Origin of the sequence: Streptomyces sp. NPDC048370 (genome assembly GCF_043200825.1) — a bacterium.
GTDB lineage: Bacteria > Actinomycetota > Actinomycetes > Streptomycetales > Streptomycetaceae > Streptomyces.
In genome coordinates, this window is the sequence record NZ_JBICYI010000019.1 from 55,844 (window position 1) to 165,699 (window position 109,856).

Annotated in this window: 106 protein-coding genes, 1 pseudogene and 1 riboswitch (2 of these 108 running past the window's edge); of the genes and pseudogenes, 53 read left to right on the top strand and 54 right to left on the bottom strand. The window is 72.6% G+C overall.

The annotated features are described in order from the left end of the window. Nucleotides 1–43: the end of an SDR family NAD(P)-dependent oxidoreductase gene (locus ACGFYP_RS30880; protein WP_393500559.1), read on the top strand. The gene continues 698 nt to the left of window position 1, outside the view; the window shows 43 of its 741 coding nt (coding positions 699–741); its start codon lies beyond the left edge, outside the window; its stop codon occupies nucleotides 41–43. Nucleotides 44–83: 40 nt separating this feature from the next. On the opposite strand, the gene ACGFYP_RS30885 is transcribed toward ACGFYP_RS30880, so the two are convergent. Next, the gene (locus ACGFYP_RS30885; protein ID WP_393500562.1) at nucleotides 84–527 is read right to left on the bottom strand and encodes a GNAT family N-acetyltransferase; all 444 of its coding nucleotides are present in this window, start codon (nucleotides 525–527) and stop codon (nucleotides 84–86) included. Nucleotides 528–613: 86 nt separating this feature from the next. On the opposite strand from ACGFYP_RS30885, the gene ACGFYP_RS30890 reads away from it, so the two are divergent. Then, nucleotides 614–1,330, top strand: a complete 717-nt coding sequence (locus ACGFYP_RS30890) for an antibiotic biosynthesis monooxygenase (protein ID WP_393500565.1) — start codon at nucleotides 614–616, stop codon at nucleotides 1,328–1,330. 11 nt (nucleotides 1,331–1,341) lie between these two features. Here the strand turns inward: ACGFYP_RS30890 and ACGFYP_RS30895 are convergent, their stop codons facing one another. After that, nucleotides 1,342–3,189, bottom strand: coding sequence for an endonuclease/exonuclease/phosphatase family protein (locus ACGFYP_RS30895; RefSeq protein WP_393500568.1), 1,848 nt, complete (start codon nucleotides 3,187–3,189; stop codon nucleotides 1,342–1,344). Nucleotides 3,190–3,475: 286 nt separating this feature from the next. Between ACGFYP_RS30895 and ACGFYP_RS30900 the strand changes: the two genes are divergently transcribed. Further along, complete coding sequence (locus ACGFYP_RS30900) at nucleotides 3,476–4,954, top strand: hypothetical protein (protein ID WP_393500570.1); 1,479 nt, start codon at nucleotides 3,476–3,478, stop codon at nucleotides 4,952–4,954. Nucleotides 4,955–5,107: 153 nt separating this feature from the next. Here ACGFYP_RS30900 and ACGFYP_RS30905 read toward each other — a convergent pair whose 3' ends face one another. Together ACGFYP_RS30905 and ACGFYP_RS30910 are read right to left on the bottom strand one after the other, a co-directional pair. Next, nucleotides 5,108–5,506: a hypothetical protein gene (locus tag ACGFYP_RS30905; RefSeq protein WP_361958567.1), complete on the bottom strand. Its 399-nt coding sequence runs from the start codon at nucleotides 5,504–5,506 to the stop codon at nucleotides 5,108–5,110. Between the two features lie 91 nt (nucleotides 5,507–5,597). Beyond that, complete coding sequence (locus tag ACGFYP_RS30910; protein ID WP_393500574.1) at nucleotides 5,598–6,365, bottom strand: SDR family NAD(P)-dependent oxidoreductase; 768 nt, start codon at nucleotides 6,363–6,365, stop codon at nucleotides 5,598–5,600. A gap of 89 nt (nucleotides 6,366–6,454) precedes the next feature. Here ACGFYP_RS30910 and ACGFYP_RS30915 point away from each other — a divergent pair, with 89 nt between their 5' ends. Next, a complete protein-coding gene (locus ACGFYP_RS30915; RefSeq protein WP_393500578.1) occupies nucleotides 6,455–7,894 on the top strand; it encodes an alkaline phosphatase PhoX in 1,440 nt (479 codons plus the stop codon). A gap of 68 nt (nucleotides 7,895–7,962) precedes the next feature. On the opposite strand, the gene ACGFYP_RS30920 is transcribed toward ACGFYP_RS30915, so the two are convergent. Then, nucleotides 7,963–9,201 carry a TerD family protein gene (locus ACGFYP_RS30920; protein ID WP_361958574.1) on the bottom strand — a complete coding sequence of 413 codons (1,239 nt, stop codon included), beginning with the start codon at nucleotides 9,199–9,201 and terminating at the stop codon, nucleotides 7,963–7,965. A gap of 36 nt (nucleotides 9,202–9,237) precedes the next feature. Then, nucleotides 9,238–9,477, bottom strand: coding sequence for a hypothetical protein (locus tag ACGFYP_RS30925; protein WP_361958576.1), 240 nt, complete (start codon nucleotides 9,475–9,477; stop codon nucleotides 9,238–9,240). A gap of 99 nt (nucleotides 9,478–9,576) precedes the next feature. Between ACGFYP_RS30925 and ACGFYP_RS30930 the strand changes: the two genes are divergently transcribed. Then, nucleotides 9,577–10,530, top strand: a complete 954-nt coding sequence (locus tag ACGFYP_RS30930; protein WP_393500582.1) for an AraC family transcriptional regulator — start codon at nucleotides 9,577–9,579, stop codon at nucleotides 10,528–10,530. A gap of 205 nt (nucleotides 10,531–10,735) precedes the next feature. On the opposite strand, the gene ACGFYP_RS30935 is transcribed toward ACGFYP_RS30930, so the two are convergent. After that, complete coding sequence (locus tag ACGFYP_RS30935) at nucleotides 10,736–11,545, bottom strand: NAD-dependent epimerase/dehydratase family protein (protein WP_393500585.1); 810 nt, start codon at nucleotides 11,543–11,545, stop codon at nucleotides 10,736–10,738. A 222-nt stretch (nucleotides 11,546–11,767) separates the two neighbouring features. Between ACGFYP_RS30935 and ACGFYP_RS30940 the strand changes: the two genes are divergently transcribed. After that, complete coding sequence (locus tag ACGFYP_RS30940; RefSeq protein ID WP_361958582.1) at nucleotides 11,768–12,697, top strand: 5-dehydro-4-deoxyglucarate dehydratase; 930 nt, start codon at nucleotides 11,768–11,770, stop codon at nucleotides 12,695–12,697. Next, nucleotides 12,694–13,842, top strand: a complete 1,149-nt coding sequence (locus ACGFYP_RS30945) for a hypothetical protein (RefSeq protein WP_393500589.1) — start codon at nucleotides 12,694–12,696, stop codon at nucleotides 13,840–13,842. Before ACGFYP_RS30940 ends, ACGFYP_RS30945 begins: the two co-directional genes overlap by 4 nt. Before the next feature lie 50 nt (nucleotides 13,843–13,892). Here the strand turns inward: ACGFYP_RS30945 and ACGFYP_RS30950 are convergent, their stop codons facing one another. From ACGFYP_RS30950 to ACGFYP_RS30980, 7 genes are all read right to left on the bottom strand, one after another. Next, nucleotides 13,893–15,086, bottom strand: a complete 1,194-nt coding sequence (locus ACGFYP_RS30950) for an MFS transporter (RefSeq protein ID WP_393500592.1) — start codon at nucleotides 15,084–15,086, stop codon at nucleotides 13,893–13,895. 83 nt (nucleotides 15,087–15,169) lie between these two features. Next, nucleotides 15,170–15,559 carry a hypothetical protein gene (locus ACGFYP_RS30955; RefSeq protein WP_393500815.1) on the bottom strand — a complete coding sequence of 130 codons (390 nt, stop codon included), beginning with the start codon at nucleotides 15,557–15,559 and terminating at the stop codon, nucleotides 15,170–15,172. 73 nt (nucleotides 15,560–15,632) lie between these two features. Beyond that, nucleotides 15,633–17,081, bottom strand: coding sequence for a peptidoglycan D,D-transpeptidase FtsI family protein (locus tag ACGFYP_RS30960; protein ID WP_393500596.1), 1,449 nt, complete (start codon nucleotides 17,079–17,081; stop codon nucleotides 15,633–15,635). 120 nt (nucleotides 17,082–17,201) lie between these two features. Continuing rightward, nucleotides 17,202–17,819, bottom strand: a complete 618-nt coding sequence (locus ACGFYP_RS30965; protein WP_393500818.1) for a response regulator — start codon at nucleotides 17,817–17,819, stop codon at nucleotides 17,202–17,204. A 29-nt stretch (nucleotides 17,820–17,848) separates the two neighbouring features. Continuing rightward, complete coding sequence (locus ACGFYP_RS30970; protein WP_393500599.1) at nucleotides 17,849–19,105, bottom strand: sensor histidine kinase; 1,257 nt, start codon at nucleotides 19,103–19,105, stop codon at nucleotides 17,849–17,851. Beyond that, the gene (locus ACGFYP_RS30975) at nucleotides 19,102–20,175 is read right to left on the bottom strand and encodes a hypothetical protein (RefSeq protein ID WP_393500602.1); all 1,074 of its coding nucleotides are present in this window, start codon (nucleotides 20,173–20,175) and stop codon (nucleotides 19,102–19,104) included. Before ACGFYP_RS30975 ends, ACGFYP_RS30970 begins: the two co-directional genes overlap by 4 nt. Nucleotides 20,176–20,268: 93 nt before the next feature. After that, complete coding sequence (locus tag ACGFYP_RS30980) at nucleotides 20,269–21,039, bottom strand: IclR family transcriptional regulator (protein WP_361958596.1); 771 nt, start codon at nucleotides 21,037–21,039, stop codon at nucleotides 20,269–20,271. A gap of 114 nt (nucleotides 21,040–21,153) precedes the next feature. On the opposite strand from ACGFYP_RS30980, the gene ACGFYP_RS30985 reads away from it, so the two are divergent. Continuing rightward, nucleotides 21,154–22,653 (top strand): aldehyde dehydrogenase (NADP(+)), encoded by a 1,500-nt coding sequence (locus ACGFYP_RS30985; protein ID WP_393500606.1) that lies wholly within the window; start codon nucleotides 21,154–21,156, stop codon nucleotides 22,651–22,653. Nucleotides 22,654–22,686: 33 nt separating this feature from the next. On the opposite strand, the gene ACGFYP_RS30990 is transcribed toward ACGFYP_RS30985, so the two are convergent. After that, entirely contained in the window at nucleotides 22,687–23,685 is a 999-nt protein-coding gene (locus tag ACGFYP_RS30990) for a zinc-dependent alcohol dehydrogenase family protein (protein ID WP_393500608.1), read from the bottom strand. 88 nt (nucleotides 23,686–23,773) lie between these two features. Here ACGFYP_RS30990 and ACGFYP_RS30995 point away from each other — a divergent pair, with 88 nt between their 5' ends. The 4 genes and pseudogenes from ACGFYP_RS30995 (at nucleotide 23,774) to ACGFYP_RS31010 (ending at nucleotide 27,489) form a co-directional block, all read left to right on the top strand. After that, nucleotides 23,774–24,736 carry an AraC family transcriptional regulator gene (locus ACGFYP_RS30995; protein WP_393500611.1) on the top strand — a complete coding sequence of 321 codons (963 nt, stop codon included), beginning with the start codon at nucleotides 23,774–23,776 and terminating at the stop codon, nucleotides 24,734–24,736. A 64-nt stretch (nucleotides 24,737–24,800) separates the two neighbouring features. Further along, nucleotides 24,801–25,301, top strand: a pseudogene (locus tag ACGFYP_RS31000) (GNAT family N-acetyltransferase); the annotation flags it as partial. A 65-nt stretch (nucleotides 25,302–25,366) separates the two neighbouring features. Beyond that, complete coding sequence (locus ACGFYP_RS31005) at nucleotides 25,367–26,074, top strand: DsbA family oxidoreductase (protein WP_393500614.1); 708 nt, start codon at nucleotides 25,367–25,369, stop codon at nucleotides 26,072–26,074. A gap of 332 nt (nucleotides 26,075–26,406) precedes the next feature. After that, complete coding sequence (locus ACGFYP_RS31010) at nucleotides 26,407–27,489, top strand: aminotransferase class V-fold PLP-dependent enzyme (RefSeq protein WP_393500617.1); 1,083 nt, start codon at nucleotides 26,407–26,409, stop codon at nucleotides 27,487–27,489. An 88-nt stretch (nucleotides 27,490–27,577) separates the two neighbouring features. On the opposite strand, the gene thpD is transcribed toward ACGFYP_RS31010, so the two are convergent. The 5 genes from thpD to ACGFYP_RS31035 all read right to left on the bottom strand — a co-directional run bounded on the left by thpD (nucleotide 27,578) and on the right by ACGFYP_RS31035 (nucleotide 32,166). Further along, entirely contained in the window at nucleotides 27,578–28,444 is an 867-nt protein-coding gene (gene thpD, locus ACGFYP_RS31015; RefSeq protein WP_393500620.1) for an ectoine hydroxylase, read from the bottom strand. Between the two features lie 2 nt (nucleotides 28,445–28,446). Further along, complete coding sequence (locus ACGFYP_RS31020) at nucleotides 28,447–28,845, bottom strand: ectoine synthase (RefSeq protein ID WP_361958611.1); 399 nt, start codon at nucleotides 28,843–28,845, stop codon at nucleotides 28,447–28,449. Nucleotides 28,846–28,886: 41 nt separating this feature from the next. Then, nucleotides 28,887–30,155: a diaminobutyrate--2-oxoglutarate transaminase gene (ectB, locus tag ACGFYP_RS31025; protein ID WP_393500624.1), complete on the bottom strand. Its 1,269-nt coding sequence runs from the start codon at nucleotides 30,153–30,155 to the stop codon at nucleotides 28,887–28,889. After that, nucleotides 30,152–30,649 (bottom strand): diaminobutyrate acetyltransferase, encoded by a 498-nt coding sequence (gene ectA / locus ACGFYP_RS31030; RefSeq protein ID WP_393500627.1) that lies wholly within the window; start codon nucleotides 30,647–30,649, stop codon nucleotides 30,152–30,154. The genes ectB and ectA overlap by 4 nt, the downstream gene beginning before the upstream one ends. A 416-nt stretch (nucleotides 30,650–31,065) precedes the next feature. Beyond that, the gene (locus ACGFYP_RS31035; protein WP_393500821.1) at nucleotides 31,066–32,166 is read right to left on the bottom strand and encodes a pyridoxal-phosphate-dependent aminotransferase family protein; all 1,101 of its coding nucleotides are present in this window, start codon (nucleotides 32,164–32,166) and stop codon (nucleotides 31,066–31,068) included. 262 nt (nucleotides 32,167–32,428) lie between these two features. Here ACGFYP_RS31035 and ACGFYP_RS31040 point away from each other — a divergent pair, with 262 nt between their 5' ends. Beyond that, the gene (locus ACGFYP_RS31040; protein WP_393500630.1) at nucleotides 32,429–33,982 is read left to right on the top strand and encodes an esterase; all 1,554 of its coding nucleotides are present in this window, start codon (nucleotides 32,429–32,431) and stop codon (nucleotides 33,980–33,982) included. Between the two features lie 86 nt (nucleotides 33,983–34,068). Beyond that, nucleotides 34,069–35,154 carry an amidohydrolase family protein gene (locus tag ACGFYP_RS31045; protein WP_393500633.1) on the top strand — a complete coding sequence of 362 codons (1,086 nt, stop codon included), beginning with the start codon at nucleotides 34,069–34,071 and terminating at the stop codon, nucleotides 35,152–35,154. Nucleotides 35,155–35,194: 40 nt separating this feature from the next. On the opposite strand, the gene ACGFYP_RS31050 is transcribed toward ACGFYP_RS31045, so the two are convergent. Together ACGFYP_RS31050 and ACGFYP_RS31055 are read right to left on the bottom strand one after the other, a co-directional pair. Next, nucleotides 35,195–35,827 carry a GNAT family N-acetyltransferase gene (locus ACGFYP_RS31050; protein ID WP_393500636.1) on the bottom strand — a complete coding sequence of 211 codons (633 nt, stop codon included), beginning with the start codon at nucleotides 35,825–35,827 and terminating at the stop codon, nucleotides 35,195–35,197. Beyond that, the gene (locus ACGFYP_RS31055; RefSeq protein WP_393500639.1) at nucleotides 35,811–38,105 is read right to left on the bottom strand and encodes a penicillin acylase family protein; all 2,295 of its coding nucleotides are present in this window, start codon (nucleotides 38,103–38,105) and stop codon (nucleotides 35,811–35,813) included. Before ACGFYP_RS31055 ends, ACGFYP_RS31050 begins: the two co-directional genes overlap by 17 nt. A gap of 66 nt (nucleotides 38,106–38,171) precedes the next feature. Between ACGFYP_RS31055 and ACGFYP_RS31060 the strand changes: the two genes are divergently transcribed. Both ACGFYP_RS31060 and ACGFYP_RS31065 read left to right on the top strand, forming a co-directional pair. After that, on the top strand, nucleotides 38,172–38,900 hold the full coding sequence (locus tag ACGFYP_RS31060; RefSeq protein ID WP_393500642.1) for a siderophore-interacting protein: 729 nt from the start codon (nucleotides 38,172–38,174) through the stop codon (nucleotides 38,898–38,900). Between the two features lie 327 nt (nucleotides 38,901–39,227). Further along, a complete protein-coding gene (locus tag ACGFYP_RS31065) occupies nucleotides 39,228–40,211 on the top strand; it encodes an SCO1860 family LAETG-anchored protein (protein ID WP_393500645.1) in 984 nt (327 codons plus the stop codon). A 150-nt stretch (nucleotides 40,212–40,361) separates the two neighbouring features. Here ACGFYP_RS31065 and cobC read toward each other — a convergent pair whose 3' ends face one another. Together cobC and ACGFYP_RS31075 are read right to left on the bottom strand one after the other, a co-directional pair. Continuing rightward, the gene (gene cobC / locus ACGFYP_RS31070) at nucleotides 40,362–41,909 is read right to left on the bottom strand and encodes an Rv2231c family pyridoxal phosphate-dependent protein CobC (protein ID WP_393500648.1); all 1,548 of its coding nucleotides are present in this window, start codon (nucleotides 41,907–41,909) and stop codon (nucleotides 40,362–40,364) included. Next, on the bottom strand, nucleotides 41,906–42,799 hold the full coding sequence (locus ACGFYP_RS31075; protein WP_393500651.1) for a hypothetical protein: 894 nt from the start codon (nucleotides 42,797–42,799) through the stop codon (nucleotides 41,906–41,908). Before ACGFYP_RS31075 ends, cobC begins: the two co-directional genes overlap by 4 nt. A gap of 99 nt (nucleotides 42,800–42,898) precedes the next feature. On the opposite strand from ACGFYP_RS31075, the gene ACGFYP_RS31080 reads away from it, so the two are divergent. Then, nucleotides 42,899–43,627 (top strand): ZIP family metal transporter, encoded by a 729-nt coding sequence (locus ACGFYP_RS31080; protein WP_361958644.1) that lies wholly within the window; start codon nucleotides 42,899–42,901, stop codon nucleotides 43,625–43,627. Nucleotides 43,628–43,629: 2 nt separating this feature from the next. Here the strand turns inward: ACGFYP_RS31080 and ACGFYP_RS31085 are convergent, their stop codons facing one another. The 7 genes from ACGFYP_RS31085 to ACGFYP_RS31115 form a co-directional block, all read right to left on the bottom strand. Next, the gene (locus tag ACGFYP_RS31085) at nucleotides 43,630–45,075 is read right to left on the bottom strand and encodes a cobyrinate a,c-diamide synthase (protein ID WP_393500655.1); all 1,446 of its coding nucleotides are present in this window, start codon (nucleotides 45,073–45,075) and stop codon (nucleotides 43,630–43,632) included. Then, the gene (cobO, locus tag ACGFYP_RS31090; protein WP_361958650.1) at nucleotides 45,069–45,677 is read right to left on the bottom strand and encodes a cob(I)yrinic acid a,c-diamide adenosyltransferase; all 609 of its coding nucleotides are present in this window, start codon (nucleotides 45,675–45,677) and stop codon (nucleotides 45,069–45,071) included. The genes ACGFYP_RS31085 and cobO overlap by 7 nt, the downstream gene beginning before the upstream one ends. After that, nucleotides 45,677–47,737: a putative cobaltochelatase gene (locus ACGFYP_RS31095; protein WP_393500658.1), complete on the bottom strand. Its 2,061-nt coding sequence runs from the start codon at nucleotides 47,735–47,737 to the stop codon at nucleotides 45,677–45,679. The genes cobO and ACGFYP_RS31095 overlap by 1 nt, the downstream gene beginning before the upstream one ends. Nucleotides 47,738–47,966: 229 nt before the next feature. Next, a complete protein-coding gene (locus ACGFYP_RS31100) occupies nucleotides 47,967–49,475 on the bottom strand; it encodes a cobyric acid synthase (protein ID WP_393500661.1) in 1,509 nt (502 codons plus the stop codon). After that, nucleotides 49,472–50,449, bottom strand: a complete 978-nt coding sequence (locus ACGFYP_RS31105; RefSeq protein WP_393500664.1) for a cobalamin biosynthesis protein — start codon at nucleotides 50,447–50,449, stop codon at nucleotides 49,472–49,474. Before ACGFYP_RS31105 ends, ACGFYP_RS31100 begins: the two co-directional genes overlap by 4 nt. Before the next feature lie 33 nt (nucleotides 50,450–50,482). Then, a riboswitch (cobalamin riboswitch) is annotated at nucleotides 50,483–50,619 on the bottom strand. 142 nt (nucleotides 50,620–50,761) lie between these two features. Beyond that, complete coding sequence (locus ACGFYP_RS31110; protein ID WP_384513433.1) at nucleotides 50,762–50,983, bottom strand: hypothetical protein; 222 nt, start codon at nucleotides 50,981–50,983, stop codon at nucleotides 50,762–50,764. A gap of 12 nt (nucleotides 50,984–50,995) precedes the next feature. Beyond that, nucleotides 50,996–52,261, bottom strand: coding sequence for an anion permease (locus ACGFYP_RS31115; protein WP_393500668.1), 1,266 nt, complete (start codon nucleotides 52,259–52,261; stop codon nucleotides 50,996–50,998). Nucleotides 52,262–52,636: 375 nt separating this feature from the next. Between ACGFYP_RS31115 and ACGFYP_RS31120 the strand changes: the two genes are divergently transcribed. Together ACGFYP_RS31120 and ACGFYP_RS31125 are read left to right on the top strand one after the other, a co-directional pair. Further along, the gene (locus ACGFYP_RS31120) at nucleotides 52,637–53,764 is read left to right on the top strand and encodes an alpha/beta hydrolase (RefSeq protein ID WP_393500671.1); all 1,128 of its coding nucleotides are present in this window, start codon (nucleotides 52,637–52,639) and stop codon (nucleotides 53,762–53,764) included. A gap of 110 nt (nucleotides 53,765–53,874) precedes the next feature. Next, on the top strand, nucleotides 53,875–55,395 hold the full coding sequence (locus ACGFYP_RS31125; protein WP_393500674.1) for a hypothetical protein: 1,521 nt from the start codon (nucleotides 53,875–53,877) through the stop codon (nucleotides 55,393–55,395). 138 nt (nucleotides 55,396–55,533) lie between these two features. Here the strand turns inward: ACGFYP_RS31125 and ACGFYP_RS31130 are convergent, their stop codons facing one another. Both ACGFYP_RS31130 and ACGFYP_RS31135 read right to left on the bottom strand, forming a co-directional pair. Then, nucleotides 55,534–55,935, bottom strand: coding sequence for a VOC family protein (locus tag ACGFYP_RS31130; protein WP_361958671.1), 402 nt, complete (start codon nucleotides 55,933–55,935; stop codon nucleotides 55,534–55,536). A 73-nt stretch (nucleotides 55,936–56,008) separates the two neighbouring features. Next, nucleotides 56,009–56,899: a neutral zinc metallopeptidase gene (locus ACGFYP_RS31135; protein WP_393500679.1), complete on the bottom strand. Its 891-nt coding sequence runs from the start codon at nucleotides 56,897–56,899 to the stop codon at nucleotides 56,009–56,011. A gap of 266 nt (nucleotides 56,900–57,165) precedes the next feature. Here ACGFYP_RS31135 and ACGFYP_RS31140 point away from each other — a divergent pair, with 266 nt between their 5' ends. From ACGFYP_RS31140 to ACGFYP_RS31150, 3 genes are all read left to right on the top strand, one after another. Then, complete coding sequence (locus ACGFYP_RS31140) at nucleotides 57,166–58,764, top strand: ABC-F family ATP-binding cassette domain-containing protein (protein WP_393500682.1); 1,599 nt, start codon at nucleotides 57,166–57,168, stop codon at nucleotides 58,762–58,764. A 322-nt stretch (nucleotides 58,765–59,086) separates the two neighbouring features. Then, the gene (locus ACGFYP_RS31145; protein ID WP_006123601.1) at nucleotides 59,087–59,308 is read left to right on the top strand and encodes a helix-turn-helix domain-containing protein; all 222 of its coding nucleotides are present in this window, start codon (nucleotides 59,087–59,089) and stop codon (nucleotides 59,306–59,308) included. Nucleotides 59,309–59,427: 119 nt separating this feature from the next. Beyond that, nucleotides 59,428–60,225 carry an enoyl-CoA hydratase/isomerase family protein gene (locus ACGFYP_RS31150; RefSeq protein WP_361958680.1) on the top strand — a complete coding sequence of 266 codons (798 nt, stop codon included), beginning with the start codon at nucleotides 59,428–59,430 and terminating at the stop codon, nucleotides 60,223–60,225. A gap of 48 nt (nucleotides 60,226–60,273) precedes the next feature. On the opposite strand, the gene ACGFYP_RS31155 is transcribed toward ACGFYP_RS31150, so the two are convergent. Continuing rightward, nucleotides 60,274–60,978 carry a hypothetical protein gene (locus ACGFYP_RS31155; protein ID WP_393500687.1) on the bottom strand — a complete coding sequence of 235 codons (705 nt, stop codon included), beginning with the start codon at nucleotides 60,976–60,978 and terminating at the stop codon, nucleotides 60,274–60,276. Nucleotides 60,979–61,035: 57 nt separating this feature from the next. On the opposite strand from ACGFYP_RS31155, the gene ACGFYP_RS31160 reads away from it, so the two are divergent. From ACGFYP_RS31160 to amaP, 5 genes are read left to right on the top strand one after another with little or no spacing between them, the layout of a single operon-like run. Continuing rightward, entirely contained in the window at nucleotides 61,036–61,488 is a 453-nt protein-coding gene (locus ACGFYP_RS31160) for an Asp23/Gls24 family envelope stress response protein (RefSeq protein ID WP_393500690.1), read from the top strand. Nucleotides 61,489–61,518: 30 nt separating this feature from the next. Further along, a complete protein-coding gene (locus ACGFYP_RS31165) occupies nucleotides 61,519–61,710 on the top strand; it encodes a hypothetical protein (RefSeq protein ID WP_393500693.1) in 192 nt (63 codons plus the stop codon). A 6-nt stretch (nucleotides 61,711–61,716) separates the two neighbouring features. Beyond that, nucleotides 61,717–62,067 (top strand): hypothetical protein, encoded by a 351-nt coding sequence (locus ACGFYP_RS31170; protein WP_361958691.1) that lies wholly within the window; start codon nucleotides 61,717–61,719, stop codon nucleotides 62,065–62,067. Beyond that, nucleotides 62,064–62,693 (top strand): DUF6286 domain-containing protein, encoded by a 630-nt coding sequence (locus ACGFYP_RS31175; RefSeq protein ID WP_393500697.1) that lies wholly within the window; start codon nucleotides 62,064–62,066, stop codon nucleotides 62,691–62,693. The genes ACGFYP_RS31170 and ACGFYP_RS31175 overlap by 4 nt, the downstream gene beginning before the upstream one ends. Then, nucleotides 62,690–63,277 (top strand): alkaline shock response membrane anchor protein AmaP, encoded by a 588-nt coding sequence (gene amaP, locus ACGFYP_RS31180; RefSeq protein WP_393500700.1) that lies wholly within the window; start codon nucleotides 62,690–62,692, stop codon nucleotides 63,275–63,277. The genes ACGFYP_RS31175 and amaP overlap by 4 nt, the downstream gene beginning before the upstream one ends. Nucleotides 63,278–63,287: 10 nt before the next feature. Here amaP and ACGFYP_RS31185 read toward each other — a convergent pair whose 3' ends face one another. The 6 genes from ACGFYP_RS31185 to ACGFYP_RS31210 all read right to left on the bottom strand — a co-directional run bounded on the left by ACGFYP_RS31185 (nucleotide 63,288) and on the right by ACGFYP_RS31210 (nucleotide 68,732). Next, nucleotides 63,288–64,043 carry an SDR family NAD(P)-dependent oxidoreductase gene (locus ACGFYP_RS31185; protein ID WP_393500703.1) on the bottom strand — a complete coding sequence of 252 codons (756 nt, stop codon included), beginning with the start codon at nucleotides 64,041–64,043 and terminating at the stop codon, nucleotides 63,288–63,290. A 4-nt stretch (nucleotides 64,044–64,047) separates the two neighbouring features. Next, nucleotides 64,048–65,832 carry a glycoside hydrolase family 15 protein gene (locus ACGFYP_RS31190; RefSeq protein WP_393500706.1) on the bottom strand — a complete coding sequence of 595 codons (1,785 nt, stop codon included), beginning with the start codon at nucleotides 65,830–65,832 and terminating at the stop codon, nucleotides 64,048–64,050. Between the two features lie 52 nt (nucleotides 65,833–65,884). Further along, the gene (locus ACGFYP_RS31195) at nucleotides 65,885–66,685 is read right to left on the bottom strand and encodes an SURF1 family protein (RefSeq protein WP_393500709.1); all 801 of its coding nucleotides are present in this window, start codon (nucleotides 66,683–66,685) and stop codon (nucleotides 65,885–65,887) included. A 49-nt stretch (nucleotides 66,686–66,734) separates the two neighbouring features. After that, nucleotides 66,735–66,968 carry a hypothetical protein gene (locus ACGFYP_RS31200; RefSeq protein ID WP_361958709.1) on the bottom strand — a complete coding sequence of 78 codons (234 nt, stop codon included), beginning with the start codon at nucleotides 66,966–66,968 and terminating at the stop codon, nucleotides 66,735–66,737. Between the two features lie 54 nt (nucleotides 66,969–67,022). Further along, nucleotides 67,023–67,997, bottom strand: a complete 975-nt coding sequence (locus ACGFYP_RS31205) for a DEDDh family exonuclease (RefSeq protein ID WP_393500713.1) — start codon at nucleotides 67,995–67,997, stop codon at nucleotides 67,023–67,025. A gap of 66 nt (nucleotides 67,998–68,063) precedes the next feature. Next, complete coding sequence (locus ACGFYP_RS31210) at nucleotides 68,064–68,732, bottom strand: TetR/AcrR family transcriptional regulator (RefSeq protein ID WP_393500716.1); 669 nt, start codon at nucleotides 68,730–68,732, stop codon at nucleotides 68,064–68,066. Nucleotides 68,733–68,828: 96 nt separating this feature from the next. Between ACGFYP_RS31210 and ACGFYP_RS31215 the strand changes: the two genes are divergently transcribed. Genes ACGFYP_RS31215 through ACGFYP_RS31235 form a run of 5 tightly spaced genes read left to right on the top strand, consistent with a single transcriptional unit; the run spans nucleotide 68,829 to nucleotide 73,766 of the window. After that, complete coding sequence (locus tag ACGFYP_RS31215; protein ID WP_361958718.1) at nucleotides 68,829–69,626, top strand: acetoacetate decarboxylase family protein; 798 nt, start codon at nucleotides 68,829–68,831, stop codon at nucleotides 69,624–69,626. Next, nucleotides 69,626–70,510: an SDR family NAD(P)-dependent oxidoreductase gene (locus ACGFYP_RS31220; protein WP_393500720.1), complete on the top strand. Its 885-nt coding sequence runs from the start codon at nucleotides 69,626–69,628 to the stop codon at nucleotides 70,508–70,510. Before ACGFYP_RS31215 ends, ACGFYP_RS31220 begins: the two co-directional genes overlap by 1 nt. A gap of 11 nt (nucleotides 70,511–70,521) precedes the next feature. Beyond that, nucleotides 70,522–71,805, top strand: a complete 1,284-nt coding sequence (locus tag ACGFYP_RS31225) for an amidohydrolase family protein (RefSeq protein WP_393500723.1) — start codon at nucleotides 70,522–70,524, stop codon at nucleotides 71,803–71,805. After that, nucleotides 71,805–73,028, top strand: coding sequence for an amidohydrolase family protein (locus ACGFYP_RS31230; protein WP_393500726.1), 1,224 nt, complete (start codon nucleotides 71,805–71,807; stop codon nucleotides 73,026–73,028). Before ACGFYP_RS31225 ends, ACGFYP_RS31230 begins: the two co-directional genes overlap by 1 nt. 24 nt (nucleotides 73,029–73,052) lie before the next feature. Beyond that, nucleotides 73,053–73,766 (top strand): VIT family protein, encoded by a 714-nt coding sequence (locus tag ACGFYP_RS31235; RefSeq protein ID WP_393500729.1) that lies wholly within the window; start codon nucleotides 73,053–73,055, stop codon nucleotides 73,764–73,766. An 88-nt stretch (nucleotides 73,767–73,854) separates the two neighbouring features. On the opposite strand, the gene ACGFYP_RS31240 is transcribed toward ACGFYP_RS31235, so the two are convergent. Next, on the bottom strand, nucleotides 73,855–76,884 hold the full coding sequence (locus ACGFYP_RS31240) for an NACHT domain-containing protein (protein WP_393500732.1): 3,030 nt from the start codon (nucleotides 76,882–76,884) through the stop codon (nucleotides 73,855–73,857). A gap of 150 nt (nucleotides 76,885–77,034) precedes the next feature. On the opposite strand from ACGFYP_RS31240, the gene ACGFYP_RS31245 reads away from it, so the two are divergent. Genes ACGFYP_RS31245 through ACGFYP_RS31255 form a run of 3 tightly spaced genes read left to right on the top strand, consistent with a single transcriptional unit; the run spans nucleotide 77,035 to nucleotide 79,655 of the window. Then, entirely contained in the window at nucleotides 77,035–77,937 is a 903-nt protein-coding gene (locus tag ACGFYP_RS31245; RefSeq protein WP_361958733.1) for a sterol desaturase family protein, read from the top strand. Beyond that, on the top strand, nucleotides 77,934–78,593 hold the full coding sequence (locus ACGFYP_RS31250) for a lysoplasmalogenase (RefSeq protein ID WP_393500736.1): 660 nt from the start codon (nucleotides 77,934–77,936) through the stop codon (nucleotides 78,591–78,593). The genes ACGFYP_RS31245 and ACGFYP_RS31250 overlap by 4 nt, the downstream gene beginning before the upstream one ends. Before the next feature lie 18 nt (nucleotides 78,594–78,611). Beyond that, entirely contained in the window at nucleotides 78,612–79,655 is a 1,044-nt protein-coding gene (locus tag ACGFYP_RS31255) for a zinc-dependent alcohol dehydrogenase family protein (RefSeq protein ID WP_361958738.1), read from the top strand. On the opposite strand, the gene ACGFYP_RS31260 is transcribed toward ACGFYP_RS31255, so the two are convergent. Together ACGFYP_RS31260 and ACGFYP_RS31265 are read right to left on the bottom strand one after the other, a co-directional pair. After that, the gene (locus tag ACGFYP_RS31260; RefSeq protein WP_393500741.1) at nucleotides 79,645–80,967 is read right to left on the bottom strand and encodes a CoA transferase; all 1,323 of its coding nucleotides are present in this window, start codon (nucleotides 80,965–80,967) and stop codon (nucleotides 79,645–79,647) included. The two genes, ACGFYP_RS31255 and ACGFYP_RS31260, sit on opposite strands and share 11 nt — an antisense overlap. 89 nt (nucleotides 80,968–81,056) lie before the next feature. Next, nucleotides 81,057–82,598, bottom strand: a complete 1,542-nt coding sequence (locus ACGFYP_RS31265; protein WP_393500744.1) for a S8 family serine peptidase — start codon at nucleotides 82,596–82,598, stop codon at nucleotides 81,057–81,059. A gap of 283 nt (nucleotides 82,599–82,881) precedes the next feature. Between ACGFYP_RS31265 and ACGFYP_RS31270 the strand changes: the two genes are divergently transcribed. The 3 genes from ACGFYP_RS31270 (at nucleotide 82,882) to moaA (ending at nucleotide 86,030) form a co-directional block, all read left to right on the top strand. Next, on the top strand, nucleotides 82,882–83,253 hold the full coding sequence (locus tag ACGFYP_RS31270) for a DUF485 domain-containing protein (RefSeq protein ID WP_361958747.1): 372 nt from the start codon (nucleotides 82,882–82,884) through the stop codon (nucleotides 83,251–83,253). After that, complete coding sequence (locus ACGFYP_RS31275) at nucleotides 83,250–84,878, top strand: cation acetate symporter (RefSeq protein WP_393500747.1); 1,629 nt, start codon at nucleotides 83,250–83,252, stop codon at nucleotides 84,876–84,878. The genes ACGFYP_RS31270 and ACGFYP_RS31275 overlap by 4 nt, the downstream gene beginning before the upstream one ends. A 162-nt stretch (nucleotides 84,879–85,040) precedes the next feature. After that, entirely contained in the window at nucleotides 85,041–86,030 is a 990-nt protein-coding gene (moaA, locus tag ACGFYP_RS31280) for a GTP 3',8-cyclase MoaA (protein ID WP_393500750.1), read from the top strand. Nucleotides 86,031–86,102: 72 nt separating this feature from the next. Here the strand turns inward: moaA and ACGFYP_RS31285 are convergent, their stop codons facing one another. Together ACGFYP_RS31285 and ACGFYP_RS31290 are read right to left on the bottom strand one after the other, a co-directional pair. Next, nucleotides 86,103–86,336, bottom strand: coding sequence for a hypothetical protein (locus ACGFYP_RS31285; RefSeq protein ID WP_393500753.1), 234 nt, complete (start codon nucleotides 86,334–86,336; stop codon nucleotides 86,103–86,105). 181 nt (nucleotides 86,337–86,517) lie between these two features. Next, a complete protein-coding gene (locus tag ACGFYP_RS31290) occupies nucleotides 86,518–86,862 on the bottom strand; it encodes a DUF3099 domain-containing protein (protein ID WP_361969485.1) in 345 nt (114 codons plus the stop codon). Nucleotides 86,863–87,042: 180 nt separating this feature from the next. Between ACGFYP_RS31290 and ACGFYP_RS31295 the strand changes: the two genes are divergently transcribed. Beyond that, the gene (locus tag ACGFYP_RS31295; protein WP_361969571.1) at nucleotides 87,043–87,318 is read left to right on the top strand and encodes a GlsB/YeaQ/YmgE family stress response membrane protein; all 276 of its coding nucleotides are present in this window, start codon (nucleotides 87,043–87,045) and stop codon (nucleotides 87,316–87,318) included. A 113-nt stretch (nucleotides 87,319–87,431) separates the two neighbouring features. Here ACGFYP_RS31295 and tyrS read toward each other — a convergent pair whose 3' ends face one another. Genes tyrS through ACGFYP_RS31310 form a run of 3 tightly spaced genes read right to left on the bottom strand, consistent with a single transcriptional unit; the run spans nucleotide 87,432 to nucleotide 91,666 of the window. After that, nucleotides 87,432–88,709 (bottom strand): tyrosine--tRNA ligase, encoded by a 1,278-nt coding sequence (tyrS, locus tag ACGFYP_RS31300; protein ID WP_361969488.1) that lies wholly within the window; start codon nucleotides 88,707–88,709, stop codon nucleotides 87,432–87,434. Nucleotides 88,710–88,763: 54 nt separating this feature from the next. Beyond that, nucleotides 88,764–90,158: a metallopeptidase TldD-related protein gene (locus ACGFYP_RS31305; protein WP_393500757.1), complete on the bottom strand. Its 1,395-nt coding sequence runs from the start codon at nucleotides 90,156–90,158 to the stop codon at nucleotides 88,764–88,766. Next, complete coding sequence (locus tag ACGFYP_RS31310) at nucleotides 90,155–91,666, bottom strand: TldD/PmbA family protein (protein ID WP_393500825.1); 1,512 nt, start codon at nucleotides 91,664–91,666, stop codon at nucleotides 90,155–90,157. The genes ACGFYP_RS31305 and ACGFYP_RS31310 overlap by 4 nt, the downstream gene beginning before the upstream one ends. Before the next feature lie 212 nt (nucleotides 91,667–91,878). On the opposite strand from ACGFYP_RS31310, the gene fabG reads away from it, so the two are divergent. From fabG to ACGFYP_RS31325, 3 genes are all read left to right on the top strand, one after another. Further along, entirely contained in the window at nucleotides 91,879–92,583 is a 705-nt protein-coding gene (gene fabG / locus ACGFYP_RS31315) for a 3-oxoacyl-[acyl-carrier-protein] reductase (protein ID WP_393500760.1), read from the top strand. A gap of 2 nt (nucleotides 92,584–92,585) precedes the next feature. Then, nucleotides 92,586–93,362, top strand: a complete 777-nt coding sequence (gene fabI, locus ACGFYP_RS31320) for an enoyl-ACP reductase FabI (RefSeq protein ID WP_361969500.1) — start codon at nucleotides 92,586–92,588, stop codon at nucleotides 93,360–93,362. A 163-nt stretch (nucleotides 93,363–93,525) separates the two neighbouring features. Next, nucleotides 93,526–93,924 carry a hypothetical protein gene (locus tag ACGFYP_RS31325; protein ID WP_393500764.1) on the top strand — a complete coding sequence of 133 codons (399 nt, stop codon included), beginning with the start codon at nucleotides 93,526–93,528 and terminating at the stop codon, nucleotides 93,922–93,924. Here ACGFYP_RS31325 and ACGFYP_RS31330 read toward each other — a convergent pair. Next, on the bottom strand, nucleotides 93,875–94,582 hold the full coding sequence (locus ACGFYP_RS31330) for a FadR/GntR family transcriptional regulator (RefSeq protein WP_393500767.1): 708 nt from the start codon (nucleotides 94,580–94,582) through the stop codon (nucleotides 93,875–93,877). The genes ACGFYP_RS31325 and ACGFYP_RS31330 overlap by 50 nt on opposite strands. A 73-nt stretch (nucleotides 94,583–94,655) precedes the next feature. On the opposite strand from ACGFYP_RS31330, the gene ACGFYP_RS31335 reads away from it, so the two are divergent. From ACGFYP_RS31335 to ACGFYP_RS31350, 4 genes are all read left to right on the top strand, one after another. Further along, on the top strand, nucleotides 94,656–96,011 hold the full coding sequence (locus ACGFYP_RS31335; RefSeq protein WP_393500770.1) for a CynX/NimT family MFS transporter: 1,356 nt from the start codon (nucleotides 94,656–94,658) through the stop codon (nucleotides 96,009–96,011). Nucleotides 96,012–96,028: 17 nt separating this feature from the next. After that, the gene (locus ACGFYP_RS31340; protein WP_261992078.1) at nucleotides 96,029–96,145 is read left to right on the top strand and encodes an SGM_5486 family transporter-associated protein; all 117 of its coding nucleotides are present in this window, start codon (nucleotides 96,029–96,031) and stop codon (nucleotides 96,143–96,145) included. A gap of 181 nt (nucleotides 96,146–96,326) precedes the next feature. Continuing rightward, the gene (locus tag ACGFYP_RS31345; protein ID WP_393500774.1) at nucleotides 96,327–96,533 is read left to right on the top strand and encodes a hypothetical protein; all 207 of its coding nucleotides are present in this window, start codon (nucleotides 96,327–96,329) and stop codon (nucleotides 96,531–96,533) included. Between the two features lie 67 nt (nucleotides 96,534–96,600). Next, nucleotides 96,601–97,152 (top strand): SixA phosphatase family protein, encoded by a 552-nt coding sequence (locus ACGFYP_RS31350; protein WP_393500777.1) that lies wholly within the window; start codon nucleotides 96,601–96,603, stop codon nucleotides 97,150–97,152. An 89-nt stretch (nucleotides 97,153–97,241) separates the two neighbouring features. On the opposite strand, the gene serB is transcribed toward ACGFYP_RS31350, so the two are convergent. Beyond that, nucleotides 97,242–98,456 carry a phosphoserine phosphatase SerB gene (gene serB / locus ACGFYP_RS31355; protein ID WP_393500780.1) on the bottom strand — a complete coding sequence of 405 codons (1,215 nt, stop codon included), beginning with the start codon at nucleotides 98,454–98,456 and terminating at the stop codon, nucleotides 97,242–97,244. Between the two features lie 286 nt (nucleotides 98,457–98,742). Between serB and ACGFYP_RS31360 the strand changes: the two genes are divergently transcribed. Further along, complete coding sequence (locus ACGFYP_RS31360; protein ID WP_393500783.1) at nucleotides 98,743–101,334, top strand: FHA domain-containing protein; 2,592 nt, start codon at nucleotides 98,743–98,745, stop codon at nucleotides 101,332–101,334. A gap of 82 nt (nucleotides 101,335–101,416) precedes the next feature. Here the strand turns inward: ACGFYP_RS31360 and ACGFYP_RS31365 are convergent, their stop codons facing one another. The 3 genes from ACGFYP_RS31365 to ACGFYP_RS31375 form a co-directional block, all read right to left on the bottom strand. Continuing rightward, nucleotides 101,417–102,160 carry a transglycosylase SLT domain-containing protein gene (locus tag ACGFYP_RS31365; RefSeq protein ID WP_361969524.1) on the bottom strand — a complete coding sequence of 248 codons (744 nt, stop codon included), beginning with the start codon at nucleotides 102,158–102,160 and terminating at the stop codon, nucleotides 101,417–101,419. Between the two features lie 302 nt (nucleotides 102,161–102,462). After that, nucleotides 102,463–103,530 carry an S-adenosylmethionine:tRNA ribosyltransferase-isomerase gene (locus ACGFYP_RS31370; RefSeq protein WP_393500828.1) on the bottom strand — a complete coding sequence of 356 codons (1,068 nt, stop codon included), beginning with the start codon at nucleotides 103,528–103,530 and terminating at the stop codon, nucleotides 102,463–102,465. A gap of 2 nt (nucleotides 103,531–103,532) precedes the next feature. After that, on the bottom strand, nucleotides 103,533–104,288 hold the full coding sequence (locus ACGFYP_RS31375) for an SDR family NAD(P)-dependent oxidoreductase (protein WP_393500786.1): 756 nt from the start codon (nucleotides 104,286–104,288) through the stop codon (nucleotides 103,533–103,535). Between the two features lie 172 nt (nucleotides 104,289–104,460). On the opposite strand from ACGFYP_RS31375, the gene ACGFYP_RS31380 reads away from it, so the two are divergent. From ACGFYP_RS31380 to ACGFYP_RS31390, 3 genes are all read left to right on the top strand, one after another. Further along, a complete protein-coding gene (locus tag ACGFYP_RS31380) occupies nucleotides 104,461–105,606 on the top strand; it encodes a GAF domain-containing sensor histidine kinase (RefSeq protein ID WP_361969533.1) in 1,146 nt (381 codons plus the stop codon). Next, complete coding sequence (locus ACGFYP_RS31385) at nucleotides 105,599–106,243, top strand: response regulator transcription factor (protein ID WP_361969536.1); 645 nt, start codon at nucleotides 105,599–105,601, stop codon at nucleotides 106,241–106,243. Before ACGFYP_RS31380 ends, ACGFYP_RS31385 begins: the two co-directional genes overlap by 8 nt. Nucleotides 106,244–106,390: 147 nt before the next feature. Continuing rightward, nucleotides 106,391–106,633, top strand: a complete 243-nt coding sequence (locus ACGFYP_RS31390; RefSeq protein WP_361969539.1) for a chaplin — start codon at nucleotides 106,391–106,393, stop codon at nucleotides 106,631–106,633. Between the two features lie 154 nt (nucleotides 106,634–106,787). On the opposite strand, the gene ACGFYP_RS31395 is transcribed toward ACGFYP_RS31390, so the two are convergent. Further along, the gene (locus tag ACGFYP_RS31395; RefSeq protein ID WP_393500791.1) at nucleotides 106,788–107,573 is read right to left on the bottom strand and encodes a hypothetical protein; all 786 of its coding nucleotides are present in this window, start codon (nucleotides 107,571–107,573) and stop codon (nucleotides 106,788–106,790) included. Between the two features lie 187 nt (nucleotides 107,574–107,760). On the opposite strand from ACGFYP_RS31395, the gene ACGFYP_RS31400 reads away from it, so the two are divergent. From ACGFYP_RS31400 to ACGFYP_RS31410, 3 genes are all read left to right on the top strand, one after another. Beyond that, nucleotides 107,761–108,552, top strand: coding sequence for an ABC transporter ATP-binding protein (locus ACGFYP_RS31400; RefSeq protein ID WP_361969544.1), 792 nt, complete (start codon nucleotides 107,761–107,763; stop codon nucleotides 108,550–108,552). Nucleotides 108,553–108,621: 69 nt separating this feature from the next. After that, nucleotides 108,622–109,050, top strand: coding sequence for an NfeD family protein (locus ACGFYP_RS31405; protein WP_361969547.1), 429 nt, complete (start codon nucleotides 108,622–108,624; stop codon nucleotides 109,048–109,050). A 127-nt stretch (nucleotides 109,051–109,177) separates the two neighbouring features. Then, on the top strand, nucleotides 109,178–109,856 hold the 5' portion of the coding sequence (locus ACGFYP_RS31410) for an SPFH domain-containing protein (protein WP_361969550.1). Its footprint extends 281 nt past the window's final position; only the first 679 of its 960 coding nucleotides appear in the window; its start codon is at nucleotides 109,178–109,180; the stop codon falls past the right edge of the window.

Here is a 109,856-nt window from a genome sequence, read left to right on the forward strand (position 1 = left end):
CGAGGTGCTGCTCGTCGACGGCGGCGGCCACCTGCTGGGCTGACAGGGGCTCGTACGGGGGCTCGTGCGGGCTCGTACGGTGCTCAGAGCGTGAGCTTGAACCCGTCGTGGCTGCGCGCGAAGCCCAGCGAGGCGTAGAAGCGGTGGGCCTCGGTCCGCTGCTTGTCGCTGGTCAACTGCACGAGCGCGCAGCCGCGCTCGCGGGCCCGCTCCACGGCCCGCGCCATCAGCTCCCGGCCGAGCCCGCCGCCCCGCCGGTCCGCCCTGATCCGCACCGCCTCGATCAGCGCCCGCTCGGCGCCGCCCTTGCCGAGCCCGGGGATGTACGTCGCCTGGAGGCAGCCGAGGACCAGCTCCCCGTCCACGAGCACCAGGATCTCGTTGCGCGGATCGCCCTCGATGGCCGCGAAGGCCCGCTCGTAGGCCTCCGTGACGACGACCGAGGCGGGGTCCACGACCCGCTCCTCGTCGGCGAGGAGGGCGAGGACGGCGGGGAGTTCGGAGCGGCCGGCGAGGCGGAGGATCATGGTCCGAGTGTCGCACGGAAGCGGGGCTTGACCTCAAGAGCGGTTGAGGTCGGAGGGTAGGACCACCGACGACAGGAGGAAACCCCATGAACGCCGTTGCCCGACCCGACGCCCGCCCCGACCTGCGCCGCCCCGGTGTGGGACTCGTCTTCGCCAGCACCTGGCGGGTCGGTACCCCCGAGCGGCAGCGGGCCACCGTCGACGCCATCGCCAAGGCCTGGGAGAGCCGCGACTGGCCGGCCGTCGGGCTGCTCTCGTACTCGGTGTACATCGGCACCGACGGCGACACCCTGCTCCACTACTCGCAGTGGACGGACGAGGAGGCCTACCAGGAGTTCGTCCGCACCCTCCGCGAGGACAGGAACGCCGAGATCGACGCGGCCGTGCCCGGGATCGTGCGCGTCGGGATCGACCGGTACACGCTCTACCGGTCCACCCCGCTCGGTGACGGGAACGACGCCAGGATCCCCGGTTGCGTCGTGATCGTCGACGTCGAGTTCGACGGGCCGGACGCCGACCGGCAGCGCGCCTGGGTGGACGCGGTCTTCGAGGCGCTCGAGACCGACCCGAACTCCGCGCCCGGAGGGATCTCGGGCCACTTCCACATCGGCGTCGACGGCACCAAGGTCCTCAACTACGCCGAGTGGGAGAGCGAGCAGGCCCATGTCGAGGCGCTCGCAGGACCGGGGTCCGGGGTCGGGTCCGCGACGCCCCAGTGGGTGAGGGTGCAGAGCTACCCGGGGGTGACGGGCGGCGGGGTGACGCGCTACACGCCCGCGCTCAGCCTGAGCGCGGGCGCGTAGCGGGAGCCGTGCTACGGGCGGAAGCGCAGCACCTGCGGGTCGTGGTCGCTGTTCTGGTCCGCGAACTCCGCGTTGATGTGGACGCTGTCGTACTCGAAGTGGCCGACGCCCGGGCTGGTCAGGATCTGGTCGAGGACCTGGCTGTTGCCCTGGAAGACGTACGAGTACCGCTCGCTGCGCGGCAGCGACTTCACCGCCGGGTAGAGCGCCCCGCCCTCCGTCAGCGCCTTCGTCGTCCCGGAGAACTCGAAGTCGTTGATGTCACCGACGACGAGGACGTCGGCGTCCTTGCGGATCGAGAGGACGTCCTTGACGAAGGCGTTCACGGACTGCGCCTGGAGCAGGCGCTTCGCCTCGGAGGAGCGGACCGGCGGCTGGTGGTGCGAGACCAGGGACTCGTCGCCGCCCTTGGAGCCGAAGTGGTTGGCGATCACGAAGACCGTGCGGCCGCGGAAGGTGAACTCGCCCGCCAGCGGCTTGCGGCTGTTCTCCCAGGCCGTGTTCGCCGGGTCGATCCGGCCGGGGGACAGGGTCAGCTCGGGGCGCCCGCCCTGGCCGCGCACCACGTCCGTCGCGGCCGCGGGGCCGGCCCCGGCGCGGTCGGTGAACGAGACCCGCTCCGGGTTGAAGAGGAAGACCTGGCGGATGTTGCCGCCGGGCTCGCCGCCGTCCTTGTTGTTCTCCGGGTCGACCGAACGCCACTCGTACGCCGGTCCGCCGGCCGCCACGATGGCGTCGGTGAACTTCTTCAGCGTCTGGTCGGCGGCGACCGTGCCGTCGTTCTTCGCGCCGTTGTTGTCCTGGATCTCCTCCAGGGCGAGGATGTCGGGCGAGGCCAGGTTGTCGACCACGGCCGCCGCCAGCGCGTCGAACTTCGCCTGCGGGTCGGACGGGTCGAGGTTCTCGACGTTGTACGTCGCGACCGCAAGCTCGTTCTTGTGCTGCGGGTCCGTGGTCTCGCGCTCCAGGCCGCGGTCGACGACCGTGCCCAGGGTGCGCGCCGTCAGCGTGTAGCCGCCGAACTGGTTGAAGTCCAGCGGGCCCTCGGTGGTGCCGGAGAGCACGTCGCCGACGTTCGCCTTGGGGAAGGGCTGCTGGGCGATCGGGGTCAGCGACTGGATCTGCAGTCGGCCGGTGTTCTGCGAGGTGTACGAGCCGTAGACCGTGCCGCCGCGCCAGGTGCGGTTCTCCCAGGGCTTCACCGTCACCCAGAGCTCGGAGTACGGGTCGGTGGCGCCCACCACCCGCGAGGTGCCGACGCGGACGTTGGTGCCCTCAAGGGACTCGTAGTAGTCCAGGGCGTACTTCCGCGGGTTCAGCGTGAGGCCGTTGATCGAGCCGCCGGCCGCCGGGTCGCCCTCGGGCGCGTACGCGCTCGGGACGGACCAGGCCGAGATCGTCGTGGGGGCCGGGAGCGGGTTCCCGGAGGAGACCACGGTGACGGTCGGCTTGGAGATCTGTGTCAGCGACTGGTTGCCGGAGTTCAGGCCGCCCGGGACGTACTCGCCGACCAGGCCGTTCACGCTGACGGCGTCGCCGACGGCGACGGTCGGCACGGAGCTGGTGAAGACGAAGAGGCCCTCGCTGGTGGCCGGGTTGTCGTCGGCCTGCGGGTCCTGGATCCAGAAGCCGCGCGAGCCGTACGTCCGGACGCCGGTCACGATCCCCGTGACGCCCGTGACCTGGGTGCCGACGAGGGGCGAGACGCGGGTGGTGCCCTGGATGTCGTGGACACGGACACCGGCGGTGGTCTCCGCCGAGCTGTCCGCCGAGGCGGTGGAGCCTGCGAGGAGTCCGGCGGCGAGCGCGGCGGACACGACGGCGGCGACCGCCGCGGATCTCGGTATGGAGGAAGGCATCAGGGTGCTCCGGAGGCGCTTGGATGATCGGTCGGTATATCTACGCGCGTCAATCTCTTGTCTCGAAGGGGGACTTGTCAAGGCTCGACGGGTGTACGAAGGCTGACGGCTCCGTGAACCGCCGGGCGGGTCGGGAAATGCGTCTACGCTGAAGCGCGTTCAGCCCGTACGTTCTGCCGGTACGTACCGCCGGTACGGCCGGTCCGTACGGGTACCCGTACGTCCAGCCCTTGCGCCGACCGCACGGCCGACCGGGCTCACCACGCCCTTCGAGGAGAAACCGCAGATGGCACCGGACCGCCCCACCCTGCCCCCCGTTCAGCTGCACGCGGACGCGGAGCTGGCGAGGGAAGCCCTGGCCACGCCCCTCCTGTCCCGTGCGGCGCGGCTCGCCCGCTGGGCCGGCCCCGGGACCAGGGTCGGTGCGGGCGGCGAGCTCGTCGAGGAACAACTGCCCGCCGCCGCGGAGGTGCTGGGCCTCGCGGCGGACGAGGACGGCGAGGCGTACGCGAGCGAGGCGTGGCGCCTCGCGGTCGACACCGGGCTCGTGGACGTCGAGGAGGGCGACGACGACACCCCCGGCGGGGTGACCGCGGGCGACAACCTCGCGCTCCTCACCGGTGGGGCGCCGCTCGACGTCCTCGGGATCTGGCTCGACGGCCTGGACGTGGTGCTCGTCGACGCCGCCGCGCCCGTCCTGGACGACATCGAGGACGTCATCGGCGAGGACGGCGAGATCGACTTCGAGCTGCTCGACTGGAACCCGGAGGAGGAGGCCGAGTTCCTGGAGGGCGTGCTCGGCAACCTGTACCTGCTGACGATCGGCGAGGGCGGGCCGGGCGACGGCCCGGTGCCGCTGCCGGCGCTGGCCGCGTCGATGATCGTCCCGGACGACATGGGCGAGCCCACGGACGACGTCCTGGAGCAGGTCTCGGAGGCGATGATGCGCCTCGACGACCAGTTCCGTCTCCTTGAGCCGATCGGGCTCGTCGAGTACCAGCCCGTGGACGAGGCGCTGATGGTCGAGGAGGGCGAGGAGGCTGCGGCGCGGCTCGGCGAGGCGGACGAGACCGACGAGCTCGGCGACCTCGACGACGAGGACGTCAGCCGGTACGGCATGGTCCGGCTGACGCCGCTCGGGCTGTACGGCGTCCGGGCCCGGATGCTGGAGGCGGGCGTGGACGCGCCGGCCGTCGGCGAACTGGCGGACAAGGGCGCGGAGGTGCTCCTCGACGGGCTCGCGTCCTACCCCGAGACGGCGGCGCGCGCCGAGACCGTGGGGTGGCTGGAGGGCCGGGACGCGGTGGGCGCGGCACGGGAGCTGCTCGGCGCGGCGCGGGGCGCGGACGCCGGCTCCCCGCTGCGGCGGCTCCACTGCCAGCAGGCGCTCGCGCTCGTGGGCGCGGAGGCGGAGCCCGCGGTACGGGAGGTGCTCGACGACCCGGAGTTGGGCGGGCTCGCCCGGGTCTGGCTCGCGGAGCGCGGGGCGGCGGACGTGCCGGCGCCGTCGGAGGCAATGATCTTCTGGCTGGCGATCGACACGATCGCCGCGCAGCTGGACGCGCGGGGTGAGCTGGAGGAGCTGCGGGAGCTGATCGAGGGGCTGACGGGCCGCCACAGCGGCTTCTTCGAGGCGGCGTGGCGCGTGGAACACCCGGCGACGGCGGACGTCCTGGAGGCGATGGGCCGCCTCCACCCGGACAAGTCGTCGGCGAAGGAGGCCCGCAAGGCGGCCTTCAAGGCGAGGTCACGCGGGGGCGCGTGACGCGTACCGCCGGGGCGGGGCGGGTCCCTTCGACTCCCCCACCCCTCCCCTCCCCGAAACCCTGACGGGACCCGGGGCTTCGCCCCCGGCCCCCGTTGCGGCGGCTGCTCGGCCTCGGGGCCCCTCGTGCCGTTGGGTGTGGTCCGGTGGTGGTTACGGGCGGTCGTAGACGCCGCAGGCCGTGATGGGCTTGCCTGCTGCGTCGTCGAGGCAGACGCCTACGTAGGAGCCGCCGCCGACGACGTTCGCGGGGAGGGTGGCGGGGACCGAGGTCACCGTGTTGCAGTGTGTGCTGCTGCTTCGGGGGCCGAGCGGGTTGGCGTAGCCGTCGAAGACGCTGTACCAGGCCCTGCGGCAGCCGACGGACTTCAGTGTTCCCTTGAAGTCCACCGACCGGTTGTACCAGGTCAGGGTGCCCGAGATGGAGCTGCCGGCGCCGTCGGAGACGTAGACCTTGGTGGTGGGGTAGGCGGCGGCCGTGGCCGGGGTCGCCGCTGCGGACGTGGTCAGGCCCGCCACCATCGCGAGGGTGAGAGCAGATCGGCGCAGCATGGTGAGACTCCTTGGTACGAGTACGAGGTTGCGGCGTGCGGGTGACGCCTGCAGGGTGCCCGCTTGGATTCTCGTCAACCCTGGCCGAGCGTCACATGCGCAGGTGCGACGCGCCGTTGAGGTCCAGGATGGTGCCCGAGGACCATTCCGCCGCGGGTGAGGCCAGCCAGAGGACCGCGTGGGCGATCTCCTCCGGGGTGGCGACGCGGCCGAAGGGGCTCTGGGCGCGGATGGCCGCGCCCTCCGGGCCCGTGAGGCGGGGGGCCACGCGTTCGGTGGAGAAGAAGCCGGGCGCGACCGAGGCCACGGCGATGCCGTGCGGGGCCAGGGAGACCGCCAGGGACTGGCCCAGCGCGTGGACGGCCGCCTTCGTCGCGCCGTAGGCCGGGTGGTCGGGCTCGCCCCGGAACGCGCCCCGGGAGCCGATGTTGACGATCCGGCCGCCCCCGCCCTGGTCGATCATGCGGCGGGCCGCCAGATGGCTGAGGTTCGCCGTGGCGAGGAGGTTCACGGCGACGTGCCGCTGCCAGATCGCCACCCACTCCTCGTACGGAGTCTCCGGCAGCGGGTGCCTCTCCATGACCGCCGCGTTGTTCACCAGGACGTCGATCCCGCCGAGCGCATCCGCCGCCGCGTCCGCCACCGCCGCCGCGCCCGCCGGATCCGCCAGGTCCCCCTGGACCAGGGTGTGGCCGGTGCCCGCGAGGGAGTCCAAGGTCGCGCGGGCCTCGTCGGCGCGGGAGCCGTAGTGGACGGCGACCCGGTCGCCGTTCGCGGCGAAGGCCTGGGCCACGGCGCGGCCGAGGCCCCGGGAGGCGCCGCTGACGAGGACACGCCGCCCGGTGGTGTGCAGGTTCATGGAAGGCCGCCTCTCTGTTCAACCGTCGTTTATACGCGGGCGGGACCGTGTGCCCGACAACCGGGTGACGACAGGGAGACGACAACGCCATGCCTCTCAACCGCCGAGAGTTCGCAAAGCAGTCCACCGCCGCCGGCGCGGGCCTCGTCCTGACGGGTACCGTCGCGGCGCTCGCGACCGCGCCCGAGGCGCTCGCCACCCCCGACGACCGGCTCGAGGCCGAGGAGCAGGCGGGCTCCGGCTCCGGCGACCGGCACCGGCTCGGCTACGGGCCCCTCGTCGAGGACCCCACCGGCGTCCTCGCGCTCCCCGCCGGGTTCTCGTACCGCGTCATCACGCACAGCGGCGTCACGAAGCTGGAGTCCGGCGAGTTCACCCCGTCCAACCACGACGGCACCGCCACCTTCGCCGGGCCGCGCGGCACCACGTACCTCGTCAACAACCATGAGCTCAAGGGCCCCCGCTCCAAGTGGAAGCACCCGGTCCCGCTCACCGAGGGCCTCGTCTACGACCCCGCCGCTTCCGGCGGCTGCACGGTCGTCGAGGTGCACCGCGACGCCACGGTCGCCGAGTGGGTCGGCATCGCCGGCACCTCCACCAACTGCGCCGGCGGTCGCACCTCATGGGGCACCTGGCTCACCTGCGAGGAGAACTCCGACCGGGCCGGCGAGAACGGCATGACCAAGGACCACGGCTACGTCTTCGAGGTGGACCCGCGCGACCGCCGCGCCAACCGCGACCCCAAGCCCATCAAGGCCTTCGGCCGGTACGACCACGAGGCGGTCGTCATCGACCCCAAGCGCGGTCACGCCTACCTCACCGAGGACGCCGACGAGCCCAACGGCCTCTTCTTCCGCTGGGTGCCGCCGAAGGGCTTCGAGCACGGCCGGGGCAAGCTCCGTACCCTCGCCGACGACGCCGGTGTCCTCCAGGCGCCCCGCTGCATCGACTCCGGCGGCCGCTTCGTCGACGACCTGTCCCGCGCCACCCGGATCGGCACGGTGTACGGCGTGGACTGGCTGGACGTCCCCGACCGCGACGGCCGCGAGGTCGAGGTCCGCGAGCAGTTCGGCCCCGACGAGGTGACCCGCGCCCGCAAGCTGGAGGGCATGTGGTGGGCCGACGGCGGCGCCTACATCGTCTCCTCGTACGCCCGTGACGAGAGCCCCGGCCCCGCGCACGACGGCCAGGTCTGGTTCTACGACCCCAAGCGCCGCACGCTGACCCTCCAGGTCCTCCTGGGCGTCAACCCCGACCCGGACAAGGACGGCGCCTACGACGGCCCGGACAACATCACGGTCTCGCCCTACGGCGGTCTCGTCATCGCCGAGGACGGCGAGGGCGTCCAGCACCTCTTCGGCGCCACCGAGCGCGGCCGCACCTACCCGATCGCCCGCAACGACCTGAACGACAGCGAGTTCACCGGCGTCGTCTTCTCGCCCGACGGCGACACCCTCTACGCCAACATCCAGGACCCGGGCATCATGCTCGCGATCACCGGCCCCTGGCGCCGCCAGCCCCGCCGCTGACACCCGCACCCCGCCACCAGGCACGACGAAGGGCCCGCCGGACGACCGGCGGGCCCTTCCCCGTACCGTCAGAGCGCCTGGGCGGCCGGCTTCACCATGCCGCGGACCGTGCGCGACTTCACGAACTCGCCGAGCGCCGTCATCTCCCACTCGCCGGAGAACTGCTTGATGAGCTTGGCCATCATCACGCCCGTCTGCGGCTCGGCCGTCGTCAGGTCGAAGCGGACCAGCTCCTCGCCGGTCGCCGCGTCGATCAGCCGGCAGTACGCCTTGGCGACCTCGGTGAACTTCTGGCCGGTGAACGAGTTCACCGTGAAGACCAGGCCCGTGGCGTCGGCGGGCAGCCGGCCGAGGTCGACGACGATGACCTCGTCGTCGCCCGCGCCCTCGCCCGTCAGGTTGTCGCCGGAGTGCTTGATCGAACCGTTCAGGATGGAGAGCTTGCCGAAGTAGCAGCTGTCCAGGTGGTTGCGCTGGGGGCCGTACGCGATGACGGAGGCGTCGAGGTCGATGTCCTTGCCCCGGTACGCGGGCTCCCAGCCGAGGCCCATCTTGACCTGGGTGAGGAGCGGACGGCCGCCCTTGACCAGGGACACCGTCTGGTTCTTCTGGAGGTTGACCCGGCCCTTGTCCAGGTTGATCTTGCCCGTGGAGACCGGGGCGGCCGGAGCCGCCGGGGCGACCGGGGGAGCGGACGGCGGCGGAGGGGGCGTCGGAGCGGCGATCCGCGGGTCGACGGGGGCCGAGACGGGCGGCGCGGCCACGGGCGGCGCCACCGGGGCGGCGGCGGGGGCCGCGGCCGGCTCCTCGTCCACCGAGACGCCGAAGTCGGTGGCGATGCCCGCCAGGCCGTTGGCGTACCCCTGGCCCACCGCGCGCGCCTTCCACGCGCCGTTACGGAGGTAGATCTCGACGACCACCAGCGCCGTCTCCGCGCCGAGCTGCGGCGGGGTGAAGGTGGCGAGGACGCTGCCGTCGTCCGCGTTGCGGAGGGTAGCGGTGGGCTCGATGCCCTGGAAGGTCTGGCCCGCGGCGTCGGGGCTCGCGGTGACGACGATCTTCTCGATGCCCGGCGGCACCGCGCCGGTGTCCACGACGATCGCGTCCGGAGCCGAGCCGCCGCCGGAGCGGTAGGTCACGCCGGGGCCGGTCGGCTGGTTGTAGAAGATGAAGTCGTCGTCGGAGCGCACCTTGCCGTTGGCGCTGAGCAGCAGGCCCGAGACGTCGAGCCGTACCGGAGCGGCGACATCCACCGCCACGCGCGCGGCGGAGAGCGGGATGTTCGAGCCGGGGGTCATAGCGGTCATGCCAGGGGTAACGAGCGAGACAGCTTTGCCGTTCCCTTACCTTGCGTCCCTTCGGCCACTCCGGTTACGGGGGTGGTTCCGGGCCGTGCGCTCGTTGCCGAACTTGTACGCGCCGGTCCAGCGCGCCATGACCAGCTGGGCGTCCCCCGAACCCACCTCGGCGAGGAACTTCTCCGCGCGGGACCCGCGCAGGGTGCCGGCCGCGCGCCCCCGGTGGGTGATCACGACGGTGCCGTCCGCGTGCTGTTCGTAGCTGAATCCATGAGGTGCGGGCATGACGTCATCGTGCCGTTCGGCGGGCACGCCCGTCATGTGGATTTGCCGGTGATCGTATTCTTGCGGCTCGTGGGTGGGAGCTCTTTCAGAACACGGGACGTGGACGAGGCGCGCCAGGAGATCGACGCGCGCTACTACGCCAATTTCATGGACGTCATCGAACGGCGGGAACGCCCCTTCGCGGCCACGTTCGACACCGTCGAGCTCGGGCCGCTGGTCATCGGCGACCTGTCCTGCGGGGCCGACGTCCGGATGCGCTTCGGCGAGCTCGGGGCGTTCCACGTCAACGCGCCGCTCGGCGGGACGATGGAGCTGCGCCAGGGCGGCGCCGCGCCGGTGGTCGCGACGGCCACCGAGGCCGTCCTGCTCGACCCCTACGGGGACACGGTCCTGGAGCGCTGGAGCGGGGACTGCCGGACGCTCTCCGTCAAGATCGACGCGGCCGCGCTGGGCGAGCGGCTCGAACGGCTCATCGGCCGCCCGCTCCGCGACCGGCTCGCCTTCGCCCCGTACCTGGACATCGCCCGCGGCCCCGGTCTCGGCTGGGCGCGCTTCGCGCTCCAGGTGGCGCGCGAAGCGCTCGCGGGGGACGGCATGGCCCAGCACGCGCTGGTCGCCCGCCCCCTTCAGGAGGCCCTGCTCAACGGCCTGTTGCTGGCCGCCGACCACCCCTGGCGCGACGAGCTGGCCCACCCGGGCGGACAGCTTCGGCCCGTACCCGTCAAGCGGGCGATGGACGCCGTACGGGCCCGCCCCGAGCACCCCTTCACCACGACCGAACTGGCCGAACTCGCCGGGGTGGGCGTGCGCAGGCTCCAGGAGTCGTTCCGGGAGTGCGTGGGTATGTCACCGATGGCGTACGTCCGTGACGTCCGGCTCGAACGGGTCCACGAGGAGCTGCGGGGTGCGGAGCCGGGGGAGCTGAGCGTGAGCGAGGTGGCCTGGCGCTGGGGCTTCACGCACCACGGGAGGTTCGCGGCGCAGTACCGGACCCGGTTCGGGGAGACGCCGTCCCGGACGCTGCGTGCGGCGCGGTGGCGATGGGTGACGTGACGATCGCGCCGTGACGATCGGCGGCGCGATGATCGGCGGACCCGCCGCGTTTCGCGGACAGGTGCCGCGCTGAGCGGATCGCGGGCCCCCGCGCCGTCGCCGTAACGTTCCCTGTGTCGCGTGTGCCACCGCATGTCGTGACCCGGGCCCGGCCGGCGCCCCCGCATAAGTCCGGCCGGGCCTTGTGTTGTTCTTCCGCGGCTTGTCAGTGCGGCCGGCGCGGCGGCTCCGTGCAGAAATGGCCGCCGAGGTGCGCGGCCGCCGGGTCGTCCTCCTTCGGCAGTCCCTGCTCGGCGACGAGCCGTTCGGCGTACGGCTCCGAGTCGTCCTGGGGCTCGTAGCCGAGCGCCCGCGCCGAGGAGAGGTCCCACCACAGCCGGGTGTTGGCGGAGGAGCCGTACACCACGGTGTGTCCCACGCCCTCGGCGGTGAGGGTCGCGTGCAGCAGACGGGCGCAGTCGGCCGGGCTCAGCCACATCGACAGCATCCGCACCGAGGTCGGCTCGGGGAAGCAGGAGCCGATCCGTACGGAGACGGTCTCCAGGCCGTACTTGTCCCAGTAGTACTGCGCCAGGTCCTCGCCGAAGCACTTGGACAGGCCGTAGAAGGTGTCCGGGCGGTGCGGGGTGTCCACGGGGATGACCGGGTCGTCCTCGCGCGGCCGTGGGGTGAAGCCGACGGCGTGGTTGCTGGAGGCGAAGACGATCCGGCCCACCCCCTCCTCGCGGGCGGCCTCGTAGACGTGGTGCAGGCCGGTGATGTTGGCGGCCACGATCGCGTCGAAGTCGGCCTCCAGGGAGATCCCGGCGAGATGGACGATCGCGTCGACGCCCCGGACGGCCTCGCGCAGCGCCTCGCGGTCGGCGAGGTCGGCGACGATCGCGTCCGGCGCGCCCTCGACGGGCGCCATGTCGAGCAGCCGGAGTTCGTAGCCGTACGCGGGCAGCCGCGCGCGCATCAGCGTGCCGACGCCGCCGGCGGCGCCGGTGAGCAGGACGGTGCGGGGGGTGGGCATCGGAGGTCTCCGTCCGTGGATCGCATTCACAACCGTGGACACGGTAGGGAGGGCGGTCGTCGAGCGTCAAGAGCGCGCACAGGCCGTCAAGAACGCACAGGCGAGCCGGGTTTGCTCCTTGACCGGCGCTTCGCGGCTGCTCTAGCGTTGAGGTGTTCAAGAATATGGACGATAATCAGAACTGTGCACGACGGTGCACGACGGACTTCTCTGGGAGCGCCCGTGACCACAGCCCCGCTCGCCGAACGGCTCGACGGCCTGCTGTTCTTCCCCGTCACCGCCTTCGCCCCGGACGGCACCGTCGACCTCGACCTCTTCCGCGCCCATGTACGCGGAGGCATCGAGGCGGGCGCCGCCGCGGTCTTCGCCTGTTGCGGAACGGGCGAGTTCCACGCCCTGACCCCCGAGGAGTTCCGCGACTGCGTCGCCGCCGCCGTCGAGGAGTCCGCGGGACGCGTCCCCGTCGTCGCCGGGGCGGGCTACGGCACGGCGCTCGCGATCCGGTACGCGCGGCTCGCCGAGGAGGCCGGCGCGGACGGGCTCCTCGCCATGCCCCCGTACCTCGTCGTCGCCGACCAGGCGGGACTCCTGCGGCACTACACCGAACTCGCCGCCGCCACCTCGCTCGACGTCGTCGTCTACCAGCGGGACAACGCCGTCCTCACCCCCGAGACCGCCGTCGCCCTCGCCCGAGCCGAGGGGATCATCGGCCTCAAGGACGGCCTCGGCGACCTCGACCTGATGCAGCGGATCGTCAGCGCCGTCCGCGCCGAGGGCCTCGACCTGCTCTACTTCAACGGCCTGCCGACCGCCGAACTCACCGGACTCGCCTACCGGGGCATCGGCGTCACCCTCTACTCCTCCGCCGTCTTCTGCTTCGCCCCCGACATCGCCCTCGCCTTCCACCACGCCCTCACGACCGGCGACGACGCGACCGTGGAACGGCTCATCGACGGCTTCTACCGGCCCCTCGTCGAACTGCGCGCCCAGGGACGCGGCTACGCGGTCTCGCTCGTCAAGGCGGCGGTACGGATGGGCGGCCTGGACGTCGGCGAGGTCCGCCCGCCGCTCAGCGAGCCCGCCCCCGAGCACCTGAAGGAGCTCGCCACGATCATCGAGCGCGGACGCGCGCTGCTGGGCGGTGACGCGTGAGGGCCGGAGCCTTCGTCTACCCGTGGGACGTCGTCGGCGACCCGGCGGCGCCCGGGCTGCTCGCCGACCTCGGTCTCGCGAGCGTCACCCTCGCCTCCGCGTACCACTCCACGCGCGCGTTGACCCCCCGACACCCCGCGCACCGGATCGTCACCGCCGAGCACGCGGCCGTCCTCTACCCGCCCGACCCCGCCCGCTGGTCGGGCCGGGCCCTGCGGCCGTACGAGGCCGGGGAGTGGGCGCCGGGCGACGCGTACGGCGAGGCGGCAGGGGCGCTCACGGACGCGGGCCTCGCGGTGCACACCTGGGTCGTCCTCGCCCACAACTCCCGCCTGGGCGCGGAGCGTCCGGAGACCTCGGTCGTCAACGCCTACGGCGACCGCTACCCCTGGGCGCCCTGCATCGCTCAACCCGACGTCCGGGCCTACCTCGTGGACCTCGCGGCCGAGGCGGCGGTACGGACGGGGGCGGCCGGCACCGAGCTGGAGTCCTGCGGCTGGTACGGCCTCGCCCACCTGCACGCCCACGACAAGACCGCGGGGGTCCCGCTCGGGGACCGCGCGCAGTACCTGATGTCCCTCTGCTTCTGCCCCTCCTGCCGACGGGGGTACGAGGACGGCGGCGTCGACCCCGACGCGCTGGGGGCGGCGGTGCGCGGGGCGCTGGAGCCGGTGTGGGCGGGCGGGCCCGTCGGGGAGGTCGGTGCCTTCGGGGAGCTCGGCGCCTTCGAGGAGCCGGTGCTCGCCTGGCGTACCCGGACCGCCCGCGCGCTCCAGGAGTCCGCCGTGGCCGCCGTCCGCGCGGCCGCCCCGCCCGGCTTCCGGGTCCTGCTCCACGCCGACCCGGTGCCGTACCGCTGCGGCGCCGATGTGGGCACCGACCCGGGGCACGTGCTCGCGGTCGCGGACGGCGTCGTCACCCCGGCGGCATCCGTGGGCCCCTTCGGCCGCGCGGCCCGCCCGGAGACCGTCCTCGCGGCCAACTTCGGTGTGGTGACGGGGATGGGCGGTTCCCCCGGCACGCTCGCCGAGGACGCCGAGCGGGCGGCGGCGGACGGCGCCACCGAACTCCGCCTCTACCACGCGGGGTTGGCCTCCGACGCCGACCTGGCCTCGGTCGCGGACGCCCTGCGCGCGCTGGGCTGAGGCGATTGCCGCGCCGGGGCGGGCGCCTCGAAGGGCGGCCGTCTCAGGCGTCAGGCGTCCGCCCCGACCCGTGTCCCGGCGACGGCGGCGGTCCTGCGGGTCGCCAGGACGACCGCCCCCGCAAGCCCCGCCGCCGTCAGGAGCGGCAGCAGGACCCGGAGGTCGACGAGGGCGACAAGGCCCGCGCCCGCCGCCAGGGCGACCGCGTTCGGGACGAAGAGGAGGGTGTGCGCCGTCGCGGCCGTGCGGCCCACGGCCTCCGCGGGGGCCTCCCGCTGGACCGCCGTCATCGCGGCGACCAGGACGAGCGGCAGACCCACCCCGATCACCGCGCTCGCCACCAGCGCCACGCCGTCGTGCGGGACGGCGCGGGCGCCCGCGGCCAGGGCGAAGAGGGCAAGACCGGCGGCGGCCACCGTCCGTCCCGTCACCCGGCGCAGCAAGGACCCCGCCGTCAGGCCCGCGACGACCGAGCCCGCGCCCTGGACCGCGTACAGCACGCCCGTGTACGCGGGGGAGTGGCCGAGGCCCCGGTCGACGACGGCGTAGATCGCGGCCCCGTTGACCCCGGCGAGCAGCATGGTGAACGAGCCCGTCAGGACCAGCGGGCGCAGCACCGGTGAGGCGCGGATGGTGCGCAGGCCCTCCCCGGTGTCGCGCAGCCAGTGCGCCGAGGCCGGGCGGGCCGGCTTCTCCTCCCGTACCCGCATCAGCGCGAACACCCCGGCCGCGAGCGCGAACGTCGCCGCGTCGAGCAGCGCCACGGGCCCCGCGCCGTACCGTGCGAAGAGACCGGCCGCGAGCAGCGGGGCGACCAGCTTCACGCTCTCGTTGACCGTCATACGCAGCCCGTTGAAGTCCCCGAGCAGCCGCTTGTCGACCGCGCTCGCGGCCAGCGCGACCTCCGCCGCCTCGTGGACGGTGCCCTGGATCCCGTACAGCACGAGCACCGCGAACAGCAGCCACACCCGCTCCGCCGAGTCGACCCAGAGCAGCGTCGGCAGCAGCGCCGCCATCGCCACGTTCGACCACACCATCAGGGGCCGGCGCCGCATCCGGTCGGCCACCGTGCCGAGCAGCGGACCGACGAGCGCGGGCGCCCACAGGGCGAACACGGTCAGCGCCGCCAGACTGTCCGAGCCGGTCAGGGACTTGACCCAGATCCCCGACGCCAGCCACATCGCCGTGGTGCCGAAGCCCGACACCAGTACGCCCGTCAGATAAAGCCCCGCTGTCCACTTCATGGCGGCAGCCTGGCCCCTGAGGTGGCCGGACCGGATCGGGCAGATTCCCTAGAGTCGCCTCAGGGTCCGCCGGAGGACAGCGCCTAGGCCGTGGCCTGCTTCCGGATGCGGTTCTCGTACCGGAGGGCCGCGCCCGTCGCCAGCGCGCCCAGGCCCTCCCACAGGCCCACCCCGAGGAAGCCGGCCGGCGCCCGGCCCGAGACGACCGCGAGGGTGAAGACGGCGCAGGTCAGGAGCCGGAACGGGACCGTCCAGCGGAAGAAGGCCTTCCAGTCGGCGAGCGCGGCCAGGATGTAGTACACGCCCATATTGAGTGCGGCCATCGAGGACGCGGTGAGGAAGACGAGGGTGTGGTCCCCGTCCGCGCGGCTGCCGTCGGCCATGGGCTCGAAGCCCATGGTGGTGAGCATGGTGTCCGGGGACACCAGACCCACCACCCCCATCGACGCGGCGAGCAGCCCGAAGACCGCCATGGTCCAGCCGGACAGGGAACGGGGCAGGCGCACGGCGGTCCTCCGCTTTCTCGCAAGTGTGTGCCCCGCGAGGCTACTTCAGCGCCGCCTTCATCATTTTCTGGGCCACCGGAGCCGCGAGACCGTTGCCGCTGACCTCCGAGCGGGCGGCGCCCGAGTCCTCGATCAGCACGGCCACTGCGACCTCCTTGCCGGTGTCCGCGTCCTTCGCGTACGACGTGAACCAGGCGTACGGCGTCTTGCTGTTGTTCTCGCCGTGCTGTGCCGTACCGGTCTTGCCGCCCACCTCCGCGCCGGAGATCGCCGCGTTCGTGCCCGTGCCCTTGTCGACCACGGTCACCATCGCGCTGCGCAGCTGCTCCGCCGTCGAGGAGGAGACGATCCGCTCCGTCTGCCCGTCCTCGAAGGATTCGAGGGAGTCGCCGTCGGAGTCCACGACCTGCGAGACCATGTGCGGCGCGGCCATGAGTCCATCGTTGGCAATCGCCGCGGACACCATGGCGATCTGCAGCGGGGTCGCCGTCACATCGAACTGACCGATCCCGGTCAGCGCCGTCTGCGCCTTGTCCATGTCGGACGGATACACACTCGGGTAGGCGCGTACGGGGACGTCCTGCTCCTTGTCGTTGAAGCCGAACTTCTCCGCCATCGCCTTCACCTTGTCCTGGCCGAGGTCGACCGCGATCTTGGCGAAGACGTTGTTGCAGGAGTACTGCAGCGCGGTGCGGATGGTGGCGTTCTCGCAGGGCGCGGAGGGGTTCTCGTTCTCCAGGTGGCGGGTGGAACCGGGCAGCTTGTACGGGTTCGGGCTCTTCGTCGCCGTGTCGACGGAGTCGTAGAGCCCGTTCTCGAGCGCCGCCGCGGCGACGACCAGCTTGAACGTCGAGCCGGGCGGCAGCGGCTGCCGCAGCGCGCGGTTGACCAGAGGCTTGTCCTCGTCCTCGGTCAGCTGCTTCCAGGTGGAGCCGTCGGTCAGACCGGCGATCGCGGACGGGTCGTACGAGGGGGTCGAGACCATTCCCAGGATCCGGCCGGTCTTCGGGTCGATGGCGACGGCCGCGCCCTTCTTCGAGCCGAGCGCCTGGTACGCGGCCTTCTGCACGGCCGGGTCGATCGTCGTGACCACGTCACCGGGTTCCTGCTGCTTGCCGGTGAGGGCGTCGAGCGGGTTCTTCAGCCGGGTGTCGGTGCCGTCCAGGACGTCGGAGTAGATGCCCTCCAGCTGGTTGGCGCCGTACGCCTGTGAGCTGTAGCCGGTGACGGCCGCGTAGAGCGCGCCGTCGGTGTAGTCGCGCTTGTACGCGAGATCGCCACCCTCCGTCCTCTTCGAGCCCGTGACCGGCGAACCGGCCACGATGATGTTCCCGAGCGGCTGCGCGTACTGCGCGATCACGTTCCGCCGGTTCTTCTTGTCGTCCGCGAGGGCCTTGCCTTCGTACGCCTGCACCCAGGTCGCCCGGCCCAGCAGGGCGAGCACCAGGAGCAGCGAGAAGACGGAGGCGCGCCTGATCGTCTTGTTCATCCCATATGCGGGACGAGTGGAAGGCGGCATTCCGTTCCGGGTGTGTCCCGTTTCTCAGGAAACGTTCATGCGGGGGCGGCCCGGGGGTGACCGGCGCCACTCCGTCACGGCGTCCTGACCTCAGCGCGTCCCGACGAAGCCCGACTCGTACGCCAGGATCACCGCCTGCGTACGGTCCCGGGCGCCCGTCTTCGCCAGGACGGCCGCCACATGGGTCTTCACCGTCGCCGGGCCGACGCCCATCCGACCGGCGATCTCCGCGTTCGTCAGGCCCGTCGCCACCAGGCGCAGCACCTCCGCCTCCCGCTCGGTCAGCCGGCCCACCCACGGCGGCGCCGCCGGGGGCCTGCGGCGGGCGTGCTCGGCGGCCAGGCCCCGTACCGCGGCCGGGTAGAGCAGCGAGTCGCTGCGCGCGACCAGCCGGACCGCGTCGACCAGCTCGTCCGCGCCGGCCCGCTTGAGCAGGAAGCCGGCCGCGCCCACCCGCAGCGCGTCGTAGACGTACGCGTCGTTCTCGAAGGTCGTCACCACCACGATCCGCGGCGGCTCCGCCATCCCCGCGAGGATCTGCTCGGTCGCCCGGATCCCGTCGATCTCCGGCATCCGCACGTCCATCAGGACCACGTCCGGCCGCGCCTGGCGGACCACCGACACCGCCTCGGCCCCGGTCGACGCCTCGCCCACCACCTCCAGATCCGGCTCGGCGTCCAGGATGACCCGCAGGGCGGTCCGCACCATCCGCTCGTCGTCCGCGAGCACCACCCGGATCACCGGCCACCGCCCGCCCGCGCGGGGCCGAGCGGCAGCCGCACCGTGAGGCACCAGGCCCCGCCCAGCGGGCCCGCCGAGGACGTGCCGCCGAGCAGGCGGGCGCGTTCGCCGATACCGCGCAGGCCGCGGCCGCCGCCGGGGCGGGTCACCGGGGCGCGGTCGGGCAGAGGGTTCTCCATCGTGATCTCCAACTCGTCGTCGTCCAGCGCGATCCGCGCCGTCACACGCTCCCCGCCCGCGTACCGGGCCGCGTTCGTCAGGCCCTCCTGCACGATCCGGTACGCCTCCCTCGACACCGCGTCCGGCACCCGGTCGAGCGCCCCTGCCACCGTCAGCTCCACGTGCCGCCCGGCGCCCCGCACCAGCGCGTCCAGGGCGTCGAGCCGGGGCGCGGGCAGCTCGCCGTCGTCCTCGCCGTCGCGCAACAGGCCGAGGACCGAGTCGAGTTCGCCGACCGTGCGCCGGGTCGTCTCCTCGATCGCGGCCAGCGCCTCCCGTACGAACTCCACGTCGGTGTCCAGGACCCGGCGCGCCGCGCTCGCCTGGAGCGTGACCGCGCTCAGCGCGTGGCCGACGGAGTCGTGCAGCTCGCGGGCGAGCCGGTTGCGCACGGCCAGCTCGGCGGCGCGCCGCTCGGCCGCCGCGAGGCGGTCCGCCGGGCTCGGCCCGAGCAGCCGGGGCGCCTGCCGGGCGAGGAGAGCCCCCGCGCCCGCCGCGACGGCGGCGAGCGCGAGCAGCATGAGGAGCCCCGCGGGCACCCCCGCCCACGGGAGCCACGACCGGTGCAGGCCCCAGTGCGCGGTCAGCTCCGACCTCTGCAGCGACGCCGAGAACGGCAGGGCCATCACGGTGACCGCGAACGGAGGCAGGGCCAGCGAAGCCCCGCTGATCAGCGCACCGATCCCCAGGTGGAGCGTGAACCAGCCCGCCGTGCGCGCTTTCGCGCTCCGCCCCCGGGCCGGTCCGTCCGCGAGCCCGTCGCCCGCGACCCCGCAGAGCGCCCGCGCCGCCGCCACCGACATCGGCCGGGTCAGCGGGAAGAGCGAGGTGATCGCGGCGAGCGGCAGGCCGACCGCGTACGCCCCGAACTGCATGGTCAGGCTCGCGTCGAACATCGACCGCCCGCCGAGGAGCCATCCCACGACCACAGTACCGACCAGCCAGTACGGCATGAACAGGGCGCCGCCCAGGATCAGATGCACCCAGCGGAGCCGGGCCCGCTGCCCCAGGAACAGCCCGAGCGGACGCCTCACGCGCTCGCGCTCCGACGGCGCAGGAAGGCGGCCAGGCAGCCGGCCAGCAGAAACCCGGTGATCATTTCCCCAGCGTAGGTCAGCTGTGCGAGACGGGTGAACGCCTTGGCCGGATCGGTGTCCGGCATGAACGACACCAGCGTCATGTACGCGCCCCAGCACCCCGCCGCGCCCGAGCCGACCCAGGCAAGTCCCAGGGCCGTACGGAGCGACAGCGACCGGGCCCGCCCGAAGACAAGCAGCAGCACGGTGACCACGGCGACGGCGAAGAACAGGGTGCGCATCCACTCCAGAACGTAGAAGTCGCCGGTGCGCCGGGTGATCTCCTGCGCCGAGAGGCCACGCGTCGAACCGAGCCCCCACATCAGATGGACGGCCATGGGCGCCAGGGCGAGCAGCGAGGCCACGACGGCGGTGACGCGTGCACCCGTGCCGCAGAGCCGAGCGGGCAGGTCGCCCAGGGTGCCGCGCCAGACATGGCCCCAGCGGTCACGGGCGTAGAGGACGAAGAGGGTGCCGAGGGCGAGCCCCTGGAGGATGAAGCCGGCGTAGACGACCCCGAAGACCCATTCGTCGAGGAACGGTTCGCGCGGAGCGGCCGTGGGGTCCGGGGTGCTGAGGAGTCCGATGACGATCTGGGTCGGGAAGCCGACCATGATCGGGGCGAGCAGGCCGCTCGCCGCCCACATCGGGAAGGCGAGCAGCCAGGCCGGCACACGCCGCCCCCACGGCTGGGTCAGCAGCAGGACGAGGACCACGACCACCGCGTCCATCACCGCCGAGACGGTGTTGGCGGCGGCCATCAGCCCCCGGTTCTCCAGGAGCACGCTCCCGGCGGGGATCCCGATCTCGCTCCCCGCCACCCAGGCGATCTTGATCGAGATGTACGGGACGCAGGCGAGGACGGCGAGGGCGCGCAGGATCCGGCGGGCGAGGCTCGGGCGGCCCGTGGGCGCCGCCGGAGCGGTGGGGCGGGGAGTGCCGGGGAGGGGGGCGTCAGGGCGGGGAGTGCCGGGGAGGGGAGCGTCAGGGCGGGGAGAGTCGGGGCGGGGAGCGGAGGTCCGTGTCATGGCTCCACGCTCCCGCGCGGGCCCCGCCCGGCACGTCCTGCCCGCCGACGAACCGCCTCCCCCTTACGGCGGAGAGGCCGGTCGTCCGAGGCGTCAGAGCCTGCGCGTCGCCAGGGTCAGGCGGTCGCGGGCGTCGAAGAGGGCGTCCTTGATCATCTGCTCGTGGCCCGGGGTGAGCCGGGCCACCGGCACCGAGCAGCTGATCGCGTCGCGCGCCGGGGTGCGGTAGGGGATCGCGATGCCGAAGCAGCGCAGCCCGAGGGTGTTCTCCTCGCGGTCCACCGCGTAGCCCTGCTCGCGGATGAGGTGCAGCTCCTCGATGAGCTTCTCGCGGTCGGTGATCGTGTGCTCGGTCAGCGGCGGCAGCGTCTCCGGGAGCATCTTGCGGACCTGCTCGTCGCTGTGGGTGGCGAGCAGCGCCTTGCCCAGGGAGGTCGAGTGGGCGGGCAGCCGACGTCCGACGCGGGTGAACGGCCGCAGGTAGTGCTGGGACTGACGGGTCGCCAGATAGACCACGTTGGTGCCGTCGAGCCGGGCGAGGTGGATGGTCTCGGTGGTGTCGTCGGAGAGTCGGTCGAGGGTGGGCCGGGCGGCGGCCACCACCTCGTCGCCGTCGATGTACGACGTCCCGACGAGCAGCGCCCGGACGCCGATGCCGTACCGCGTGCCCGTCGCGTCCGTCTCCACCCAGCCGAGCTCGACCAGGGTGCGCAGCAGCATGTACAGACTGGACTTGGGGTAACCGACGGCCTCCTGGACGGCGGCCAACGAGTGCATTCCGGGGCGCCCCGCGAAATACTCGAGCAACTCCACGGTGCGCACTGCGGACTTGACCTGGGCCCCGCCCGTGTCGGCTGTCGACATTGCCCTCACCCCTCTCCCCTGGTGCCTCTTGTGGAGTCGGCACACCCGTCAATAGAGTCCAGATTCATCTACTGGAACTCTGTTCAGAATAGCGAACGGGGCGTGAAGAGGGGCATGGCCGTGGCAGCTGAACCAGTGTGGAGTGTGGACCCCCGGACGGGGAAGCCGCGGGAACAGGTTGCGGTGGAGGCCACAGTCGAGGACGTCGACCGGGCGGTCACCGCGGCGGCCGCCACCCGCGCGGCCCTCGCCGACCGTACGGTACGGGCCGCCCTGCTCCGTACCGCGGCGGACCTCCTGGAGGAGGCCCGACCGGACGTCGTCGAGACCGCCGACGCCGAGACGGCGCTCGGTCCGGTCCGGCTCACCGGTGAACTCGCGCGCACCACTGCCCAGTTGCGGGCCTTCGCGGACGTCGTCGACGAGGGCTCCTTCCTCGACGTACGGATCGACCTGCCCGACCCCACGACCACCCCGCCCCGCCCCGACCTGCGCCGCTGGAAGATCCCGCTCGGCGTCGTCGCCGTCTACGCCGCCAGCAACTTCCCGCTCGCCTTCTCCGTCCCCGGCGGAGACACCGCCAGCGCCCTCGCGGCCGGCTGCCCCGTCGTGGTCAAGGCCCACCCCGACCACCCGGCCACCTCCGAGCTCTGCGCGGGCCTGCTCCGGCGGGCCGCGGCCAAGGTCGGTCTCCCCGAGGACGTCGTCGTCCTCGTCCACGGCTTCGACGCCGGAGTCGAGCTGGTCCGCCACCCGCTCGTCGCGGCCGCCGGCTTCACCGGCTCGGTCCGGGGCGGACGGGCGCTCTTCGACGCGGCGGCCGCCCGGCCCGTGCCCATCCCGTTCCACGGCGAGCTCGGCTCCCTCAACCCGGTCGTCGTCACCGAGGCCGCCGCCGAGGAGCGGGCCGCGGAGATCGGGGCCGGACTCGCGGGCTCCGTGACCCTGGGCCAGGGGCAGTTCTGCACCAAGCCCGGCTTCGTCCTGGCGCCCACGGGCGAGGCGGGCGACCGCTTCGTGGCCGCCCTCACGGACGCCATCGGCGAGTCCGAGCCCGGTGTGATGCTCGACCACCGGATGCGGGGCCAGTTCCTCACCGGGACCTACGAGCTCGCCCGGATCGACGGCGTCACCGCGCCCGTCCACCCGGGCCCCGGCGGGCCGCACACCGTCACGGCGGGCTTCCTGACCTTCGAGGCCGAGACCCTGCTCAAGGGCGGGCACGGCTCGCTCCTGCACGAGTACTTCGGGCCCGTGACCCTGGTCGCCCGCTACGCCTCGCGGGAGGAGATCACCGCGGTCCTCGCCCTGCTCCCCGGCAACCTCACCGCCACGCTCCAGATGGCCGAGGAGGACCCCGAGGCCGCCTCCCTGCTCGCCGAACTGACCCCGCTGGCGGGCCGCGTGCTCGTCAACGGCTGGCCGACGGGCGTGGCGGTGGCGGCGGCGCAGCACCACGGCGGTCCCTACCCGGCCACCACCTCCACGTCCACCTCGGTCGGCGCGACCGCGATCGAACGCTGGCTGCGCCCGGTCACCTACCAGTCGACCCCGCAGCACCTGCTCCCGCCGGAGCTGCGCGACGGCAACCCGCTGGGGCTGCCGCGCCGCTGAGGAACGGGTCGCCGGGGGTGCCGGGGGTCCGGCTCACACCCGCACCACGATCTTGCCCGTGTGCGTGTTGGACTCCATCAGCCGATGGGCGTCGGTGATCCGCTCCAGACCCTCGAAGGTCTCGGCGATCACCGGCGCCAGCGAGCCGTCGCGCAGACCCGAGCCGATGAACCCGGCCATCCGGCGCCGCCCCTCCTCCGTGCGCACCACCGCGCCGTTGGCGTAACCCCGCACGGTGAGCGGCCAGTTCATCGACAGCGTGGCCGGCCGGTGGTCGAGCCAGCCGTACAGCACCGCCGTACCGTCCGGCTCCAGGGCGTTCCCGAGCTCCGCGAAGCCCGGCCCGCCGATCGCGTCGAACACGACCCGCGCGCCCCGGCCCCCGGTGAAGCGCCGGACCTCCTTCACGACGTCCTCGCTCCCGGTCGTGATCACCCGCGCAGCGCCCAGGTCGAGCAGCCGCTGTCGCTTGCCCTCGCCGCGCGTCGTGGCGATCGGCACCGCTCCGGTCCGCAGCGCCACCTGGATCGCGGCCGTCCCGACCCCGCTGGACGCCCCCGTGATCACCACCGGGTCACCGGGGCGCAGCCCGCCCGCCTCGACCATGCCGCCGTACGCGGTCGAGTACGTCAGCCACGAGGCGGCGGCGGTCACCGCGTCCACGCCCTCGGGCCTCGGCACCAGGTACTCCTCGGGCAGCACCACGCGCTCCGCGTGCACCCCGTGGACCCCGAAGTCGAAGTTGGCGGCCGCCATGACCGGGTCACCGACGGCGTACGCGGTCACGCCCGCGCCGACCGCCTCGACCACGCCCGCCGCCTCGTAGCCGAGCCGGGAGCCGGGGAGCGTGGGCCGGTAGTAGTAGGTGCCCGCGCGGAACAGGGCCTCGGCGCGGTTGAGGCCGATCGCCTCGACCCGCAGGAGCACCTCGCCCGGTCCTGGCGCGGGCAGCGGGACCTCCTCCACCCTCAGGACCTCCGGTCCGCCGAGCTCGTGGAACAGCACCGCGCGTGTCATCTGTCGATTCGTCATGGCATCGACCGTAGGCAGGCGGGGTGAGACGAACCATGTTTCAGAACCTCCGCACCATGTCCGCGCGTATCGCAGTACGGTGCGGGCCATGGACGTACTCAGCGATGCCGTGGCGGCGATGCGCACCGGGCGCCCGCACTCCTCCCGTACCGTCAACTCCGGCTCGTGGGGCGTCCGTTTCCCGCCGGGGCCCGGCGCGGGCTTCCATGTGGTGGTCCAGGGCACGGCCTGGCTCATCCCGCCGGACGCCGGGACCGCTGCGGCCGACCCCGTCAGTCCCGTCTGTCCCGTCGAACCCGTCGAACCCGTCCGGCTCCGGCCCGGGGACGTGGTGCTGCTCGCGCACGGCACCGGTCACGGGCTCGCCGGCAGCCCCGACGCCCCGCTCGTGGACGCCGTGCGGGCCCCCGACGGCTCCTGGCCCACGCCGCCGAACCGCGAGCCCGTCGGCGGTGACGAGACCCTGCTGCTCTGCGGCGCGTACCAGGTGAGCAGGGCCAGGGCGCATCCCCTCTTCACCGAGCTGCCGCCGTTCGTGCACATCCCGGCCCGGGTCGGCGCCCACCCCCGGCTTCGCGCGGCGGTCGACCTGCTCGGTACCGAACTCGCCGACCCGCAGCCGGGATCCGACGCGCTCGTGCCCGCCCTGCTCGACACGCTGCTCCTGCTGATGCTGCGCACCTGGTGGCTGACCGAGCGCCCGGACCGGAGCACCGGCTGGTCCGCAGCCCTGAGCGACCCGGTCGTGACCGCCGCACTCCGCGCGATCCACGCGGACCCGGCCAGGCCCTGGACGGTGGAGGAGCTCGGCGCCGAGGGCGGCCTCTCGCGGGCCGCCTTCGCCCGCCGCTTCACCCAGCTGGTGGGCCGGCCGCCGCTCGCGTACCTGACGTGGTGGCGCATGACGACGGCCGGGCGGCTGCTCCGCGCGGACGACACCCCGCTTCGTACGGTGGCCCAACGATCCGGCTACGCCTCGGAGTTCGCCTTCGCCAAGGCGTTCAAGCGGGAGTACGGGATGGCGCCGGGACGGTACCGCAAGGGGGCGTAGGGCGGCCGCTCCGGCGGAGGCCTCCCGCCGGGCGCCACCCCGGGCCCGGGCTCGCAACCACCGCCGGGCCGCGCGCGTCCCCGTTGTCATGATCAGAACCGCGACGCCCGATGACCTCGACGCCATAGCCGCCCTGCACCTGGAGGCCCGCTCCACGTACTACAGCGGCCACCTCCCCGACACCGAGTTCGCAGGACCCGAGGAGCTCGCCCGCTCCCGGGAGGGGTGGAGCAGGGCCGTGGACCGGGGCGACGTGCTCGTGGCCGAGCGGGACGGCGAGCCGGCCGGTGTCGCCGCGTACAGCAGGGGCGAGGGTACGGTCACGCTCACGCAGCTCCACGTCCGCCCCGCCCACTGGCGCCGGGGCGTCGGCACCGAGCTGCACACGGCCTGCCTGGACGTCTGGCGCGCGGAGGGCATCACCGAGGCCCGCCTGCTGGTCTTCGAGAAGAACGAGCGGGCCCGGGCCTTCTACACCGCCCACGCCTGGACCCCCGACCCCGACACCCCCCGCTCCGGCACCCACCTCGTGCTCCGCCTCACACTGGCGCCCGGAGCGGAATGAATCCGGCGGGGGTGGGCGTTCCCGCCCTCGGTACACCCCGAACGAACCCGGAGAGAAGCAAGAACATGCGCGTCGAGATCTGGAGCGACATCGCCTGCCCGTGGTGCTACATCGGCAAGGCCCGCTTCGAGAAGGGGCTCGCGGCATTCGCCCACCGCGACGAGATCGAGGTCGTGCACCGCTCCTTCGAGCTCGACCCGAACCGGGCCAAGGGCGACACCGGGCCGGTGCTCGACATGCTGGCGAAGAAGTACGGCCGGACCCTGGACGAGGCCCGCGCCATGGAGGCCCACGTCGCCTCCAACGCGCACTCCGAGGGGCTCGGCTACCGCACCGAGGGCCGCGACCACGGCAACACCTTCGACATCCACCGCCTGCTCCACCTCGCCAAGGAGCGCGGCCGGCAGAACGAGCTGCTCGACCTCGCCTACCGCGCCAACTTCGCCGAGGAGCGGTCCGTCTTCGACGCCGAGACGCTCGTCCGGCTCGGGGTCGAGGCCGGCCTCGACGAGACCGAGGTCCGGGCCGTGCTCGCCGACGAGACCGCGTACGCGCAGGCGGTACGGGAGGACGAGCGCGAGGCGGCCGAACTGGGCGCGAACGGCGTCCCGTTCTTCGTCCTCGACCGCCGCTACGGCATCTCCGGCGGCCAGCCCGCCGAGGTCTTCACGCAGGCCCTGGAGCAGGCCTGGCAGGGCCGGACGGTCCTCCAGCCGGTCGGCGCCGACGCCGACACGACGGCTCCGGCCTGCGACGTGGACGGCAACTGCTAGGTCGCGTCCGGAAAGTCTGGCCTGGCTCGCGACGCCCGGCACGCACTCCCCCGTAGCCCTTCGGGCACGGGAGGTGCCCCCACGCCGCGTTGCCGAAATGCCCACGTAGCTCCGCTACGAGAGCATCCCGGCGCCTTGCGATCGCACGCACCGGACGCCGCGAGCCCCGCCCTTCGGGCGGACGACCATACTTTCCGGACACTCCCTAGGGCCTCTCGTCGAGAGACCCTGGAGCCGCGTACGCCTCGGACCTGGGCTTATAAGCGCCGGTTGGGGCTTCCCCATGATCATTCGCCATTGACGAGGGAGCGGGGGAAGCCCAGGCTGGTCCCATGGATGCCACGCATGTCACGCAGGTCACGGATGTCATGGAACCCCTCGGCGGAGCCGAGTTCGCGCCCCGGGGGACGTATCTCAACACCTCCACGTGCGCGCTGCTCCCGCGCCGTACCGTCGAGGCCGTCGCCCTGCTCTGCGAGGAGGTCGCGGCGGGTAACCCGGACGGCTCCGGCAGCTTCGACACCGTCGACGAGGCCCGCGCCGCCTTCGCCCGGCTCACGGCCGTCCACCCGGACCGGGTCGCCGTCGGCAGCTCCGTCTCCGTCCACGTCGGCATGATCGCGCAGTCGATGCCCGCGGGCGCCGAGATCCTCTTCCCCGAGGGCGACTTCTCCTCCCTGATCACGCCGTTCACGGTGCGCGGCGACCTCAGGACGCGCTTCGTGCCGCTGGAGCGGCTCGCGGAGTCCGTCGGCCCCGACACCGCGCTCGTCGCCTTCTCGTCCGTGCAGTCGGCGGACGGCCGGACGGTGGACTTCGCGGCGGTACGGGCCGCGGCGGCCGCCCACGGCGCCCGTACGCTCCTCGACGCCACCCAGTCGGCGGGCTGGCTGCCGCTGCGCGCGGGGGAGTGGGACTACACGGTGGCCGGCGGCTACAAGTTCCTGCTCTGCCCGCGCGGGGCATCCTTCCTCACCGTCACGGAGGAGGCGCAGGAGTCGCTGACGGCGATCCACGCGGGCTGGGTCACGGGCGAGGAGCTGTGGGCCAACACCTACGGTCCCGTGCGCGAACTGGCCCGCTCCGCACGGCGGTTCGACGAACCCCCGGCCTTCCTCTCGTACCACGGCGCGGCCCGCTCGCTCGCGCTGCTCGAAGAGATCGGCATCGAGCGGATCGAGGCCCACAACAAGGCCCTCGCCGCCCGCTTCCGGGCCGGGCTCGTGGAGCTCGGCCACGCCCCCGTGCCGGACGTCTCCGGCGTGGTGGGCGTCCCCGGCCTCGGCGACCGGCTGCCCGACCTGCGGGCCGCGGACGTCCTGATGTCCGCCCGCGCGGGCAACCTGCGGGCGTCCTTCCACCTCTACAACGGCCCGGCGGACGTCGACCGCGCCCTGGAGGTCCTGGCGGGCTGAGACGCGGCTCGGGGGGAGGGGACCCGTTCGGCCCCCTCCCCCCGCATCAGCCCCGGCCTCAGCCCCAGCCTCAGCCCCGGCCCGGCCCTCAGCGCACCGGCGTGAAGTCCCGCGCCCCGATGAACTCAGGCCGCCGCACCGGCGCCGCGAACGGCTCCACCGCCGCGTTCTCCACGCTGTTGAAGACGATGAAGACGTTGCTGCGCGGATACGGCGTGATGTTGTCGCCCGAGCCGTGCATCGCGTTGCAGTCGAACCAGGTCGCCGAGCCCGCCCGGCCCTTGAAGAGCCGGATGCCGTGCGCGTCCGCGAGCGAGGTCAGCGCCTCGTCCGACGGGGTGCCCGCGTCCTGCATCTGCAACGAGCGCTTGTAGTTGTCCTGCGGCGTCGCGCCCGCGCAGCCGAGGAACGTCCGGTGCGAGCCCGGCATGATCATCAGGCCGCCGTTGGTGTCGTGGTTCTCGGTCAGCGCGATCGACACCGAGACCGTGCGCATGCGCGGCAGCCCGTCCTCCGCGTGCCAGGTCTCGAAGTCCGAGTGCCAGTAGAACCCGGAGGCGCCGAAGCCCGGCTTCACGTTGATCCGCGACTGGTGGACGTACACGTCCGAGCCGAGGATCTCGCGGGCCCGGCCCACCACCCGCTCGTCCCGGACCAGGCCGGCGAAGATCTCGCTGATCCGGTGCACCTCGAAGACGGACCGTACGGTCGCCGACCGCGACTCGACGATCGCCCGCGGATCGGACCGTACGGCGGGATCGGCGACCAGCCGGTCCAGCTCGCGTCGGTACACGGCGACCTCGTCGTCGGCCAGCAGTTCCGGCTCGACGAGGAAGCCGTCCCGGTCGTACGACTCGAGGCCCGGGGCGTCGCCCCACACCACCGGGTCCCGGCGGGGCGTGAGCACCTCGGAGGTGCCTCGGGTCGGGTACAGGTCGGTCAGGACGTCCGTCATGATCAGCCCTCCTCCGTCAGCAGGGGGTAGACCCCGTTCGCGTCGTGGTCCTCGCGCCCGGTGACCGGGGGGTTGAAGACGCAGACGCAGCGGAAGTCGGTCTTGGGACGCAGGGTGTGCCGCTCGTGGCCGTCGAGCAGGTACATCGTGCCCGGCGCGATCCAGTGCGTCTCGCCGGTCTCGTCGTTCGTCAGCTCGGCCTCGCCCTCCACGCACAGGACGGCCTCGATGTGGTTGGCGTACCACATGGACGTCTCGGTGCCCGCGTAGAGCACGGTCTCGTGGAGCGAGAAGCCGACCCGCTCCTTGGCGAGGACGATCCGCTTGCTCTCCCAGGTGCCGGACCTCGCCTTCACATGGCGGTCGGTGTTCTCGATGTCCTTGAACGATCGGACGATCACGGTGCTGCAACTCCCTTGCGTCTAGCGGTGTTACGGAAGGTTCAGACGGTCTCGCGGACCGCGCGGGACAGCGTGCGCAGCCCCTCGTCCAGCTCCTCCGGGGTGATGGTCAGCGGCGGGAGGAGCTTGACGACCTGGCTCTCCGGGCCCGAGGTCTCCAGCAGGAGCCCCAGCTCGAAGGCGCGGGCGCAGACCTTCGACGCCCGGGCCCGGTCGGCGAACTCCAGACCCCACACCAGGCCCCGGCCCCGGTAGTGCGCGCCGTCGGCGGAGTTCTCCTCGCAGAGGGCGAGCAGCGCCTGCTCGACCTGCTCGCCGCGTGCCAGGGTCTGCTTCTCCATCTGGCCGTCGGCCCAGTACGTGTCGAGCGCGGCGGCGGCGGTCACGAAGGCCGGGTTGTTGCCCCGGAAGGTGCCGTTGTGCTCGCCGGGCTCCCAGACGTCCAGCTCCGGCCGGAACAGGCAGAGCGACATCGGCAGCCCGTACCCGCTGATCGACTTCGACAGCGTGACGATGTCCGGGGTGATGCCGGCCTCCTCGAAGGAGAAGAAGGCGCCGGTACGGCCGCAGCCCATCTGGATGTCGTCGACGATCAGCAGCATGTCCTGGCGCCGGCACAGATCGGCGAGCGCCCGCAGCCACTCGGCCCTGGCCACGTTGATGCCGCCCTCGCCCTGGACCGTCTCCACGATCACCGCGGCCGGCTTGTTCAGACCCGAACCCTGGTCGTCGAGCAGCCGCTCGAACCAGAGGAAGTCCGGAGTCCGCCCGTCGAGATAGTGGTCGAACGGCATCGGCGTGCCGTGCACCAGCGGAATCCCGGCCCCGGCGCGCTTGAAGGCGTTTCCGGTGACGGCGAGCGAACCGAGCGACATCCCGTGGAAGGCGTTGGTGAAGGAGACGACGGACTCGCGGCCCTTCACCTTCCGCGCCAGTTTCAGCGCGGACTCCACGGCGTTGGTCCCGGTCGGTCCCGGGAACATCACCTTGTAGGGCAGCGAGCGAGGCTTCAGCACGACCTCCTGGAAGGTCTCCAGGAAGGTCCGCTTGGCGGTGGTCGCCATGTCGAGACCGTGGGTGATCCCGTCGCGCTCCAGGTAGTCGATCAACGCCCGTTTCAGTACGGGATTGTTGTGGCCGTAATTGAGCGAGCCCGCGCCCGCGAAGAAGTCCAGGTACTCGTGCCCGTCCTCGTCGGTGAGGCGCGCGCCCTGCGCGCGGTCGAAGACGGTGGGCCAGCCGCGGCAGTAGCTGCGCACCTCCGACTCCAGGGTCTCGAAGACGCTCAGTTCGGGAGGGGTGATGGTCACAGCGAAGCTCCAGGGGTGTGGAAGGGGCTCATGCGGTACAGGACTTCGGGCTGGTGGGCGCCGTCGGCGGTGTCGGGGAACAGGCGCCCGTCGAAGAGGACCTCGCGCTCCAGGCGGAGTCCGTGCCGGGCGGCGTACGCGGTGAAGAGCCGGTCCGAGGGCGTGTTGTCGGGCGTGACGGTCGTCTCGACGGCCTCCGGGGAGACCCGGGCGGTCAGCGCGTCGAGCAGTACCCCGGCCAGGCCCCGCCCGCGGTGGGTCTCGTCGACGGCGATCTGCCAGACGACGAGGGTGCCGGGCCGGTCGGGGCGCAGGTATCCGGTGACGAAGGCGACCGGATCGCCGTCTGCGGCGCGCGCGACCAGCGAGGTGGCGGAGAAGTCGCGGCACCACAGCAAGTAGCTGTACGAGGAGTTCAGGTCCAGCGCCCGGGAATCGCGGGCGATGCGCCAGATCGCGGCTCCGTCCTCCACGCGTGGGCTTTCCAGTGTCATGGCTGCTTGTGCTGCGGTCATGGCGAGGGAATTTACCGATGGAATTCGCGGATTGCATCGGGCGGAGGGGTGTGCGGGAGATGCTCGATGTGTTATTCGCGCGGGCGTGAACCGGTGCCGTTTTGCCCGTATAAATGGGGGTGAAAAGGGCGCGATGTGGAGTCCGTCACAGCGCGTGAAATCAGCCGGAAGTACTGATGAAACCTTGGCGTTTAGGGTCCGGGAAACCGGGCAGAAGAAACGCGGAAGGTGAACTGGGAATTCGCTCGAATAATGCGTACGGAAATTGCGTGCGGAGAATGTGCGCGAATGGGTGCGTGCGGGGAATGCGCGGCGATATTTCGGCGGCGGATGGAGGGTGGCCCGGCCCCGGTCCGGGTCTAGGGGCTGTCCGGCGGATCAGGGCCGGAGAGGCCCTAGACCCACGTCTCCGTCACCGCGCGGCGGGCGGCCTCCAGGTCCACCGGGCGGCCCGTCTCCGCGAGGGCCGCGCCGAGGGCCGCCAAGGAGGACCGGACCGCGCCGGGGGTCGCGTCCACGCCGTAGTGGTTGACCCGGATCATCTCCTTCGACAGCGCTCCGCCGCCCGCGATCAGCGGCAGCGACGGGTCCGCCGCCAGCGCCTTGGCGACCAGCTCCGAGGCGTCCACGCCCTCCGGGGTGCGCAGCGTCGTCGCGACGGGGGCCGCGTCCTTCGCCTCGTGGACGTACGGCTGCAGGCCGCCGCCGAGGGCGAGCGTGCCCGCGCGGGTCGCGGCCGCGGCGGCCGCGTGACGGGCCATCAGCGCGTCGAGGCCCTCGGACTCGATCCGCTCCACGCAGGCCTCCAGGGCCAGCATCTCCAGCTGCGCCGGGGCGTGCAGCAGCGTCGTACGGCCGCCGTCGATCCAGCGCTCCTTCCAGTCCAGGAGGGAGAGGTACGAACGGCGCGGTGCCCGCGGGTTGGCGGCGAACCGCTCCCACGCCCGCTCGCTCACCGAGACCGCCGAGACGCCCGCGGGACCGCCCATCGCCTTCTGCGCGCCGATGATGCACATGTCCACGCCCCACGCGTCCGGCAGCACCGGCTCCGCGCCGATCGACGCGACCGCGTCCAGGTAGAACAGCGCGCCGTGCGCCCGCACGACCTCGCCGATCTCGGCCACCGGGTTCGTGTTGCCCGTCGCCGCCTCCGCGTGCACGAGCGAGACGAAGTCGATCTCCGGGTGCTCGGCGAGGGCACGCTCCACCTGGGTGGCCGTCACCGCCGCGTGGAAGGGCACCTCCAGGTCCACGACCGTGGCGCCGCAGTCCCGCAGCCAGTTGCCGAAGGTCTGACCGTACGGACCGGTGACGATGTTCAGCGCCGTCGAGCCCGGCCGGGCCCCGCTGCGGATGCAGCCCTCCAGCGGCAGCAGCGCCTCGCCCTGGGTGATCACCACGTCCTGCTCGGTGGAGAGCAGGGCGGCGACCCGCCGCTCGATGGACGCGAAGTGCGCGGCGGTCAGCGGGGCGAGGTCCAGCAGCGGGTGTGTCAGGGTCACGGTGGTGCCTTCTTCGAAAGGGGGTCGAGCGTCGGTTTTCAGGGTACCGAGCCGCTCCCTGGCCGCCCCGGAGCGCCGTTCCTCCTCCCGTACCCGAACCCGTACCCGAACCCGTATCCGTACCAGAATCCGCCCATCGAGCGCGTACAACCCTGACGGGGCATCCGGTGTCAAAGAGGGCGACGGACAAGGGACGGGCCCTTTCCGGACACCCCCGCAGCCGCCCGGATCCGCTCCAGCATCCAGGAGTCGCTCCATGCGCACGCACCGCTCCACGAGCAGCCTCACGCACCGCCCCACTCACCGCCTCACGCGCCGCGGGCTCGCCCTCGCGGCCGCGACCTTCCTCCTCACGGCCGGCGTGGGCCTCGTCACCGCGCCCGCCGCCCATGCCGGGGTCCCCGGCTCCACCCGCGCCGACGACCGCAACTGCGACTTCGACGGCGACGGTTACGACGACGTGCTCGTCGGCGCGCCCGGCGCGACCGTCGGTGGCAAGCGCGGCGCAGGTCTCGTCACCGTCCAGTACGGCTCGTCCCGAGGCATCGGCACCACCCGAGCCGCCGTCTTCCACCAGAACACCGCCGGTGTGCCCGGCGGCGCCGAGGCCGGCGACGCCTTCGGCCGGGCCGTCGCCACCGGCGACCTGGACGGGGACGGCTACGACGACGCGATCGTCGGCGTCCCCGGCGAGGACATCGGCACCCTGGCCGACTCCGGCGGCGCCGTGATCCTCTGGGGCTCGCCGAAGGGACTCGTCGGCACTCACAGCCAGGGCCTCGACAGTCTCCTCGGCCCCACGGCCGGGGCCCGCTTCGGCTCGGCCTTCGCCGCCGCCCGCTTCACGGCGGAGACCCCGGGCGACCAGCTGATCACCCTCGACCGCAACGGCGCGGAGCGGCACCACTTCGCCCCCGCCCCGCAGCCGGGGACGACCGCCCGCAAGGACGAGGTCACAGTGCTGGACCGCCCCTCGGCGAAGGCCGCCGAATGGCGTGACATCTCCGAACGGTCCCTCACCACCGGCGACTACGACCGCAACGGCTTCGCCGACCTCGTCATCAGCGGGGTCTCCACCGGTGCCGAACCCGGCCACGGCTGGTCCTGGTACCTCTCGGGCCAGGCGGACGAGCTCCGCTTCGAGCGTGACCTGCGCGGCGGACCGGTCGCCGCGTCGGGGGACGTCAACGGCGACGGCTACGACGACCTCGTCACCGGCGAGCCGCACAGCCCCGACGACGGCGGCGAGACGATGACCGGCGGCATGGTCGGCGTCTACCTCGGCACCCCGGCGGGACCGGCCGGCGTCGAAGGGCCCGGCACCCCGCCGCGCTGGTGGACCCAGGACTCCCCGGGCGTACCGGGCGCCTCCGAGCGCGGTGACGGCTGGGGCTCCGACCTGTCCGTGGCGGACACGAACGGCGACGGTTACGCGGACGTGGCGATCGGCGCGCCCGAGGAGGACATCGGTACGGTCGCCGACGCGGGCATGGTCACCGTCCTGCGCGGCACCCGCGCAGGACTCACCGGCACCGGCGCCCAGTCGTGGACGCAGGACTCGGCGTCCGTTCCCGGCGCGGTCGAGCGGGCCGACCGGTTCGGCGCCCAGGTCCGGCTGACCGACCCGGACGGCGACGGCCGCTTCGGTCTGCTGGCCGCCGCTCCCGGCGAGAACACCGGTGACGGGCACATCTGGGTCTTCTCGGCCGGTACGGGAGGGCTGACGGCGGCGGGCTCGTGGACGTACTCCGCCGGCTCGCTCGGCGGACCGGCCGCGGACGCCGCCTTCGGGGCCGCGATCGACGAGTAGGCCGTCTTCGATCGACGATGAAGCCGTGTTCGATCGACGAAGAAGCCGTCTTCAACGGGGCGCCCGCCCCCTCGTAGAGTGCAGACATGAGCGATCACGTGGTGCTGCATGTGAAGGGGCGGGTGCTCGTCGGCCCGGAGGACGTACGGGACGAGCTCTGGGCGGTCGACGGGCGCATCACGTACACCCGTCCGGCCGCCGAGGCGCTCACGATCGAGGGCTGGGCCCTGCCGGGCCTCGTCGACGCGCACTGCCACGTCGGCCTCGACCAGCACGGCCCGGTCGACGACGCCACCAGTGAGAAGCAGGCGCTGACCGACCGTGACGCGGGCACGCTCCTGATCCGTGACGCGGGCTCGCCGTCCGACACCCGGTGGATCGACGAGCGCGAGGACCTGCCGAAGATCATCCGGGCCGGCCGGCACATCGCCCGCACCCGCCGCTACATCCGCAACTACGCCCACGAGATCGAGCCCGAGGACCTGGTGACGTACGTGGGCCGGGAGGCCCGGCGCGGCGACGGCTGGGTCAAGCTCGTCGGCGACTGGCTCGACCGCGAGGCCGGCGATCTGGGCGCCTGCTGGCCCCGCGCCGAGGTCGAGGCGGCCATCGCGGAGGCCCACCGGCTCGGGGCCCGGGTCACCGCGCACTGCTTCGCGGAGGACTCGCTGCGGGACCTGGTGGAGGCGGGCATCGACTGCATCGAGCACGCCACCGGGCTCACCGAGGAGACCATCCCGCTCTTCGCCGAGCGGGGCGTCGCGATCGTCCCGACCCTCGTCAACATCGCCACCTTCCCCAAGCTCGCGCAAGGCGGTGAGCAGAAGTTCCCGCGCTGGTCGGCCCATATGCGACGGCTGTACGAGCGCCGGTACGACACCGTCCGCTCGGCGTACGACGCGGGCGTCCCGGTCTTCGTCGGGACGGACGCGGGCGGCTCCCTGGCCCACGGTCTGGTCGCGGCCGAGGTCGAGGAGCTGGTCACGGCCGGCATCCCGCCGATCGAGGCCCTCTCGGCGACCGCCTGGGGCGCCCGCGCCTGGCTGGGCCGCCCCTCCCTGGAGGAGGGTGCCCCCGCGGACCTCGTCGTCTACGCCGAGGACCCCCGCGCGGACGTCCGCGTGCTCGCGGCGCCGCGCAGGGTCGTCGTGAACGGGCGCGTCATCGGCTGACGGCTCCCCTCGGGCGCCGGGCGCCGGGCGCCGGGTCCCGTCAGCGGGTCAGGAACGCCAGGCGGGCGCGTTTCTCCGGGATGAAGACCTCGGGCAGGTCCACCTCCGGCAGGACCACCTCGGGGCCCAGCTCGAAACCGGCCCGCACCAGCCGGGCGATCGCCTTCTCGTTGGCGGCGTCCGGCTCGGCGACGGCGCGCGTGCGGCCGGTCAGCGCGAACGCGGTCAGCGCGACGAACAGCCGGGCGGAGAAGCCGGGTTCGGGGGTGGCGGCCGGTGCGATCAGGATGTGCACCCCGATGTCGCCGGGCTCCACGTCGTAGACCTCGCCGACACGGTCGGCGGAGGGCTCGTACGTCTGGAACAGCGCGACCGGCTCGTCGTCCCGCCGGACCAGGAAGCCGTGGTGCGTGGTGAGCGAGTCCAGGTGCGCGTAGATCTCCCGTACCTGCTCGACGGTCGTACCGCCCATGCCCCAGAACCGGGCGCGGTCCTCGTTGACCCAGCCGTGGACGAGGGCGGCGTCGCGGTCGGGGTCGACGGGGTCGATCCGGACGGTGCCGAAGCCCTCGACGGTCTGGACGTGGACCGGTGCGACCGGTGCGACCGGCGCGAGCGGTTCGTGCGGCCTGACCGGCTCGACCGGCCTGACCGACTCAGTGGCGGTCGTCATGGGGGTGCTCCTTGGTGAGGTGGTGCCAGTCGGTGATCACGGGGGCGAGTCCGCCCCGCAGCCACAAGGGGAGTTGGTCGCGGTGGTGGGGGTCGTCGGCGACCCCGGAGGCGCCGAACGGCACGATCCAGAGGCTCCGGTCGCGGTCGGCGAGGTCCCAGACGTAGCGGGCGGCCGAGGCGCGGGCGCTGCGGTCCGTGAACCCGGGCACGCTGGACGAGGACATCACGCAGTCGTGGTCCCCGGCGAGGCCGGGCCACTGCGCGTCGTCGTCCTCGTCGGGGAGCGCCTGCCACGGCGCGAGCCGGTGAGTGACGCCCCAGGCGGGCGGCTCCTCGCCGGCGGCGACCTCCTCCAGGGCCGCGCGGACGATCCCGGCGACGTCGGCGGCCGGTACGGGGCCGGAGACCAGCAGCGTCTCCAGGGCGAAGGCCACGCGCGGCCCGAGGGCCAGCCAGGGCCGGAAGACCTCGGGGTACGCGGCGGGCTCCCGGAGCGCCGCGAACGCGGGGTGCCCGGCGACCCGCCGGACGACGGCTCCGCGCACGGCGGCGTACAGCCCGGCGTCGGTGCTGTCCGCCTCCATCCGCCGGTCCCACACGAGGAGCCGGGCGCGGACGGCGAGGGCGCCGGGGGAGAGGACGTCGGCGTCGCTCGGGTCACCCGCACCGGGGCCCTGCTCGGGCGTGGCTCCGGTGTCGGAGGCGTCCGTGGCCGCCGCGCGGATCGCCGCCAGGAGGCGGGCCGCCGAGGGGTTGTCGGTGTCGGTGTGGACGTCGGCCATCGCCTCCGGCGTCCAGGCCGTCGAGGCGGCGAGCAGCGTGTCGATCCGCGCCGCCCGGTGCGGGGGAGCGAACTCGATGCCGAGCGGCGCCGCGAGACCGCGCGCGTTGGCCATGACGGCGTGGCCCTCGACATCGGCGCGGGGCGTCGGCACCGCCCCGTCCCGCCAGGCGTGGGCGGCCTCCCAGGCGGGCACCACCCGCACGGAGTTGGCGTGGTCGCGGACGGGGACGTACCCGGCGACCCGGTGGAGCAGTCCGCCGTCCACGTCGGCCGCCAGGACGACGTTGACCGGCTCGACCCAGCGGTCGACGGCCCGGTCCACGTCCGCGACGGTACGGGCGGCGAGCAGCTCGGGCAGCACCGCGAACCCCAGCTCCCCGGTCACGCGCGGCGGATACCGCAGACTGATCGCCTCCCGGACGATCCCCGCGCCGTCACCGGAGCCGCCGCCGGAGCCGTCGCCGGAGCCGCTGCCCGAGCTACCGTGCGAGCCCCCGTCCACGCCGTCGTCCGAGCGGCGGCCGGCCACGCCGCCGTCCACCCCGTCCGGCGCCGCGCCCGGACCCCCGTCCTCGCCGAGGATCACCGGGCCGCGCTCGGTCTCGATCACCTCGATCTCGACCGGGTCGCCGCCCGCCACCTCCACCGTCTCCCGGTGGACGGACGCCGGGCGCCAGCCGTCCGGGCCCAGGGCCTCCACGCCGCCGTCCACGGTCCGCCGGAGCCGCTCCCGGTACAGGTCCTGGTAGTCGGACATCGCGTTGGTGATCGCCCAGGCCACGCCGCCGGTGTGGCCGAAGTGGGCGAGGCCCGGGATGCCCGGGACCGCCATGCCGAGGACGTCGTACTCCGGGCACGCGAGCCGGATCTGCTGGTACACCCCGGGCGCCTCGATGAAGCGGTGCGGGTCGCCCGCGATGATCGCGGACCCGCTCGCCGTACGGCCGCCGGAGACGAGCCAGCCGTTGGAGCCTGAGGTCCCCGGGCCGTCCGTGGCGAACAGCTCCGTCCACTCCTCGCCGAGCCGGTGCGCGACCTCCTCCCGCCACAGCTTGGCGGGGAAGCCCGCGAACAGGATGTGCGTGGTGAGCCAGACCGCCAGCGGCGTCCACGGCTCCCAGTGCCCCGGCGCGAGCCCCACCCGCGCGAACTGGCCCGCGCGCGCCGCCCCTTCCGGCAGGCCCGCGTTGACGCCGTCCACGTACGCCCGCACCCAGCGTGCCGTCCGCCCGTCGAGCCGGTCGTAGCAGCGGCGGGCGGTGTCGGCGAGCCTGGCCTGCCGCGCGAAGACGTCCCAGGCGGTCTCGCCCGCGCCGAGGAAGGCGGCTGTCGTGCCCTGCGCCCGGTGCCGCTCGACCTCCAGCTGCCAGGCGCGGTCCACCGCCGTCACCCGCCCCTGCGCGAAGGCGAGTTCGTCCGGATCGGTGCCCCGCAGATGCGGAATGCCCCAATCGTCCCGGTAGACCTCGATACCCACTCCGACCCCGATCATCTTCGCTCTTCTTAGGTTAGGCTGACCTAAATTAATCTACAGGTTACGCATGGGGAGGCGATCGCGGTGGGGCATGGCTGGGAAGGTGTGGTCCTGAAGCTGTTCCGGGGGCGGGACTTCACGTTCACCGTGACCGGGGCGGAGCAGGTCACCGAGCACTACCGGCGGGTGCACATGACGGACGGCGGCCTCCTCGCCGCCGCCGGTGTCCACCCGACGATGTGGGTGCGGCTCTGGTTCGAGAACGCGGGCAAGCCGCACCAGCGCGCCTACACCCTCGTCGACCCCGACCGGGACGCGGGCACCTTCAGCCTCGAATTCGCCCTGCACGAAGGCGCCGCCAGCGACTGGGCCCGCACCTGCGCCCCCGGCGACACCATCGAGGCCACCCTCCAGGGAACCGGCTTCACCGCGCCCGAACCGCTGCCTGGCCGGATGTTCGTGATCGGCGACCCGGCCTCGCTGCCCGCCATCAACTCCCTCCTCGACGCCGTGCCCGACGTCCCGGCCACGCTCTGGTTCGAGACCTCGCACGAAGCCGACGAGGAGCTGCCGCTGCGCCTCGACGCGGAGCGGCACGAGCTGCGCCGGGTCCCGCGCCAGGGCGGCGGCGCGGCCCTCGTCGAGCGCGTGCGCAGCGAGCTCCCCGAGCTCCTCGACGGCGGTGCCGACGCCCCGTACGTCTGGATCGCCTGCGACACGGCGACCACCCGCACCCTCGCCGCGTACGTCCGCAAGGAGCTCGCGCTCCCCAAGGAGCGGGTCCACTCCCTGGGGTACTGGCGCGCCTCCTGAACCGGCCCCTGGTTCGGCCCCGATCCGGCCCGCCGCCCATGCGTCGGGTTGACCGTCCGTTACCGGATGTCGGCGGGCGTCGTTAAAGCACTTCCGGCACGCGCCCCGCGTGATTCGCAACGCGCGGGGCGCGCGGGAACGCGTGTGCCGAAAGAATCGAATATGGGCGCGGAAACCCCCCTTTGGAGTGAACTCACGCCAGGTGTCTGCCAGTTCACCCTCCGTGCGTAAAGATTCCGGTGTCTCAAGTCGCCGGGACCGCGTCGACCCCGTGTCCCCGTGGTGAGCGGTCGGCGACGCCATGTCTCTTGTGGGGGTACCACCATCTTGAACAGCAACACCTTCCGCATGCCCGTACGCCGTACCGCCGCCGCCGCGACCGCCGCCGCGCTGGCCGTCGGGCCCGTGGTCCTCCTGGCCCCCGCGGCGCACGCCACCGGCGGCGAAGGACGCGCGAGCGCCGTCGTCCTGCGCACCGGTCTCGACGTCTCCCTGCTCAACAAGTCGGTCGACGTGCCGCTGCGCGCCTCCCTCAACGAGGTCGAGGCGCCGGAGACCGAGAACAAGACCGCGCTGACCGTCAAGGTGGAGGGCGCGGAGAACGGCAAGCCGATCAGCGTGCTGCGTGCCGACGTCGCCACGTCGAAGGCCACGGTCGACAAGGACAAGGCCGAGGGATACGTCAACCTGGTCAAGGCCCGGGTCCACGTCCCCGGCGTGCCCCTGCTCTCCCTGATCGAGGTCGAGAAGGTCACCGCCAAGGCGCTCTGCGAGACCGGCAAGCAGCCGGTCGCCGAGGCGAACCTGCTCGGACACGTGACCGTCCTCGGCAAGAAGACCACCCTGTCGACGGCCGGACAGACCAAGGTCGGCGTGCCGGGCGTCGGCGACGTGACCCTCGACCTGTCCCGTACGTCCACCACCTCGCGCACGGCCGCCGCCACCGCTCTCGAACTGAAGGTGGAGGTCAACCCGCTGAAGCTCGGCGTCGCCGAGGTCAACGGCACGGTCACCCTCGCCGAGGCCACCTGTGAGACGCCGAAGGGCACCCGGCCGACGGAGAAGCCCACCGAGAACCCGACCGAGAAGCCCACGGGGAAGCCGAGCGAGCAGCCCTCGCAGGAGCCCTCCGCCAAGCCCACCGATGACGGTGGCGTGCAGACCCAGAACGAGGGCGCCAAGCCCACCGACCAGAACCTCGCCGCGACCGGCGGCAGCTCCATGACGCCGTACCTGGCCGGCGGCGCCATCGTCCTGCTCGGTGGCGGCGCGGGAGCGCTCGTCCTGGCCCGCAGCCGCGCCCGGGGCTGACCGACCGAGCCCGAGGGGGGCGAAGGGGAGCGTAGGCGGGGAGGGTGGCGCGACGGCGCCGCCCTCCCGTACGCGCGAACCGGGCGCGCGCCCCTCAGCCCTCGATTATGAGCACGCGCCCCTCAGTCCTCGATGACGAGCGCGCGCCCCTCAGCCCTCGATCAACAGCGCCTGGTCCAGGGCCTGCAGGAAGCGGTTGGTCGTGACCCGGTCCCGCACCGCGAGCCGGAGCCAGTTCCGGTCGAGGCCCGGGAACGTGTCCCCGCGCCGCGCCGCGAAGCCCAGCGCCCGCAGCCGCTCCCGTACCGCGTCCGCGCGCTCGATCCGGATCAGTACGAACGGACCCTCCGCCGCCGCCACCGCGCGCACCTCGTCGAACTCCGCGAGCCCCGCGAGGAGATGGGCCCGCTCCACCCCGATCCGGTGCGCCGCGAACTCCGCCTCCGCGAGCGCCGCCCGCGACATGCACGCCTCCGCCGCCACGAGCGCCGGAGTGGACACCGGCCAGAGCGGCTGCGACCGCTGCAGGAGCGCGATCGTCTCCGGGTGCGCGAGGACGTAACCGATCCGCAGCCCCGCCAGGCCCCAGGTCTTCGTGAGGCTCCGCAGCACCACCAGACCCGGCGTGTCCGTCCGCCCGGCCAGCGACTCCCGCTCGCCCGGCACCGCGTCCATGAACGCCTCGTCCACCACCAGCGTCCGCCCCGGCCGGGCCAGGGCCGCGATCGCCGCCGCCGGATGCAGCACGGACGTCGGGTTCGTCGGGTTCCCGATCACCACCAGGTCCGCGTCCTCCGGCACGGCCGCCGGATCAAGGCGGAAGCCGTCCGACTCGCGGAGCAGCACCCGGCGCACCTCGTGCCCCGCGTCCCGCAGGGCCGCCTCGGGCTCGGTGAACTGCGGATGCACCACCACCGGGCGCCGCACCGGCAGCGCCCGCGCGAGCAGCACGAACGCCTCTGCCGCGCCGGCCGTGAGCAGCACCCGGCCGGGCGGCAGGTCGTGGCGCTCGGCGACCGCCGCCCGGGCGACCCGGCCGTCCGGGTACTGCGCGAGGCCCGTCAGGGAGTCCGCGATCCGCGCCCGCAGCCACTCCGGTGGCGTGTGGGTCCGGACGTTGACCGCGAGATCGATCAGCTTCTCGTCCCGGACCTCGGCGTCACCGTGGTGCCGCAGATCGTGGACGTCAGAGTGCGCGTGGGTATCCATGGCCGCCGTCGGGTGATGAGTGGGGGGTGTACGGGGCTCCGTCTGACCAGCGATGTACCCCTGTCCCTGGGGCAACAACCGTGCGGCGGCGGCATCTTCGTTCGGACGAAACCGGACGGACCGGGCAATCGCGCACGTCACGTGCGCCGATTTCCGCTTCGGTACGAGCAGCACGGCACCGGTCCCCGCCGCGAGCAGCGCCGCCGCCTCCGCCACCGACGCCGTCCCCGTCGCCGCCAGCGGAGCCCGCGAGGGGTGCGGTACGGGGACGGCGGCCAGCTCCTCGGGCCCGTAGGCACGCAGCGGTACGCCGAGACGCTGGGCCGCGCCCACGATCCCCGGCTCCGCCGCCCGCGCCTCGAGGGTGGCCAGCGCCACCACGTCCGAGCCCGTCAGGCCGGCCTCCCGCAGCGCCGCCGCGACCAGGGCGAGGACCTCGTCCACGGACACGCCGGTCCGGGCGCCGATCCCCACCGTCGCCCCGCTCACCGCGTGCCCCAGACCAGGAAAACGGGCGGCAACGCCGGCGCGGAGGAATGCCCCGCGGCGTCAAGGCGTTCGGACCGCAGTACCACGCCCGCGGCCGCGAACCCGCAGGACGCGAGCGCCGACCGGACCGGCGACATCCGCTCCCGCGCGGGCACCGCCGCCACCACCGCGCGCCGCGCCCGCCGCGCCGCCGTCAGCACGATCGCCTCCAGCTCATGGCCCGGACCGGAACCGCCCCCGACGAACACCCCGTCCGGATCGGCGAGATGGGACAACACCGTCGACGTCTCCCCGTGCACCGCCCGCACCTCCACCCCGTGCGCCGCCGTGTTCGCCCGCACCCGCTCGACACCGGACGCCGTCCGCTCCACGGCCACCGCCGCCGCGCCCAGGCGGGCGCACTCGATCGCCACCGCGCCGCGGCCCGAACCGATGTCCCAGACCAGGTCCCCGGCCCGCGGCCCGAGCCGGGCGAGCGCCAACGCCCGCGCCTCGTACGGCAGTACGGCCCCGTCGGCCGCCCCTGCCCCCGTCACTGCCTCTGCCCCGGCCACTGCCCCTGCCCCCGCCCCGAACTCGCCGTCCGGCAGCGCCCAGCGGCCCGGCCCGGTGAGCGGCCCGGTGACCGCCGGAGCGGGCCCGTCCTGACGTGACTCGTCCAGGCACAGGACCAGGCTCACGCACTCCCAGCTCCGGCACATCGCCTCCGCCGGCTCCACCCGCTCGAACCGCTCACGGAAGGGGTCACCCAAGGCCGAGAACACCACCAGCGTCCGCGACGCCACCCGGTGCACCAGCGCCGCGCCCAGCTCCGCCGGTCCGACGCCCGGCGCGGGCAGCACGGCCACCTTGGGGTGCGCCCGACAGACGTTCACCGCGCGATCGGGCACCGAGCCCTCCACCACGACGGCGTCGTCCCAGGCCAGCCCCAGGCGCGCGAACGCGAGTCCGACGTGCGCGGATCGCGCCCGATCCGATAGCAAAGGCGCATGGCCGTTTTCGTCGCGCTCGGCGCGTTCCTCATGACGCTCTTCGGCGGCTGGACGGCGCAGCGCGTCACCGACCGGCGCCACTTGGTCCTCGGCCTCGCCGGCGGACTGATGCTCGGCGTGGTCGGGCTCGACCTCCTGCCGGAGGCCATGGAGGCCGCGGGCGAGAAGGTCTTCGGCGTGCCACAGGCCCTGCTGCTCTTCGTGGGCGGCTTCCTCCTCGCCCATGCCGTGGAACGGCTGCTGGCCGTCCGTCAGGCGGCGCACGGGGTCGCGGCCGACGAGCGGGTGCCACAGGTCGGCCTGACCGCGGCGGCCGCGATGGTCGCCCACAGCCTCATGGACGGCATCGCACTCGGCGCCGCCTTCCAGGTCGGCGGGGGCATGGGCGCGACCGTCGCGCTCGCCGTCATCACCCACGACTTCGCCGACGGATTCAACACGTACACGATCACCAGCCTGTACGGGAACGCCCGCCGCAAGGCGATCATCATGCTGGTCGCGGACGCGGTCGCCCCGATCGTCGGCGCCGCGTCCACCCTGCTGTTCACCCTTCCGGAGGAACTCCTCGGCAGCTATCTCGGATTCTTCGGCGGCGCCCTGCTCTACCTCGCCGCCGCCGAGATCCTGCCCGAGGCACACCACCGACACCCCGCCGTCTCCACCCTGCTCTGCACGGTGGCCGGCGTGGCCTTCATCTGGCTCGTGGTGGGTGTGTCGGGCGGTTGAGCTCACGCAGCCGGCCCGTTCCCGCAGTGCGCGACGAACCGCGCGGCCGCCTCCGGGGCACCCGCCCAGTGGGTGTGCACATAACTCGCGTGCACCCCCTGCTGGACGAACCCCTCCATGCGCCGCTCAGGCTGCCGCAGCCCCCAGGCGGCCTCGGCCCCGGCGCCGGGCTCGATCACGGTCCGGTGGAACTCGTGCCCCCGCATCCGCGCCCCGGCCGCCGCGAGCGAACTGTCGCTCACCGCGACGGCGTCCCGGTACCCGAGCGTGAGCCGCTCCGACATCCGCGCCTCCGCGTCGAGCACCCCGCACATGGGCCGCCCGTCCAGCGAACGGGCGAGGTACAGCAGCCCGGCGCACTCGGCGGCGACCGGCGCCCCGGAACCGGCCAACTCGGCGACGGCCTTCCGCAACGGCTCGTTGGCGGACAGCTCGGCCCCGTACATCTCGGGAAAGCCCCCGCCTATGACGAGCCCGGAGGTCCCCTCGGGCAGCGCCTCGTCCCGGAGCGGATCGAACGTGACGACCTCGGCCCCCGCGGCGGTGAGCAGCTCGGCATGCTCGGCGTACGAGAACGTGAAGGCGGCACCACCGGCGACCGCCACCCGCGGTGTCGCCGACCGGGTGGGCACACCGGGACCACCGGGCACACCGGGACCACCGGGCACACCGGGACCACCGGGACCACCGGGCACACCGGGACGACCGGCGGTCAGCCGCACCGCGACGTCGGGCTCCCACGCCTCCGCGTGAAGCTCCGGCGCGCTACGAGCCAGCGCGAGGAGGGCGTCCAGGTCGCACCCCGCACGCACCTGCTCCCCCTGCGCGGCGACCGCCTCGACGGCCTGGGCCTGCCGCTCGGCCACCGGCACAAGACCCAGGTGCCGCGACGGAGTCGCCACCGCGGGCGCCCGCCGCAACACCCCGAGCACCGGCACCCCGGACCCTCCGAGCGCCTCCCGCAGCAGGTGCTCGTGCCGGTCCGATGCGACCTTGTTCAGGATCACCCCGCCGATCCGCACCTCCGGGTCCCAGGAGGCGAACCCGTGCACCAGGGCCGCCACCGAGCGCGACTGCGACGACGCGTCGACGACAAGCACCACCGGCGCCTTGAGCACCTTCGCCACCTGCGCCGTCGACGCCAGCTCGCCCTGGTCGGCGGCACCGTCGTACAGGCCCATGACGCCCTCGACCACCGCCAGGTCGCAGCCGCGCGCCCCGTGCTCGAAGAGCGGCGCGATCAGCCCCGTACCGCACATGTACGCGTCGAGGTTCCGGCCCGGGCGGCCGGTCGCGAGCGCGTGGTACCCCGGGTCGATGTAGTCAGGTCCGACCTTGTGCGGCGAGACCGCGAGGCCACGGCTCGCGAACGCGGCCATCAGGCCGGTCGCGACGGTGGTCTTGCCCGCGCCGGAGGACGGCGCGGCGATGACGAGACGTGCTACCACTCGATGCCCCGCTGGCCCTTCTGACCCGCGTCCATCGGGTGCTTCACCTTCGACATGTCCGTCACGAGATCCGCGAAGTCCACCAGCTCCTGCGGGGCGTTGCGGCCGGTGATGACGACATGCTGCTGACCGGGACGGTCACGGAGCACCTCGACCACCTCGGCCGTGTCGATCCAGCCCCAGTGCAGCAGGTACGCGAACTCGTCGAGGACGTAGAACTTGTACTTCTCCTCCGCGAGGTCCCGCTTGACCTGTTCCCAGCCCTCGCGCGCCTTGTCCTCGTGGGACTGCTCGCCCTCGGCGACCTCGCGCTGGATCCAGGACCAGCCCTCGCCCATCTTGTTCCAGACGACCGTGCCGCCCTTGCCGGTCTCGCCGAGCGCCTTGAGGGCGTTCTCCTCGCCGACCTTCCACTTGGCGGACTTGACGAACTGGAACACCCCGATCGGCCAGCCCTGGTTCCAGGCCCGCAGGGCCATGCCGAAGGCGGCGGTCGACTTCCCCTTGCCGACACCCGTGTGGACCATCACCAGCGCACGGTTGCGGCGCTGACGGGTCGTGAGACCGTCGTCGGGAACTACGGTCGGCTGTCCCTGCGGCATCAGGCGGCCCTCCTCGTTGCGTGCTGCTCTGCCTGTACGTTCCTGACGAGCCCGGCGATCGAATCGGCGCGCAGCTCGTCCAAGGTCACGGCGGTGCCGCCCAGTTCACGGGCGAGGTCCCCGGCCAGCCCGAGCCGTACGGGACCGGTCTCGCAGTCCACGACCACGGCCGCCGTGCCCTCGGAGGCGTGCAGCCGCGCGGCCCGCGCCGCGAGCGCCACCGGGTCGGCGCCGCCGCCGGTCGCCCGGCCGTCGGTCACGACGACCAGGAGGGGCCGGCGCGAGGGGTCGCGCAGCCGCTCGACGCGCAGCACGTCATGGGCCTTCAGGAGCCCCGCCGACAGCGGCGTACGGCCGCCCGTCGGGAGCTGCTCGAGCCGGGCCGCCGCGGCGTCCACCGACGACGTGGGCGGCAGCGCCACCTCCGCGTCCCGGCCCCGGAAGGTGACCAGGCCGACCTTGTCGCGCCGCTGGTACGCGTCGAGCAGCAGCGAGAGCACCGCGCCCTTCACCGCGCTCATCCGCTGCCGCGCCGCCATCGAACCGGAGGCGTCCACGGCGAAGAGCACCAGGTTCCCCTCCCGGCCCTCGCGCGTCGCCTGCCGCAGGTCGTCCCTGCGGACCACGAGACCCGGTCCCGACCGGCCGCGCGCCTTCTGGTGCGGGGCTGCGGCGTGCACGGTCGCGGTCAGGTGCAGCTTGGTCAGCGCGCCCCGGGGCCGTACGGCGCCGGTCGTCCTGCCGTGCTCGGTACGGGCCCGGGAGCGGCGCCCGGCCGCGCCCTCGCCGAGCCCGGGCACGCTGAGCATCTTCGTACGGAACGGCTCGGCGGCCCTGACCGCGGCCCGCTCACCGGCGCCGCCCGACCCCTGCGGGGCGGGCGCGGGCGCCTCGGCGGGCGCCTCTTCGGGAGCCGAGTCCTGCGGAGCCGAGTCCTGCGGAGCCGTACCCTCCGGCCCCTCGCTCTGCGGCGGCACACCGCCCCCGCCGCCACCCGGGCCGCCGGGGCCCTCCGGTCCGGGGTCCGGGTCCTCGTCGCCCTCGTCCTCGCCCTTGAACTGCTCCAGCGTCTCGTCGAGCTTGTCCTCGTCGAGCCCCGGCGCGTCGAAGGGGTTCCGCCGCCTGCGGTGGGGGAGCGCGAGCAGCGCCGCCTGCCGGACGTCCTCGGAGGTCACCTCGGTGCGTCCGGCCCAGGCGGCCAGCGCGGTCGCCGTCCGGGCCATCACGATGTCCGCGCGCATGCCGTCCACCTCGAACGTGGCGCAGGTCGCGGCGATCTGGAGCAGGGCCGCGTCCCCGAGCACCACGCTCGGCAGCAGCTCGCGGGCCGCGACGATCCGCTCCCGCAGCGCGGTCTCCTCGCCGGCCCAGCGCGCGGCGAACGCGGTCGGGTCGTCGTCGAAGGCGAGCCGCCGACGGACCACCTCCACGCGCTGCTCGGGCTCGCGGGAGGCCGCGACCTCGACCGTGAGCCCGAAGCGGTCGAGCAACTGCGGCCGCAGCTCGCCCTCTTCGGGGTTCATCGTGCCGACGAGAAGGAAGCGGGCCGCGTGCCGTACGGAGACGCCTTCGCGCTCGACGTACGAGGAGCCCATGGCGGCGGCGTCGAGGAGCAGGTCGATCAGGTGGTCATGGAGGAGGTTGACCTCGTCCACGTAGAGGATCCCGCGGTGCGCGTCCGCGAGCAGCCCGGGCTCGAAGGCCTTCACCCCCTCGGCGAGGGCCCGTTCGATGTCGAGCGCACCGACGAGCCGGTCCTCGGAGGCACCGACGGGGAGCTCGACCATCCGCGCGGGTCGGGCGTCGGCGCCCGCGGTCTCGTGCGGCCCGTCGGGGCAGTGCGGATCGGGCGCGGCCGGGTCGCAGCTGAACCGGCAGCCCGCGACCACCGCGACCGACGGCAGCAGGTCCGCGAGCGCCCGCACGGCCGTCGACTTGGCGGTCCCTTTCTCGCCGCGCACGAGGACACCACCCACCGCCGGACTCACCGCGTTGAGCAGCAGCGCGAGGCGCAGGTCGTCCATGCCGACGACGGCGGTGAACGGAAAGCGGGTGCTCATCGGGTGGTCCTCTCTTCGAGTTCGCTCGGTTGGTGTGGGTGCGCTCGCAGGGGTTTCGAGGTGGCGGGCCGACGCAGTGCCCGAAGCCGCCGACGCTGAGCAACCGCCCACAGGGGCCACCCGCACTTCTGCTCTCCTGGTTGCACGCGCGGTGCGGGTGGGAACGACAGCCCGGCCGGAGGCCGGGCGCACCCCCCACCGGGCCGCACTCGCGCCCCACCGCCCCCACTCACGGCGCCCCCGGCGGCACGAACCGCAGCCCCGTCGGCGCCCCGTGCTCGATCAGCCGCAGCAGCGCGTTCGTGTCCGCGTGCTCCTCGATCAGGTCGCCGAGCCGGTCCAACTGCTCCTCGCGGAGCGCCCCGAACGACGTGTCCGGCGCCGGGACGAAGCGCCGCCCTGCCGCCGCCGCGACCTCCCGCAGGAACGCCCGGCGGAAGCCGTCGCTCTCCAGGGAGCCGTGCCAGTGCGTGCCCCAGACCGCGCCGACCCGGCACCCGTCCAGGAAAGCCTCCCCGCCGAGCACCTCGGCGACCCCGTGGTGGATCTCGTACCCCTCGACCCGCTCACCGAGCGCCTCGCCGACCGGCCGCGCGAGCGTCTTCTCGGCCGCGAACCGGACCCGTACGGGCAGCAGCCCGAGCCCGTCGACCGTGCCGGCCTTCGACTCGACCTCGTCCTCGATCCGCTCCCCGAGCGCCTGGAAGCCGCCGCAGACGCCGAGCACCGGCCGGCCCTCCGCGGCCCGCCGCGCCAGGGCGTCCGCGAGACCGCGTTCGCGCAGCCAGGCCAGGGCCTTCACCGTGCCCCGGGTGCCGGGGACGACCACCAGGTCCGCGTCGACGAGCTCCTCGGCCCGGTCCACGAACCGGACGACGACGCCCGGTTCGGCCGCCAGCGCGTCCACGTCGGTGAAGTTCGACATCAGCGGTACCGCGCAGACGGCGACCCGCAGCACGTCCTCGCCGACCGGCGGCGCGACGACCGACTCGCGGACCGCGCCCCGCAGGGAGACGCGCAGGCCGTCCTCCTCGTCGATGCCGAGCCCGTGCGCGTACGGCAGCACTCCGAACGTCCGGCGCCCGGTCAGGTCGTGGAGCATGTCGAGCCCCGGCTCCAGCAGGGTCACGTCGCCGCGGAACTTGTTCACGAGATAGCCCGCGATCAGCTCCTGGTCCTCGGGCGCGAGCAGCGCCGTCGTGCCGAAGAACTGGGCGAACACCCCGCCCCTGTCGATGTCCCCGACGACGAGGACGGGCAGCCGCGCGGCCCGCGCGATGCCCATGTTCACGATGTCCGTGCGCCGCAGGTTGATCTCGGCCGGACTGCCCGCCCCCTCGCAGATCACGGCGTCATACGTGCCCCGCAGCTCCTCCAGGCACGCCATGACCGGCTCGAAGAGCTCCTTCTGCCGTCCGCCGTGGTAGCCACGCGCGCTCAGCTCGCCGACCGGCTTTCCCATCAGGACGACCTGGCTGGAGCGGTCGCTGCCCGGCTTCAGGAGGACCGGGTTCATCAGCGCGGTCGGCTCGACCCTGGCCGCCTGCGCCTGCATGGCCTGCGCCCGGCCGATCTCCGCGCCCTCACGGGTCACGAAGGAGTTCAGGGACATGTTCTGGCCCTTGAACGGGGCGACCTTCACACCCTGCCGGACCAGCCAGCGGCAGATGCCCGCCGTGACGACGCTCTTGCCCGCGTCGGAGGTGGTCCCGGCGACGAGCAGCCCCCCGCCCCTCATACCGTCCTCCGCTTCACCGCGCGCGCCTTCAGCGCGCCCGCCACGATCCGTCCGCCCACGCAGGCCGCGAGCGTAAGCCCCGTCACCCGGCGCGAGAGCCGGACCGCCCGTTCGATGTCCGCGACCTCCACGGCCCGTCCCTCCCCGTTCAGTACGGGCCGGTGCTCGACCCGGCCGCCGTACGACAGCGTCCCGCCGAGCCGTACCCCGAGCGCCCCCGCGAAGGAGGCCTCCACCGGTCCTGCGTTGGGGCTCGGGTGCTTGGCCGCGTCCGCCCGCCAGGCGCGCACCGCCCCGCGCGGATCCCCGCCCGCCACGGTCGCGAGCGCGGCGGTCAGCCGGGCGCCCGGCCAGCCGGCCACGTCGTCGAGCCGGGCCGAGGCCCAGCCGAAGCGCCGGTACCGCGCCGACCGGTGGCCGACCATCGCGTCCAGGGTGTTCACCGCCCGGAAGCCGACCAGGCCCGGAACACCCGCGACCGCCCCCCAGACCAGGGCTCCGACGACCGCGTCGGAGGTGTTCTCCGCGACGGACTCCACGACCGCGCGGGCCATCGCAGGACCGTCCAGGGAGTGCGGATCGCGCCCGCAGAGATGGGGGAGCCGCTCGCGGGCGACCTCCAGGTCGCCGGCGGCCAGCGCCCCGCCGATCGCGCGGGCCTCCCGGCCCAGGCTCGTCCCGCCGACGACGGCCCAGACGGCGGCTGCGGTCAGCGCGGCGGAGGCCCTCGGGTGGTCACGTACCGTACGGGCGGCCAGGGCGGCGGCGCCCGCGGCGCCCGTCACGCAGACGGCGGTGTGCAGCGCGCCCCACCCGCGGTGGTCGCGCCGGAGCAGCTTCTCGACGGCCCCCGCGGCCCGCCCGAAGGCGGCGACCGGATGGCCGCGGCGGGGGTCGCCGACGATCAGGTCCGCGGCCAGTCCGGCGGCGGCGCCGTACGCGAATACACCTGTGGCTGCGTTGCGGCCGGGCATGGCGCTGTGTCCTCACTCAGGGTCCGCGCCCCGGCTCGACGTGACCGGCGGCGAGAGTTCCTGGCTCCCGGGGGTTCGACTCCCCGGTCACAGTGGCGGGACCGCGCCGGATTCGCACCGGGCTTCCTCTGCTTGCCGCCGTAATGGCCCCGGAAGTCCACCACGTGTACGAAGACCCGTCAACTCACGCTTGACCTGCGGCGGGACAGTGTGCGAAGCACCACACGGCCTGCGATCGGCCCTCGTGAAACGACGACCGGGCGGGCCGCACCCGAAGGTGCGACCCGCCCGGTCGTCGAAGCGGGACCGTCGTCAGACGACGATCAGATAGATGCCGTACGCGACGGCCGCCGCGCACAGCGCGAAGCAGGCGTACGCGCCGGTGCGCGCCATGGCCGCCGAGCCTCCCTGGGCCGCGGCCTGCTCCTGCTTGGAGAGGCCGATGATGCCGAGGGTGAAAAGGCCCACGAGGGCGACGGTCGCCACGAGGCTGACTCCGAAGACGGAGCCGAGAGCTGCCCAGTCGATCTTCATGTCGTTGGTTCCTTACACCGCGGCCGGGGCGGCGGGGGCTGCCGGGTCCGTGGGGGCCGGCGAGGGGATGGTGGTCTTGAGGTGCTCGTCCGCGACGGCGGCCACGGAACCGGCCGGGGCCGGCGGGGCGACGGCCGCGATGGCGGTGGTCACGACGCCCGCGGGCTCGCCGTCGATCTCGTCGGCCGTGACGTTGTGGTGGTCGACCGGCTTGCGGCGCGAGAGCGCCCAGATGACGGCCGAGCCGGCGACGAGGAGGACCGCGACGGCGGCGACGCCCCAGGGGCCCTGCTTGGTGAGGAACTCGGCGCCCGCGCCGACCAGACCCGCGGCGGGCAGGGTCAGGCCCCAGGCGACGAACATCCGGGTCGCGGTCGACCAGCGGACGACACCGCCCTTGCGGCCGAGGCCCGCGCCCATCACGGCGCCGGAGCAGGACTGCGTGGTGGAGAGGGAGAAGCCCAAGTTGGACGAGGCCAGGATGACCGTCGCGGCGCTGGTCTGGGCGGCGAAGCCCTGCTGCGGCTGGAGGTCGGTGAGGCCCTTGCCCATGGTGCGGATGATGCGCCAGCCGCCGAGGTAGGTGCCGAGCGCGATCGCGACACCGGCGGCGACGACGACCCACATCGGGGGGTTGGAGCCGGGGGCGAGGACGCCGCCGGTGACCAGGGCGAGGGTGATGACACCCATCGTCTTCTGCGCGTCGTTGGTGCCGTGCGCCAGGGAGACGAGACCGGCGGAGGCGATCTGGCCGGCCCGGTAGCCCTTGGCGGTGGACTTCGTGTCCGTCTTCGCACCGATCTTGTACGTCAGCTTGGTGGCCGCCATCGCGGCGAGGCCGGCGACGAGCGGCGCGGCGATCGCGGGGATGAGGACCTTGCTGACCACGGTCGAGCCGTTGACGGCCGACCAGCCGGCCGACATCACGGCCGCGCCGATCAGTCCGCCGAAGAGGGCGTGGGAGGAGCTGGACGGCAGACCGAGGAGCCAGGTCAGCAGATTCCAGAGGATGGCGCCGACGAGCGCCGCGAAGATCACTTCAGTACGAATGCCCTGTTCGTTGATGATCCCGCCGGAGATCGTCTTGGCGACCTCGACGGACAGGAAGGCACCGACCAGGTTGAGCACGGCGGACATGGCCACCGCGGTCTTGGGCTTGAGGGCACCGGTCGAGATGGTCGTCGCCATCGCGTTGGCGGTGTCGTGGAAACCGTTCGTGAAATCGAACACGAGAGCTGTCACGACCACAATCGCGAGCAGCAGCGTGATGTGTTCCATTTACCCAGGCAATCGTTTGACGTCAGTGGCTGGACGAACGTAGGCAACCTGAGTGAACGGAAGGTGAACTGGGTCGGGCGTTGTGGTGTCCCAAATCGGGTTCCAGTCATTCCGCTTGAGTCGTCGAGGGGTCTCTCGTGAACGCTCTGTCCACGATGTGGGCACCGTGCGACCCCGGGTAATCCGTGCCGTCACCGGACACGGGGGACATCGCCCGCTTCGCCCCCGCTCGCCCGTGTCAGCCCGTGGACGGGCCCGGAGGGCCGTCATCCCGCCGGGGGACCCCGCAAGGAGATCCACGTCACTCTCACAGGGGACGGCCACGGTCGGCTTCGTCCGGTGGCGGCCCGGGCCCGACCTCTCGACACTGAGACCGTGCGCCCGGCTACAGCGACGGCAGCGGCCGTCACCACTCTGCTCGGTGCCGGAGCGGCCGCGATCGCGGCCGGCCGGTACGCCGGCGACGTCACCCTCAAGGCGACGTCCGGACGGCCCCTGCCCGGCGACCCCCGGCTCACCGTGCACGCCACGGGACCCGGCCGGGTCACCCTGACCCGCAGCCTCGCCTCCCTGCGCCCCGGTACGTACGGGATCGAGGGCCCAGGCGTCCACGCGGTCGTCGGCCCGGTCCTCGACCGCGTGCCGCACACCGCGGACACCGTCGTACGCCGCCTCGAACGCGTCGAGCACGGCGACCTGGGGCCCGGCGCCCGCGTCCGGCTCACCCCCGAGCTGCACAGCGGCACCCCGGAGACCGCCCTCGGCGTGGCCCAGGAGGACGTGGAGATCCCCGGCGAGCTCGGCTCCCTGCCCGCCTGGCTCGTCCCGGGGGCGCGCCACACCTGGGTCGTCGCCCTGCACGGCATCGGCACCACCCGCAGACACCCCCTGAACCTCGTCCCCTTCCTCACCCACCGGCAGATCCCCGTCCTCTGCCTCTCCTACCGGGGGGACGAGGGCGCGCCCCCGTCCCCGGACGGCCTCGGCCACCTCGGCGACTCCGAGTGGCGCGACGTCGACGCCGCCGTCCGCTACGCCGTCCGCAGGGGCGCCCAGCACGTCGTGCTGCTCGGCTGGGGGACCGGCGCCTCGATGGCCCTGCACGCCGCCGCCGAATCCGGCGTACGGGACGTCATCCGCGGCCTCGTCCTGGACTCCCCGGTCCTCGACCGGGAGGCCACCCTGCGCAACCTCGCCGCCGCCCGCCGCGTGCCGGGCCCGCTGCTTCCGCTTGCGGTGCGCGCCGCGACGGGACGGGGCTGGCCGCACGGCGACCGGCTCCCGGAGGTCGCCGACCCGGCCGCCCTGCGCGTGCCGACCCTCGTCATGCACGGCCCCGACGACACCATCGCCCCCTGGGAGCCCTCCATCGAACTGGCCGCCCGCCGACCGGAACTGGTCACCCTCCACACGGTCAGGGGCGCCCCGCACGCCGCGATGTGGAACGCCGACCCGGTCCGCTACGAAGAGGCCCTGCGCCGCTTCCTCACCCCTCTTCTGTAGGCCCGCCGCGAGCCTTCCGGCAGCCGCGCGCCGGGCCCGGTCCGGGGGCCGCGGCCCGGCGTCCTCGATTCCGATTGGGCTTTCGGGCCGTCAACGGGAAGACTGCCCCCGTGACGTCTCGAAAGCCCGATGAGCAATTGGCGCGCAACTCCAGACTCCGACTTGTCCGTCCGCGGGCACTCGCCACCGCCCGGCGGGCCGTGACGACCCGGCGCACCCGCCCGGCCCCGCGCCCGCCGGAGGGCACTCCGCCCCGCGCGGAACTGGCCCGCCAGGCACGGACCGTGCTCGCCGACGCCGTACGGATCGCCCGCTGGGCCGCCCTCGACGGCGGCCCCAGGACCGCCACCGAGCCCCGCCCGCAGGCCGTCCCCGCGACCGACACCGCGACCGACCCCGCGCACCGCGACGCGACCGACCCCGCGACCCGAGCACTCCCCCCGCAGGAACGGGCCGCCGCCGCACTGGACCTGACGCCCGGCCAGATCCGGGCCGGCTGGGACCGGGCCAGGCTCGCCGGGCTCGTGGAGCTCCACGGCGACACCGCCCGCCCCGGCTGGCGGCTGCACGCCTGGGACCGCGACGACTCCGCCGTGCTGCGCGGCTGGGTCGCCCTCTTCGACGCCTGGTCCCTGGTCCACCCCGCCCCCGAGGACGTCGCCCCCGGCGCCGTCGCCGAGGTCGTCGAGGCCGTTCCCCAGGTGCTCTCCCTCCTCCAGCTCTCCGCGGGACCCGTGGTGGTGCCTGCCCTGCTCGACCTGCTCGGGCAGCGGGTCGACGAACTGCGCGAGGAGCGCTGCGAGGTGCCCGTCGAGGGCGCCGCGGACACCGCGGCCGGCACCGCCGCCGGCACCGCCACGGCGTCCGGCACCGACACCCCGCCCGACGCCGGGCCCCACGGGCTCGCCGCGCTGCTCGACTGGGCCCTGGAGGGGCTCGCCGCCGTCGGCGCCCTGACCCTCGGCGAGGGGCCGGACGGCCGGCAGGCCACCCTGACCCCGCTCGGCAACTGGGCGGTCTGGGTCAAGCTGGAGCAGATCTGCGTCGCCGCCCAGAGCCCGGCCGGCAACATCGAGCAGTCCGCCGAGGACATGCTCCGCGGCTGCGCGGGCCTCACCCCCGGCCCCGCCAGGGACGAGTACCGCGCCTGGCTCGCCGCCCGTACCCTCGCCGGCGCGGTCGCCGAGCTGATCGCCGTCGCCCGTGGTGAGGACGCCCTGCTGCGCGGCCTCGCCTTCGAGGCGCTCCGGGTCGTCGGCGCCCCCGCGGAGGCGGAGGTCCGGGCCGCGGCCGAGGAGGTCTCCCTCCGGCCGTACGCCCTGCTCTGGCTCGCCGAGTACGAGGGCGCCGACCCCGACGACGCCCCGGACGTGCTCACCCGGGAAGAGGCCACCTGGCTCTGGGTCGACACGGCCGCGGCCGTCGCCGACCACGGCGAGAGCACGCTCCTCGTGCGGCACCTCGAGTCGGCCGTCCAGGGCACCGTCCCGGCGCTCCTCGACGAGGTCCGCGCCGTCGGCCATCCCCGTACGGTCCAGGTCCTGGTCGCCCTCGCAGCCGCCCATCCCGACCCCGCCCTCGCCAAGGCCGTCCGCCGGGCGGCCTTCCAGGTGCACACCGGGGAAGCCTGACGGTCCGCCGCCCGGGCCCCGCGCCCGGGCGCTCCGTACGAGCTCGCCGCCCTGACTCTCCGTACGGGCTCACGCGCCCGGGCTCCGCGCGCCCAGGCTCTCCGTACGGGCTCCCCACCCCGGCTCCCCGCCCGCTTCTCAGCCGGTGGCCCCCGGCAGGTAGGTGCCGAAGCTCCAGACGTTCCCCTCGCCGTCGCGGGCGATGTAGTCCCGCGAGCCGTAGTCCTGGTCCGTCGGCGGCATCACGATCTCGACGCCGTGGGCCACCGCCCGCGCGTGGTGTTCGTCCACGTCGTCCACGTGGACGTACACCCCGCTGGGCCCGGAGCCCTCGACCAGCTTGTCGAACTCGGTGCCCGTGCCCTTGCTGCCGAGCATCACCATCCCGTTCCCGTACGACAGCTCGGCGTGCATGACCTTGCCGTCCTCGCCCTCGTACACCGCGGTGCGGGTGAAGCCGAACGCCTCCGTGAGCTGTCTGATCGCGGTGTGCGCGTCGTGGTAGGTCAGGGTCGGACAGATATGGGGTGCCTCAGCCATCCCGATCACTCCTTCTCATGGCGGAATGTGACCTGGGTCTCAGTCTGGCATCCGGCGCTGACATCGGGGTGCCTCAGCGGAAGGTGTTGCACTGCGCCATGTCCCCGGTCCTGTACCCGGTGTAGAACCACTGCTGGCGCTGCGCCGCCGAGCCGTGCGTCCAGTTCTCCGGCGTCACCCGGCCCTGGAACTTCTCCTGGATCCGGTCGTCGCCCACGGCCGCCGCCGCGTCCAGGCCGTCCCTGATGTCGGCGTCCGTCAGGCGGGTCAGCAGGGGGCGCCCGGTCTTCTCGTCCGGCGTGGTCGTGGCGTGCCGCGCCCAGACCCCCGCGTAGCAGTCGGCCTGCAGCTCGACGCGTACGGCGTTGGAGTTCGCGCCCGTCCGCCCGTCCTGGGAGCGGGCCAGGGTGCCCATCATGTTCTGCACGTGGTGGCCGTACTCGTGCGCCACGACGTAGGCCTGGGCGAAGGGCCCGCCGCTCGACCCGAACTTGGTCCGCAGCTCCTCGAAGAAGCCCAGGTCCAGATAGACCTGCCGGTCGCCGGGGCAGTAGAACGGCCCCACCGCCGAGGTGGCCGAGCCGCAGGCGGTCGCGACGCGGTTGGAGAACATGACCGTGCGCGCGTCCCCGTACTGGCCGCCGCGCCGCTCGTACTCCGCCCGCCAGAAGTCCTGCACGCTGTTGACGACCGCCACGATCCGGCAGTCCTCGCGGGTGTTCGCGTCCGCGCCGGTCCGGCAGGTCTGCTCGACCTGGGCCAGCGAGGAGGAGGTCGCGACCGGCTCGGGGTCGCCGGCGGAGAGCCCCAGCTGCTCGGGCCCCACCCCGAACAGCAGCCCCAGGATCAGCGCGATGAAGCCGACGATGCCACCGCCGACGGTCGCCTTCCCGCCGGGGATGCGGCTGCCGCGGACGTCCTTGACCTCCGAGGTGTCCAGGTCGGCGTCGTCGTCGAACTGCATGGGCCACCACCCTCTGCCGTCTTGCCGCGGCAGTGACCGCCGCCCTGCGCCCGAGTATCGGCGAATCCAATATGGATCGCCCCTTTTGTCGGGCATGGGCGGTAGTGGGGGAAAAGGGTGGTGGGTGGTCGGCCCGGGACTGTGGCCGAAAAGCAGTTGCATGCGCCCGTTAGACTGGCCGTATGGCCATTCTCCGCGCGCATGACTAGCGGCGTCGAATCCGCTCTCAGCCCTTTCCGCCGAACCGTCCGCCCTGGAGTCTGTCCGTGATCACCGCTTCCGGCATCGAGCTGCGCGCCGGCGCCCGCATCCTCATCGAGTCCGCTTCCTTCCGCATCGCCAAGGGCGACCGCATCGGCCTCGTCGGCCGCAACGGAGCGGGCAAGACCACCCTCACCAAGTGCCTCGCGGGTGAGGGGATGCCCGCCGCCGGCCAGATCGCCCGCTCCGGCGAGGTCGGCTACCTCCCGCAGGACCCGCGGACCGGCGACCTCGACGTCCTGGCCCGCGACCGCATCCTCTCCGCCCGCGGCCTCGACGTCCTCATCAAGAAGATGCGGATGAACGAGGAGCGCATCGCGACCGGCACCGGTGGCACGCGCGACAAGGCGATGAAGCAGTACGAGCGCCAGGAGACCGAGTTCCTCACCAAGGGCGGGTACGCGGCCGAGGCCGAGGCCTCGACCATCGCCGCCGCCCTCGGTCTCCCCGACCGGGTCCTCGGCCAGCCGCTGCACACGCTCTCCGGTGGTCAGCGCCGCCGTGTCGAGCTGGCCCGGATCCTCTTCTCCGACGCCGACACCCTGCTCCTCGACGAGCCCACGAACCACCTCGACGCCGACTCCATCGTCTGGCTGCGCGACTACCTCAAGACCTACCGCGGTGGCTTCATCGTCATCTCCCACGACGTCGACCTCGTCGAGACCGTCGTGAACAAGGTCTTCTACCTGGACGCCAACCGCTCCACGATCGACGTCTACAACATGGGCTGGAAGCTCTACCAGCAGCAGCGCGAGGCCGACGAGAAGCGCCGCAGGCGCGAGCGCCAGAACGCCGAGAAGAAGGCCGCGGCGCTGAACTCGCAGGCCGACAAGATGCGCGCCAAGGCCACCAAGACCGTCGCCGCGCAGAACATGGCCAAGCGCGCCGACCGCCTGCTCGCGGGCCTCGACGCCGTCCGCGTCTCCGACAAGGTCGCCAAGCTCCGCTTCCCCGAGCCCGCGCCCTGCGGCAAGACCCCGCTGACGGCGGAGGGCCTGTCCAAGTCGTACGGCTCCCTCGAGATCTTCACCGATGTGAACCTCGCGATCGACAAGGGCTCGCGCGTCGTCATCCTCGGCCTCAACGGCGCGGGCAAGACCACGCTGCTGCGGCTGCTCGCCGGGGCCGAGACGCCCGACACCGGAGAGGTGACCCCGGGCCACGGCCTCAAGCTCGGCTACTACGCCCAGGAGCACGAGACGCTCGACCCGGAGCGCACCGTCCTGGAGAACATGCGGTCCTCCGCGCCCGACCTCGACCTCGTCGAGGTGCGCAAGACGCTCGGTTCCTTCCTCTTCTCCGGCGACGACGTCGACAAGCCGGCCGGGGTCCTCTCCGGCGGCGAGAAGACCCGGCTCGCCCTCGCGACCCTGGTCGTCTCCTCGGCGAACGTGCTGCTCCTGGACGAGCCGACCAACAACCTCGACCCGGCCAGCCGCGAGGAGATCCTCGGCGCGCTGCGCACCTACAAGGGCGCCGTCGTCCTCGTCACGCACGACGAGGGCGCGGTCGACGCACTGGAGCCGGAGCGGATCATCCTGCTCCCCGACGGCGTCGAGGACCTGTGGGGTCCTGACTACAAGGACCTCGTGGCGCTCGCCTGATCATCTCGGTATGGATCATTCGGCTCATGGGTGATCCTTCATCTGAGTGAGGGCGTCTCGTACCCCCGGCGCGGCTCTCTGCGGAATCCTTCCGCCAGGGCCGCGCCGTCCTTGTTCGCCCCCTGCGGCGCTGACCTGGCACTTCCTGGCCTGACGCGTCCCGAAGCGCGGATCATGACTACCGGAATCGAAGACTCCGCTCGTGGCGAGAGTCCGTCGCGGCGCAAACCTGGTGCCACGGACCTTGTCGAATGGGTGGCCAGGACGTCCGGAAGGGGTGATCATGAGAAGTCCAGAGCGCACTTCCCATGAGGAGGCACGGGTGGCCGAGACTCTGAAGAAGGGCAGCCGGGTGACCGGCGCCGCGCGCGACAAGCTCGCGGCAGACCTGAAGAAGAAGTACGACTCCGGTGCGAGCATCCGGGCGCTGGCCGAGGAAACCGGCCGCTCCTACGGATTCGTCCACCGGATGCTCAGTGAATCCGGAGTCACGCTGCGTGGACGCGGCGGAGCGACACGGGGCAAGAAGGCCGCCTCGGCCTGACTGGGCGCGGTTCGTCGGGTCCATCGGTTCTTACGGTGGCCACCCGGTCGCCCGTGCGGTCGACCGGGTGGTTACTGTGCAGTCACTTAAGCGTGCTGCACTGGAACCGGAGGCGCCCCATGACTTCGCTCGACTCTGTGCTCGTGTTCGACAAGGACGGTGTACGGCTCACCGTCGAGGACGCCGTTGCCACGGTGGCCCTGACCAATCCGGCGAAGCGCAACGCCCAGTCTCCCGCTCTGTGGCGGGCGTTGACGGAAGCCGGCCGGTCATTGCCCGGCAGCGTGCGGGTCGTCGTCCTGCGTGGTGAGGGCAAGTCCTTCTCCGCCGGGCTCGACCGGCAGGCGTTCACGCCCGAGGGCTTCGACGGAGAGCCGTCCTTCCTGGACATGGCACGGGGTTCGGACGAGGACCTGGACGCGGTCATCGCCGAGTACCAGGAGGCGTTCACCTGGTGGCGCCGTAGCGACATCGTGTCGATCGCGGCCGTCCAGGGGCACGCCATCGGTGCCGGGTTCCAGCTCGCCCTCGCCTGCGACCTGCGGGTCGTCGCCGACGACGTGCAGTTCGCCATGCGCGAGACCAGCCTGGGACTCGTCCCCGACCTCACCGGCACGCACCCGCTCGTGGGGCTTGTCGGCTACGCCCGTGCGCTGGAGATCTGCGCCACGGGCCGCTTCGTCCACGCGCAGGAGGCCGAGCGCATCGGCCTCGCCAACATCGCCGTGCCCGCCGACGAACTCGACGGCGCGGTACGGGACTTGAGCGCCGCGCTGCTCTCTGCCCCGCGCGACGCCGTGATCGAGACCAAGGCGCTGCTCCAGGGCGCCGCCGGCCGCTCGTACGAGGCCCAGCGCACCGCCGAGCGCGCCGCCCAGGCCCGCCGTCTGCGCGACCTGGCGGGGCTCGGCGACTGATTCGGCGTGCGCCGGAGGCCGCCTTCGGCGTGCGCCGGGGGCCGCGCCTCAGCGGATCTCGGCGACCAGGACCGTGACCGCCGTCGCCCCGGGGGCCGTTCCGGCTGCCCGGGTGCGGGCGGCTCGGGCCACGTCCAGGGCGCGGTGGCCCCCGGCGACCGCCAGCTCCACGCGCAGCGTGCCCGGCGTGCGGTGGACCGGCGCGCCCAGGACGGAGGTCAGCCCCGCCACCCCCGGCACACCGAGCAGGGCGAGCGCGGCCGGGTCCTCGGACGTCGGCCCCTCGGGCGCCGGGGTGGCGGTTCGCCCGACTGGGGGAGTGGCGGGCGATGAATCGGGGGCGGCCTCCGCGAGGCCGGTCACCCGCAGGTCCACCGCCACGACCACGAGGCCCAGATCCCGCTCCGCCGAGGCGAACAACGCCCCGCGTACCTCCTCGGCGAGGGCCGGCAGCGGCCGGTCCTTCACCCGCGCGGACTCCACCGCGAACTCCCCGGTGATCCGCAGCGTCCCCGGTGGCAGCCCGCCCGGCGGTACGGGGAACGGCGTGTCCGCCCCCGCCTTCGCGAGCCCCACCCGCAGCGCGCCCGGCACCACGCCCCGCACCGCCCCCGCCGCCCGCAGCAGTACCGTCCGGGCCGCGCGCTCCGTCAGCCACGCCCCGTCCGCCGCCGCGCCGAGCGGCAGCAGCCGTCCGGGCCCGAGCCGCTCACGTACCGTCCCCACCCATCCCGCCCCAGATGTCGTCGTCATCGCCCCAGCCTAATGTGGGCAAAGAAACAGATAGCCCCAGGGAAGGGATGAACGGTGATGAATGACCCCGCACACCCCAGGGAACCGTCCGTGACCAAAAGGGGCGGCGGCGATCCGGCCGCCCGCGGCCGGACCAGCATCGCCGACGGAGTCGTCGAGAAGATCGCCGGCCTCGCCGCCCGCGAGGTCGTCGGCGTCCACGCCATGGGCAGCGGGCTCTCCCGCACGCTCGGCGCCGTACGGGACCGGGTGCCCGGCGGAGGCGGCACCAAGGCGGGCGCCACGCGAGGCGTGAAGGCCGAGGTCGGCGAGGTGCAGACCGCCCTCGACCTGGAGATCGTCGTGGACTACGGCGTCTCCATCGCCGATGTGGCCGGGGCCGTGCGGGAGAACGTCATCGCCGCCGTCGAGCGGATGACCGGTCTTGAAGTGGTCGAGGTCAACATCGCCGTGAGCGACGTGAAACTGCCGGACGAAGAGGACGAGGTGCCGGAGTCACGGCTCCAGTAGCCACTGGCTTCCCGGCGGAAAGGGCTCAGCATGAGCATGGCGGTGGTCGGCCTTGTGGCCGGAATGGCCCTCGGATTCGCCGGATACTTCGGCGGATTCGGGGCGTTCGTGCTGGTCGCGGCGTTGGGCGCGGTCGGCTTCGTCGTCGGGCGGTTCCTGGAGGGGGACATCGAGGCCCGCGATTTCTTCCGGGGTCGCGAACGCGGCGACCGGCGGCGGTGACCGGGGGTGACAGTCGACCGGGTGGGTCCGGCCGGCCGTGGGGCGACCACGATCGCCGACCGGGTCGTCGCGAAGATCGCCGCGCGCGCCGCGCGGGAGGCGCTCGACGTGGTGCCCCAGGGCGGCTCGGCGCCGCACGCCTCCGTCGTCGTGCTCCGTGACACGGCGCGGGTCTCGGTCAGCCTGGAGCTGGGCTACCCCTCCGACGTCGGCCGACAGTGCGGCGCGGTGCGCCGTCAGGTGATGCGGCGGGTGCGGGAGCTGGCGGGCATGGAGGTCCCCGAGGTGGCCGTCCACGTCGAGCGTCTGCACTCCCCGCGCACGGCGCGCGAGTCGGACGGGCGGAGGCTGCGATGACCACGGACACGGAGACCGGCACCGGCGCGGGCGCCGAGGACGTGCCCGTACTGAAGGACCCGCCGGCCGCGCCCGGTGCGCGCCGCTTCTGGGCGGTGCGCCGCATCCCCGCGGCCCTGATCGCCCTGCTCGTCCTCGGCGGCGCCGGCCTGCTGCTCTACGACGTGGCCGCCGTGCGGGCCGACCGCACGGCGATGAGCTGGCGCCGCGAACTCGCCGACGACCTGGCGACCCGGCCCCTCGACAACGCCTGGGTGCTGACCGGCGCGGCCCTCGCCGTCGTCCTCGGCGTCTGGCTCCTGATCCTGGCGGCCACCCCGGGGCTGCGCTCCGTCCTCCCGATGCGGCGCGACCACACCGACGTACGGGCCGGACTCGACCGCGAGGCCGCCGCCCTGGCGCTGCGGGACCGGGCCATGGAGGTCTCGGGCGTGCAGTCGGTACGGGTACGGATGGGGCGGCGGAAGGCGGCGGTCCGGGCGGTCTCGCACTTCCGCGAACTCGACCAGGTCCGCGCCGACGTGGAGAGCGTCAGCCGCACCGGCATCGACGACCTGGGCCTCGCCCGCCCACCGCGGTTGACGGTCCGCGTGGGCCGCCCGCCGACGAAGGGAGGACGGGTGTGACCGCCGTCCTGCGCCGCGTGAACCGCGTCCTGCTCGCCCTGGTCGGCCTGGTGCTCGTCGCCGTCGGCGGGGCGGTCCTCGCCGCCGGGTTCGACCTGGCGGTGCCCTCGTGGTGGCCGTGGTCGGGCCCCTCCGACGTCGTGCTGAGCCGGGCGGACCGGCTGCGGTGGCGCGACGAGGGCTGGTGGTGGCCGGTGGTGATCGCCGTCCTCGGCGTGATCGTGCTGCTCGCCCTGTGGTGGCTGCTCGCCCAGTTCCGTCGCGCCCGGCTCGCGGAGATCCTCATCGACACGGGCGACGGGGACGCGGCGACGCTTCGGTGCCGGACCCTGGAGAGCGTCATGGAGGCGGACGCGACGGCCCAGGACGGCGTGGCCCGCGCCCGGGTCGCCCTGACCGGCCGTCGCACGGCCCCGCGCACGCGCGTGGCGCTGCTCCTGGAGCCGTACGCCTCCCCGGGCGCCGCCCTCGCCGCCCTGTCCACCGAGGCCCTGGCCAACGCCCGCACCTCGGCGGGCCTGAGCGCCCTCCCCACGGAGGCCCGCCTCCGCGCGGTCAAGCACAGGGCCCGCCGCGTCACGTGACCCCCGTGCGTCAGAAGCCGTGCCGGGCGCCGCCGTCCACCGACACCATCACGCCCGTCACGTACGACGCCGCCGGCGACAGCAGGAACGCCGCCGTGCGGCCGTACTCCTCCGGGGTGCCGTAGCGCCGCAGCGGGATGCGGGACTCGTTCGCCGCGCGGGCCGCGTCCGTGTCGCCGGAGAGGGCGTCCAGCTGGCGCACCCGGTCCGTGTCGATCCGGCCCGGCAGCACGCCGACCACCCGGATGCCGCGCGGGCCCAGGTCGCCCGCGAGGGACTTCGCGAAGCCGGCGAGGCCAGGGCGCAGCCCGTTGGAGATCGTCAGGCCCGGGATCGGCTCGTGGACCGAGCCCGACAGGACGAAGCCGATGACCCCGCCCTCGGTCAGCGCCTCCGCCGCCGCCCTGGCCATCCGTACCGCGCCGAGGAAGACGCTGTCGAAGGCCGCCGCCCACTGCTCGTCGGTGTTGTCCGCGGCGAAGCCCGGCGCCGGCCCGCCCACGCTCACGAGGATGCCGTCGAAGCGCCCGAAGCGGGCCCGCGCCTCCGCGATCAGCCGGGCGGGCGCACCGGGGTCCGCGTTGTCGGCGGCGAGACCCGCCGCGTCCGGGCCGAGCTCCGCGACCGCCTCGGCGACCGTCTTCTCCTCGCGCCCGGTGACCAGCACCTTCGCGCCCTCGGCGAGCAGCGCCTCGGCCGAGGCACGGCCGAGCCCCCGGGTCCCGCCGGTCACCACGTACACACGGTCCTTCAGTCCAAGATCCATGCGCCTATCCTGCCGCGTCCTCCGCGCCCAGCGCGAGAGCGGTCCCCACCAGACCGATGTGGCTGAACGCCTGCGGGAAGTTGCCCAGCTGCCGCCGCGCCACCGGGTCGTACTCCTCCGCGAGCAGCCCGACGTCGTTGCAGAGCGCCAGGAGGCGTTCGAAGAGCTCCCGCGCCTCGTCCTCCCGTCCGGTCATCCGCAGCGCGTCCGCCATCCAGAAGGAGCAGACGAGAAACGTTCCCTCTCCACCGGGCAGGCCGTCGACCGAGCCCCCTTCGGTGCTGTAGCGGCGGACGAAGCCGCCGTGCGTCAACTCCTCCCGTACCGCGTCCACCGTCCCCACCACCCGGGGATCGTCCGGCGGCAGGAACCCGACCCGGGGGATCAGCAGCGTCGCCGCGTCCAGCTCCCGTGAGCCGTAGGACTGGGTGAAGGTGTTGCGCTCGGGGTCGTACCCCTTGTCGCACACCTCCGCGTGGATCTCGTCCCGCATCAACCGCCAGCGCGCCGGATCACCGCGCAGCGAGGGGTCGGCCTCCAGCGTGCGCACCGCCCGGTCGGCGGCCACCCAGGCCATCACCTTGGAGTGCACGAAGTGGCGGCGCGCCCCGCGCACCTCCCACAGCCCCTCGTCCGGTGCCCGCCAGGTCGACTCCAGGAAGCCGAGGAGGCTCAGCTGCAGGTTCCAGGCGTGCGCGCCCGGCGGGATCCCGGCCTCCCGCGCCATGTGGAGCGAGTCCATGACCTCGCCGTACACATCGAGCTGGAACTGCTCGACCGCCGCGTTCCCGATCCGTACCGGCGCCGATTCCCCGTAGCCGCGCAGCCAGGGCAGCTCCATCTCGGGCAGCCGCCGCTCGCCGCCGGGCCCGTACATGATCTGCAGATCGGCCGGGTCGCCCGCGACCGCCCGCAGCAGCCAGTCGCGCCAGGCCGCCGCCTCGTCGACGTAGCCGGCCGAGAGCAGCGCGCCGAGGGTGAGGGTGGAGTCGCGGAGCCAGCAGGAGCGGTAGTCCCAGTTCCGTACGCCGCCCAGCTCCTCCGGGAGCGAGGTGGTGGGCGCGGCGACGATGCCGCCGGTCGGTGCGTAGGTGAGCGCCTTGAGCGTGATCAGCGAGCGCAGCACCGCCTCGCGGTACGGGCCCTGGTACGCGCAGCGCGCCGCCCAGTCCCGCCAGTCCGTCAGGCACTCGTCGAGCGCGCCGAACGGGTCGATCAGCTCCGGGCGCGGCTGGTGCGAGGGGTGCCAGGTGAGCACGAAGGCGACCTTCTGGCCCGCGTCGACGGTGAACGACGAGCAGGTCGAGAACTGCTGCCCCCAGGTCTTCACCGGCGGCTCGCTGCGCAGCCAGACCGAGTCGGGCCCGGCGACGGCCACCCGGTGGCCGTCGCTGCGCCGCACCCACGGCACGATCGAGCCGTAGTCGAAGCGCAGCCGCAGCACCCCGCTCATCTCGACGCTGCCGCTGACGCCCTCCACGATCCGCATGACATCGGGCCACTCGTCGCGCTGCGGCATGAAGTCGACGACCTTGACGGTGCCGGTGCGGGTCTCCCAGTACGTCTCCAGGACCAGCGAGTCACCGGCGTAGCCCCGCGTGGTGCAGGTCGTGGCCCCCTTGGGGGCGATCCGCCAGTGGCCGTTCTCCTCGTCGCCGAGGAGCGCGGCGAAGCAGGCGGCCGAGTCGAAGCGCGGCAGACACAGCCAGTCGATCGACCCGTCGCGTCCGACGAGCGCCGCGGTCTGGAGATCGCCGATGAGGGCGTAGTCGTCGATGCTTTGCGTCACGCTCTGGCGTGTTCCCGCGCGGGACGACGGTCAATCAGAGGGACGCTGTGGCCTACGCCGCTGCCGGCTCGGGTTCGGGAGTTCCCGCGCCGCCGTCCGTACGGGCCGCGGCCTCCTGGTCGCGCTTCTCGCGGCGCACCAGGATCACCCAGCCGACGGGGACACCGGCCGTGAAGAGCCACCACTGAACGGCGTACGCCATGTGCGCGCCGATCGAGTCGTGGTCGGGCTCGGGGACCAGCTCGGGGGAGCCGCCGGGCGACCCGGGCGCGGTCTGCTCGACGTAACCGCCGAGCACGGTGAGGCCGGTCAGCTCCGCCTGCTGGGCGCTGTTGATCAGCATCACCTGACGGTCCGGCAGCCCGCGCAGGTCCTTGATGCCGCTGGCGCCGGTCGTCTCGTCCGCCTTGAGTCGGCCGGTCACGGTCACGGCGCCCTTGGGGGCCGGCGGGACCGCGGGGTACGCCTTCTGGTCCGGTGCGGCGGGGACCCAGCCGCGGTTGACCACGACGGCCCGGCCGTCCTTCAGGACCAGCGGGGTGAGGACCATGTAGCCCTGCTGGTCGTCGGCGTTCGTGCGCCGCCGGACGACGACCTCGTGCGCGGTGTCGAAGGTGCCGGTGGCCGTGACCGTACGCCAGTAGTCGGAGCGCGGGACGGTGTGGCCGGGGGAGGTCAGCTTCTCGACGGGGAGGGGCGCCGCCTTGAGGTTGTCCGCGATCAGGGCGTTCTGGGCCACCCGGCGTTCGTGCCGGTGGAACTGCCAGAAGCCCAGCTCGATCATCGTCGGGACGAGGACGAGGGCGACGAGGGTGAGGATCACCCACTGCCGGGACAACAGGAAGCGGTACACCCCATGACCGTACAACTGTGGTCATGAGGTGCACGCACGGGGGTTGTGGTCAGACCCTGTCGACGATGCCCACCTTTCCCTCCGCGCGGGCGCAGTGGGCGCCGCAGTACCAGTTCCCCTCCACCTCGACGCCCTGCCCGATGATCGAGACCCGGCAGTGCTCACAGATGGGCGCCATGCGGTGAATGGCGCAGGAGAAGCAGTCGAAGACGTGCACCGCGCCTTGCGCGTGCACCTCGAAGGACATGCCGTAGTCGTTTCCGCAGACCTCGCAACGTGCCATGCGCCACAGGGTGCGGTCCGCGGCGGACGAGCCGCGGGCGGCACGCCCGGCGCGTCACCCGTCTGCAGGGGCCACGTCGCGCAGCAGTTGGGTGAAGGCGGCCTCGTCGACGATCGGGGTGGAGAAGGACTTCGCCTTGACCGTCTTGGATGTGGCGGCGTCCGGATCGTTCGTCACCAGCAGGCTCGTCAGCCGGGAGACGCTGGTGGCGACGTGGAGCCCCGCCTCGACCGCGCGGTCCTCGAGCAGCTCGCGGTCGATGGAGGTGTCGCCCGAGAAAGCCACCCGCATGCCCTGCTTGAGCGGTTTGTCCGCTTCGTAGCGTCCGGGGTTCGGGTACGGGCACGGCGGCCGCTTCCGCGCGGGACGCCAGCCGTTCGTGGCGTACGAGGCCTGGTGGCCGATCCGGGCCGGGGCGGGCGTGGACACCCACTCGGTCAGCGGCCGGCACTCCAGGAGCGGGAGCCGTACGTTCCGCTCCGCCGCCGCGTGCAGGCTCGGCCGGAACGCCTCGGCCAGTACCCGCGCGTCGTCAAGCGCGTTGTGCGCCCGCTGCTGGACGACACCGAAGTGCGCGGCCAGGGACTCCAGCTTGTGGTTGGGCAGCGGGAGCGACAGCTCCTTGGCGAGGGCGATGGTGCAGAGCCGCTGCCGCACGGGCGCGGTGCGGTCGGCCCGTGCGTACTCGCGGGAGATCATCGACCAGTCGAAGAGCGCGTTGTGCGCCACCAGGACCCGGCCGTCGAGCCGCGCGGAGAACTCGGCGGCGATCTCGGGGAAGAGCGGCGCGCCCTCCAGCAGGTCACGGGTCAGCCCGTGGATCCAGACGGGACCGGGGTCGCGCTCCGGGTTGACCAGCGTGTACCAGTGGTCCTCGACGTTCCCCTGGGCGTCCAGGCGGTAGACGGCAGCCGACACTATCCGGTCGTCGCGGGCGAGTCCGGTGGTCTCCACGTCGACGACCGCGTACCCCTGGGGGTAGGCGGTCGGCCACGCTGTTGCTGTCGTCTGGTCGTCGAGCATGGTCACTGAGAATACGGGCCCCTACTGACACCTCGGTGCCCCGGTGCCCCTCCCACCCCCGGGAACCGGCCATCAGGTTGACGCCCGCGGCCCCTGGTCCGCCGGATCCCCGACCGCCCGTCCCGCGCCCAACAGACCCTCCACCAGGGCCCGTACGGAGGCGGTGAAGAGTCGCTCCGTGTCGATCGGGCGGGCCAGGGCGCGGGAGAGGGCGGGGTCGTCCGTGTCGGTCGTCTCCGCCTCCCAGAGCTCCTCCTCGGCGGGGGACTGGACCGGGGCCCGCTCGCGGTTGCGCTCCACCAGGACGTAGCCGACGACCTGGAACTGCACCGCCCTGACCACCTCCGCAGCCCGCGCGCCGCGCAGTCCCGCCGCGTGCACCTCGTGCGCGAGCGTGCGCTGGGCGGGCAGGAACATCCGTTCCGTCAGGCCGCGTTCGTGGACCATCGCCACCAGGTGCGGCCGGTCCCGCAGCTCGCGGCGGAGCGCCCGGGCCACCGAGACGATCCGGTCGGCGGGGGTGCGGCCGCGCGCGCCGATCGTGGAGAGGTCGGCGACCGTCCGCTCGACGAGCGCGTCGAGGAGCGACTCGCGGTTGCCGACGTGCCAGTAGATCGAGGTCACCGCCGTGCCCAGCTCGGCCGCGAGCTTGCGCATGGTGAGGGCGTCCGGGCCGTGCTGCTTCACGAGCGCCGCGGCGGCCGTCAGGACCTCCTCGCGGGTGAGTGCGCTGCGTGCCATCGGTTCCCCCGTTCTGCTCCGTGCACGGCTCTTTACCCTTCATCGCCGCCGGTGTAACTGTGTTACAGGCCGACGGTCCCTGAAGGGTGGTACGTCATGGCACGAGTACGGTACGGGGCGCGCACCGACGCCGAGATCACGGCGGCCCGCGCCAAGAGCAGCAACCTTCCCGACATCTGGTCCACCGGCGTGGTCGCCGTCTGGGAGACCGATCCGGACGTGGTCGCGGCGGTCCTGCCGCCACCGCTGAAACCCACCGAGCGGCCCCTCGTCCGGGCCAACATCAGCCAGGTCGACCTGCCCGGCTACCCGCTGGGCGCGGGCTCGGTGGCCGTGGCCGCCGCCCACGGCGACCAGGAGGGCTGGTACCCGCTCGTCATGCCGATGACCCTGGAGCGGGCCCTCATCGGCGGCCGCGAGGTCTTCGGCGAGCCGAAGAAGCTCGGCCAGGTCGTCGTCGAACGCGACGGACTCGTCGTCCGCGCCGCCCTCGGCCGGCACGGCATCGACTTCGTCGAGGTGCGCGGCGCGGTCTCCGGGCCGCTCCCGCTGCCCGAACCCACCGAGAAGACCGACTTCTACTTCAAGTTCCTGCCGGGGGTGGACGGCACGGGCTTCGACGCCGACCCCGTCCTCGTCCACTGCCTCCGGAACGAGAAGGTCCGCAAGCTGGAGCGGATCACCGGCGACATCGTCCTGCGCGAGTCCATGTACGACCCCGTCGCCGACCTCCCCGTACGCAGGATCGTCGAGATCACCATCGGCGAGAAGACCACCGACCAGAAGGGCCGGGTCGCGGAACGGGTGAGCGCCCAGGCCCTCCTGCCGTACATCCACCAGCGCTACGACGACCCGCAGCAGATCCTCGACGGCCCGCCGGAAGGGAGCGTGTGATGGAGCTGCGTCAGGGGCAGGTCGCGGTCGTCACCGGCGCGGCGAGCGGCATCGGGCTCGCGATGGCCCGCCGCTTCGCCGCCGAGGGGCTCGCCGTCGTCCTCGGCGACGTGGAGGAGGCCGCGCTCGCCAAGGCGGCCGAGGAGCTGATCGAGGGCGGGGCCCAGGTCCTCGCCCGTACCGTCGACGTCAGCGACGCGGAGTCCGTACGGGCCCTCGCGGACGCGGCCTTCGACGCCTTCGGCGCCGTGCACGTCCTCTGCAACAACGCGGGCGTCGGCTCGGGCGCCGAGGGCCGGATGTGGGAGCACGAGCCCAACGACTGGAAATGGGCCTTCTCCGTCAACGTCTGGGGCGTCTTCCACGGCATCCAGGCCTTCGTCCCCCGCATGATCGCCGGCGGCGAACCCGGACACGTCGTCAACACCTCCTCGGGCGACGGCGGGATCGCCCCGCTCCCCACCGCCTCCGTCTACGCCGTCACCAAGGCGGCCGTCGTCACCATGACCGAGTCGCTGTACGCGCACCTGAAGGCCGAGCACGCGCGCGTGGGGGCGTCCGTGCTCTTCCCCGGCCCGCACATGCTGCGCACAGGGCTGTGGGAGTCGCACCGCAACCGGCCCGAGCGGTACGCCAAGGAGCGGCCGCGCAAGACCCCGTACCGCAGCCTCGACCAGTGGGAGGCGGCCATGAAGGACGCCGGGCACGAGGTCGCCTTCACGCCCGTCGAGGAGGTCGCGGAGCACGTCGTCGACGGCATCCGCGCCGACCGGTTCTGGATGCTGCCGGCGAGCGAGCACAGCGACAAGCAGATCAGGGCGCGTTCGCGGTCGATGCTCGACCGCGCCGACCCGTCGTACCTGGAGAGCTTCATTCTCGACTGAGGGGGTCCGTCATGGCCGATCCGAACGACCCGTACCTGATCATCTCCTCCGACTGCCACGCCGGTCTGCCCACCGAGCGCTACCGGCCCTATCTCGACCCCCGGTTCCACCGCGACTTCGACGAGTTCCTCGCCGGGCGCGAGGCCCGCCGCGAGGCCATGACCCGGCTCGGGGTCCGCAACGAGGACTTCGCCACCAAGTGGTTCAGCGACAACGAGGAAGGGCTGCGGGGCGGCTGGGACGCCGCCCAGCGGCTCAAGGAGCTCGACGGCGACGGGGTCGCGGCCGAGGTGGTCTTCCCCGACGCGGACGCCGTCGACAGCCAGACCGCCGCGCCGTTCGGGGTCGGCCTCGGGCTCTCCGGCGACCAGGACCCGGAGCTCGGCATGGCGGGCGCGCAGGCGCACAACCGCTGGCTCGCCGAGTTCGTCGGACAGAACCCCGAGCGGCACTGCGGGGTGGCGCTGCTGCCGATCACGGCCGAGCCCGCGAAGGTCGTCGCCGAGATCCACCGGGCCAAGGAGTCCGGGCTCGGGGCGCTGATGATCCCCTCCATGTGGGTGGACAAGGAGCCGTACCACGACCGGCGTTACGACCCGATCTGGGCCGCGGCCGCCGAGACGGGGATGCCGCTCGTCACCCACTCGGGCGCGGCTCCGCGCGAGGAGTACGGCGACCACCTCGGCATCTACGTCAGCGAGGTGACCTGGTGGCCGGCCAGGCCGCTGTGGTTCCTGCTCTGGTCAGGAGTCTTCGAGCGGCACCCGGGGCTGAGGTTCGGCGTCGCCGAGTCCGGCTGCTGGTGGCTGCCGAACCTGCTCTGGTTCATGGACCGGCTCTACCTCGGCGCCCACGGCGGCAAGAAGCTGTCCCCCTTCGCGGAGCTGAAGCGCCCGCCGAGCGAGTACCTGGACCGCCAGGTCTTCGTCTGCGCCACCAACACCAAGCGGCGCGAGCTGGCGCAGCGGTACGAGATCGGCGTGGACAACATCCTCTGGGGCTCGGACTTCCCGCATCCGGAGGGGACCTGGCCCAACACGCGCGCGTGGCTGCGGAACACCTTCCACGACATCCCGGTGGCGGAGACGCGGCGGATGCTGGGCCTGGCGGCGGCGGAGGTCTTCGGCTTCGACGTCGAGGCGCTGGCCCCGCTCGCCCGCCGCATCGGCCCGACGCCGGCCGACCTCGGCCAGTCGCCCGACCAGGCGGCCGTGGAGGCGTCCTGGGCCCGCTCGCGCGAGGTCGGCAGGCACTGGCTGACGGACCACGACTTCCCGACCCTGGGGGTGAGCTGATGGACCGCTACACGGTGATCTCGGCCGACTGCCACGCGGGCGCCGACCTGCTCGACTACAAGCCGTACCTGGAGAAGAAGCACCACGACGACTTCGACGCCTGGGCGGCCGGCTACGTCAACCCGTACGAGGACCTGCTCGCCGACACCGCCGACCGCAACTGGAACTCCGGGCGCCGGCTGCGCGAGCTCGAGGCGGACGGCATCGTCGCGGAGGTCGTCTTCCCCAACACGATCCCGCCGTTCTTCCCTTCGGCATCCCTCATGGCCCCCGCGCCGACGCGCGAGGAGTTCGAACAGCGCTGGGCGGGGCTGCGCGCGCACAACCGGTGGCTGGCCGAGTTCTGCGCGGACGCGCCGGGCCGCCGCGCGGGCGTCGCGCAGATCCTCCTCAACGACGTCGACGAGGCCGTACGGGAGATCCGCCGCACCAAGGAGGCCGGCCTCACCGGCGGCATCCTCCTGCCGGGCGCCCCGCCGGGCAGCGGGATCCCGGAGCTGTACTCGCAGACGTACGACCCGATCTGGGGGGTCTGCGCGGAGCTGGACGTCCCGGTCAACCACCACGGCGGCTCCGCCTCGCCGCCGCTCGGCGACGAACCGGCGGCGCGCGCGGTGTTCATGGTGGAGACGACCTGGTTCTCGCACCGGGCGCTCTGGCACCTCGTGTTCGGCGGCGCCTTCCGCCGCCACCCGGAGCTGAAGCTCGTCCTGACCGAACAGGGCTCGGGCTGGATCCCGGGAGTCGTCGAGATGCTGGACTACTACCACGCGCGGCTGGTCGCGGCGGCCTCGCGGGCGGCCACGGCGGAGTCCAAGTTCGGGGCGGGCCTCGCGGAGTCCATGGGCAAGGGACCCAGCGAGGTCTGGCGCGACAACTGCTTCGTCGGCGCGAGCTTCATGCGCCCGCACGAGGTGCCGCTGCGCGACCGGATCGGCCTCGACAAGATCATGTGGGGCAGCGACTACCCGCACGACGAGGGCACGACACCGTACTCCCGCGAAGGCCTCCGCATCGCCTACGCGGGGCTGCCGAGGGAGGAGGTCGCGGCGATGGCCGGCGGCAACGCGGCCCGCGTCTACGGCTTCGACCTGCCGTTCCTGGACTCCCTTGCGGCCGTGCACGGCCCGACCGTCGAGGAGATCGCCGAGCCCCTGAAGGAGGTCCCCGCGGCCGCCACCAGCCCGGCCTTCGCCCCGGGCGGGTCGGTCCGTGTCTGGTGACGCCCCGGGTGAGACCCTCCCGAGGTGACTGAAGCCCCGACCCACGACGAGGCTCACGGCGGCGGCCTGGGCACCCGTCTCAACTGGCTCCGGGCCGCCGTGCTCGGAGCCAACGACGGGATCGTCTCCACCGCGGGGCTCGTCGTGGGCGTGGCCGGCGCGACGGAGTCGCAGGCCGCGCTCCTGACCGCCGGCCTTGCGGGCCTGCTCGCAGGCTCGATGTCGATGGCGGCGGGGGAGTACGTCTCGGTCTCCACCCAACGGGACTCGGAGAAGGCGGCCCTGGCCCAGGAGCAGCGGGAACTCCGCGACGACCCGGAGGCCGAACTCGCCGAGCTGACGGACCTCCTGGCGGCCCGCGGCCTCTCCTCGGACGTGGCCCGCGAGGCCGCCGAACAACTCACCGCCCGCGACGCCTTGCGGGCCCACGCGCGCGTGGAGCTCGGCATCGACCCCGACGCGCTCACCAACCCCTGGCACGCGGCGGCCGCCAGCTTCCTCGCCTTCACGGCGGGCGCCCTGCTCCCCCTCCTCGCGATCGTCCTCCCCCCGCCCTCGACCCGCCTCTGGATCACGGTCCTCTCGGTCCTGGCCGCCCTCACCCTCACCGGCTGGTCCAGCGCCCGCCTCGGCGCTTCCCCACCCACCCGGGCGATCCTCCGCACGGTGGGCGGCGGAGCCCTGGCGATGGCGGTGACGTACGGGGCGGGGTCGCTGCTGGGGGCGGCGGGGGTCTAGGGCATGTCCGGCGGATCATGGCCGGACAGGCCCTAGGGGGCTGCCCGGCGGCCCAGGCCCTGATCCGCCGGAGACAGCCCCTAGGGGCTCAGGTGTACGTGACGCCGTGCCGCACCTCGACGCGGAGGCCCTCCCGCTCGGTCAGCGGAGCGGTGTCGACCGCCCCGGAGTGGGAGATCCGCAGCAGTTCCAGACCGGGCAGCTCACGCAGTGCCTCGATCCCCCGGACGCCCGGACAGCGGCCGATGAACAGCTCGACCAGCTCACGGTGGGCGACCACCTCGGCCAGGTCCAGCCCGTCCACGTCCAGGATCTGCAGCGTCCGCAGGGACGACCGGAGCCGGGTCTGCGCCAGCTGCCGCCACTGCTCGGCACCGGACACGCTGAGCCAGGAGAGTTCCGGCCACTCCTCGATGCCGTCGAGCCGCAGCGTGGAGGCGCCCTGGAAGAGGCCGAGCCCGGTGAGCGCGGGACCGAAGGGGAGGTCGCCGACGGCCCGTTCGGCGGGCTGGTGGTCGAACGTGAGGTGCCGCAGTCGGGGGAGGTCCACCAGCGGCGCCAACGGCGTGCCCTCGGCCGGCCGGTACACGTGGAGGGAGTCCAGCGGCAGCCCGCCGAGTGAGCTGAGGTCGGCCACCGAGCGGCACCGGTTGATCGTCAGAATGCGAAGGTCGGGCAGACGGCGCAGCGGGGAGAAGTCGGTGACCGAGTCGTTGTTGCTCAGATTCAGAAAGGTCAGCGCGGTCTGCCGCAGGATCTCCTCGGGAAGGCCGCGGTCCCCGACGAGCGTCACCTCACGGAGGTGCGGCAGCTGGGCCAATGCCCGCAGCTGCGCGTCGGTGCGGAGGTGGACCATGCCGTTCGCCGCCGCCGGATGGGCGAGCACGGTCTCCGCGTACTCCACGGCCTCGAACGACGGCCAGGCCATCCCCAGCTCGTAGCGGACCCCGATCCGGGTGTCCGCGTGGAACCGTGAGATCACCCCCAGCGCGGCGTCGCCCCCGACGGCCGCCGCCGTGCGCACGACCGCCTCCGCCTCCCGGTCCGAGAGTTCCTGCGGGCCCGGCAGCAGCGGGAGGACCAGCTCGCCGACCTTCGCAAGCCGTTCGGCGTCGTCGAACGTACGGGGTGGCACGAGCTCGCGCGTCCGGTCCTCCACCTCCGTCCGTACCGCCGGGTCGAGTTCCGGAGCCTGTTCCAGACACGCCGCGGCGAGGAGCACCAGCCGGTGCCGCAGCTTCGGCGCCCGGTCGGCGCGCCGCAGCAGCTGCTTCAGCAGCCGGGCGCGCTCCTCCACGCGCGCGTGGCCCACCGCCATCTGGACGACGTCGTCCCACGTGTCGTCGTGCGCGTGCTTCACCAGGACACCGAGGTCCCGGGCCTCGACCGCCGCCTTGGCGCCCAGGTGGTCCAGGAAGGTGCGGTGGACGAAGTCCACCGTGCCGGGGGTCGGTTCGCGCAGCAGGCCGCTGCGGATCAGCAGGTGCGTGAAGACCTGCGGGGCCGCCCCCCGTACCTGCGGCATCGCCGTCAGCCACTCCGTGACCAGCTCTTCGGCCTCCGTGCGATCGGCCTGTACCTGGCCGTTGCGGATCAGCCAGTACGCGAGCCGCTGCAGCAGCGCCGTCTGCTCCTCGCGCGTCAGCTCGACGCCCTCGACCCCGCAGATCTCGCGCTCGGTGTCCCGCCGCACGAGCAGCATGTCGAGCGCCGCGTCGTACAACTCCTTCCGCGCCCTGGGCAGTTGGGTTCGTCGGTCCCGGTTCAGCGCGCACAGCAGCGCGCACATCAAGGGATTGGTGGCGAGCCTGCTCAGGTCCCGGCGCGTGGTCACCGCGTGGCGGAGGGACCGTTCGTAGCCGTCGAGCAGCTCGTCGGAGGGGTCCTCGCTCCGCGCCGCTTCGTGCCAGTGCCTGATGAAGGAGCGGATCGACTCCCGGTCCATCGGCAACAGCGAGTGAGCCGTGAAGTCATGGCGGGCCAGCCACTCCTCCGGCACGGCCGAAGGCCGCGTCGTCACCACGTACCGGGCGGCCGGGAAGGCCGCGATCAGGTTCTTCAGCCAGGTCTCGGTCCGCTGCCGAAGACGGACCGGGACCTCGTCCACGCCGTCGACCAGCACCAGCGCCCGGCCGCTCGCGAGCAGGGCCTCCGTCCAGCCCGCGGGGGGACGCAGGGGAACCCCGGACGCGGGCAGGAAGTCCTCGGGCATCGGCAGCGAGTCCGCCGAGGTGAAGGCGCGCAGCCGGAGGACGAACGGCACGCACCGGTTCCAGTCGGCGAGGTCCTGGGGGAAGGACCGGCGGGCCGCGTTGAGGGCCAGCCACTGGACGAGGGTGCTCTTCCCGGACCCGGCGGGCCCGCGCAGCAGCAGACGGTCCGCGGTCGCGAGGGCCTGCTCGGCCGAGACCGTCGCCCGCCCCGCTCGGGGCAGGCCGAGGACGACGTCGGGCCGGTCCCCGCTCACCGCCAGACTGATGTACGCCGTGTCCAACGGCCACTCCCGCGCCGACCGCCCCAACGTCAGCCCGAACAGTTCGAGCCGCCCGTGCGTCTGCGCCACGTACGTCGCGTACCGCTCCTCGAAGGCGAGCGCTTCCGCCTCCGGGCGGGGGAGGGCCGAGGTCAGGCTCTCCACCGCGTCCCGGGTCCGTCCCGCCACGCGCGCGTGCTCCACCGCCGCCCGCCCCGCGAACGACGGCTCGGCCGTCAGCTGCTCCACGAGGTGGGCGCAGCAGAGCCCGAGCAGGTCGTCGTACAGCTCGAGCGTCCGCCCGCCCAGGCCCGCGTCCGGCGCGCGCAGCTCGCCGCGCAGCCGCTCCGGGTTGAGGTCCACCGCGAAGAGCCGGTCCGCGTCCACCGGCCCCGCCGCCGCGAGGGTGTCCCGTACGCCGTCGACCGCCGCGAGTCGTTCGTGCTCCGGCAGGGTCGCGTACGGGCCCGAGGCGAGCCGCGCGCCCAGGACCTTCGCCAGGCGGTCGGGCTTCGCCGGACGGGGGAGCGGGCGGACCGGGGAGTCGACGAGCCCGGCGCCCTTGCGTGGTACCACCACCGACCTCACGACCGCGCCCAGCACCGTTCCTGCCAGCCGCGCGAGCGCAACTTCCAGTCCCTGCAACGGAGTTCCTCCCCCAGTGGCCGCCGTTCATCCGATCGTACGCCGACCGCTCTTGTCGGAAGGTGCCAAAGCTTGCTGACAAGTCGTCTCGCATACTTGTTGGTAACAGCGTCTAGCCGCACCCCGACCCGCGCCTCTACCGTCGTCGACATGCCGAACCTGCCCGATGTCGTGCTCTGGTCCATACCGGCGTTCGTCCTGCTCACCGTCCTGGAGATGGTCAGCTACCGACTCCACCCCGACGAGGACGCCGCCGGATACGAGACCAAGGACGCCGCCACCAGCCTCGGCATGGGGATCGGCAGTCTCGCCTTCGACTTCCTCTGGAAGATCCCGATCGTCGCGATCTACACCGCGGTCTACGAGCTCACCCCGCTCCGCGTCCCCGTCCTGTGGTGGACGATCCCGCTGATGCTGCTCGCCCAGGACTTCTTCTACTACTGGCAGCACCGCGGACACCACGTCATCCGCGTCCTGTGGGCCTGCCACGTCGTGCACCACAGCAGCCGCAAGTTCAACCTCACCACCGCGCTGCGCCAGCCCTGGACCAGCCTCACGTCCTGGCCGTTCTACCTGCCGATGATCGCCCTCGGCGTGCACCCGGCCGCCGTCGCCTTCTGCTACTCGATCAACCTCGTGTACCAGTTCTGGATCCACACCGAGCGCATCGACAAGCTGCCCCGCCCCTTCGAGTACGTCCTCAACACCCCCTCCCACCACCGCGTCCACCACGCCTCCCAGGGCGGCTACCTGGACCGGAACTTCGGCGGGATCCTGATCGTCTGGGACCGGATGTTCGGCTCCTGGGTGGGCGAGACGGCCAAGCCCGTCTTCGGGCTCACCAAGAACATCGAGACGTACAACCCGCTGCGCGTCGCCACCCACGAGTACGCCGCCATCGCCCGCGACGTCCGGGCCGCGACCAGCTGGCGCGAGCGCGCCGGACGGGTCTTCCGGGGGCCGGGATGGCAGCCGGGGCCGCAGCCGCCGCAGAGCGCAGGACCCGCCGCCGACAAAGGCACCGGCCCCGCCGCGGCGGAGCCCGCCGCGTGAGCGCCCGCACCCCCGCCGCCGCGACGAGCACGCTCTCCCGCGCCCTCCTCGCCGCCTTCGCGCTCGCCGTCGCCGTCGACCTGGTCTCCCTCCTCGCCGACGCCGACCTCGGGCACCGGATCGCCAAGCCGCTGCTGATGCCGCTGCTCGCCGCGTACGCCGCCACCCGCGGCGCCCCCAAGCTCCTGATCGCCGCGCTGTTCTTCGGCTGGGGCGGCGACGTCTTCCTGCTCCTCGACGCCGACTGGGCCTTCCTCGTCGGCATGGGCTCCTTCGCCGCGGGGCACGTCTGCTACCTCGCGCTGTTCGGGCGACGGCGTACGTCCGTACCCCTCGGGATCGCCTACACCGCCGCCCTCCTCGGCACCGTCGCGCTCCTGTGGCCCGACCTCCCCGCCGACCTGCGGATCCCCGTCGCCGGCTACTCCCTCCTCCTCACCGCGATGGCCTACCGCGCGAGCTCCCTCGGGCTCGTCGCCGGCGTCGGCGGCGCGCTCTTCCTGCTCTCCGACACCCTCATCGCGACGGGCGTCGCGCAGTGGCCCCAGCTGCCGGCCCCCGACTTCTGGGTCATGTCGACCTACATCGCCGCCCAGTACCTGCTGACGACGGGCGTGCTCACACAGGCGTACGGTGAACGGAGTACCGCCGCCTGACAGCAAGGAACGTCCCCCATGCGCGCCACCACCATCCACGCCCCCTTCGACATGCGCGTGGAGGACGTGCCCGACGCCGTCGTCAAGGACTCCACCGACGTCGTCGTCCGGGTGCTCCGGGCCTGCATCTGCGGCAGCGACCTGTGGGCCTACCGGGGCGAGTCGGCCCGGCAGCCCGGCCAGCGCATCGGGCACGAGTTCCTGGGGATCGTCGAGGAGGCCGGCGCGGACGTCTCCGGCTTCGCCGCCGGTGACCTCGTCGTCGCCCCGTTCGTCTGGTCCGACGGCACCTGCGACTACTGCGCCGAAGGCCTCCAGACCTCCTGCCCGCGCGGCGGCTTCTGGGGCTCCGTCGGCTCCGACGGCGGCCAGGGCGAGGCCGTCCGCGTCCCCTTCGCCGACGGCACCCTCGTCAAGCTGCCCGCAGAGGCCGCCTCCGACGACCACCTCCTGACCGCGCTCCTCGCCCTCTCCGACGTCATGGGCACCGGCCACCACGCCGCCCTCGGCGCGGGCGTCGCCAAGGGCTCCACCGTCGCGGTCGTCGGCGACGGCGCCGTGGGCCTCTGCGGCGTCCTCGCCGCCAAGCGGCTCGGCGCCGAGCGGATCATCGCGCTCGGCCGCCACACCGTCCGTACCGACATCGCCCGCACCTTCGGCGCCACCGACGTCGTCGCCGAACGCGGCGAGGCAGCCGAGGCCGCCGTCCGCGAACTCACCGGCGGCCAGGGCGCCCACGCCGTCATCGAGGCCGTCGGCACCGAGCAGTCGATGCGCACGGCCGTCGCCATCGCCCGCGACGGCGGCTCCATCGGCTACGTCGGCGTCCCGCACGGCAGCGGTACGGGACTCGACCTCTCCGTCATGTTCGACCGGAACATCGCCCTGCGCGGCGGCGTCGCCCCCGTCCGGGCGTACATCCCCGAACTGCTCCCGGACATCCTGGACGGCACCATCGACCCGTCCCCGGTCTTCGACCTCACCGTGGGGCTCGACGGCGTCCCCGGCGGCTACAAGGCGATGGACGAGCGCACCGCCCTCAAGGTCCTCGTCAAGCCCTGAGCCACTCGGGAGCGTCGGCGCCCGCGACGCCCGGCGGGCGCGACCAGCCCGTCGGGCCGCCCTCGTACGAGACGGGCGACAGCGCGTGCCGCAGCAGGCCCAGCGGGCCGGACGTCTCCGTGAGGTGGCGCTCCGGCTCGTACCGGGGCAGGGCGTGCGTCAGCCAGTGGCCCGTCCGCGCGAGCGCCAGGCGTACGAGACGGGTGCCGCCCTCCCGGTCCTGCTCGGTCAGGGAGCGCAGCACCGCCGCCGCCAGCAGATAGCCCGTGCCGTGGTCCAGGGCCTGCGCGGGCAGCGCGCCCGGCTCGTCCGGCGAGCCCTCGGTCACCGCGATCCCGGTCGCCGCCTGCACCAGACTGTCGAAGCCGCGCCGCTCGCCCCACGGCCCGTGGTCGCCCCAGGCCGAGATCCGGGCGATCACCAGGCCGGGGCGATGGAGGTCGAAGCGGTCCAGGGCGCCGGGGCGGTAGCCGGTGACCAGGACGTCGGCCGCGCCGAGCAGCTCCTCGAACGTCCGCCGGTCCGAGGGGCTCTCCAGGTCGAGCGCGGCCGTCCGCTTGCCGACATTCGTGTCCGCGTGCTGGTCGGGGAGCTCCGGGTTGTCCGGCGGGTCGATCCGCAGCACGTCCGCGCCGAGCAGCGCGAGCGTCCGCGTCGCGACAGGACCGGCGAGGACCCGGGTCAGGTCAAGGACCCGCAGCGGCCCCGAGCGCCGCCCGGGCGCCGCGTCGTCGAGCCGCTCCCGCGCCACCAGCGGCAGCGCCGCCACCGCCCTGCCCTGCTCGTGCGCCGCCCACTCCTCAGGCGTCCGCAGGGCGACGGCCAGGCCTCCCGCCCCGTACACCGCCGTCTCGACCTCGACCGCCTTCCGCTCGGCGATCGCCGCCGCCACGGCCTCGACGGCCTCCCCGGACGCGTCCCGGAGGCCGAGCGCGGAAAGCAGCGCCGCCCGGTGGTGCGGATAGTTGGCGTGGGTACGGACCCAGCCGTCCGAGGCCCGCCAGAAGCGGGACAGCGGGGCGAAGGAGACCGGTGCCCGGCCGTCGACCCGGAGGTGACGCTCGCTCACGAAGGCCGTGGCGACCGCCCCGTCGTCCACCCTGACCCGCTCCGGCAGCCCGCCCCGCTCCACCGCCGCGAGCCCCGCGACCGCGACCGTCGCCCGCGCCAGGTCCATCACCGGCAGCCGGGCCGGCAGCAGCCCCGAAGGACCGCCGCAGGCCACCCGGTCGACCAGGGCGGGATCGCCGCCCAGGGCCGACCACAACAACTCCGTACCCGTACGCACCGTGTTGCCCATCAGCTTGTCCATCCGCGCATGATGGCACTCCGTGCCACGCGAAGGGGCCCCGGCGTGGCACGCACCACACCAGGGCCCCTCGATGAACCGATCGGTGCTGCCTACCGGCGCTTGACCGCGTCGAGCGCGTCCACGAGACCGGCCCCGTAGAAGCCGTTCTTGTTCTTGCCGCCCTCGCAGACCGCGTCGACGGTGCCGTCACCGTTGATGTCGTACGGGTTCGTGCAGGCGCGGTCGTCGGCCTGCGCGTACAGCATCGCCTTGAGCGCGGCCGGGCTCGCCTTCGGGTGCGTCGACTTCAGCAGCGCGAGCACACCGGCGGCGTGCGGCGAGGCCATCGACGTACCGGCCTTGTAGTTGAAGCCGCCGTTGACCGTGGTCGACAGGATCCGGCCGTTGACCGCCGGGGCGTCCGGGGTCTGGTACTCGGTGCGGTCGCCGCCGGGCGCCGCGATGTCGATGACGCCGTCACCGTAGTTGGAGTACGAGGCCTTCAGGTCCTTGGCGCCCGTCGCGGAGACCGTGACCACGCCCGGCAGCATCGCCGGGTAGTCCAGGCACTCCTTCGGGTCGATGACCCGGGTCACCGGCGTGGTGTCGTTCGGGCTGGTGACGTCCGTGAGCTCGTCCGCCGCCAGGTCCATGGCGGAGTTGCCGGCCGCCGCCACGTTGACCGTGCCCTTGCGCTCCGCGTAGCGGGTCGCACGGGTGACGGCCTCGATCAGCGCCTTCTGGTCGGCGTCGTTCTTGCACGCGAACAGCCACGGGTCCGTGTAGTAGCTGTTGTTGGTGATGTCGACACCGTGCTCGGCCGCCCACACGAAGCCGCAGACGACGGCCTCGGTGTAGAAGAAGCCGTCGGTCGTGGACACCTTGATGCCCGAGACCTTCACGCCCGGCGCGACACCGGTGATGCCGGTGCCGTTCTTGGCGGCGGCGATGGTGCCGGCGACGTGCGTGCCGTGGTCGCTCTCGCCCGCCTGCGGACGCCACGAGCCGGGGGTGGTGTCCGGCTTGCCCGTGACGCAGTTGGCGGAGGCGCGGGCGTCGAAGTTCGGCGCCAGGTCCGGGTGGGTGTCGTCGACACCCGTGTCGATGACGCCGACCGTGACCTTGCTGCTGCCGAGGGTCCTCGTGTGGGCCTTGTCCGCCTTGATGGCGGGCAGGTCCCACTGCAGCGGCTCCAGCGCGTCCTGGTCGTCCGTGGCACGGGCCGCCGCGGACGTGGCCTCGGCGGCGGTGAGCGCCTGACCGCCCTCGCCCACGGAGGTGTCCTTCTGGACGGACAGCGGGGCGGTGCGCGTCGAACCGGCCGACACCACACCCCGGGCCTTGCGGATCGTCTTCGCGAAGTCCGGGTTCTGCGAGTGGACGACTATCACGCCTATCTGGTCATAGGACATGACCACCGTGCCACCGGCCGCGGCTATCGCCTTCTTCACCGAGGCGGCCGTCCAGCGGCCCCCGTCGACGTTGACGACGTACGACAGCTTGGGGCCGCTCGTCGAGACGGCGGTCGTCGCGGCGGCGTCGCTGAGCTCCGCGGCGGACGCGCCCGCCGGAAGGAAGCCGAGCGAGGCCGTGAGCGCGAGACCGGCAGGCAGAGCGAGTACTCGGCCGCGCCTCGATCCCAGATGAGCCATGGGTTCTCCACATCATCCGTATGTACTGCCCGTACGCCGTTTGCGTAGGGGCAGGTGCATGACGAGTGAAGTTATCGCTGATCATCCCGCGTCATCAATGAGTTGGGAGGGATTGGTGTGGATCCAGAGGAATATCCAGGAAGGAAAACCACTCCCGGTGAACCGCTTCGCCGTGCGCTCCGTGCCGTTGTGCAGGGGAGGAGCTCCGGTCGGAGCTCCGCACCCCACCCCCAGTGAGGCCCCTTTGTCCATGCCCACCGCACCCGCGCCCCAAGGAGATTCCGTGGTCACCGAAGCGCCGCCGCCCCCGGACGGCACCGAGGCCGCCGCCGGCCCCGTCCAGCCCACGACCGAGGCCTTCGTCGAGGTGCAGGAAAGTGCGGAATTCGGCGAACTGCGCCGTACGTACCGATCCTTCGCCTTCCCCCTGACGGTCGCCTTCATCGCCTGGTACCTGCTGTACGTGCTGCTCTCCAACTACGCGGGCGGCTTCATGGGCACCAAGCTCTTCGGCAACATCAACGTGGCGCTCGTCCTCGGCCTCGGCCAGTTCGCCACCACCTTCCTCATCGCCTGGCTCTACTCCCGCCACGCGGCCGACCGCCTCGACCCGAAGGCCGAGGCCATCAAGTCCCGTATGGAGGCCGACGCGTGAACAGCTCCACCCTCCTCCTCGCGGCGGACAGCGCGACCAGCGAGCACCGGCCGCTGATCATCACCCTCTTCGGGGCCTTCGTCGTCGCCACGCTCGTCATCACCGTCTGGGCCGGCCGCCAGACCAAGAGCGCCGCCGACTTCTATGCCGGCGGCCGCCAGTTCACCGGCTTCCAGAACGGCCTCGCGATCTCCGGCGACTACATGTCCGCCGCGTCCTTCCTCGGCATCGCCGGCGCCATCGCGCTCTTCGGCTACGACGGCTTCCTCTACTCGATCGGCTTCCTGGTCGCCTGGCTGGTCGCCCTGCTCCTGGTCGCCGAGCCGCTGCGCAACTCCGGCCGGTTCACCATGGGCGACGTCCTCGCCTACCGGATGCGCCAGCGCCCGGTCCGTACCGCCGCGGGCACCTCCACGATCGTCGTCTCGATCTTCTACCTGCTCGCGCAGATGGCCGGCGCGGGCGTCCTCGTCTCGCTGCTCCTCGGCATCACCAGCGACGGCGGCAAGGTCGCCATCGTCGCCCTGGTCGGCATCCTGATGATCGTGTACGTCACCATCGGCGGCATGAAGGGCACCACCTGGGTGCAGATGGTCAAGGCCGTGCTGCTCATCGCGGGCACGCTCCTGATCACCTTCCTCATCCTGCTGAAGTTCAACTTCAACCTCTCCGACCTGCTCGGCGCGGCCGCCACCAACAGCGGCAAGGGCCAGGCCTTCCTGGAGCCCGGCCTCAAGTACGGGGCCACCGGCATCTCGAAGCTGGACTTCCTCTCGCTCGGCATCGCGCTCGTCCTCGGCACGGCCGGCCTGCCGCACATCCTGATCCGCTTCTACACGGTGCCGACCGCCAAGGCCGCCCGTAAGTCGGTCAACTGGGCCATCGGCATCATCGGCGCCTTCTACCTGATGACGATCGTCCTGGGCTTCGGCGCCGCCGCCCTGCTGAAGAACAGCGACATCATCGCCTCGAACAAGGCGGGCAACACCGCCGCGCCGCTCGCGGCCCTGGAGATCGGCGGCGGCCCCGACTCCACCGGCGGCGCGATCCTGCTCGCCGTGATCTCCGCCGTCGCCTTCGCCACCATCCTCGCGGTGGTCGCCGGACTGACCCTGGCCTCGTCGTCCTCCTTCGCGCACGACATCTACGCCAACGTCATCCGGCGCGGCAAGGCCACCGAGAAGGAGGAGGTCCGCGCCGCCCGCTGGGCCACCGTCCTCATCGGCGTCGTCTCGATCGCCCTCGGCGCGCTCGCCCGCGACCTCAACGTCGCCGGCCTGGTCGCCCTCGCCTTCGCCGTCGCCGCATCGGCCAACCTGCCGACGATCCTCTACAGCCTGTTCTGGAAGCGGTTCACCACGCAGGGCGCGCTCTGGTCGATCTACGGCGGTCTGATCTCCTCGGTCGTCCTGGTGCTCTTCTCGCCGGTCGTCTCCGGCAAGCCCACCTCGATGTTCAAGACCGTGGACTTCTACTGGTTCCCGCTGGAGAACCCGGGCATCGTCTCGATCCCGCTGGGCTTCCTGCTCGGCTGGCTCGGCTCGCTCCTCTCCAAGGAGAAGGCGGACAAGGGCAAGTACGCGGAGCTGGAGGTCAAGTCCCTCACCGGTGTCGGAGCGCACTGATCCGTCACCCTCCGTTCACCTGGCGTGACCACGCCCCGGCCGCGTCGTAGAGTCCTACGACGCGGCCGACGCGGTCCTCGTTCCAATCGGCCCCTGCTTCTTGTCGGTGGTCTCGCGTAGGCTCGCTGTATAAATCACCGAACGACAGGGAGGGGGCCCACAGTGCTCATCGACACCTACGGCCGTGTGGCCACTGACCTGCGCGTCTCTCTCACCGACCGGTGCAATCTGCGGTGCACGTACTGCATGCCCGAGGAAGGTCTGCAGTGGCTGGCCAAGCCCGATCTGCTGACCGACGACGAAATCGTCCGGCTGGTACGGATCGCGGTCACCGACCTCGGTGTCACGGAGGTCCGATTCACCGGCGGTGAGCCGCTGCTCCGCCCCGGTCTGGTCGGCATCGTCGAGCGCTGCGCGGCTCTGGAGCCCCGCCCCCGGATGTCCCTCACCACGAACGGCATCGGACTCAAGCGCACGGCCGCCGCCCTGAAGGCCGCCGGCCTCGACAGGGTCAACGTCTCGCTGGACACCCTGCGGCCGGACGTCTTCAAGACCCTGACCCGCCGCGACCGCCATCACGACGTGCTCGACGGCATGGCCGCCGCCCGTGACGCCGGGCTCACCCCGGTCAAGGTCAACGCGGTCCTGATGCCCGGGCTCAACGACGACGAGGCCCCCGACCTGCTGGCCTGGGCCGTGGAGAACGGCTACGAACTGCGGTTCATCGAGCAGATGCCGTTGGACGCCCAGCACGGCTGGAAGCGCGACGGCATGATCACCGCCGGGGACATCCTGGAGTCCCTGCGTACCCGCTTCACCCTGACGCCCGAGGGCTCGGACGAGCGCGGCTCGGCCCCCGCCGAGCGCTGGGTCGTGGACGGCGGACCGCACACCGTGGGCGTCATCGCCTCCGTCACCCGCCCGTTCTGCCGGGCCTGCGACCGGACCCGGCTGACCGCCGACGGTCAGGTGCGCACGTGTCTTTTCGCCACCGAGGAGACCGACCTGCGGGCCGCGCTGCGCTCGGACGCGCCGGACGAAGAGATCGCCCGGATCTGGAAGCTGGCGATGTGGGGCAAGAAGGCGGGCTCGGGCCTGGACGACCCGAGCTTCCTGCAGCCGGAGCGCCCGATGTCGGCGATCGGCGGCTGACTCCCACCCGGTCCGGCTGACTCCCACCCGGTCCGGCTGACTCCCACCCGGTCCGGCCGAGCCCCCACTCGGTCAGGCCGAGTCCCACTCCTTCAGCGGGACCACGTCCTTGAGGAAGCCCCGCACGCCCAGGAACTGGGAGAGGTGCTCGCGGTGCTCCTCGCAGGCGAGCCAGGTCTTGCGGCGCTCGGGCGTGTGCAGCTTGGGGTTGTTCCAGGCCAGCACCCACACGGCATCGGCGCGGCAGCCCTTGGCGGAGCAGATCGGCGTCTCGATCGGGGTCTGGTCACTCACCGGATTGATCACCTGATCATTGTCCAGCAAGGGCGATGCCGAGCAGCCACGGGGGGAGCTGCCCGGCATCGGTCCGTCGCTCCGACGGGGGATGCGGAGCGCGTAGGAAGTATGTCACGGGGGATGGGGTGTGGTGCACCGGAACTTCATGATTGATCTGAGCTTTTCCTGAGCTTTTAGGTCGCCGCGATGATCAACTCTGACCGCGTGAACGTTCCGCACGAGGTTCCGCAGGGACGTCCCCCGCGGGGAGCTCGGGCCGGGTCGGCCCGGGTACGAACGTCGACGGCAGGGACGGCGGCCGCTCCCGTCCCGCGTTGGCGATGACCACGGCGACATAGGGGAGCAGCGCACCCAGCACCAGAGCCACGATGGACACGTGGCGTTCGACGTTCCACAGGACGACCGCGGCGATGACCGACAACGTCCGCACCGTCATCGAGATCACGTACCGCCGCTCCCGGCCGCGCACGTCCTCGGCGAGGCCCTGTCGGGCCCCGGTGATTCGGAAGACCTCGGGTCCGCCATGCTTCCGCATCACATTCCACCACCAGCGTCGACGCCGGACTCTCCCCGGTCCGGACCTGTCTCCACGGTACGCCTGACGTCCGAGGCGGAGGAGGCCGGGTCACGTATGGATCCGTCCGACATGCGTCGTATGGCGGATGGGTCGAGACTGGGCCCACATGCGCAGATTGCGCCGCATGAGGAGGCGAGCATGAGTTGGTTGTGGGCAATCATCGTGGGCTTTGTGCTCGGTCTGATCGCCAAGGCGATCATTCCGGGGAAGCAGCAGATCCCGCTGTGGCTGACGACCGTTTTCGGCATTCTCGGCAGCATTCTCGGCAATGCCGCCGCGGGCTGGATCGGTGTCGAGGACACCAAGGGCATCGACTGGACCCGCCACCTGCTCCAACTCGTCGGCGCGGTCGTCGTGGTGGGCCTGGGCGACATGCTCTGGACCGCGATCCGCGGCAACAAGCAACGAGCCTGACGACGGCGTAGCGCCCGGCCCGGACAAGCGCAGAGGCCGGACAGCACGGAGGCCGGTACGCGCGTCACGCCCGTACCGGCCTCCGCCGTGTCGTCACACCGGCTCCGGGGGCGTCAGCCCTCCGCGCCGGCCACGAGCTCGATCGCCGCCAGGTTCTTCTTGCCCCGGCGCAGCACCAGCCACCGGCCGTGCAGCAGCTCGTCCGCCGCCACCTCGGCGTCCTCGGCGGTCACCTTCACGTTGTTCACGTAGGCCCCGCCCTCCTTCACCGTCCGGCGCGCGCCCGACTTGCTCGGCGCAAGACCGACCTCGGTGAACAGGTCCACGACCTGCCCGAGCTCGGTCACGCGAGCGTGCGGCAGCTCGGAGAGGGCCGCCGCGAGGGTGGCCTCGTCCAGCTCGGCCAGGTCGCCCTGCCCGAAGAGCGCCTTCGAGGCGTTGATGACGGCCGCGCACTGATCGGCGCCGTGCACCAGCGTCGTCAGCTCCTCGGCAAGCGCCCGCTGCGCGGTCCGCGCCTGCGGCCGCTCGGCGGTGAGCTGCTCCAGCTCCTCCAGCTCCTCGCGGGACTTGAAGGACAGGATCCGCATGTACGTGGAGATGTCCCGGTCGTCCACGTTCAGCCAGAACTGGTAGAACGCGTACGGCGTCGTCATCTCCGCGTCGAGCCAGACGGCCCCGCCCTCGGTCTTGCCGAACTTGGTGCCGTCCGCCTTGACCATCAGCGGCGTCGCGAGCGCGTGGGCCTGCGCCCCCGGCTCCAGCTTGTGGATCAGGTCGAGCCCCGCCACCAGGTTGCCCCACTGGTCGGAGCCGCCCTGCTGCAGCGTGCAGCCGTACCGCCGGTACAGCTCGAGGAAGTCCATGCCCTGCAGCAGCTGGTAGCTGAACTCGGTGTAGCTGATGCCCTGCTCGGACTCCAGGCGCCGGGCCACGGAGTCCTTGGTCAGCATCTTGTTGACCCGGAAGTGCTTGCCGATGTCCCGCAGGAACTCGATCGCGGACATGCCCGCGGTCCAGTCCAGGTTGTTCACCATGACCGCCGCGTTCTCCCCCTCGAAGGAGAGGAAGGGCTCGATCTGGCTCCGCAGCCGGTTCACCCAGTTCGCGACCGTCTCGGGGTCGTTGAGGGTGCGCTCGGCCGTCGGGCGCGGGTCGCCGATCTGACCGGTGGCCCCGCCGACCAGCGCCAGCGGCCGGTGACCGGCCTGCTGGAGCCGGCGGACGGTGAGCACCTGGACCAGGTGACCGACGTGGAGACTGGCCGCGGTCGGGTCGAAACCGCAATAGAACGTGACAGGACCGTCCGCGAGAGCCTTGCGCAGTGCGTCCTCGTCGGTGGACTGGGCGAACAGCCCGCGCCACTTGAGCTCGTCGACGATGTCCGTCACGATTCTCGGTCTCCTTGGTTGATGGTTGTCACGCCGTGACTCAGTCTATGGGGGTCAGACACCCTTGCTGACCGAGCTCATGTTGAAGTCCGGCACCCGCATCGCCGGCATCGCCGCCCTGGTGAACCAGTCGCTCCACTCACGCGGCAGCGTCTTCTCTGTCCGGCCCGCCTCCGAGGCCCGCGACAGCAGGTCCACCGGCGACTCGTTGAACCGGAAGTTGTTCACCTCGCCCACCACCTCGCCGTTCTCCACGAGGTAGACACCGTCCCGGGTCAGACCGGTCAGGAGCAGCGTCGCCGGGTCGACCTCGCGGATGTACCAGAGGCAGGTGAGCAGCAGCCCGCGCTCGGTGGCGGCGACCATGTCCTCCAGGGACTGCTCACCGCCGCCCTCCAGGATCAGGTTCCCCGCGCCGGGCGCCACGGGCAGGCGCGTGAGCCCCGCCGTGTGCCGGGTGGTGATGAGGTGCTCCAGCCTGCCCTCCCGTACCCAGTCGGTCCGGGCGAGCGGCAGACCGTTGTCGAAGACGGAGGAGTCGTCGCCCGAGGCGTGCGCGATCACGAACGGCGCCGATTCGAGCCCCGGCTCGTTCGGGTCGCTGCGCAGCGTCAGCGGCAGCGGGGAGAGCGTCTCGCCCAGGCGCGTCCCGCCGCCCGGCTTCGAGAAGACCGTCCGGCCCTCCACCGCGTCCCGCGCCGCCGAGGACCACAGCTGGTAGATCAGCAGATCGGCCACCGCGGTCGGCGGCAGCAGCGTCTCGTACCGCCCGGCCGGCAGCTCGATCCTGCGCTCCGCCCAGCCGAGCCGCTTCGCCAGGTCGGCGTCGAGCGCCGCCGGGTCGACGTCCTTGAAGTCCCGCGTGGAGCGCCCGGCCCACGCGGACCGCGAGCGGTCCGGGGACTTGGCGTTGAGCTCCAGCGTGCCGTTGGGCTGGTCGTGCCGGAGCCGCAGCCCCGTCGACGTACCGAGGTAGGTCGAGGTCAGCTCGTGGTGGGCGAAGCCGTACAGCTCGCGGCCGCCCGCCCGGGCGCGGGCGAAGGCCTCGCCGAGCGCGGGCGCGAAGTCGGTGAAGACTGCGGAGCCGGTCTCGGCCGGCGCGTCGGTGAAGTCCGGGGAGGCGTCCACGCCTTCGATCAGCGGCTGCGCGTCCTCGGCGGGCCCTGCGGCCCGGGCGGCGGCCTCCGCGGCGCGCACCAGGGGCTCCAGGTCATCGGCGGTCACCGCCGAGCGGGACACGACCCCCGACGCGGTGCCCTGGGCGCCGTCGACGGTGGCGACGACGGTGAGCGTACGGCCCCGGGTGACCCCGTTCGTCGTGAGCGCGTTGCCCGCCCAGCGCAGGTTCGCGGAGGACTCCTCGTCCGCGATGACGACACAGCCGTCCGCCCGGGACAGTTCGAGCGCCCGCTCGACGATTTCGTACGGCTTGGTGGAACGGGAGCTCATCGACCGGCCTCCTGCGTGGTGTTCAAGATGTTGACGCCCCGGAACAGGGCGGACGGGCAGCCGTGGGAGACCGCGGCGACCTGGCCCGGCTGGGCCTTGCCGCAGTTGAACGCGCCGCCGAGGACGTACGTCTGCGGGCCGCCGACCTTCTCCATCGAGCCCCAGAAGTCGGTCGTCGTCGCCTGGTACGCGACGTCCCGCAGCTGCCCGGCCAGCCGGCCGTTCTCGATGCGGAAGAAGCGCTGCCCGGTGAACTGGAAGTTGTAGCGCTGCATGTCGATCGACCACGAGCGGTCGCCGACCACGTAGATCCCGCGCTCCACGCCGCCGATCAGATCCTCCGTGGAGAGGCCGCCCGGGTCGGGCTGGAGCGAGACGTTCGCCATCCGCTGCACCGGGACGTGCCCGGGGGAGTCGGCGAACGCGCAGCCGTTCGACCGGCCGAGGCCCGTCAGCTTCGCGATCCGCCGGTCCAGCTGGTAGCCGACGAGCGTGCCGTCCTTCACCAGGTCCCAGCTCTGCGCCTCGACGCCCTCGTCGTCGTACCCGATCGTGGCGAGGCCGTGCTCGGCGGTGCGGTCCCCCGTCACGTTCATGATCGACGAGCCGTACGCCAGCTTCCCCAGCTGGTCGAAGGTGGCGAACGAGGTCCCCGCGTACGCCGCCTCGTAGCCCAGCGCCCGGTCCAGCTCCGTGGCGTGGCCGATCGACTCGTGGATCGTCAGCCAGAGGTTCGACGGGTCGACCACCAGGTCGTACGTCCCCGCCTCCACGCTCGGCGCCCGCATCTTCTCCGCGAGCAGCCCCGGGATCGTCTCCAGCTCCGCGTCCCAGTCCCAGCCGGTGCCGGACAGGTACTCCCAGCCCCGCCCGACCGGCGGCGCGATGGTCCGCATCGAGTCGAACTCGCCCGTCGTCCCGTCCACGGCGACCGCGGTGAGCTGCGGGTGCAGCCTGACCCGCTGCTGGGTGGTGACCGTGCCCACCGTGTCCGCGTAGAACTTGTTCTCCTGGACGGTCATCAGCGTGGCGTCCACGTGCGCCACGCCGTCCGCCCGCAGCAGCCGGTCGCTCCAGTCGGCGAGCAGCGCGCTCTTCTCGGCGTCCGGGACGTCGAAGGGGTTGATCTCGTACGAGGAGACCCAGGTCCGCTCCGGGTGCACCGGCTCCTCTGCCAGCTCCACCCTCTCGTCGGAGCCGGCCGCGGCGATCACCTTGGCCGACAACTTGGCCATGGCGACGGCCTGCGAGGCGACCCGCGCCGCCCCGTCCATGGTCAGATCCACCCCGGAGGCGAACCCCCACGCCCCGCCGTGCACCACCCGCACCGCGTAGCCGAGGTCCGTGGTGTCCGAGGAACCCGAAGGCTTGGCGTCCCGCAGCCGCCACGAGGCGCTGCGCACCCGCTCGAGCCGGAAGTCCGCGTGGTCGGAGCCGAGGGCACGCGCGCGTGCGAGCGCGGCGTCGGCCAACGCCCGCAGCGGCAGCGCCGTGAAGGCCGCGTCGATGGAATGGGTCCCAGATGGCACAGCTGTCTCCTGTCGTATGAGACCGGTCGCCCCCGATCATGTCGCGCTTCGGGCCGCCACGCCCAGAGCTTTATGTAGGGACCCGACAGTGACATTCGTACGCCACTGTCAGGGGGCGATCCCTCGTCACCGAGGCCGGACCGATAGGTTTTCGGTATCCAGACCGCCAGAAAGATCGAAAGGGTGATCCGTTGAGCCGCTCGGTTCTCGTCACCGGAGGCAACCGGGGCATCGGCCTCGCCATCGCCCGCGCGTTCGCCGAGGCCGGCGACAAGGTCGCGATCACATACCGGTCCGGTGAGCCGCCGACCGGCTTCCTCGCCGTCAGGTGCGACATCACCGACGGCGAGCAGGTGGAGCAGGCGTACAAGGAGATCGAGGAGAAGCACGGTCCGGTGGAGGTCCTGGTGGCGAACGCCGGGGTCACCAAGGACCAGCTCCTGATGCGCATGAGCGAGGACGACTTCACCACCGTCCTCGACACCAACCTGACCGGCACCTTCCGGGTCGTCAAGCGCGCCAACCGCGGCATGCTGCGGGCCAAGAAGGGCCGCGTCGTCCTGATCTCCTCGGTGGTCGGCCTCCTCGGCTCCGCCGGGCAGGCGAACTACGCCGCGTCGAAGGCCGGCCTGGTCGGCTTCGCCCGCTCCCTGGCCCGTGAGCTCGGCTCGCGCAACATCACGTTCAATGTCGTCGCCCCCGGTTTCGTCGACACCGACATGACCGCGGTTCTGACCGAGGAGCAGCGCGCGGGCATCGTGTCCCAGGTGCCGCTGGGCCGCTACGCGCAGCCCGAGGAGATCGCCGCCGCGGTGAAGTTCCTCGCCTCGGACGACGCCTCGTACATCACTGGAGCCGTCATCCCGGTTGACGGCGGATTGGGCATGGGTCACTGACCATGAGCGGAATTCTCGAGGGCAAGCGCATCCTGATCACGGGTGTGCTGATGGAGTCCTCCATCGCCTTCCACACCGCGAAGCTGGCCCAGGAGCAGGGCGCGGAGATCATCCTCACCGCCTGGCCGCGGCCCACGCTGACCGAGCGCATCGCCAAGAAGCTGCCCGAGCCCGACAAGGTCAAGGTCCTGGAGCTCGACGTCTCCAACGACGAGCACCTCGCGCGTCTCGAGGGTCAGGTCCGCGAGCAGCTCGGTGACCGTCTCGACGGCATCGTCCACTCGATCGGTTTCGCCCCGCAGGACGCGCTCGGCGGCAACTTCCTCAACACGCCGTTCGAGTCCGTCGCCACCGCCATGCACGTCTCGGCCTTCTCGCTGAAGTCCCTGACGATGGCGCTGCTGCCGCTGATGAACGAGGGCGGTTCGGTCGTCGGCCTCACCTTCGACGCGCAGTTCGCCTGGCCGCAGTACGACTGGATGGGCCCGGCCAAGGCCGCCCTGGAAGCCACCAACCGCTACATGGCGCGCGACCTCGGCAAGCAGAACATCCGCTGCAACCTGATCTCGGCGGGCCCGATCGGTTCGATGGCCGCGAAGTCGATCCCCGGCTTCTCCGAGCTGGCCGCGGTCTGGGACAGCCGTTCCCCGCTGGAGTGGAACCTCGCCGACCCGGAGCCGGCGGGCAAGGGCGTCGTCGCCCTGCTCTCCGACTGGTTCCCGAAGACCACGGGCGAGATCGTGCACGTCGACGGCGGTCTGCACGCGATCGGCGCCTGAGCACTCACCCGTACGGCGGTACGAAAGGCCGGGTCGCCCCTCTCAGGGGGCGCCCGGCCTTCGTCGTACCGCGGGACCCGCGCCCGAGTCGAAAACTCCGGCCACCCGCCCCAAACTGGGTCAGAGCGTGACATCCGGCTACTGATGGGGAGGAGGTACGGGCATGCGCGTGCCGCACCGCAGGGCCGCCGCTCTCGCCTCGGCCGCCGCACTCCTCGCCGGGCTCGCCGTCGCCGCCGAGGTCCGTGCCGCCCCCGCCCCGACGGAGGACGTCCCGGCGCCGGTGGCCCAGGAGGCCGAGGACTTCGGGGCCTCCTGCCGGACGGTCGTCGAGGGCTCCCGCGTCACCGCGCACTGCCAGAACCCGTACCCGACCACCGACCGCGTCCGGCTGCACGTCGAGTGCGAACGCTGGTGGGACGTGGACACCGACAGCGCGCCCGTCGACGTCGGCCCGACCGCCTACGCCCGGCTCACCGGCCGCTGTTGGAAGGAGGTCCGGTCGGCCTGGCTCACGCACCAACCGGTCGAGCGGCCCCCGTCACCGGCCCCAGGTCCCTGACGCACATGAACGGATAGCCCGCCGCCTCCGCCTCCGCCGTCTCCGCGTCCCCGGCCCTGATCGCCTCCACCAGGCGCGCGTGGTCCATGTGGTGCTCGGGCCGCAGCTCCTGGCCCACGTCGTCGCGCAGCCACTGCCGCAGGACGTGGCCGAGGTCGGCGTAGAGCTCGGTCAGCACCTCGTTGTGCGAGGCGACCACCACGGCGTGGTGGAAGGCGCCGTCCGCCATCACGAACCGCTCGGCGTCGCCCGAGGTCCAGGCCTCCTCGCGGCCCGCGAGCAGGGCGTCCAGCTGCTTCAGGTCGCGGTCGGTGCGCCGGTGCGCCGCGAGCCGCGCCGCCGAGGACTCCAGCGTGGAGCGCAGCTCCGCGATGTGCCGGGGGTCGGAGTCGGCGAACCGGCGGTGCATGACCCCGGCCAGCTCGCTCGTCGCGACCACGTACGTTCCCGAACCCTGCCGGATGTCGAGCAGCCCGTTGTGCGCGAGCGCCCGCACCGCCTCGCGGACGGTGTTGCGGGCCACACCCAGCTGCTCGACCAGCTCCGGTTCGGTCGGGATCCGGGACCCGACCGGCCATTCACCGGAGGTGATCTGATTCCGCAGCTCGGTGATCACCTGATCGGAGAGCCCGGAACGCCGGGGAGAGCCGAGCGCCATGGAGCACCTTCCATTCGTTCCCGATTGGTTCCGGATTGGACAACCAATCATCCCATGATTCTATGATGGCGTCATGCCTGACGAGCCGAAGACCCTCACGACCGCCGTACCACCGGCCCGTACGCCCGCCCCCAGCACGGCCACCACCGCGGATTCTCCCGCACAGGACCGGCCCGCCCTCTGGGTGACCCGGCTCGTCGTCATCGGCATCGTCCTCGCCGCCATCAACCTCCGCCCCGCCATCACCAGCCTCGGCGCCCTCCTCGAAGAGGTCCGCGACGGGCTCCACATGAGCGGCAGCGTCGCCGGCGTCCTCACCTCCGTCCCCCCGCTCTGCTTCGCGATCTTCGGCATCACCGCACCCCGCCTCGCCCGCCGCTTCGGCCCTGCCGCCGTCGTCTGCGCCGGCATGGCAGCGATCTTCGCGGGCCTCGCGGTCCGCCCCTTCGCCTCCGGCACCGTCGGCTTCCTCGCCGCCAGCGCCCTCGCCCTCATGGGCATCGCCGTCAGCAACGTCCTGATGCCCGTCATCGTCAAGCGGTACTTCCCCGACCGCGTCGGCACCATGACCGGGCTCTACTCGATGGCGCTCGCCCTCGGCACCTCCCTGGCCGCCGCCGCGACCGTGCCCATGACCGAGGCGCTGGGCGGCAGTTGGCGCACCGGGCTCGGCGTCTGGGCGGTCCTCGCCGCCCTCGCGGTCCTGCCCTGGATCCCGCTCGTACGCGACCGGGCGACGTCGGCGAGGACCGCCCGGGCCGCGGAGACCACGGGCACGGGGACCACGGGCCAGGGGACCACGGACCCGGGCTCCGGGAGCGCGGCGGGGAGCGCCTCCGCGAGCGCCCCGCTCCGGATCACCCGCAGCCGCACCGCGTGGGCCCTCGGCGCCTTCTTCGGCCTCCAGGCCACCGGCGCGTACATCACCATGGGCTGGATGCCGCAGATCTTCCGCGACGCCGGAGTCCCCGCCGGCACGGCCGGTGTGCTGCTCGCCGTCACGATGGTCATGGGCGTCCCGCTCGCCTTCGTCATCCCCGGCCTCGCGACCCGCCTCAAGACCCAGGGCCCGATCGTCGTCGCCCTGGGCCTGTGCGGCCTCGTCGGCTACAGCGGCCTCTACTTCGCCCCGGCGGCGGGAGCCTGGGGCTGGGCGCTGCTCCTCGGCGTCTCCAACTGCGCCTTCCCGCTGGCGCTCACCATGATCGGGCTGCGCTCCCGCACCGGCGCCGGTGTCGTCCGGCTCTCCGCCTTCGCGCAGAGCGTCGGCTACCTCATCTCCATCCCAGGACCACTCCTGGTCGGCGTCCTGTACCAGCACAGCGGCGGCTGGGGCCTGCCCATCGCGCTGATGGCCGGACTGATGATCCCGCAGATGATCATCGGCACCCTCGCCGGACGGGCCCGGACCGTCGAAGACGAATGCTGAGATGCGAGACTGTCCCCATGCCAGTGCTCGACCCGAACCCCCAGAACGGCCAGAAGAAGCTCCTGCTCGTGCTCGGCGCGATGCTCGGAATCTCGGTCGTGATCGCCGTCATCGCCACCATCGCCTCACCGTGAGCCCGACCCCTTCACCCTGACCCGGCACGCGTGGTGGGGTTAACCCCTCCATCCCCTAGGGGGTGAGTGTCAGGGTGAAGTAGGTGGATCACCGGATGGGCCGGGCGCCTGCCGCTCCGTAGCGTGGAGACATCGCCGCAGTCACCCGCTGCGGACGTCGTCCCGACCCACGGAGGCGGCCATGTCGGCCCGCACGCACACCCGGACCCCGTCCCCGTCCTTCGGCGGCGTCGACACCCGGCTGCCCTGGTGGGCGCTCGTCCTGCCCGTCGCCGCGTTCGTCGCACTCTTCCTGCTCATAGCGGGACCGGACGGCGCCCCGGCCACCGCCGGCGACCCCACGGTCGGCCGTCTCCTGGAGCAGATCCAGCAGACGCTGCCCCACTGACCCCACCCGCCCGCGGCCGACCCAACACCCTGCGCCCGGCAGCCCGTTTCATGGGAAGCTGGAGCCCATGAGCGTCGCAGCGACTTCCGGGGGGACACCCCCCGGCCCCCTGGAACCCCGCAAGATCGTGCTGCTCCGGCATGCCAAGGCCGACTGGCCCCAGGTCTCCGACCACGAGCGACCGCTCGCCGAGCGCGGCCGCACGGACGCCCCCGTGGCCGGCCGCAAGCTCGCCGACACCGGGATCGCCTTCGACCTGGCCCTCTGCTCGACCGCGGCCAGGACCCGCGAGACCTGGAAGCTGGCCGTGCACGAGCTGCCGCACCGCCCCAGGACCGTGTACGAGGAGCGGCTGTACGACGCCTCGCTCGGCGAGCTGATCGCCCTGATCAACGAGGTCCCCGACGAGGTGCGGTCCGTCGTCGTCATCGGCCACAACCCCGGCATGCACGCGCTCTCCGACGCCCTCGCGGGCTCGGCCGAGGGCGACGCGCTGGCCCGGATGAACCGGGGCGGCTTCCCGACCGCGGCCTTCTCCGTCCTCTCCTTCGACGGCTCCTGGAAGTCCGTGGAGCACGGCGTGGGCACCCTCGTCGACTACTGGGCACCGCACAGCTGATCCTTCGATCGGCTGAACCTTCGCGGACGGCACAAGGCCCGGTCACCCCTCGGCGACCGGGCCTTCCGTCCTCTGCGCGGAGGCGGCACTCAGTGCAGCAGGTCCTCGTCGCCGTCCGCCGCCTCGACCTCTTCGCGGGTGATCCCCAGGAGGTACAGGACGGTGTCGAGGAACGGGACGTTCACCGCCGTGTGGGCGGCCTGCCGCACCACCGGCTTGGCGTTGAAGGCCACCCCGAGCCCGGCCGTGTTCAGCATGTCCAGGTCGTTCGCGCCGTCACCGATCGCCACCGTCTGGGAGAGCGGCACGCCCGCCTCCGCCGCGAACCGGCGCAGCAGCCGCGCCTTGCCCGCCCGGTCCACGATCTCGCCGGTGACCCGCCCGGTCAGCTTCCCGTCCACGACCTCCAGGGTGTTGGCCGAGGCGAAGTCGAGCCCAAGACGTTCCTTGAGATCGTCCGTGACCTGGGTGAAGCCGCCCGAGACCACACCGACCTGGTAGCCGAGCCGCTTGAGCGTACGGATCAGGGTGCGGGCGCCGGGCGTCATCCGCACCTCGGCCCGGACCTTGTCCACCACCGAGGCGTCGAGCCCGGCCAGCAGCTCCACCCGCGCGTGCAACGACTGCTCGAAGTCCAGCTCGCCGCGCATCGCGGCCGCGGTGACCTCGGCGACCTTGTCCTCGCAGCCCGCGTGCGCCGCGAAGAGCTCGATCACCTCGTCCTGGATGAGCGTGGAGTCCACGTCCATGACGACAAGGCGCTGGGCGCGCCGGTGCAGCCCGGCGGAGACCACGGCCACGTCCACCCCGATGCCGTGCGCCTGGGTGGCGAGCGCCGTCCGCAGCGCCTCGGTCTCGCATCCCGAGACGGCGAACTCGACCGCCGTCACCGGGTACTTCGCCAGCCGGAAGATACGGTCGATGTTGCCGCCGTTCTCGGCGATCCTGGCCGTTATGGCGGCGGTCTGCTCGGCGGTCAGCGGGTGCCCGAGCACGGTGACGTGCGAGCGGCCGACGCCGCGCGGACGATTGTCACCGGTGCCGGAGATGATCTCGGCCTGGAGCTTCAACGACTCCGCCCAGCTGTGGACGGTCGCCCGAAGCTCCCCCTGGGAGGCGACGGTCGGCTCGGTGACGAGCGCGCACAGGACGAGTCGGCCGCGGGAGACGACCTGCTCGATGTCCACGACGTCGACGGAGTAGGCGGCGAGGGTGTCGAAGAGTCCGGCGGTGATCCCGGGACGGTCCTTCCCGAAGATCTTGACGAGAAGAGTGGGAACGTCTGAGGTCTGCGATGCGCTCATGGTGCTTCCACCGTATCGGGCACGGCGTGCCACCAGTCACCCCGTCCCGCGTGGCGGACACCCGGCCGGTCGCACTCCTGCCACCGTAGCTCCGGCGGACCGCGGCCGAGGAGGCCACGGGGTGGCCGCGGGGTGGCCGCGAGGCCTCGGCGGGGGTAGGCCCGCACCCCTCTGCGGGGTCTTCACACCGCCCGACTTTCGGAGTACGGGCCCGGCCTGAAATAGTTCCCCCCGATGTTCGCCATCCCTAGACCCCCGTCGACGGGGGTACATCGGGGGACAAATAGTGGGGCATGGAGTGCCAGAACTCGTACTGGAATTGAACGGAAGGACCTGGACGCTCGATCCGTCCAGGTCATACACCCTGGGGCGTGATCCGCAGGGCGACCTGGTGATCGACGACGCCAGGGTCTCGTGGCGACACGCCACCATCAGCTGGGGCGGCCGGAGTTGGGTCATCGAGGACCACGGCTCGACCAACGGCACCTTCGTCCAGGGGCAGCGGATCCATCAGATGGAGATCGGTCCCGGCTCAGCGGTGCACCTCGGCAACGCGACCGACGGCCCGCGGCTGAATCTCGCCGCTGCCGCCGCGCCGCAGCAGGCCGCCGCGCCGCAGCAGCCGGCCCACGCCGCCCCGAACGCCCAGCAGGCGGGCGCCGCGCAGGCCGACTGGGCCACGCACCAGGCCCCGCCGCAGCACCAGGCACCGCAGCACCAGGCGCCGCAGCAGGGCTGGCAGCAGCAGGCCCAGCAGCCCCCGCAGTCGCACCTCCCGCACCAGCAGGGCGGTGGCCCCGTCGAGCAGTTGGCGCAGAAGGTCCCCGCCCAGGGTGGCGGCGCCGCGGGGGCGCCACCGGTCTACGGCGACCGCAGCCCCACCACGTTCCACCAGCTGGCCCTCGGCCACGTCATGCGCATCGGTCGTGCGCTCGAGAACGAACTGGTCGTCTCCGACCTCCAGGTCTCGCGCCACCACGCCGAGTTCCACGCGACGCCCGACGGCCGCTTCGAGATCCGTGACCTCGGTTCTCACAACGGCACGTACGTCAACGGTCAGCCGATCGCCAAGGGCGGCTCCGTCCTCATCGGCCCCAACGACATCGTCGGTGTCGGCCACTCGACCTTCCGGATGGTCGGCGGCCAGCTCGAGGAGTTCGTCGACACCGGCGAGGTCTCCTTCTCGGCCCGCCACCTCACCGTCACGGTCGACGGCGGCAAGCAGATCCTCAAGGACGTCACCTTCGGCGTCCCCGAGAAGTCGCTCATCGGCGTCATCGGCCCGTCCGGCTCCGGCAAGTCGACCCTGCTCAAGGCGCTCACCGGCTACCGTCCGGCCAACGAGGGCGACGTCCTCTACGACAACCGGAGCCTCTACAAGCAGTTCGCCGAGCTGCGCCAGCGCATCGGTCTGGTCCCGCAGGACGACATCCTGCACAAGGAGCTGACCGTCCAGAAGGCGCTGCGCTACGCGGCCAAGCTCCGCTTCCCCGGCGACACCGCGCCGGCCGAGCGCGAGGCCCGCATCGACGAGGTGCTGCGCGAGCTCAAGCTCGACATCCACAAGGAGAAGAAGGTCACCTCCCTCTCCGGTGGCCAGCGCAAGCGCGTCTCCGTCGCCCTGGAGCTCCTCACCAAGCCGTCGCTGATCTTCCTGGACGAGCCGACCTCCGGCCTCGACCCGGGCATGGACCGCGATGTCATGCAGCTGCTCCGCGGCCTCGCCGACGACGGCCGTACGGTCCTCGTCGTCACGCACTCGGTGGCCGAGCTCGGCCTCTGCGACAAGCTGCTCGTGATGGCGCCCGGCGGTTCCGTGGCCTACTTCGGCCCGCCGGAGGAAGCGCTGAACTTCTTCGGTTACAGCACCTGGGCCGACGTCTTCTCCGCCTTCGAGAACTACCGCGACTACGACTGGGCGGGCCGCTGGAAGGGCTCGCAGCACTACCAGATGTACGCCGCGGACATCGACGCCGTCGCCGCCCAGCCCGTCCAGGTACCGCAGCAGGCGATGGCCAGGCCGCCCAAGCCCCAGGGCTGGGGCTCGCAGCTGTGGACCCTGATCCGCCGCTACTCCTCGGTGATCGCCTCCGACAAGGGCTTCCTGGGCCTGATGGTGATCCTGCCCGCCGTCCTCGGCGCGGTCTCGGTCGTCATCCCCGCCGACTTCGGCCTCGGCAAGCCCACCCCGCCCTCCCGCTTCAACGGGGACGCGGGCACGATCATGCTGATCCTCGCGGTCGGCATGTGCTTCAGCGGCGCCGCCAACTCCGTACGAGAGCTGATCAAGGAACGGGTCATCTACGAACGGGAGCGGGCCACCGGCCTGTCCCGCTCGGCGTACCTGATGTCCAAGGTCATCGTCCTCGGCCTGATCACCGCCTTCCAGGGCGTGATCATCTGCGGCATCGGCTTCGCCACCCGCGAGCTGCCCGAAGAGGGCCTGGTCATGCCGCCGGCCGTCGAGCTCTGCGTCACGATCATCGCGCTCGGCTTCACCTCGATGATGTTCGGCCTCGTGATCTCCTCGCTGGTGAAGACCGCCGAGAAGACCATGCCGCTGCTCGTGATGTTCGCGATCGTCCAGGTCGTCTTCACCGGCATCCTCTTCCAGGTGTACGGATCGCCCGGCCTGGAGCAGTTCGCCTGGCTGATGCCCTCGCGCTGGGCCATCGCCGCGGCGGGCTCGACGCTCGACCTCGCGCACCTGATGCCGCCGTGGGACCACAAGGACCCGACCAACCTGGACCCGCTGTGGGACCACACGGCCGGCCAGTGGGGCTTCAACCTCACGGTCCTGGTGCTCATCGGCGTCGTCTGCGCCTTCGCCGTGGCGCGCCTGCTGCGCCGCCACGAGCCCGAGGTCATGCGCAAGTGACGGCATGACCGCGTGACCCCACGCACGCCGAAGGGCGGCACCCCGCACGGGGTGCCGCCCTTCGGCATGTGTCCTGGAAGGATCAGTACGCGCTGTTGACGTTGTCGATCGAGCCGTAACGGTCGGCCGCGTAGTTGGCGGCGGCGACGAGGTTGGCGACCGGGTCGTACTGGTCGAACTTGGTGCCCGGGATGTGGTAGGCCTTGAAGGTCGGGTAGATGACCTGCAGAAGGCCCTTCGACGGGACGCCGTTGATGGCGTTGATGTCCCAGTTGTTGATCGCCCGCGGGTTACCGCTGGACTCACGCATGATGTTCTTGTGCAGGCCGTTGTACGTGCCCGGAATGTTGTGCTTGTCCATGATGAACAGGGCCTCGCGGATCCAGCCGTCGAGGTTGTTCGCGAAGACGGGCTTGCGGGCGGCGGCACGGCTCGCGGCCGCCTTCGCCTCGGCGCGCTTCTTCGCGTCGGCCTTCGCCTTGGCCTCGGCCTTCGCCTTCGCGTCGGCCTTGGCCTTCGCGTCGGCCTTCGCCTTGAGCGCGGCGGCGGCCTTGGCCTTCGCCTCGGCGTCCGCCTTGGCCTTCAGGCCGATGGCGTTCTGCTGCTCGCTGAGGCTGGTGTGCAGGGCCTTGGCCTGGGGGCTGTTCGCGTCGTAGGCGAGGGCGACCTGCTGCGTGTTGTTGAGCGCCTGGGGCTCGGTCTCGGCGGCGGCGTTGCCGGGGACCAGAGTGAGGCCGAGGGCGACGGCGCCAAGGGCGGCGACACCGGCAAGGGAAGCCTTGTGCGTCTTCTTCAGGCGATAGTGGCCGGGAGTGTTCGCAGACATGTAGGACTACCTCTTCGAATCGCAGGGGGTCGCTCAGGCCGGGGCGGCGCTGCGCCTGCTCGGCGGCGACGGGTGCAATTCTTAGCGGCAGCAAAATCCTGTGGCAAAGGTGTGACGTACGATCCCGGGTAGTGGATCAGGGGCCCGTGCACAGCCCACCGACACCCACCCGGGACCCGCTCATACGGTCCTCATCTGCCCATTACGACACCACTAGGGGTCTTCGTAAGTGACCTGCGTCCTATGCGCGGGCTCACATCGGGCATGTAACGAACTCACCAGCCGTTGCTTGAGCAATGCAGTCAGTGAGGCTCCTCCGCCGGGAGGAGGAGATGGACGTCGCCGAACTCGTGCCAGAGGTAGAGCTCGCGTACCGCCTCGGTATAGGCGCGGTGCAGAGCAGGCCGTCCGGCGATCGCCTCCAGCATCAGCAGATGCGAGGCCCGGGGCTCGTGCAGCCCGGTCAGCAGCCCGTCCACCACCCGTACCCCGCGCGCAGGGGTCACCACCAGGTCCGTCCACCCCGCCGCCGCCCGCGCCACGCCCCCGTCGTCCGCCGCCGACTCAAGGGCCCGCACGGCCGTGGTCCCCACGGCGATCGCCCGGCCCCCGCCCGCCCGCGCCGCGTTCACAAGCCGCGCCGTCGCCGCCGGCACCGCGTACCGCTCCGGATACGGCGGCTCGTACGCCTCCGCCGACGCCACCCCCGTATGAAGGGTGAGCGGGGCGAACTGGACCCCTCTGCTCACCAGCTCCGTCACCATCCGGGCCGTGAAGGGACGCCCGGCGCTCGGCATCTCCGCCGAGCCCGCGCCGTCCGGGGAGGGCAGCGCGAAGACCGTCTGATACGCGGACAGCGGCTGGTCCCGCTCCGTGTACCCGTACCGGATCGGCCGCCCGTACCGCGCCAGCAGGGCCGGTACGGGAGTGTCCACCCGCGCCCACCACAGCCGCGCCGCCCCCGGGACCAGGGGCTCCGTCAGGACGAGACCGGCCCCTCCCGGCAGCCGGACCACCGTCCCCGGCGGACCGCCCGGCCGCGGCCGGGTGCTGCCCCGCCCGTCCGGCGTCCTCAGCTCGACCGCCCAGCGGCCGTCCTCCCCGCACGTCGAGACGTGCACGACGACCGGCTCCCGACCGCCCTCCGTGCCCAGCCGCCCGGTCACCGCGGCCGGCAGCGTCGGACTCGTGTTCACGACCAGGACGTCCCCGGCCCTCAGCTGCCCCGGCAGCTCACGGAACGCGTGGTGCGACACCTCCGCGCCCCGCGACACCATCAGCCGTACGTCGTCCCGCCCCAGCCCGGGGCCCCGCTGCTCGGCCGGCACGCGCGCCGACAGCTCCGCGGGCACCCCGAGGGCCTCCAGCACGCTCACCGGCCCTCCTCCGCCCGGACAGGCCCGAGGCCCGACCCCTCTCTGCCCGACGCCTCCTCGCCCGCCCCCACCAGATCCGCCGCCGCGTAGCGCCCGCTGGCGGGCCTGCGGTCGAGCAGGGCGAGGAACCCCGGCACCACCGACTCCGGAGCCGGCCGGGGATCCCCGTCGTCGGGGACGGCGGCCGCGTACAGATCCGTCGCCATGTCACCCGGATCCACCGCCCACACCCGCAGCCCCGGCTCCTCGACGGCGAGCACCGCCGCCAGCTGGTCGAGCGCCGCCTTCGACGCCCCGTAACCGCCCCACGTCTCGTACGCCTCGGCCGCCGCGTCCGAACTCACCGCGACGACCGTCCCCGCCGAGCTCTCCCGCAACAGCGGCAGCGCCTCCTGTACGAGACCCAGCGCGGCCACCACATTGGTCTCCAGGGCCGCCCGCAGACCGTCCGGCGACAGCGCCTCGAGGCGCACCAGCGGCTCGGCACCCAGCGCGCTCGCGTTGCTCACCAGCAGATCGAGCCCGCCCAGCTCCCGCGCGGCCGCCACAAGATTCCGGCGGTGCGCCGCGTCGGTCACGTCCCCGGACAGCGCCGCCACCCGCGCCCCACGCGCGCGTGCCGCCTCCGCGCTCTCCCCGAGCACCTTCGCCGTCCGCGCGTCGAGCACCAGGTCCCAGCCCCGCCCGGCCAGCGCCCCGGCCAGCGCGCGCCCAAGGCCCTTCGACGCCCCCGTGATGATCGCGACAGCCATGACATCCATCCCCTCTACGAACCGATGGATCCAGCCTCCGGCCGCCCACCGGCCCGCCGCCTCGTCCGCGGGCCCGGACCGCACAAGGCACTTCGGCCTAGGCCGGTGGTCCTAGGCGATCGCCGTCCCCGGACGGATACGGACTGTCACAACCCACCGGTACGGTGAACCCATGAGTCACCGACCGCGCTCCGGCCTCGCCGCCGTGAGCACCGCGCTCCTGGCGATGAGCCGCCACCTGGAGGTGCGCGACGTCCTCAAGACGATCGTGGCCTCCGCCCGCGAGCTGCTCGACGCCGAGTACGCGGCGCTGGGCGTGCCGGACGACCACGGCGGCTTCGCGCAGTTCGTCGTGGACGGCGTCAGTGACGAGCAGTGGCGGGCGATCGGCCCGCTGCCCCGCCAGCACGGCATCCTCGCGGCGATGCTCCACAAGGCCGAGCCCGAGCGCCTCGCCGACGTCCGCGAGGACCCCCGCTTCGAAGGCTGGCCGTCCGCCCACCCGGACATGTCCGACTTCCTCGGCCTGCCCATCCAGGACGGCGAGGAGACCATCGGCGCCCTCTTCCTCGCCAACAAGCGCTGCCCGAAGCCGGACGGCGGATGCGGCTTCACGGAGGAGGACGAGGAGTTGCTCTCGATCCTCGCCCAGCACGCCGCGATCGCCCTGACCAACGCCCGGCTCTACGAACGCAGCCGCGAGCTCACCATCGCCGAGGAGCGTTCGCGCCTCGCCCACGAGCTGCACGACGCCGTGAGCCAGAAGCTCTTCTCGCTCCGCCTCACCGCCCAGGCCGCCGCCGCCCTCGTCGACCGCGACCCCGCCCGCGCCAAGGGCGAGCTCCAGCAGGTCGCCGCGCTCGCCGCCGAGGCGGCGGACGAGCTGCGCGCCGCCGTCGTCGAGCTGCGCCCCGCCGCGCTGGACGAGGACGGCCTCGTCCACACCCTCCGTACGCAGATCCAGGTCATGGACCGGGCCCACACCGCCCGCGTCACGTTCGAGAGCTCCGGGGTGCGCGCCCTGCCCGCCGCCCAGGAGGAGGCCATGCTCCGGGTCGCCCAGGAGGCCCTGCACAACGCGCTGCGGCACGCCGAGCCCGAGCGGGTGGCCGTCTCCCTGGTCCGCCACGGCCAGGGCGCGCTGCTCACCGTCACCGACGACGGCAAGGGCTTCGACCCCCGTACGGTCCGCCGGGCGGGCCGGCACCTGGGCCTGGTCTCCATGCGGGACCGCGCGGGCGGCGTCGGCGGCGCCCTCACCGTCACATCGGAGCCGGGACGAGGCACCACGATCGAGATGGAGGTTCCCGGTGGCTGACACCGTCATTCGCGTCCTGCTGGTCGACGACCACCAGGTGGTCCGACGGGGCCTGCGGACCTTTCTGGAGATCCAGGACGACATAGAGGTCGTGGGGGAGGCCTCCGACGGCGCCGAGGGCGTCGCACGCGCGGAGGAGCTGCGGCCCGACGTGGTCCTGATGGACGTCAAGATGCCGGGCATGGACGGCATCGAGGCGCTGCGGAAGCTGCGCGAGCTGGCGAACCCGGCGAAGGTCCTGATCGTCACCAGCTTCACCGAGCAGCGCACGGTCGTCCCCGCCCTGCGCGCCGGCGCCTCGGGGTACGTCTACAAGGACGTGGACCCGGAGGCCCTGGCCGGCGCCATCCGCTCCGTCCACGCCGGCCATGTGCTGCTCCAGCCTGAGGTCGCGACGGCGCTGCTCTCCCAGGAGGAGGGCCACGGCGGGACGGGGCGCGGGACGACGCTCACGGAGCGGGAGCAGGAGGTTCTCGGCCTGATCGCCGACGGCCGGTCGAACCGGGAGATCGCCCGGGCGCTCGTCCTCTCGGAGAAGACGGTCAAGACGCATGTCTCGAACATCTTGATGAAGCTCGACCTGGCGGACCGTACGCAGGCGGCGCTGTGGGCGGTGCGGCACGGCCTGACCCGATGAGACGCGTGTGACGGAAGGGGCAACTCCGTTCCCATCGTCATACCGTCGGGTGTATGTCCCCCGTTCGGCGCAACCCGGCGGGCGCGGGGGCGTTCTCCATGGCGTGCTGCGGCGGCCGGCCGCAGCGAAGACCAGGAGGATCCTGAAGTGAACAACCTGAAGAAGGCCGCTGCCCTCACCCTCGTCGCGGGTGGCATCGTCGCCGCCGGTGCGGGTGTCGCCTCCGCCCACGGCGCGGACGCGGACGGCAAGGCCCTCAACTCGCCGGGCGTCGCGTCCGGCAACCTCGTGCAGGTCCCGGTGCACGTCCCCGTGAACGTCTCCGGCAACACGGTCAACGTGATCGGCCTGCTCAACCCGGCCTTCGCCAACGGTGCCGTCAACCACTGACGCCCCACCGACCAGCCCGGCCCCGGACGATCCCCCGGCGGCCGGGCTGCTCCATGTCCGCACCCGGGAAGCCCGCACCCCGGCAAGGCGGCCTCCGAACTCCGGAAGTCCACCCACCGGATGCCGCACCCCTGCCCGGCGGCCCCCCGCCCGGTCAGCGCTCCCGTTCCCTTTCCTCCACATACGCGTTGTACGCCGCCACCTTCGCCCGCCGGGCCACCCGCTCCACCGGCCGCAGCGCAGCCCCCCGCGCCGCCATCTCCGAGGCGCTCACGGCGCCCCCGTGGCCGTGGTCGTACGCCAGGTCGATCAGCAGGCCGATCCGCTGGGCCAGCTCCAACACCCGTACCGCACGCGCCGGATAGCCAGGAGCCAGCACCTCGCGGCCCGCCTCCGCCCGCGCCCGGTACGCGTCCCGCGCCGCGTCCGCCACCGGGCCCGAGGCCGCAACGTCCAGCTTCGTCAGCACCGCCGTGGCATCGCGCAAGGCCTCCGCAAGCTCCCGCTCCGCCTCGCCGAGCGACGGCACGTCCGCCGGCGGCGCCTCCCGTACGGTCAGACACCGCCAGACCACTTCCACGTGCACGTCCCCCACGGGACCCGCCTCCGTGACCTCCGGCACCAGGCCGTACGGCGCGCCGAAACCGACCACCGCCTCCTCCGCCTCCAGCGCCCGCGCGTTGAAGTCCGGCGGCCCGCTCAGCCCCAGCGGATGCCCCGGCGCCGGCAGCGCCACCCGCCACCCGGTCACCCCGAGCCGCCGCAGCCGCCCAAGGGCCAGCGTCAGACCGACCGGCCCCGCCTCGCCCGGCAGCCCCTCCACCCGGTGCACCGCGTCGTCCCCGACAATGGCGAGCGCCGCGTCGTCCGGCGACACCGATCCGGCCAACAGGGCATTGCCCCAAGCGGCCAGCCGTCCTGAGCGTGGTTCCGAAAGCATGCCCCCAGCGTAGGGGCGCCCCGGGGACTCCCCGGGCCGTTCCAGGGAAGTATCCGGACCCGAGGAAGGGAAGTATCCGGACCTAAGGACCGGCCCGCTTCGACAGTGGCGTAGGTTTTCCCTGGACGCCGCGCCCGCAGGCGCAAGGCGACGACACGACTCGACCGCAAGGGGAGACAACGCGCTCATGAGCGATGTACTGGAGCTGGTGGACGTATCCGTGGTCCGCGACGGACGGGCTCTGGTGGACGATGTCTCCTGGTCGGTCAAGGAGGGCGAGCGTTGGGTCATCCTCGGCCCCAACGGCGCCGGCAAGACCACCCTCCTCAACATCGCCTCCAGCTACCTCTTCCCGACCACCGGCTCGGCCAAGATCCTCGACGAGCGGCTCGGCAAGGTCGACGTCTTCGACCTCCGCCCCCGCATCGGCATGGCCGGCATCGCCATGGCGGAGAAGCTCCCCAAGCGCCAGACCGTGCTCCAGACCGTCCTCACCGCCGCGTACGGCATGACCGCCACCTGGCACGAGGACTACGACGCCGTCGACGAGGAGCGCGCCCGCGCCTTCCTCGACCGCCTCGGCATGACCGAGTACCTGGACCGCAAGTTCGGCACCCTCTCCGAGGGCGAGCGCAAGCGCACCCTCATCGCCCGCGCGATGATGACCGACCCCGAGCTCCTCCTCCTCGACGAGCCCGCCGCCGGTCTCGACCTCGGCGGCCGCGAGGACCTCGTCCGCCGCCTCGGCCGGCTCGCCCGCGACCCGTACGCCCCCTCCATGATCATGGTCACGCACCACGTCGAGGAGATCGCGCCCGGCTTCACCCACGTCCTGATGATCCGTCAGGGCAAGGTGCTCGCCGCCGGCCCCATGGAGACCGAGCTCACCTCCCGCAACCTCTCCCTCTGCTTCGGCCTCCCGCTCGTCGTCGAGCGCAACGGCGACCGCTACACCGCACAGGGCCTGCCGCTCAAGTGACGGACGGGCGCCGAGACCGCACAGCTCCGCGCCCTGTCCGACTCCACCCCACCGCCCTACCATGACCATGTGGACATCGACGCATGGGTCTGGTGGCTGATCGGCGCCGTGGGACTGGGCATTCCGCTCGTCCTCACCGCGATGCCCGAATTCGGCATGTTCTCCGTCGGCGCGATCGCCGGAGCCGTGACCGCGGCTCTCGGCTTCGGCATCGTCGCGCAGGTGGTCGTCTTCGTCGTCGTCTCCGTCGCGCTCCTCGCGGTGGTCCGCCCCATCGCGGCCCGGCACCGCAACGGACCACCCGCGCACGCCTCCGGCATCGACGCGCTGAAGGGCCGTCAGGCCGTCGTCCTGGAACGGGTCGACAGCAGCGGCGGCCGCATCAAGCTGGCCGGCGAGGTCTGGTCCGCCCGCACGCTCGACACCGGACAGAGCTTCGAGCCGGGCGACCAGGTCGACGTGGTCGAGATCGACGGAGCGACCGCCGTGGTCATGTGACCAATCCCGCCGCTTGACCGAACGCCCCCCACGACAGCCCGCGTTCTGGGAAACTCGATCATCAGATCAACCCGGAACATCCGGCACACCCGCCAGCGAACCGGCAGCGAAGGGCACAGGAAACACGATGTCAGCAATCATCATCGTCCTGATCATTCTGGTGGTGCTTGTCTTCATCGCCCTGATCAAGACGATCCAGGTCATCCCGCAGGCGAGCGCCGCGATCGTCGAGCGGTTCGGCCGCTACACCCGCACGCTCAACGCAGGCCTGAACATCGTCGTCCCCTTCATCGACTCGATCCGAAACCGGATCGACCTCCGCGAGCAGGTCGTCCCCTTCCCGCCCCAGCCGGTGATCACCCAGGACAACCTGGTCGTCAACATCGACACCGTCATCTACTACCAGGTGACCGACGCCCGGGCCGCGACCTACGAGGTCGCCAGCTACATCCAGGCCATCGAGCAACTCACCGTCACCACCCTGCGCAACATCATCGGCGGCATGGACCTGGAGCGGACCCTCACCTCCCGCGAGGAGATCAACGCCGCCCTGCGCGGAGTCCTCGACGAGGCCACCGGCAAGTGGGGCATCCGCGTCAACCGCGTCGAGCTCAAGGCCATCGAGCCGCCGACCTCCATCCAGGACTCGATGGAGAAGCAGATGCGCGCCGACCGCGACAAGCGCGCCGCGATCCTCACCGCCGAGGGCATCCGCCAGTCGCAGATCCTCACCGCCGAGGGCGAGAAGCAGTCCGCGATCCTGCGCGCCGAAGGCGAGGCCAAGGCCGCCGCCCTGCGCGCCGAGG

What these genes read in the sequence shown, in the direction of transcription:
- ACGFYP_RS30885 (WP_393500562.1), bottom strand. Translation starts at nt 527, where the DNA reads ATGATCCTCCGCCTCGCCGGCCGCTCCGAACTCCCCGCCGTCCTCGCC.
- ACGFYP_RS30890 (WP_393500565.1), top strand. Translation starts at nt 614, where the DNA reads ATGAACGCCGTTGCCCGACCCGACGCCCGCCCCGACCTGCGCCGCCCC.
- ACGFYP_RS30895 (WP_393500568.1), bottom strand. Translation starts at nt 3,189, where the DNA reads ATGCCTTCCTCCATACCGAGATCCGCGGCGGTCGCCGCCGTCGTGTCC.
- ACGFYP_RS30900 (WP_393500570.1), top strand. Translation starts at nt 3,476, where the DNA reads ATGGCACCGGACCGCCCCACCCTGCCCCCCGTTCAGCTGCACGCGGAC.
- ACGFYP_RS30905 (WP_361958567.1), bottom strand. Translation starts at nt 5,506, where the DNA reads ATGCTGCGCCGATCTGCTCTCACCCTCGCGATGGTGGCGGGCCTGACC.
- ACGFYP_RS30910 (WP_393500574.1), bottom strand. Translation starts at nt 6,365, where the DNA reads ATGAACCTGCACACCACCGGGCGGCGTGTCCTCGTCAGCGGCGCCTCC.
- ACGFYP_RS30915 (WP_393500578.1), top strand. Translation starts at nt 6,455, where the DNA reads ATGCCTCTCAACCGCCGAGAGTTCGCAAAGCAGTCCACCGCCGCCGGC.
- ACGFYP_RS30920 (WP_361958574.1), bottom strand. Translation starts at nt 9,201, where the DNA reads ATGACCGCTATGACCCCCGGCTCGAACATCCCGCTCTCCGCCGCGCGC.
- ACGFYP_RS30925 (WP_361958576.1), bottom strand. Translation starts at nt 9,477, where the DNA reads ATGCCCGCACCTCATGGATTCAGCTACGAACAGCACGCGGACGGCACC.
- ACGFYP_RS30935 (WP_393500585.1), bottom strand. Translation starts at nt 11,545, where the DNA reads ATGCCCACCCCCCGCACCGTCCTGCTCACCGGCGCCGCCGGCGGCGTC.
- ACGFYP_RS30950 (WP_393500592.1), bottom strand. Translation starts at nt 15,086, where the DNA reads ATGAAGTGGACAGCGGGGCTTTATCTGACGGGCGTACTGGTGTCGGGC.
- ACGFYP_RS30955 (WP_393500815.1), bottom strand. Translation starts at nt 15,559, where the DNA reads ATGGCGGTCTTCGGGCTGCTCGCCGCGTCGATGGGGGTGGTGGGTCTG.
- ACGFYP_RS30960 (WP_393500596.1), bottom strand. Translation starts at nt 17,081, where the DNA reads ATGAACAAGACGATCAGGCGCGCCTCCGTCTTCTCGCTGCTCCTGGTG.
- ACGFYP_RS30965 (WP_393500818.1), bottom strand. Translation starts at nt 17,819, where the DNA reads ATGGTGCGGACCGCCCTGCGGGTCATCCTGGACGCCGAGCCGGATCTG.
- ACGFYP_RS30975 (WP_393500602.1), bottom strand. Translation starts at nt 20,175, where the DNA reads ATGACACGGACCTCCGCTCCCCGCCCCGACTCTCCCCGCCCTGACGCT.
- ACGFYP_RS30980 (WP_361958596.1), bottom strand. Translation starts at nt 21,039, where the DNA reads ATGTCGACAGCCGACACGGGCGGGGCCCAGGTCAAGTCCGCAGTGCGC.
- ACGFYP_RS30985 (WP_393500606.1), top strand. Translation starts at nt 21,154, where the DNA reads ATGGCCGTGGCAGCTGAACCAGTGTGGAGTGTGGACCCCCGGACGGGG.
- ACGFYP_RS30990 (WP_393500608.1), bottom strand. Translation starts at nt 23,685, where the DNA reads ATGACGAATCGACAGATGACACGCGCGGTGCTGTTCCACGAGCTCGGC.
- ACGFYP_RS30995 (WP_393500611.1), top strand. Translation starts at nt 23,774, where the DNA reads ATGGACGTACTCAGCGATGCCGTGGCGGCGATGCGCACCGGGCGCCCG.
- ACGFYP_RS31005 (WP_393500614.1), top strand. Translation starts at nt 25,367, where the DNA reads ATGCGCGTCGAGATCTGGAGCGACATCGCCTGCCCGTGGTGCTACATC.
- ACGFYP_RS31010 (WP_393500617.1), top strand. Translation starts at nt 26,407, where the DNA reads ATGGATGCCACGCATGTCACGCAGGTCACGGATGTCATGGAACCCCTC.
- thpD (WP_393500620.1), bottom strand. Translation starts at nt 28,444, where the DNA reads ATGACGGACGTCCTGACCGACCTGTACCCGACCCGAGGCACCTCCGAG.
- ectA (WP_393500627.1), bottom strand. Translation starts at nt 30,649, where the DNA reads ATGACACTGGAAAGCCCACGCGTGGAGGACGGAGCCGCGATCTGGCGC.
- ACGFYP_RS31040 (WP_393500630.1), top strand. Translation starts at nt 32,429, where the DNA reads ATGCGCACGCACCGCTCCACGAGCAGCCTCACGCACCGCCCCACTCAC.
- ACGFYP_RS31045 (WP_393500633.1), top strand. Translation starts at nt 34,069, where the DNA reads ATGAGCGATCACGTGGTGCTGCATGTGAAGGGGCGGGTGCTCGTCGGC.
- ACGFYP_RS31050 (WP_393500636.1), bottom strand. Translation starts at nt 35,827, where the DNA reads ATGACGACCGCCACTGAGTCGGTCAGGCCGGTCGAGCCGGTCAGGCCG.
- ACGFYP_RS31055 (WP_393500639.1), bottom strand. Translation starts at nt 38,105, where the DNA reads ATGATCGGGGTCGGAGTGGGTATCGAGGTCTACCGGGACGATTGGGGC.
- ACGFYP_RS31080 (WP_361958644.1), top strand. Translation starts at nt 42,899, where the DNA reads ATGGCCGTTTTCGTCGCGCTCGGCGCGTTCCTCATGACGCTCTTCGGC.
- cobO (WP_361958650.1), bottom strand. Translation starts at nt 45,677, where the DNA reads ATGCCGCAGGGACAGCCGACCGTAGTTCCCGACGACGGTCTCACGACC.
- ACGFYP_RS31095 (WP_393500658.1), bottom strand. Translation starts at nt 47,737, where the DNA reads ATGAGCACCCGCTTTCCGTTCACCGCCGTCGTCGGCATGGACGACCTG.
- ACGFYP_RS31100 (WP_393500661.1), bottom strand. Translation starts at nt 49,475, where the DNA reads ATGAGGGGCGGGGGGCTGCTCGTCGCCGGGACCACCTCCGACGCGGGC.
- ACGFYP_RS31105 (WP_393500664.1), bottom strand. Translation starts at nt 50,449, where the DNA reads ATGCCCGGCCGCAACGCAGCCACAGGTGTATTCGCGTACGGCGCCGCC.
- ACGFYP_RS31110 (WP_384513433.1), bottom strand. Translation starts at nt 50,983, where the DNA reads ATGAAGATCGACTGGGCAGCTCTCGGCTCCGTCTTCGGAGTCAGCCTC.
- ACGFYP_RS31115 (WP_393500668.1), bottom strand. Translation starts at nt 52,261, where the DNA reads ATGGAACACATCACGCTGCTGCTCGCGATTGTGGTCGTGACAGCTCTC.
- ACGFYP_RS31130 (WP_361958671.1), bottom strand. Translation starts at nt 55,935, where the DNA reads ATGGCTGAGGCACCCCATATCTGTCCGACCCTGACCTACCACGACGCG.
- ACGFYP_RS31135 (WP_393500679.1), bottom strand. Translation starts at nt 56,899, where the DNA reads ATGCAGTTCGACGACGACGCCGACCTGGACACCTCGGAGGTCAAGGAC.
- ACGFYP_RS31150 (WP_361958680.1), top strand. Translation starts at nt 59,428, where the DNA reads ATGACTTCGCTCGACTCTGTGCTCGTGTTCGACAAGGACGGTGTACGG.
- ACGFYP_RS31155 (WP_393500687.1), bottom strand. Translation starts at nt 60,978, where the DNA reads ATGACGACGACATCTGGGGCGGGATGGGTGGGGACGGTACGTGAGCGG.
- ACGFYP_RS31160 (WP_393500690.1), top strand. Translation starts at nt 61,036, where the DNA reads ATGAATGACCCCGCACACCCCAGGGAACCGTCCGTGACCAAAAGGGGC.
- ACGFYP_RS31165 (WP_393500693.1), top strand. Translation starts at nt 61,519, where the DNA reads ATGAGCATGGCGGTGGTCGGCCTTGTGGCCGGAATGGCCCTCGGATTC.
- ACGFYP_RS31175 (WP_393500697.1), top strand. Translation starts at nt 62,064, where the DNA reads ATGACCACGGACACGGAGACCGGCACCGGCGCGGGCGCCGAGGACGTG.
- ACGFYP_RS31185 (WP_393500703.1), bottom strand. Translation starts at nt 64,043, where the DNA reads ATGGATCTTGGACTGAAGGACCGTGTGTACGTGGTGACCGGCGGGACC.
- ACGFYP_RS31200 (WP_361958709.1), bottom strand. Translation starts at nt 66,968, where the DNA reads ATGGCACGTTGCGAGGTCTGCGGAAACGACTACGGCATGTCCTTCGAG.
- ACGFYP_RS31210 (WP_393500716.1), bottom strand. Translation starts at nt 68,732, where the DNA reads ATGGCACGCAGCGCACTCACCCGCGAGGAGGTCCTGACGGCCGCCGCG.
- ACGFYP_RS31215 (WP_361958718.1), top strand. Translation starts at nt 68,829, where the DNA reads ATGGCACGAGTACGGTACGGGGCGCGCACCGACGCCGAGATCACGGCG.
- ACGFYP_RS31220 (WP_393500720.1), top strand. Translation starts at nt 69,626, where the DNA reads ATGGAGCTGCGTCAGGGGCAGGTCGCGGTCGTCACCGGCGCGGCGAGC.
- ACGFYP_RS31225 (WP_393500723.1), top strand. Translation starts at nt 70,522, where the DNA reads ATGGCCGATCCGAACGACCCGTACCTGATCATCTCCTCCGACTGCCAC.
- ACGFYP_RS31230 (WP_393500726.1), top strand. Translation starts at nt 71,805, where the DNA reads ATGGACCGCTACACGGTGATCTCGGCCGACTGCCACGCGGGCGCCGAC.
- ACGFYP_RS31245 (WP_361958733.1), top strand. Translation starts at nt 77,035, where the DNA reads ATGCCGAACCTGCCCGATGTCGTGCTCTGGTCCATACCGGCGTTCGTC.
- ACGFYP_RS31255 (WP_361958738.1), top strand. Translation starts at nt 78,612, where the DNA reads ATGCGCGCCACCACCATCCACGCCCCCTTCGACATGCGCGTGGAGGAC.
- ACGFYP_RS31260 (WP_393500741.1), bottom strand. Translation starts at nt 80,967, where the DNA reads ATGGACAAGCTGATGGGCAACACGGTGCGTACGGGTACGGAGTTGTTG.
- ACGFYP_RS31265 (WP_393500744.1), bottom strand. Translation starts at nt 82,598, where the DNA reads ATGGCTCATCTGGGATCGAGGCGCGGCCGAGTACTCGCTCTGCCTGCC.
- ACGFYP_RS31290 (WP_361969485.1), bottom strand. Translation starts at nt 86,862, where the DNA reads ATGCGGAAGCATGGCGGACCCGAGGTCTTCCGAATCACCGGGGCCCGA.
- ACGFYP_RS31295 (WP_361969571.1), top strand. Translation starts at nt 87,043, where the DNA reads ATGAGTTGGTTGTGGGCAATCATCGTGGGCTTTGTGCTCGGTCTGATC.
- ACGFYP_RS31305 (WP_393500757.1), bottom strand. Translation starts at nt 90,158, where the DNA reads ATGAGCTCCCGTTCCACCAAGCCGTACGAAATCGTCGAGCGGGCGCTC.
- fabI (WP_361969500.1), top strand. Translation starts at nt 92,586, where the DNA reads ATGAGCGGAATTCTCGAGGGCAAGCGCATCCTGATCACGGGTGTGCTG.
- ACGFYP_RS31325 (WP_393500764.1), top strand. Translation starts at nt 93,526, where the DNA reads ATGCGCGTGCCGCACCGCAGGGCCGCCGCTCTCGCCTCGGCCGCCGCA.
- ACGFYP_RS31330 (WP_393500767.1), bottom strand. Translation starts at nt 94,582, where the DNA reads ATGGCGCTCGGCTCTCCCCGGCGTTCCGGGCTCTCCGATCAGGTGATC.
- ACGFYP_RS31335 (WP_393500770.1), top strand. Translation starts at nt 94,656, where the DNA reads ATGCCTGACGAGCCGAAGACCCTCACGACCGCCGTACCACCGGCCCGT.
- ACGFYP_RS31340 (WP_261992078.1), top strand. Translation starts at nt 96,029, where the DNA reads ATGCCAGTGCTCGACCCGAACCCCCAGAACGGCCAGAAGAAGCTCCTG.
- ACGFYP_RS31345 (WP_393500774.1), top strand. Translation starts at nt 96,327, where the DNA reads ATGTCGGCCCGCACGCACACCCGGACCCCGTCCCCGTCCTTCGGCGGC.
- ACGFYP_RS31350 (WP_393500777.1), top strand. Translation starts at nt 96,601, where the DNA reads ATGAGCGTCGCAGCGACTTCCGGGGGGACACCCCCCGGCCCCCTGGAA.
- serB (WP_393500780.1), bottom strand. Translation starts at nt 98,456, where the DNA reads ATGAGCGCATCGCAGACCTCAGACGTTCCCACTCTTCTCGTCAAGATC.
- ACGFYP_RS31365 (WP_361969524.1), bottom strand. Translation starts at nt 102,160, where the DNA reads ATGTCTGCGAACACTCCCGGCCACTATCGCCTGAAGAAGACGCACAAG.
- ACGFYP_RS31375 (WP_393500786.1), bottom strand. Translation starts at nt 104,288, where the DNA reads ATGGCTGTCGCGATCATCACGGGGGCGTCGAAGGGCCTTGGGCGCGCG.
- ACGFYP_RS31380 (WP_361969533.1), top strand. Translation starts at nt 104,461, where the DNA reads ATGAGTCACCGACCGCGCTCCGGCCTCGCCGCCGTGAGCACCGCGCTC.
- ACGFYP_RS31395 (WP_393500791.1), bottom strand. Translation starts at nt 107,573, where the DNA reads ATGCTTTCGGAACCACGCTCAGGACGGCTGGCCGCTTGGGGCAATGCC.
- ACGFYP_RS31400 (WP_361969544.1), top strand. Translation starts at nt 107,761, where the DNA reads ATGAGCGATGTACTGGAGCTGGTGGACGTATCCGTGGTCCGCGACGGA.